Source organism: Bacillus sp. FSL K6-0042 (genome assembly GCF_038006685.1).
GTDB lineage: Bacteria > Bacillota > Bacilli > Bacillales > Bacillaceae_G > Bacillus_A > Bacillus_A pseudomycoides.
In genome coordinates, this window is the sequence record NZ_JBBOVS010000001.1 from 1,730,144 (window position 1) to 1,845,486 (window position 115,343).

Genomic DNA, 115,343 nt, shown 5'->3' on the forward strand with positions numbered 1-115,343 from the left:
CGTGAAAATGTACGTTCTTGTGTTAAAAATACATTTTTCGCAAGCTGTTGTGTAATTGTACTGCCACCAGCAACTACTTCTCCCGCCGTAATATTTTTTAATATGGCACTCATAATCCCACTATAGTCAATACCATGATGGCTAAAAAACTCTTTGTCCTCTACTGCTACAACCGCTTGAATCATAATATCGGGAATATCTTTTCTTTTAATACCTTCCGCCTTGGAAGAAGATAGCTTTGCTGCCACTTCTTTATTGGCATCGTAAATAAGTGTTGGCTGCGGAACAGCCTGTTTTAATGCAGATATGTCTTGAATGGAGATCATTATATTTACCGCAATAAATAGGGTAACGAAAAAACCGCCAAAAATTAATAATATATTGCGCAATTTCTTCCTCTTGTTGAACCACTCAAGCATTTTTTTGAAATGAGTGTTGTTCAATTTCATTTATTCACTTCCTTCATTTATTTACACTTTCATCAGGAAAAGGAAGAAACTCCCTCCTTTTAAATTTATTATAATAACGTAATAGTTCTTCAAGTGTAAAGTATTTCTTTCTCATTCATACTTTTTGCAAGAAAAGGACATTCTACAAGTAAGATATTCATTAGTCGTTATTAATATTATTAATGCATCAATATGTATTATGTTAAGTTTTTGTAAACTTTTCGATAAAATGTTTTAAAAACCGACAGTTTTTTGTTAGAATTGACTAGCCAATATATTTTACATATATTACTTTTCGTGGGGGTAACAATAATGGTATTTAAATCTAAAAAAGATAAATTTTCTGAAATGTTAATGAATGTTTCTGAAAATTTAAAAGAAGGCGCGCAATTTTTCGTGGAGTATAAAATTAAAAATGCTAGCGATTTAAAAGAATTTTCTATGCGCATGAAAGAATATGAGTCAAAAGGTGACTCATTTATTCACGAAATCATTATGGAGCTAAACAAAGCGTTTATTACTCCTATTGAACGTGAAGACATCCTGCAACTTGCAATGAGCATGGATGATGTACTAGACGGATTAGACCACAGTGCAGGTTTATTCGAAATGTATTCTATTACAGAGGCAGATGAATACATGATTAAATTTGTGGAGGCAATTAATCAATGTGCGATTGAAATTGCAAACTCCGTTGAACTTATGTCGAATAAGAAATTAGTGGACATTCGCACAAATGCAATTAAAATTAAGGATTACGAATCACAGTGTGATGATATTCGTCGTCACGCCATTAAACATTTATTCTCTCGTGAAAAAGATCCGATCAAGATCATTCAATTCAAAGAAATTTATGAAGAGCTAGAAGAAGTTGCTGATAGCTGTCAAAGCGTTGCAAACGTATTAGAAACAATTATTATGAAGAACGCATAAGGAGTTTGATCATGGATACAGTCTTGATTTTAACTGTTTTAATAGTCATTTGTGCTTTAGCTTTCGACTTTATTAATGGATTCCATGACACAGCGAACGCCATTGCGACAGCTGTTTCTACCAAAGCTTTAAAGCCACGACAAGCCATTATCATGGCAGCTATTATGAACTTTTTAGGTGCAATGACATTTACAGGTGTAGCAAAAACAATTACAAAAGACATTGTTGATCCTTTTGCTTTAGAACATGGATCATATGTTATTTTAGCCGCTCTGCTTGCTGCAATTGTTTGGAACTTAATTACTTGGTACTATGGAATCCCAAGTAGTTCTTCGCATGCAATTATTGGTGCAATCGCAGGTGCTGCAATTGCTGCTGCTGGTCTAAGTGCAATTAATTTCAAAGGATTTATTAAAATTATTGAAGCTTTAATTATTTCACCAATCGTTGCATTTGTTATTGGTTTTATCGTGTATAGTATTTTTAAAGTTGTCTTTAAAAACTTTAATTTAACGAAAACGAATCAAAACTTCCGTTTATTCCAAGTGTTTACCGCAGCACTACAAGCTTATACACATGGTACAAACGATGCTCAAAAAGCAATGGGTATTATTACAATGGCATTAATGACAAATGGCCTTCATAATTCTGGAGATATTCCTTTATGGGTTCAATTCTCATGTGCTCTTGCAATGGGTCTTGGTACTTCTGTCGGTGGATGGAAAATTATTAAAACTGTTGGGGGACAAATTATGAAAATTCGTCCTGTAAACGGTGTAGCTGCTGATTTATCATCATCTCTTGTCATTTTCGGAGCAACATTTATTCATTTACCAGTTAGTACAACGCACGTTATCTCTTCTTCTATTTTAGGGGTAGGTGCTTCACATCGTGTAAAAGGTGTAAAATGGGGAACTGCAAAGCGCATGTTAATTACATGGGTGATTACACTTCCAATTTCAGCTTCATTAGCTGCTCTATTCTATTGCCTATTACATTTAATTTTCTAATCAAAAGTCGTCTTCCTTATTTTTCTAGGAAGACGACTTTTTTGTGAACAATCTTATTTCTTTTCAAAAAGTGTGTATAATGAATGTTGGATTAGTTATACAGAGGAGTTGGCAATTTTGGAATATATCATGTTACTTTTCATTGGATTAATCGCAGGAACAGTCGGAAGCCTAGTAGGGCTTGGCGGAGGAATTATCATCGTCCCTTTACTAATTGGACTGCATAGTTTATCACCACAACTCGCAGTTGGAACATCAATTGTGACCGTAGTTTTCACTGGTCTCTCCTCTACTCTTACTTATATGAAACATAAGCGAGTAGATTATAAAAGTGGACTTATTTTATTTATAGGGAGCGGTCCTGGAGGGATTATTGGATCGTGGGCAAACAAATTTTTGAATCAGGATTCTTTCTCTTTATACTTTGGAATTTTCCTTATTTTTGTATCTATCCTTCTCTTGTTACGTGATAAATTGAAACCTCTTTCCCTCTCAGATGCAACTGTTATTAAACGTTCTTTCACGGATTCTGAAGGTAAAACCGTTTATTATCAATTCCCACCGTTTCTTTCGATTATTATCGCATTTGTAGTTGGTTTCATATCTGGATTATTTGGAATTGGTGGCGGTGTATTGCTCGTTCCAGCAATGATGCTTCTTTTTGCATTTCCTGCACAAATTGCTGTTGCAACTTCAATGTTTATTGTCTTTTTATCAGCAATTGTAAGTTCTTTGACTCATATTTCTCTTGGCAATGTAAGCTGGATTTATGCATTGATTCTTATTCCAGGTGCTTGGATTGGCGGAAAAATCGGAGCTTACATTAATACAAAATTAAGCGGTAATGCGATTATCAATTTATTGCGTATCACATTACTTATTCTTGGAACTAAACTGATTATCAGTTCTTTCCTCTAACGCGTTCTTTTTAGAATGCGTTTTTTCATACGCAGGAATACAAAAACATCCCTAAAATAAAACATAATACTGTACACACACACAACAACATCAAATTTGAAATATATAATTTGTCCATGGTGATCACACTCCTATAGCTGGGCTGTTACCTCTATGATAGCGAAAAAAAGGACACTTTGCCTTTACAATATGCTAACAATGCAAAATCAATTATTACAAATTTTATCTATTTATTACATAAATTCGTATAATCAATCGATTCAACAAAAAAAGATGTCATATTGACATCTTTTAGTGAAGGAGTGACCACCCCATAAAATCTTCATGTACTTGACGTGCTCGTTTATCATTTCTATCATACAATTCAGCGTAGCTATCCGTTTCTTCGTCATAAGCCATTGTATAAATAATTTGACCATCTATTTCAACTGATAGAACGACTCCACCTTTCATCTCTTCCACATGTATGACAGCATTAGCTGGAATTTTCATATCAGTCATTTTCGCATCTAACAATATACTAAACCCCCTACAGCGTATTCATTGCTAGTACTATTACACACTAAATAGTATACTACTGTAATAGCATACGTTTCGTCAATAAAATTGCTGTTTATAACAATATAAGTGCAAATTGAAACACTGACATAAAACCTTTCTTTGTAAGTGAGAGAGATCATCCGGCTATGCATAGAAGCAATCAGCCCCTCTTCCTGTCCCTATACCAAGTGAAAGCAAAGAGAAAAACGAGTGCGGTCACATTTTGTTCTTCATAGCAACGATTTATATGCTGGAAAATCAAAATGGATATATACATCACCTTTTGTATTTGAATTTATATGTATATCACTTACAATAAACTAATAGAACTAAATAATGGGGTGCTAACATTGATTCTACATAAAGGGGATATACTATTTCGTCAAGGTGAAGAAGGACCTTTATATTTTATTAAAACTGGTCTATTAAAGGTCGTTCGGTTACAAGAAGACGGAACACCATTTTTATTTAATATTATCGTTCCTGGTGAGACAATTCCTCACCATTCTTTAATTTCACCGAAAGAATATCATGGTACAGCCATCGCTTTAATTAAGACAGAGGTCCAACCCATTGTATGTAATACATGGTACGAAAAACTACAGGAGAATCCAGAATTATATGCTGACATCGCCATGCAACTACAAACGAAATTGCGAATGATGCAGCAACGAATCGATCAATTAACAACTGTTTCTCCAAAAGAACGTCTCCACCGTTTACAAGAGTGGTTCGCACTCTATTTAGGAGGAATTCCCATTTATGAAATACTAACACAAACAGAAATCGGACAACTTATCGGTGTACGTCGTGAGACAGTAAATCGCTTGTTACGAGAACAAACAAAAAACGAGGTAAACTAACACCTCGTTTTTTTGTTTTCCTTATGATAAGCTTGCTGCCGGTCCGAAAAATTCATAATGAATGTGTTCAGGTGAAACTCCCCATTCTACTAAAGCCGCATTAATATGCTTCATAAATGGTACCGGGCCACAGAAGTAAAATTCTGCTTCAGACGTAGGAATGATAGATTGCAGCCAATCTAAATCAATGAAACCTTCTTTATCAAAGTTTTTCATTTGTAGGTCTTGTTCTGTTGGCGAAGAGTAACAAGTGTATGCTTCTACTTGTTCATAGTCGCTCTCTACTTGCTGTACATACTCTTTCATCGCATGCACATTGCTATTTAATGCTGCGTGAATAAAGTATACCTTACGATTTGAAGCTTGCTCAATTAATGTATTTAGCATACTCATCATCGGCGTAATACCAACACCGCCACTGATTAACACAATCGGTAAGTTTGAATCCATATTTAATACGAAATCTCCTGCTGGTGCACTTAATGGAAGAATATCTCCTTCTTGGATGTGATCATGTAAATAATTAGATATCTTTCCATCCGGTGTCTCTGTAGCTGTTTCTCGTTTTACACTAATTCGATAATAGTCTTTACCAGAAGCATCTGATAAGCTGTATTGTCGATTATGTGTATATGTTTCACCCTCTATATTTAATTGGATCGTTACATATTGACCAGGTAAGAATGAAGATAGCTTCCCTCCATCTTCTGGTTTTAAATAAAATGATGTGATTACGTCGCTCTCTTTCTCTTTTTTTACAATGATAAAGTTACGGAAATCTTTCCATCCTCCTTCTTTTTCCGCTGCCTCTTCATACATTCCTGCTTCGACACTAATAAATGCATCAGCAATTACACCATACGCTTCTCCCCAAGCATCTAACACTTCTTGTGGTGCCTCCGCAACCTCTTTAATTGCTTGTAGTAAACATTTCCCTACAATTGGATAGTGTTCAGCTTTAATTCCTAAACTTCTATGCTTATGAGCAATTTGTTTTACAACAGGAATAATAACTTCTAAATTATCAATATACGTTGCTGCTGCATACACTGCACCTGCTAACGCTTGTTGCTGTCTTCCTTTTTTCTGATTTGTATGGTTAAAAATATTTAATAATTCCGGATGTTCCGAGAACATAATTTGATAAAAGCGTGTCGTAATTTCAACACCTTTTTCTTGTAATAATGGTACTGTTGATTTTACTATTTCAATTGTTTTTGCACTTAACATTGTATCCCACTCCTCTATTTCCTTGTATATTGTTATTGTAAACGAAGCCAAAATGGAAGGTTGTGATTTTAATCACTATAAACACGGTGTTTTTGTGAAAAATATATGAACGATTTAGATTTATCCCGCTATTTGTTACTAAACTAACGAATTAAATATACACCTTCATATTTTTCCCAAAAAGAAATAAGCTAACCAAAATTTTGGATAGCTTATTTCTTTTTTTGTAGAGCGTGTTCAATTATTAAAAATGACGTTTATTTCATCCAATTTTAGCCAAAACTAATAACGAAAGGAGGTAGACAAAAATGAGATTACAATCTTTCATGATTAGTGCCCTTTCTTTTTTAGCTTCGGCATTAATCTTTTATACAGTTGGCTATGTCTTACTATTAGATTTGTTACCAAAGCATCTCTTTATTATTCTTATAATTCTTTCTGCTCTTATGATTTCCTATCTTATTACACGAAAATCGTTAAATGAGCCGTCTACCAAAACAAAATAATAGAGTGAACCTTTTAGGTTCACTCTATTATCATTTCCTAGGAAAGTTTTTGACTATCTTTGCAAATTCATTTTTTCACCATACTCTTTTACAATTTGAATAATATTTTGAAACGTACCTACTTTTTCTTTTTTATGATTCAATACTTGTAAATCATAATGATCATAATAAGTTTCTAATGCTTTTAACTGGGAAGTTGATGCACCCTCTATAGGTACAGTAAGATTCACTTCATATTGTTTATATCCTTCTCTAACTTTTTCTCCTGCAATAGTTTCACTCATTTTCTTTCCGACTACCTGTTGCATTTTTTCAGGAAAAATCAATTGAAAATAATACTCCCCTTCTTTTTCTAAAGTTTTATATAAAGAATCCGAGATTGTATAAAATACTGTGTATTTTATTTTTTTCTCATCTGTTTTAATATGAAAAGCAGTAATTTGCATGTCCTTTTTTGTCACTTCTATTAAAGCGTTCACTTTTGTATCATCATTTTGTTGCTCAGTAGCACCTGGAAGTATAGATAAAAGTTGCTCTGTCTCAGATTTTGTAAGCATATACGTCTCTTTTTCATCCTGTAGCCACCCTTGACGAGATTCCCCTCTTAGCCATGCACGATATATTTTCTTCTTTCCGTTTTTCTCAATTTGGATTTCGTACTCTGGTTCTCCAAAACCCCCTGTTATTTGTTGTTTCTCAGCTTTATTAATAATATCCACCACTTTCTTTGCTTCCTCTTGCTTTAAAACCTTTTCAAGCTTTCCTTTTTGTATAATTGTTACTTGTATACTTTCCTGCATAGGATTCACCGTCTCTTCTACTTGTTTTTTCTCCTTTTTTTGTTCAACTTGACTACACGATGCTAATAAAAAAAATAGTAAGAAAAACACCCATTTTCTTTTCAATTTTTTCTCTCCTATCTAGAACAATAAGAAAAGCTTATTGTCCTTGAAAATGAAACAAAAACGTTATGTATGATGAAATAAGATATACTAAATACGAAGGGAGGTTTTCACATGTCCATTAATTTTCATGATGCTAATAATAAGTACACCTACGCCACGCGAAAAGCAGATTCCTCTTGGTGTGAGATGATTCAAAATATAATTGATGTAAGTGGTAAAAACATAATTGATATCGGCTGCGGTGGTGGTATTTATACGAAAAAACTGGCTCTTATGAGAGCTAGCAAAGTCATCGGCTTCGATTTCTCAAAAAAAATGTTGCAAGCGGCAACAGAGAATTGCGCTTCCGTCCCAAACATCTCATTTATTCATGGTGATGCCCACCATATGCCGTTTGCTAATGAAACTTTTGATATTGTGATTTCTCGTGCTGTTATCCATCATTTACAAGACATCCCGAAATTTTTACAAGAGGCCTCACGTATCTTAAAGAAAAATGGAAGGCTCATTCTTCAAGATCGTACCATTGAAGATTGTACAATTCCAGGAAGCCCAGAACATATTCGTGGGTATTTCTTCTCCATCTATCCTAAGCTCATTCAAATAGAGGAAAAGCGAAGACCGAAAGCAACGCACATACAACAACTCATCGCACAAAACGGCATGTATCCACTTCCCCTTCAAACAATGTGGGAAGTGCGAAAAATCCATGATTCGATTGAAACATTATTACAAGATTTATCACCACGAACAGGCCGATCCATTTTATACGAATTAACAGACAATGAACTTTCTCAATTACTCCATCACATTCACTCTAAACTAAACAATATAGCTCCGATTATTGAACAAGATCGCTGGACTATTTGGAGTGCTACAAAATTTTAAGAAAGCCTCACATAATTTTGTGAGGCTTTCTCCTTTCATAACCTAATTTTGCAACATTCTTGATACCCTCCACTTCTGGCCTGTGCACTTCCACACTTTGGACATACTAAATATCTGGACTGACTTGTCAACAAACTTCCTTTTTGAAAAAGTAACACTTCTGCTTGTTTAAATGAACGCGAATAATATAACCATATGAAACCACAAATCACTATAATTCCGAACAATACACCCATCGCAAGCATTTCCGTCACCTCTTTTTAGTTTGTTCTTTCCAGCAAGTGGATTGTAGTATTATTCTCTATTAATAAAAAAGATTCCTGCCTTTCTGTTCTAATTGTCATATTTCTCAAAAAATTTTTACATAACCTCTATACTTTTACGTACTTTTTACAAAAGATTCCCTTCCACTTCTCATACAATAAAGTGAAACGTCCATCAGTAAGGGTTTTCTTCACCCCTCACTGATTATCAACTCTCACCAATCGGGTCTTTACGGGCAGTAAGTAAAAATCCACACCCTAAAATAATTTAAATTGAGGAGTGTCAATATGAACTATTTCTTATTACTCCCTTTTCTTATCAAACTAATTTTTTCTTTTCTATCCCCTTCTTCTTCACCTACCGACGTATCCGTGCAAATTCTCGGCCTCAATGATTTCCACGGCCAATTAAATACGACTTCAGCGTTGCACGATAAAGCTGTAGGGCGTGCTGATTATATATCTGCTTACATTCAATCCTACCGCGATAAAAACCCTAACACCTTACTTGTTCATACAGGGGATATGATTGGTGGGAGTCCTCCGATTTCAGCACTTTTTCATGATGAACCAACGATGGAGTTTTTAAATAATCTTCAATTTGATGTTGGTACAATAGGAAACCATGAGTTCGATAGGGGGCCCATTGCTCTGCAACAACTAATTAATGGCGAATCCGTTACACAAACAAGTTCGTTTTCAGGTAGCTCCTTTCCTTATATATCCGCAAATATTGTATACAGTGAAACGAATCAACCACTCTTCCCCCCCTATATAATTAAATGGATTGATGGAATTCCAATCGCATTCATCGGCGTTTCTACAAACGATACTCCTTTTCTAACAATGTACAACGATATGTCTTCTATTCGTTTTTTAGATGAAGCTTCTTCGATTAACCTTTATGTGTATCAACTACAAAAGAAAGGTATTCATGCATTTGTTATTCTTGCCCACCTAGGTGGTAATACGACAGAAAGTAATACAAATGGATCTTTAGCTGATTTAGCTATTCAAATAGATCCTGATGTTGATATTATTTTTGGTGGTCACACCCACTCCTATATAAATGGAAATGTGAACGGCAAATTGCTTGTTCAAGCCTACTCATACGGAAAAGCATTTTCAAACGTCACCTTTACATTAAATCGTAAAACGAAAGATATTACGAAAAAAGCTGCAACAATTATCCCTGTCTATCAAAATGCAATTTCTCCTGATTTACACACAAGAAACTGGATAGATTCTTACGCCTCAAAAATCCAATCTAAAGTAGAGGAACAACTCGGAATAACGGACCATGAGTTAACTCGTAATCAAAATGAACACGGCGAATCAAATTTAGGAACAGTTCTCGCAATAGCCCAGCGCCAAACTATGCAGGCGGATATTGCTTTTGTAAATCCTGGAAGCATCCGGCATAATTTAAAAAAAGGAACAATTACATGGGAAGATACCTTCCTCATACAACCATTCGGCAACAAATTAATTAAAATGTATTTGTCTGGAAAAGAAATTCGAAATGTCTTGCAAGAGCAATGGAAAGAAGAAACTCGCATGCTACAAATTTCAGGGATTCGTTATAGTTGGAAAAATAGCATCGTCCAAACAATTTCATTAGATGACGGAACACCATTACGCGATGATCAAATATACTCTGTAGTAGTCAATTCTTTCTTAGCAAATGGAGGAGATAAATTTTTGACATTTAAAGAGGGCAGAAATCGCTCCGAAGGCCCGACAGATCAGGAAGCTTTTGCAAATTTTATTCGTTCTATTTCTCATATAGATACACTCCCTCAAAATTTTATTCAAAAAATCTATTGACTTTATGAAAAAAACATGTGAAAATACTGTCAGAATACTTGAACAAAATTCATTGACGAGAAAGAGTACGTTATATACAGCTGTTCCCCAGAGAGTTGGCATCTTGCTGAAAGCCAACGTTCAGCTCATAACCGAAAATCATCTCCGAGAAGTAGAACCGAAGGATGTAGTAAGTTCTTACCGGTCGTCCCCCGTTACAAGGAACACGTATCATGTTGTACGTTGCAAAGCCGCATACATATAGATGTATTTCTACGTGTATGAACTAGGGTGGTATCGCGGGTAAATATAACTCGTCCCTTTTTAAGGGGCGAGTTTTTTGTGTTCTTACGAATGAATTTTTATAAAAGGAGGAAACACAATGAACACTGTATCAAAAAAACATATTTTTTTCACAGGTCTTATGCTATTTTCTTTATTTTTTGGAGCAGGTAATTTAATTTTCCCTCCAATGCTTGGACAAAACGCTGGTGAAAACTTCTGGCCAGCAATGCTCGGGTTTTTACTAACAGGAGTTGGCTTACCGTTATTAACTGTTATTGCAATCTCTCTTTCAGGAAATGGAATGCAACAACTTGCAAGTCATGTTCACCCTTTATTTGGAATTTTATTTACAGTAGTTGTATATATTGCAATTGGCCCTTCCATGGGAATTCCACGTGTCGCTAACGTCGCTTACGAAATGGGTGTTAGTTCTTTCTTACCAGAAACAATTCGTACTAGTAGCTTATCCTTATTTATATATACGGTCATTTTTTTCACTATCGTATTTTGGCTTAGCTTAAATCCTTCTAAACTCGTTGATCGTATCGGAAATGTGCTAACACCTATTTTACTATTCTCTATTTTCTTATTGTTTGTAAAAAGTGTTTTCACACCACTCGGAAATTCAGGTCCATCGATGCAAGAGTATCAAACTTCTCCTATTTTCAAAGGATTTATGGAAGGATATTTAACAATGGATACGATCTCGGCACTTGCATTTGGGATTATCGTCGTGAATGCAATTCGCTCAAAAGGTGTAGAAGATCGTAAAGCTGTTGCAATTGCAACGACAAAAGCAGGACTTATTGCAGCTGCAGGGCTCGTACTCGTATATGGAGCACTTGGCTGGCTAGGTGTAACTAGTGTTTCACTTGGATATGCAAAAAATGGCGGTCAATTACTTACTGTTATTGTACAACAGTTATTCGGCCCATATGGCCTTGCCTTATTAGCGGTTATCGTTACACTGGCTTGTTTAACAACATGCGTTGGACTTGTATCAGCATGTAGCCAATATTTCTCAACATTATTTGCGAAATTTTCTTACAAAGAGCTAGCAGGTATCATTTGTGTATTAGGACTTCTAGTAGCAAACCTAGGCTTAACAAAAATCATTGCAATCTCTGTTCCAATTTTACTAGTTGTATATCCAATTGCTATCGTACTCGTACTATTATCATTACTCCATAAGTACTTTGGTGGTTACCGTTCTGTTTATGTTGGTGCTTTAATCGGGGCTGCAGTAATAAGTATGTTTGATGGACTAAAGCAAGGAAATGTATCTGTTACATTCATTACCTCTTACTTTGAATTTATTCCATTTTATAATGAAGGAATTGGTTGGTTATTACCAGCGCTTGCTGGAGCAACAATCGGTCTTGTAGTCGCAAAATTAAAGGGTACAAAACCAATACCACTAACGGAAACTCCTTCTGAACCTAAAGCGTCTTAGTAAAAAACTCCCGATTAAGGGGGTTTTTTACACTTGGTAGGAAGTATGACTGAAACTACTTATTTTATACGCTTTCGTATAATACTCAAGGTTTGTATCAACTGTTTCTACTTTCACAACATCATAGCAATCTGTTTGTTTTACTAGAAATAAATAATATTCTTCTGTCGCTTCAATTATCGCAATACAATCTGTTTCAATATCGTATTGCTCCTTAAGTGCTTGCAATGCATTCACGTAGTTTTCTAACTTTTTATTTTTACCCATTTCAAATACTGTTTGAACTAACATACACAATCTCTCCCTTTGTATGTACTATTTCCAATCAAATGATAACGCTTACAAATAAATGCGTCAATAGCGTAAAACTTTAATCAACGGGGTTTTCTTCATCCCCCACTGATTATTAACCCTCACCAATCAAGCTTTTACGGGCAGTTGCTCCACCCCCCTAACCTGTTTGCTTTCACTGAATTTTGAGGTGGAGATCTTACTGCCCGTAAATAGCGGGATAAAGACAACGTCCACCAATGAAACAAGTCATATACAGTGGAAGCCACATTTTATTTCGTTAATTGATGTCGAAATGCATAAATAACAGCCTGTGTACGATCACTTACATTCAACTTGTTTAATATATTACTTACATGTGTCTTTACGGTTTTTAATGCAATAAATAAATCATCCGCAATTTCTTGATTACTCTTTCCCTCTGCAATTAATAATAAGATTTCAAACTCTCGTTCTGTTAAATCTTCATGAAGTGGCTGTTCTTTCTTTTGACGCATACGGGACATCATTTTCCCAGTAACTTTCGGCTCAAGTACTGTTTCCCCATCATAAGTCGCTCGTACTGCATCTGCGATATCGCTCGCTCTTGATGTTTTTAATAAATAGCTCGTTGCACCTGCTTCAATAACAGGATATAGTTTTTCATCGTCTAAAAAACTTGTCACGACAACTATTTTTGCTTCCGGCCATTCTTGAATAATGGCACGCGTTGCCTCAACACCATCCATTTCATCCATAACAAGATCCATTAAAATAATATCTGGCTTTAATGCTAATGCTAATTCTGAACCTTTTCTTCCATTTTCAGCTTCGCCAACCACTTCGATATCCGGCTGAGTTGATAAATACGCTGATACACCCATCCGCACCATTTCATGATCATCTACAAGCAGTACTTTAATCATGCTACTCCCCCTCTCTCTCTATTATAATTGGTACTTTCACTTCAATTTGTGTACCTTTATTCGGAAAACTTAGTACCTTTAGTGTTCCACCAATTTCATGAACACGCTCTTGAATAGACCTCAGACCATATGATCCAGCTTTATTGACACCTACTTCAAACCCAACACCATCATCAATGATTTTTAAAATTGCATATTGATCGATTTGACGAAGACGAACTTCCGTTTTCTTTGCCTTCGCATGCCGTAACGTATTGGATAAAGCTTCTTGCACAATACGGAATAAATGATCTTCCACACCTTTTTTCAATTGAATTGGCTCAATCAACCATTCAATTTTCATATGCTGTTTTCTTGAAAGCTCTGTTAGTAACTCTTCTATACCTTCTGTTAATTTTTTACCTTCAAGTTGTACAGGACGTAAATGAAGCAGCAATGCTCTCATTTCCGATTGTGCATTTACGACCATATTTTCCACAAGCTGCAATTGCTTTTTTGTTGTTTCTGGAATTTGAGCTACCTGTTCATTAATAGCTGACATCATCATAGACATTGCAAAAAGCTGCTGACTCACTGAATCATGCAGTTCTCTAGCTAATCGATGCCTTTCTTGAGAAATAGCTTCTTGTCTCATCTCTTCATTCCAATGAGCTCGTTCATTCGTTACTTTTTGAAATAATCCGGCTTGTTCCTCTAATCGCTTAGCAAGCGCAATTACTTTTCTCTCTACTTCATGAAATTCATCCTCTGCAGTAAACGAAACGTCTTTTGGAAAATTACCTCGCTCTACTTCAAATAAAAAAGTATTTAAACCTTGAATACGCTGCTGCATATAGTAACCAATTGCATATCCAACAATTCCCCCAATAAGAAGACTTGTGCTCATAATGAACAAGCTAATTGGAACAGAAGCAATGGATTCTTTCCACAATAAATCGTATACATCTTCTCTACTTCTCCATACATATACAATCGTACAAATAATTGCAATACTAACAGAAGATAACATAGAGTACCGAATATACATCCATGAAATATTCTTTTGCTTTTTCATTATACTTTCCTCACTTCCGTATCGCCTACGACAAGCGAAGAAATTATTTTAATACGCCGAGGAGCTTCCCTATACTGTTCTGTTTTGAATGTAACATTCCGATTAAATCCTGTCTCTTCATGTCCTGGAAGTAGTACTCTACCAACAATAACAGAATGATTTAAAGATAATTCAATATCGTACGGAACATACAAACGAATGTTACCAATAACGCCACGAATAACGATAACCGTTTCTCCTTCAGGAATCATCGCCGTCGTCAAGTCAATTTCAACATCACCGACTCCGTACTGGACATTAATATCCTCTAATTCATAAATATGATCCATCATTCTTACGTTACCTACCATCATATTTTTAAGATATGGTTCTGTACGATAGATTTGTTTTTCTTCATCTATATATCCTTTTTCCTTAATTTCTACCTGTACAGTTTTTGGCTTCTGCTGTCCTTGTATAAGCTGATAACCGATGAAAGCTAAGCAAGTAACTACAACAAGCACGAAGGCTGCTGATGAAAACAGGAAGAATAAAAAAATAAGTCCTCCGACAAATAAAAACACATTACCTCTCACATAGCGATTCTTTTTCCGATAATGTCTTCCGAACATAATCATAATAAATGCAAAAATAAGAGCACCCGGTTCAAAATGTCCGAGAATCATATCAAGAAAAAGACCAAATCCAAATATGATGAGGAGCATCCCCACTAGTTGTGATTTTGAAAATTGTTTCTTCATTTCAGCTCCCCTCCTTCTTGTCACATATAAATAGAAGAAAAAGGTATTGCTTTCCAACACCTTTTCTTCTATCACTATATCATAAGCTCGTTTTATAATGTACTACAATTATTTTGTTACTTCTTTTGTTAAGGATACTTCATCCTTTTCTTTCATTTCACGCTCAAGCTTTGCAATTTTCATATCAAATGTATCACGCTCATGATCTTCATTCATGCGAAGTTCTAAATCACGAATGTGATCTTCAATTTCTTCAAATCGTAAGAATGGGTTGTTCTCATCCATTTTATGAAGAGCTGTATTCATGCGACGGTTCGCATGAGCCATGTTTTCACGTGCCATTAATTCCATACGCTTTGCATTCATTTCTTTTAGTTTATTTTTCATTTCAGAAAGACGGCGTTCTAACTCATCAATTTGCTCCACTACACCTGCATACATTTCTTCTAGTCGAGCTACTTGCCCTTCATAATATGCTACTTCTTCTAATGCACGTTCATGCAATTGCATTTCCCCTGCTTCTTGTGCAATGATCGCCTGTTTTGATCGCTTATTTACGAAATAACGAGCCTGCTCAAGTTCACGAGCAAAATTAGATTTTAGTGTTTTATGACGCTGAATTAACTTTTCAATTTTTGTTACTTCACGCTCGCTATCGCGTAAATATTGATTTAACATAGCGATTGGATTTTTTCTTTCTTTCTCATCTAAAACATTATGAAAATCTGCTAAAATTGCATCGCGTACACGTCCGAATAAAGATTGTTTCATTATAATCTTCCTCTCTTCTATTTTATGATTTAAATTGTTTTATATTAGTTTTTCATTAACTTGTTCCACTCATCTTCAAAGTTGCTATATCGTTTAGAGCCTTCTGAAGCAGAATCAACTACTACATCTTTTTCTTTTTTCCACTCACGGTATCCATAGTATAAAACTACTAATGCTACGATACCGATTAATGCTGGGGAATGGGAAAGGGCAATTGACAAGCCGATTAAACCGACAATACCCCAAGCTAACTTTCCAAAAAATGATTGTGCTCGCACAAATGATTTATAGCTCCAGTACACAATCCCTGCTCCAATTACGAATCCTACAATACCAGCAAGACTACCAAGAGCAATCAAAGCCAAAATACCGGCCGCGATAAACGCTAAAAATTGTTTCATCTTGTGCTTGCCTCCCTTCGATTTGATACTCTTATCTTAACTATTTTTTTGACTTTCCATAACGAGCTTAAGAACCGTTTTCGAATCAGACTTAAGACCTATTCCGGGTCAGCCCTACATTAAAATGCATATAAAGTTAAACAAAGCAGGTTGGAAGTAAGTATATACGCTTCATAAAGAAAAGAGGATGCCTTATATAAGACATCCTCTTTTCTTTATGCTGTTTTATGATATTGCTTTTTTTCCGCTACCTTTGAAAATCTTGGAAAACCTATTAAGATAGAAATGATACCGCAAACTCCAACTAAGATTGGATAAAACGCATATGGCAACAATTCAACCGGTGACAATGCCGCAAATCCTGCCGCCGTTAACATTTGAGCACCATATGGAATTAATCCTTGTATACAACATGAGAAAAGATCCAATACACTCGCTGATTTTCGTGGATCAATTTCATATTGATCGGCAATATTTTTTGCAAGCGGTCCTGTGAAAATAATAGAAATTGTGTTATTCGCTGTACACATATTCGTCATACTCACTAAACCGGCGATTCCAAACTCCGCGCCTTTTTTCGAACGAATATTACGTGTTAATATATCCATTAAATATTGAATACCACCATTATATTGAATGAGTTCAACCATTCCACCGATTAAAATTGCTAGTAATACCAACTCCATCATACCGCCAATGCCAGTCGTTACACTTTTAAAGAAACTCGCTAATGTATAACTTCCATCTATTAGGCCGATAATGCCAGATAATACAGTTCCACCTGTTAATACGATGAGCACATTCCATCCAAGCAACGCTGTAACAAGTACACCTGCGTATGGTAAAATTTTCACCCAATCAAACGTATGAGCCTTAATTTCTGTATGATTCCCTAATGTAATAACTACTAATAGTACAATCGTTATAATTGCAGCTGGCAGTACAATTAAAAAGTTCGTTTTAAACTTATCTTTCATTTCTGTTCCTTGCGAACGAACAGCTGCAATTGTCGTGTCAGAAATAAATGATAGATTGTCACCAAACATTGCCCCACCGACAACTGTTGCCATCGTTAACGCAATTGAAATATCAGTTTGCTGACTAATCCCTACAGCAATTGGTGCTAACGCTGCAATAGTCCCCATCGAAGTTCCCATCGCTAGTGAAATAAAGGCCCCTATAACAAAAATCCCAGCAACGATAAACCCTTGCGGTAAAATAGATAGTGCTAAATTAACTGTAGAGTCAACTCCACCCATTCCTTTTGCTGTTTCAGAAAACGCACCAGCAAGTACAAAAATCAACACCATAATCATAATATCCGGATTACCAGCCCCTTTGGCAAACCGTTCAACTTTCACTGTAAAGCTTTCCTTACGATTCATCGCTAACGCTGTTCCTACAGCTATTAAAATCGCAACAAGTATCGGCAATTTATAGAAATCACCTGTAATAATGCCAGAACCAATAAATAGCCCCAAAAATATTCCAAGCGGTAATAACGCCAAACCATTCCCTCTCGTTTGTTTCAAAATAACATCTCTCCCTATTTCTAAACCTTTTCTATTCAATAACAAAAGACCTCTTCCGAAAAGAAGAGGTCTTATACATCTATAAGAAACACTCTCCTCATCTTTCAAGCACATGCTTGCTGGATTTGGCACAGCACTCCATCGTGAGTCCGCTGCCGAGGCATCGTAGGGCCAGTCCCTCCGCCTCTCTTTATAAGAAGGTTTCATATTTTATTTTTAATAATAATTTCTCCCCTAACTTTACTCGCTTACAAATCAAAAGTCAATTATTATTTGTATAAAAACAGTTGGTATTTTTTGATATTTATACAAAAACACGAATAAATCAGCATAAAGAAAGGAAAATAGTCACTTTAATTTTTGAATTTCTTTTTCTAAAATTGCAATCCAAGGAAGCCTTTCTTTTTCAATTTCCTCCATAAGCCATTTGGCCGTATCCCACGCTACATTATGTTCTTCTTCAGAAATATCTCCAGCTATATACGCTTCTTCTAATTCATCTTCATCCAGTAAATATACCTCACCATTAGGTAATAACACTACATCCAAATATAAATCGTCGAAATAGGGCATACCTCGCCCATCTATTCTAAATTTTTTTGCCACATCAATATAATACTGCACTAAGTTCTTCTTTTCATCGAGCATAGCCGTAATTGCAAAGTGCTTATTATTTATAAAATACTGCACCCATGTGTATCCATCATTTACAATGCAAAGTTCTTGATTATTATATTGCTTGTAACTAGGCTCTGTCACTTTTGGCGTATGCAGTATCCCTAACATTCCTTGCTCTATGATCTTCACTTCATATGTTTTCTCTATTAGCCGTTCCCAGGACGAACCATCTCCGTATTTCCGTTTCATTATTCTCTCTCCTTTACTATGCAGAAAAGCCCCCACATCTTATGTGAGGGCTTTTCCGACAATTATTACGCTGCTTGTTTCTCTGAAATCTCTTTTAAATAGGCTTGTCCTTTTGCATCGTCATATTGACCTTCCCACTTAGACATAACAACAGCTGCTAAAGAGTTACCTACAACGTTAACTGCTGTACGAGCCATATCTAAAATACGGTCAATACCTGCGATAAATGCTAAACCTTCTGCTGGAATACCTACTGTACCAAGTGTCGCTAATAGTACAACGAATGATACCCCTGGTACACCGGCAATCCCTTTAGATGTAACCATTAATACAAGTAATAATGTAATTTGTTGTGTAATGGATAAATCAATACCGTACATTTGCGCTAAGAAAATTGCCGCAATCGCTTGGTATAGCGTCGATCCATCTAAGTTAAACGAGTAACCAGTTGGAATAACGAAAGATGTAATTGCTTTCGGACAACCGAATTTCTCCATTTTCTCCATCAGTTTCGGTAAAACCGTTTCTGAGCTCGCAGTAGAATACGCTAAAATCAGCTCATCTTTTAAAATTTTGAAGAATTGGAAAATATTAATCCTGAATAATTTTGCCGTAAGTCCTAATACAACTACGACGAAGAAAATCATGGATCCATAAACGACGATTACTAATTTCCCTAACGGAATTAGTGAAGCTAAACCAAATGTAGAAACTGTAACACCAATTAATGCGAATACACCAAATGGTGCGAACTTCATAACTTGGTTTGTTACGTAAAACATTGCATCTGCTACACCTTGGAAAAATTGAAGAACCGGTCTTCCTCTTTCACCAACCGCCGCAACTCCTAAACCAAATAGTACAGAGAAGAAAATAATGGCAAGCATATCGCCATCAACCAATGATTTCATAATATTCGTCGGAACGATATTTACAAATGTATCTGCAAACGAATGACTTTGCACTTGAGCTGTCGTTTCTGCATATTTAGAAATATCAGTCTTTGTTAACTGATCCATATTCACGCCTTTTCCTGGTTGAAAAATATTCGCTACCAGTAGGCCAACAACAATCGCAATCGTTGTAATAATTTCGAAGTAAATAATTGTCTTTCCGCCTAATCGACCTAGCTTTTTAACATCACCAACTCCTGCAACCCCAACAACGATGCTCGCTACGACGATTGGTACAACAATCATTTTAATTAATCTGATGAAAATATCACCAATTGGTTTTAAGTATCCTACAACTGTGCTATCGCCATAAAAAATTGCCCCAACTGCAATACCAAGCGCAAGACCTATTAAAATTTGCCATGCAAGTCCAAGTTTTTTCATACTTGCTGCAACCCCCTTCTTAGATGCGTTAACTCTCCCCTTCTCTCGTTCTATGAAACTAAGAAATTAAGAGTATTACATATTATTCGACAATTCACTACATTTTGTCCCTGTTAAAAATGATAAATCAAAAAAGGAAATCTGACAACTAAATAAGTTTACATGAATACAAATAATTTTCTTGACAAAAATAAAACTCATGTCAGAAAACCTCACATGAGAACGATTCCTCACTATTCACTTATAGATTTTAAAACAAAGCTTTATTGTGTAAAATGAAATCATTTTTATTCATTTTACGTGCTGCTAAAATTAAAAAATTCGATTCTTAATACCAATTTTAACTTTACAATTAGGCGACAAACTCTCCTAAAATATTCTTAATTCCGACAATACTTAGCAATTTTATAAAATTTTCTTTACAGTATGATTACAACAATAGACACCCTTCTTCTTCTTATGATATATACATTCATAGGGAAAGGAGCTAGACAACAATGAAGAAATTTGCAGCTTTCAGCGTTTTAGCAGCAGGAACTATTTTTGTTTCTCCGTTACTTTCACCAGTACACGCGGAAACAAATCAAGATAAATTATCTACAATTGAATCAGAATTAGAGGGAAAACAAAACGACTTACAAAATAAATCAGCAGAAAAAGAACAAACAGAAAAAGAAATACAAGAATTACAAAAAAAGATTGATGAACTAACTATTTCTATTAATAAAAATGAAGCTGATTTAAATGATACAAAGAAAGAAATTAGCAAGACTCAACAAGTCATTGCCGAGAAAAAGAAACATATTGAGCAATTACAAACAAACATAGATACACGTCAAGAGGTCATTAAACAACGACTGCAATCTATGCAAGAAAAACCTCGCACAAATATCATTACGGAAGTGTTAACAAATTCAAATAACATCGCAGATCTTGTTGACAATATATATTCCGTAAGTTTGATTTTAAATAATGATACCGATATTGTAAAAAAACAAACGAGTGATCAAGAGGCTGTAACAGCAGAAAAAGAGACTGTTGAGAAAAAGGAACAGCAATTAGAGGAATCCAAACAAAAATTAGAACATAAGCAACAAGAATTGCAAGCGAATCAACAGCAGCAACAAGCGCTCATTAACGATCTACATACGAAAGTATCCAAAGTAGATTCTGAGATTGAGGGATTAGAAGAATCGAAGAGCATTTTAGAAAATCAACGACAAGCGGTTCAAAAAGCAATTGAAGAAGAAAAACGAGCGGAAGAAGCTCGTAAAGCTGAAGAGGCACGCAAGGCAGAGGACGCAAAAAAACAATCTGCACCAACACCGCAAGATACGAACAAAGGTGGATTTATTAAGCCAGCCGCTGGTTCAAAAACTTCTGGATTCGGCGCTCGTTCCCTAGATAATCATAAAGGCATTGATATCGCAGCCGCTGGAACAGTTCCAATTATCGCCGCTGCAGACGGTGTTGTTATTCGTTCCGAATTATCATCCAGTTATGGAAACGTCGTTTACTTATCACATCGTATAAACGGAAAAACTTATACAACAGTATACGCTCATATGAGCAGCCGTTCTGTATCTAACGGACAAACTGTAAAACAAGGCGAGCAATTAGGATTTATGGGGAACACCGGTCAATCTTTCGGACAACATTTACATTTTGAACTTCATATTGGTGAATGGAATGTAGGTAAAACAAATGCAGTTGATCCTTCAAGTTATATCGGATTATAAAAGGAAACTTTAATCATTGTGTTTCTTACCATATTACTTCTTTGCTTTCACTGAATTTTGAGGCAGGAGTTTTACTAGCAGATAAATAAAGAAACTCGGTACATACCGAGTTTCTTTATTTATCCCGAAAGCAGGTTCTTTTTTATTCACCTCCATTATTTTTAACACTTTGTAGGCATTTTACATAGACTAAAACAAAATGCCTATTCATCTAGGGGGGATACACATGAATACAGAACAACAAGCAGAACTACAAGAAGCCAAAGAAACATATGTTGGCCGATTATTTACGCTTGGTAGTTCGATCCTATTTTTAATTGGTTCCGTTATATCAATTGCTACAGCTTATAAAACATATACTCGTTTATTAAAAACATCTACATCACAATAAAGTGAAACTTTAACCAGCGAGAGTATTACTGTCCGCGAATAGCGGGATAAAATAAAAAGGCAGGGAATTTCCCCTCGCCTTTTTATTTTGCAAACATCTTAAATATACCAATTGCATTTAAAAATACGATTACTACTGTAATTGGAATTACATAACGTAGTAAGAAAAACCAAATGTTAAATAATGTTTTTCCTTTCGTTTCTGTAACTTCTAATTCCTTCATTAGTAAATCTTTACTCATTTTATTCGGTACAAACAATGAAATCGCTAGTACTCCTAACGGCAGCAATACATTGCTTACCGCAAAATCCACTAAGTCAAAAAATGTTTTTCCAAAGACTTTTACATCACTCATAACCCCAAATGATAGAGCGCATGGAATTCCAACGGCAAAAATGAGTAATCCAATAATAAATGATGCTGAAGGACGTTTCTTCTCATTATCTTTCGCTACAGATGCAACAACAATTTCAAGCATCGAGATTGCAGAAGTTAAGGTTGCAAAGAAGAATAAAATTAAAAACATAATAAAGAAAAATTGTCCGAATGGTATTTTTGCAAATACTGCCGGGAGAACAATGAACAATAAACCTGGTCCTTCTGTTGGTTTAACCCCTAACGCGAAGATCGCCGGGAAAATCGCTAGTCCGGCAAGCACTGTAATAAAAACTGTTAAGCTCACAATTGATGTTGCTGATTTCGCTAAATGCTCTTCTTTCTTTAAATATGAGCTGTATGTTACCATTACCGAAGCTCCTACTGTTAGTGAAAAGAAAGATTGTCCCATCGCATACAAAATCGTATCTGCTGTTAACTTTGAAAAATCCGGTTTTAAGAAAAACTCTACACCAGCCCATGCACCATCAAGTGTAAGAGCACGAATAATAATAGCAATAAACAAAATAAATAATAGCGGCATCATATACTTACTTGCCTTTTCGATTCCTTTTTCTACACCTTTACTTACAACAAAAATAGTACAAAGCATAAAGATCAGCTGAGCGCCTACCGCACTAGCAGGATTCGAAATTGTTTGTTCGAACAATTTGCCATATTCAACTGCCCCGCTCCAAAAATTCCCTGTCACACTATAATATAGATATAATAAAATCCATCCACCTACGACACTATAAAAGGATAATACACTAAAGCAAGTAACAACGCCCATACGACCAATCCATGGATATAATTTACTATTTGGTACTAACAATTTATATGCAGTAACCGCTTCTTTTTGTGTACTACGACCTATAACAAACTCAGCTATAAGAAGAGGCATACCAATAAACAAAGTTAATAATAAGAAGACTAGGAAAAATGCTCCTCCTCCACCATTACCTGCAACGTACGGAAACTTCCAAATCGCTCCAAGTCCTACTGCGGCTCCGGCTGCTGCGAGTACAAAACCTATTTTCGATGTCCATTGCTGTGTTTCTTTCATTGTAAATTCTCCTTTTCTGAATATTTACACTTTTCTTAATTATACACTTTCATTTCATACTCGCACACCTCCTTTAGAAAATAAAAAAGCCCCCTACACGCTACTATGCATGTAGAGGACGATATATGTAATAGAATACCGTGGTACCACCTCGATTGGATTAAATAATCCCACTTGTTCAGGTACAGGAAAAATTCCGATACCCTATCCTTGTAACGGCGGAACCCGGGTTGCCTACTAAATAGTTCAGCATACCTCTCGCAAACCCATTCTGTATATTTTATCGTACCGGGCTCACACCTTATCCCAGCTCTCTGAACGCATCAAATATACGTACTCTTCTTGCTCATCGATTTCATCTATTGAAGTTACTTGTGATTATAGAGTAGATTGCTATATTTGTAAAGAGGAATTTAATTTATCCGGCTATATAAAAGGATCCGACCGCTTCTACGCATGGCCGGATGCTCTCTTCCACCTAAAAAGAAAGGTTTATCTCAGTTTTTTAATTTATATTTTCAGCAATACGTGTATTCTATTCTACACATACTCTTTCAGCTAACTCTTGTAAAAACCTTTCTCTTTTTTGCTGGTTTTGAATATACTCAAGCTTCAACACTTCTTGCAATAAAATATTCTGTTGTCTTTTTTCTAGTCGTAATTGTTTCACCTTCATTCTTACTTCATATAAGAAATCAAGATAGTCTTCATATGTCTCATCATATTTCATCGCAATATCATCCCGAATTTTTTTCGCAAGTTTTGGACTTGCACCTCCAGTAGAAACGGCAACATTGAGCTTTCCTCTATGCATAGTTGCTGGAAAATGAACATTTCCACTTTCAGGATTAGTAATCACATTCACAAGCTGGTTTAATGATGCATCTTGTGCAATATGCTCATTTAATATTGCATCACTTGTAGCTGCTACTACTAAGAATGCATCTTCTAGATCACTTTTTTCATAGTCTTTTTGAAACCAGCGAATTTTCTTTGATTCTACAAGCTTCATTAAACTCTTATCTAAATCACGACTCACTACTACTATATTCGCTCCTTCTTTTAGTAAAGGCGCGATTTTATATGATGCCACTCGGCCACCACCAATGACAACAACTCGTTTATTTCTAATTCGAACTGTAAGTGGGTACACGCTCATCTCCCCTTAAAGTTTCTTCCGTTTTCTGAATCAACATTTCTTGAAATACATGATTTTCCCCCAAATAAGGACATACATGTATACTCGAATAACTATAATTGCGAACCTCTCGTTCAATATGTTTCATTAACAATCCTGTAAATAGTAGATAAGGCAGAACAACGATGTTCTCATTAGCTCGGTTTACAACTACTTTTAACTTTTCCTCAAATCGCGGCTCCGCTGCAGCTAAATAACATACTTCTACCTTTCCAACTTTCTCTTCTTGTTCAAACAAAGAAGCAATACGCTTAATATCTTGTAACGTCTCAGGATCACTACTCCCCCTTGCAACAAGTAATAGGGTCACTTCATTTTCATACTCTTTAATGCCACTTCCCTTATACGCAGCCGATACGAGTGATTCCGAAACACCAAACGGATTCCCATAAGTCATTACAATGTGAGGATATTTATTTTTCATTTTTTTCAACTCATTTGGGATATCTTCTTTCACATGCCCTGCTGCTAATAAAAAGACCGGAACAACAACAATTTCTGTTGCGCCTCTTCTTACGCAAGCAGCAAAGCCTTCTGAAATAAAAGGCTTTGCTAACTCTAAAAAACACAGCTCTTGAATAGGAGCTGATACACGATTCATACAAGAAGAAACAAAGTCTATCGCTTCCTCTTTCGCCTCTCGCAACCTACTTCCATGGCATATATATAACACAGCTTTCATTTTATAACACTTCGCTTACTGGATACGTAATGTCAGCCTGGCGTTCAAACCAATGAATTTTTTCACGAAAACGAACAACTTCTCCAATCACAATCATACTCGGATTTTGAATCCGCTCTTTTCCAGCAATCGTTACAATTGTTCCTAACGTTCCTGTAATGGTTCGCTGAGATGATGTAGTTCCCCACTCCACAATAGCAACTGGCGTATCTTCTCCTTTTCCATGTTTCAAAAGCTGTTCACATATATAAGGAAGGTTGCTTACTCCCATATAAACAGCAAGCGTATCAACACCTTTCGCTAAGTTTTCCCACTTCACATCTTCTTCAGCACCCTCTTTCCGATGCCCTGTCACAACAGCGAAACTTGCGCTCGCGTCCCGATGTGTAACAGGAATACCAGCATATGCTGAAGCAGCAATCCCAGCTGTAATACCAGGTACAATTTCAAACGGAATACCATGCTTTACTAACGCTTCCGCTTCTTCACCACCTCTTCCGAATACAAATGGATCTCCACCTTTTAAACGCGTTACAATTTTTCCTTTTTTCGCATATTTAACAAGAAAAGCATGAATCGTTTCTTGTTTCATGGTGTGATAGTTTGGTAGCTTCCCACAATATATTAAGTCTGCATCTGGCTTTGCATAAGAAAGTAATTCCTTATTTACAAGACGATCATATAAAATGACATCCGCTCGTTCGATACACTTTACCCCTTTTACAGAAATTAACTCTGGATCTCCCGGCCCTGCACCAACGATATATACTTTTCCCATCATCTCTCCTCATTTCTACTATAAGGTGAAACTTCCATCCCTATTACGAATAGAAGTTACTATATAAATCCATTTTGATTTTCCAACATATAAGTCACTGCTATAAAGAACAAAAGGTGACCTGCACTCGTTTTCTCTCTTTGTTTTCACTCGACATGAGGCAAGAGGAGGAGCTGACCGCTGCTATGCATGGCCGAATGCTCTCTCCCACCTGAAAAGAAAGGTTTGATATCGGTTTTTCAACTTGTATTACACTGTCTCCTGCTCATGAATGACAAATGCTGCACCTGTTCGAATCTTCTTTTTTTCATAGAGAGAGATTTCTTTCACTTCTGGAAGCGGTAAAAAATACTTCTCTAATTCTACTTCCACAAGTTTAAACGCCTGTTCTTCACTTTGCGCAACAACCACTACAGGAACAACACCATTTGCCAATACTGCTTCAAAACGATACAAATCCATATTGCTCCCTCCTAAGATGCAATCACTTCTTCTAAAATATGATTTAAGGCCTCTTGTAAATCTTCTATACCAACGCGTCCTACAAACTCATAAAATGTTTCAGCTGGCAGTTTATGTTCTTTAAAATATGTTAAAAACGATACAAGAACATTGGGAAGGTCTTCTCCATCAATCTTTCCTTTTAATTTTTGGTTATAGACACCACCATCTAATAACGTACCACCTACATAAATTTCAAATGCTTCAACAATTCCTTTTTCTTTCGTTTTCAATTTCACCCCTTGCAAGCCAATGTCCGCAATTTGTCTTTGTCCACATGAATTTGGACATCCTACCATATGAATACGAACCGGAACATCTAAAGCAAGCTGTGTATCTAAATAATCTGCAATATTACGTAGTCTTTCTTTCGTTTCTACTAATGCAAGGTTACAATACTCAATACCTGTGCATGATACCGCATATCCGATGAAAGATTTTGGACTTGCAGAAATAGATTCAAATAAAGGTTCTTTTAACAGTCCTTCTATATTTCCTTTCGGAACATTCGGAATAATGAGGTTTTGTGAGTTGCATGTACGAATTTCACCATTTCCGTACTGTTTCGCAATTCTAGCAATTTCAAAGAACTCCTCAGAGTGTAAGCGACCAACCGGTACGTTAAAACCAACGTATGATAAATTCCCTTGTTTTTGCTTATGAACACCGTAGAAATATCCAGCATTCCATCCTTTTAAAGCATCCTTCCCTTTATCATGTAAATGTCCTGTATATTCTAATAATTTTTCTTTAAATTTTTCCGGTCCCCAATCCGCAACTAAGAATTTCAAACGTGCCAAATGTCGTTTTTCACGATATCCAAAATCACGGAAAACGGTAGCAATTGCAATCGCAACCGATTTCACTTGCCCAGGAAGTATGAATAAATCTAGTTCTTGTGCTAAATACGGACGGGCAGATAACCCCCCGCCTACTCGTAAATGAAATCCCTCCACCGTTTTTCCATCAATCTCTTTTGTAGCCGGAATGAAGGCAGCACAGTTAATCTCAGCATTTGCTGCATTATATACGTTTGTGCTGATCGACATTTTAAACTTTCGAGGTAAATTTGAAAATTCTTCATTATGTTGAAAGAAATCATATACCTCTTTTACAATTGGCGCTGTATCAAATAGTTCATCACCATCAATACCAGCAAGGGGGTTCCCAATAATATTTCTTGTAATATCACCACAAGCTCCCGCTGATGATAATCCTACCTTTTCTAAGCGGTTAAAAATATCTGGTATTTGACCAATTTCAAGCCAATGGAATTGAATCGCCTGTCTTGTAGTAATATCAAGAACATCACGACCATAATCTTCCGCAATTGAAGCCAATACCTCCACTTGTTCATTCGTTAAAATACCAGAAGGAATATTAACGCGCATCATAAAATACCCTGCCTCTTTTGGACGTTGTAAATATAACCCCGCCCACTTAAATGAATCCCACTCTTCTTTCGGAATAGAATCAAATCCATTTTCAGCATAATACGGAATAGCTTTAAAGATTTCTAAGCCATCTTTTTCTAATTTCTTTTTCTCTGTAGCATTTAACTTTTCATTGTTTGCCCACACTTTTTCATAACTCATTTTTATTCCCCCTATATAAAGCTACGCTCTTGTAAGTAACCGATAATTTGTTCTGCACATTGTTCAATCGAATAAAGATACGTTTCTACAACCACTTCTGCTCCAAACGGCTCTTCATACGGCGAATTAATGCCGGTAAATTGCTTAATATCGCCTTGTCTCGCTTTTTTATAGAGCCCTTTCGGATCACGTTTCTCACATTCTTCTATTGGACACTTTACAAACACTTCGAGAAATTCGTCCTTTTCAAGAATATCCCTTACTTGCTGGCGATCCACTCGAAATGGAGAAATAAATGCTGTTAATACAATTGTCCCTTGATCTACAAATAACTTTGCCACTTCACCAATACGACGAATATTTTCTGTCCGATAACTTTCGGAAAATTCTAAATCTTTATTTAAACCATGACGAATATTATCGCCATCGAGTACATAATTACCAATATTTTTTTCAAATAATTTTCGGGCAACCGCATTTGCTACTGTTGATTTTCCAGAAGCTGATAAGCCTGTGAACCAAAGGACAAAACTGTGGTGACCACTTTTCTTTCGTCTTTCCTCTTTTAAAACAGATGCTGTATGCCAAGTGATATTTGTTTCCATCCTACTCTCTCCTTATTTTGTAACGACTTCTTTTTGTAAACCACGAATTAATATTTCTATAACTTCTTTACGGCTAAATTCACTTGGTGGAATTTCTCCATTTCGCAACATTTCTCTTACTTTCGTCCCTGATAAAATAACATGTTCTTCTTTACTGTGCGGACATGTTTTCGTAGAGGCCATCGCCTCACATTTTGCACAGTAAAAACTATGTTCAAAGAAGAGTGGTGCAATCCCTAACTCTTCTACTGTAAAATTCGTAAAAATCTCTTGCGCTTCGTACGTACCGTAATAATTCCCTACCCCAGCATGATCACGCCCCACAATGAAGTGCGTACAACCAAAGTTTTTTCTAACCAGTGCGTGAAATATCGCTTCACGTGGTCCTGCATAGCGCATTGCTGCTGGAAAAACACTTAAAAAGACACGGTCACTCGGATAATAATTTTTCAAAAGCACTTCATAACTTTCCATACGTACATCAGCTGGAATATCATCTGATTTCGTTTCACCAACGAGCGGATTTAAAAATAAGCCATCTACAATTTCCAGTGCAGACTTTTGAATATATTCATGTGCACGATGAACAGGATTTCTCGTTTGAAAACCTACCACTGTTTTCCAGCCACGTTTTGCAAACTCTGCACGTGTTTCACTTGGATCTAAATGATAAGAAGCAAACTTATCATTTTCAAAACGCTTCACAAGCGTAATTGTTCCTCCAACATAAACATTTGGCCTGTCATATAACTTTTTCACACCTGGATGGGCAGTATCAGTCGTTTTATAAACAAGCAATGCTTCCTTGTCTTTATCCGGTGTAAAAATATCTTCTATTTGAATCACACCATATGTGGTCCTTTCTTTGACAAGACGAACCTCTTCACCAATTTTTAATTGCTTCGCCTTCTCTTCTGTTATTGGTAGTGTAATAGGTATACTCCATACATCACCACTTACTAAACGCATGTTTTCTATAACAGATTGATAATCTTTCTTTCCTAAAAATCCAGTAAGCGGGCTATAACCACCTATTGCAACAAGCTCTAAATCACTTAAAGCAATTTTGTCCAATTCAATTTCTTTTGTAATCCCCTTTATTTCATATGTTTCATCAATACGATTTACTAATATTTTGGTTTTACTCATTCCCCTGTCCGCCTCTTTCACATATATTTAAAATCAACCATGACCTTATTGATCATGAAGGCCACATTCCGTTTTCATCTTTCCAGCCCATCGTCCATCCCTTGAATCTCCCCTCTCTCCCACAGGCAACGTACATTTTTCACACCCTATACTTGGGTAACCCATGTCGTGCAATGGATTATAAGGCAAATCATGCTTATATACGTAACGCCACACTTCCTTCCACGTCCAATGAATAAGCGGACAAATTTTAATAGATTGGAAGCGATGATCCTGATTTATAAACCTTGTATGTTTACGCGTTTCAGATTGTTCCCTTCTTAGCCCTGATATCCACGCTTTTCCATTCGATAAGGATTCCTCAAGTGATAAAATTTTCCTTAATTTACAACAAAGATTCGGATTATGTTCCCACAAACGATCCCCATGCTTTTTCGCTTGCTCCTCAAGCGTTAGCGAGGGTTGCTTTTCAATAATTTCAAGATCCGGAAACCTTTCGCGCACCCGCTTAATTAAATCGTATGTTTCTTGAAAATGAACGTTTGTATCTAAAAATACAACTTTTGCAGATGGATTTACTTGGTTTATAAGATGTAACAACACCATCCCCTCTACACCAAAGCTACATGCGTATACAATTTCATTTTCATAATGTTTATAGGCCCACTCTAATACTTGTAACGCTCCTTTTGTTTCATCTTTCTCAAAAAAAGAAACGAAATCCTCTTTCCACGTTTCATACGTCAGCATGTTCTTTCCCCCCTGTAACGCAAAAAGACGGTTTTAACCTAATAAAATAGATTAAAACCGCCTCTAGTTTTTCTAGTCAGCGCTTTTTACTTTAAGCGTACCTTTTCACTTTTTTCAAGCTGAATCACTTTTCCATCTTGCACAACAATTGTAATAGAACCATATTTCATATCCGCAAGCATCGTTTGAATTTTCTCAGCTACTTCGTCAAAATGTCCACGCACTCCCACGAACAGCCCCCCTTTTTATTCATAAAAAAAATCTTTTCCATTTCGAAAAGACTGTTCGGTAATATATTTACCTTATCTTTCAAAATGGATGCCATTTTGCTGGACTTAGCACCTTGCTTCTTATAAGCAGGTTGCTGAGCTTCGTAGGGCCAGTTCCCTCCGCTTCTCTTGATAAGCTTTGTATTTGTATTTTATCATAATTCTGATTTTTTCAATCCTAGTTTTCCGATATATTTTATATTTTTTAAAAGGGGTTGCTCTATTTGAACAACTCCTTTTATCACTACACAAGCTCTTTTATACGTATGCGATCGTTCCCAATTATATTTTCATATGTTTCACGTTCAACAACAACTTGTGATGCCCCGCCTTTTGCAAATACTACAGCCGGTCTGCGAATCCGATTATAATTATTAGCCATAGAATATCCATATGCTCCTGTACAAGAGATCGCTAACAAATCTGCTGTAGCAACTTGCGGCAGTTCTATATCCCAAATAAGCATATCTCCACTCTCACAACACTTTCCAGCAATTGAAACAACTTCTTCAGCCTCTTCTTTCCCTCGATTTGCTAGCATCGCCTCATAACGAGCTCCATATAAAGCTGGTCTTAAATTATCTGTCATTCCCCCATCGACTGACACATATTTACGAATGCCAGGGATATCTTTTACAGCTCCTACTGTATAAATTGTTGTTCCTGCATCCCCAACAATACTACGACCTGGTTCAATCCATATTTCAGGAAGTGGATAATTATTTCTTGTAAATTGTTCTCTCACTGCATCTGTTACAGCATGCACATATGTTTCAAGGGTAAGTGGTGTATCAGCTTCTGTATAACGAATACCAAAACCTCCACCAACATTTAACACTGTTACAACATAACCAGTCTGTTCTCTTATCTCTTCTAAAAAGTTATGCAATACTTCAATCGCTCGAACAAATCCTGCTGTTTCAAAAATTTGTGATCCAATATGTGAATGAATACCTAACACATTATAATTTGATTTCTCTAGTGCTATTTGAGTCGCCTGCATTGCCTGACCAGTCGAAACTCCAAAACCAAATTTCGAATCATCTTGCCCTGTTGTAATATATTCATGTGTATGCGCCTCTACTCCAGGTGTAACTCGAATTAATATATTTACAATTTTTCCATACTGCTGTGCTAAGTCATGTAATATTTCCATTTCAAAGAAATTATCTACCACAAAGCAGCCAACATCTGCTTGCAGCGCCATGACAATCTCTTCTTCGGTCTTATTATTACCATGAAAATGAATGCGTGATGCAGGAAAACCAACTTGCAAAGCAGTATACAATTCGCCCCCAGAAACAACATCTAAAGACATATTTTCTTCACGAGCTACTCGGCACATCTCCATGCACAAGAACGCTTTACTTGCATACGCTACTTGGTAAGAGAATCCACTTTCCTGGAAAGCACGATGAAACGCGCGGCATTTTTCCCGAATAGAAGCCTCATCGTATACATAAAGTGGTGTCCCATACTGTTTGGCTAGCTGCGTTGTATCGCATCCTCCAATTTCTAAGTGTCCTTGCTCATTGATTCGGCTTGTGCCGTGTAAATACATTTGAATTCCTCCCTTATTTCCTCTAAAACTCATAACCCCAATCTTCTTCTATTCATTGCAGCGCGTTTTTAGATAAAGTGAAACTTTAATCAGTGGGAGTTTCATCCCCACTGATTATGAGCCTTCACCAATCGGGCTTTTACGGGCAGTTGATCCTCCACCTAACTTCTTTGTTTTCTCAGAATTTTAAGATATGAGATCCTACTGCCCGTTAAAGCAGGGTAAACAAAAAACGCGCGGAACAATGTTCACACGCGTTTCTTATTAGGAATAATGTATCATGAAAAAATAAACGAGTTGTTATCTTCTCAAATAAGAAACCGCATCAACATCTCCAAATAGCTCTCCATAAAATAAAATCTTATGACAGTACTACATTTATTCAATGTAGTCCCAATATATGAATGACGTGGTCACTCTTACATTTCGGCAATAGTCCCTTTCAATCTATGATCACAGATTCCACTAAATCTCCCATAGCTTACTCTTTCCTATCGCGGCCTCTACCTTTGAGAGTAGATGAGGTAAATCTATTTAATTTTCAAACATCTAATGTTGGTATTAACAATACCAAACGAATAAATTATTTGTCAAACAATTTTTCACATTGTTTTTTTACAATTTAATTTCGTATTATCTGGTAAGCGCTTTATATCTATTTTTTTCACGGTCCATTCTCCCTCATCATTATTAAACGTAATTCTTATTTTTTCAAATGGCGGAAGTACTTTCCCACCTATGGCTTCATATTTCGTCACTTCAATTACAGCTTGAAATAAATATGTACCACTATACATTTTTTTCAAACTAACAATCTTCGGGCATTCATACAGTTTTTGTTTCCCATAATGCTTCTCAATCGCTACATTTATTTGCGGAAACAAAACGGAATAAAGAGCATCTTCTAATAATGGCGCATCATATTGTGCAGCAAAAACTGTAGGGGTAGAAAAGAATAAAAAACCACTACATATGAAACAAAATAACTTTTTCATCATAACCTCCGTATCAAAATGCGATATGGTTATTGTCTCCGTTTTCTCTTTTTCTAACCAATTCTTATAAAAATTATCCACAATTCTGCTTTGTTTTCGTATAATAGTACATAAAGATATACGACTGTTCGTATATATAAAGTGAAACTTCTATCATTAGAACTACAATCACTAGAACCGTCACTTACAGTAGGAGAGGAGTATGTTATGCTACAACATTTGTTTCCAAAATTACGATTTGCACTTGTTGCAGTCGTTTTATTATGGATAAAAACATATATAGTGTACAAGCTAGCCTTCGATATTAAAATTGATAGCTTCTTTGAAGAAATGATGCTTTTGTTTAATCCAATTGCTTCATTGCTTTTATTTTTTGGTCTAGCTTTATTAGCATCAAAGTATCGAAATCGAATTATTATTGGAATCAGCTTTTTGCTGTCATTTATTTTATTTGGAAACGCGATGTTTTACGGTTTTTATAATGACTTTGTCACATTCCCTGTTTTATTCCAAACAAATAACATGGCTGATTTAGGAACAAGTATTAAAGAACTATTTACGTACAAGACATTACTTCTATTTGCGGATGCAATTATTCTAATGTTTATTTCACGTAAGTTCCCGGAATTTTGCAATAATACGCCACTATCTCGCTCTGAAAAACAAAGCTTTTTTAGTGGTATAACAGCTCTATTAGCATTGCAAGTTATTGTTTCTGTCGTTCATAAACCGCAGTTATTTTCACACTCTTTTGATCGTCAAACCGTTGTAAAAAATCTAGGTTTATACACATATCATCTATTTGACATTACACTTCAGTCTAAATCTTCTGCAGAGCGTGTATTTGCAAGTGGAGACGGTTTTTCTGAGATTAAAAACTACGTGAATTCAAAAGATAAACAAGTTGATAAAAGTTTATTTGGAGTTGCAAAAGGAAAAAATGTCATTTTAATTTCAATGGAATCCACACAAAATTTTGTTATCAACAAAAAAATAAATGGAAAAGAAATTACTCCATTTTTAAATCAATTTATAAAAGATAGTTATTATTTCGATAACTTTTATCATCAAACTGGACAAGGAAAAACATCCGATGCCGAATTTATTGTAGAAAATTCATTATATCCATTAGACCGTGGCTCTGTATTCTTTACACATGCAAACAATGAGTACACAGCAACTCCTGAGCAGTTAAAAAAATATGGATATTATTCCGCAGTCTTCCATTCGAATGATAAAACTTTCTGGAATCGTGATGTAATGTATCCAGCACTCGGATACGATCGTTATTTTAACCTAAATGATTATACAGGAACAGAACAAATGTCTGTTGGGTGGGGACTAAAAGATAAAGAGTTCTTTGAACAATCGATCTCCAAGCTTAAATCTTTACCACAACCGTTTTATACAAAATTTATTACATTAACAAATCATTTCCCATTTCTTTTAAATCCAGAAGATCAATATATTAATGAGTATAATTCTGAGAGTGGTGTACTAAATCGTTATTTCCCAACCGTTCGCTATACAGATGAATCTCTGAAACTATTTATCAATCGATTAAAAGAAGAAGGGTTATACGATAATTCAGTTATTATTATTTACGGGGATCATTACGGTATTTCTGAAAATCATAATGCTGCTATGGCACAATTTCTCGGTAAAGAATCCATAACTCCATTTGATTCGATGCAATTGCAACGTGTACCACTTATTATTCATGTACCTGGTCAAGAAGGAAAAGTTATTTCTAAAGTATCTGGACAAATCGATATAAAACCAACATTGCTCCATTTACTTGGTGTCAAAACAAACCAATCCATTGAGTTTGGTACCGATTTATTTGCAAAAAATGAGCATCCACTTATGATTATGCGTGATGGTAGTTTCGTAACAAACGATTATGTTTATACAAAAAATATGTGCTATAAAAAAAGCACAGGTGAATCTATTGATTCAGCAATTTGCCAGCCATATATTGAAAAAGCAAAAACAGAATTAAGTTATTCTGATAAACTTATCTATGGAGATTTATTACGATTTGATCCTAACAATAAATACAAAACGGGAACAATGATAACTAAATTTGAATGACCCTAAAAGCAACCTTAAATGATAACAATTTGAGGTTGCTTATTTCTTAATTAAATTTTTACCCTTTCTTAAACATGATGATCTTATCTAACAAAATCTCTCCCCCAACTCAAAGCTCAGTAGAAATAAAAAAGTTAGACAAGGGATAAACTACTCATGAAAGCCTGCCTTAATGAACCACATCGCTGAATACGATTTCACTTAACGAAATCTTTCACAAAATGGGAATTTTTTCGTACGTGGAAAGAAATTTATGTTATGATAAAACAAGTAAACTTTCATACACTAATTAAGAATTTATTACAGAAAGCAAGGGATCAGATTTTGTATAGAGCAGCAATTCCAAACTTATTTACGCTCGGAAATTTATACAGTGGATTTTTATCAATCGGCTATGCATCTTTAGGGTATTATAAACCAGCTGCTATTTTAGTACTAATCGGGATGATGTTAGATAGTCTTGATGGTCGGGTTGCTCGTTTATTGCGTGTTGATTCACAAATGGGAAAAGAACTTGATTCACTAGCAGATGTTGTAACATTCGGTGCTGCACCTGCGGTTTTAATGTACTACACTTCCTTTTCCAATTACGGAATTATCGGACTATACATAGCAGGCCTATTCCCTCTGTTCGGAGCATATCGCTTAGCAAGATTCAATGTAACGCCTTCCTCTACTTCTATGAAATATTTCACTGGCGTTCCTATTACTGCAGCAGGAGGACTTGTTGCCTTCTTAACATTGTTTTCGCATACCATTCCAAAAATTGTCCTCATTACAGTATTTGTAACGTTTGCATTTTTAATGGTAAGCCGTATTCGCATCCCAAGTTTAAAAGATGTGCCAATTCCACGATACAGTATCATTGTTACACTATTTTTAATCGGCAGTATTTATACAATGTATAAAACAAGTTTTGGCAACATTTCAGTATTTCTATTCATTGCTATTCCACTTTATATTTTGTTTATGTTATCTCAATTTATTAGACAAAGACCTTCTCATAAAAAACGAGCAAATAAAGAAAAGTAGAAAGAACCCTTCCAGTTGGAAGGGTTCTTTCTATTTTGTAACAAATTCCTTTTGGTTTACAGGTGTTAATGGTTCTTCTCCTTCTAATACAGCTAAAATGTTACGCACTGCCATTTCAGCCATAGCATCACGAGTTTCAAATGTTGCGTTTCCAACATGCGGAGTAAGGACAACATTTTTCAGTCCCTTTAATCTCTCTGTAATTTTCGGTTCAAACTCAAATACATCAAGAGCTGCCCCTTCAATTTCATTTGTCTCTAACGCATGAGCAAGCGCTAGTTCATTCATGATTGGACCACGTGCTGCATTTATAATATATGCTGTTTTCTTCATCATTTTAAATTGTTCTTCATTAATCATATGATGAAGACTTGGATTATACGCACAATTAATCGTAATAAAGTCTGCTGTTTGTAATAGTTCTTCTAATGTTACATATGTTGCTTCTAATTCACTTTCTGTCTCATACTTACGGTTTGGACCTGTATAAATCACATTCATTCCAAATGCTTTTGCACGTTTCGCAACTGCTTTTCCAATTTCACCAAGACCGATGATTCCAATTGTTTTCCCATATACTTCTCGACCGAGGAAAAAGAGTGGTGCCCAGCCATTAAATCCCACTGTACGACATAGTGTATCTCCTTCTGGAATTCGTCTTGCAGCCGCTAAAAGAATAGCAAATGTTAACTCTGCTGTTGCTTCTGTTGAAACTTTCGGTGTATTTGTAACTACAACTCCTTTTTCTGCTGCATACTTGTAAGCAATATTATCGTAACCTGCACCATAGTTGGCAATAATTTTCAAATCAGGTGCTGCATCAATCACTTCTTTTGTTACCTTTGTAGAAAGTAAACTTAACAGTGCATCTTTATCCTTAACTCGCTTTGCTAATTCTTCGGTACTGATTAACTCTTCTTTGTCATACATTTCTATTTCATGATTTTGTAATAACTGTAATCCGATTTCTGGAATATTTCCTGCTACTAATATTTTCGCCATTACTAAGCACCTCTTCTATTTAAAAATGAGAACTTCCTTACATTTTATTGTAAGAAATCTATGTCAAAAAAGCCAAGAAATTTGATTACAGTTTTGAAAATTGACACTTTTTCTCATAAGAAAAGGGGAGATGGATATCTCCCCTTTTACTCATTGTTCTTCACTAGATTGTTTTCCCAGCTTTGCATCAATCGTTCCCTCTGCTACCGTATCACTAATTTGTTCTTGTACTACAGAATCAACTTCTTCGTTCGTTTGGGAAGTATAACTTTGATTCGTCACTTTCATACTCTGTTTATTATTTTGTTTTACCATTTAAAACCCTCCTTTATCATTCTTTCTTATTTTGAGCAAAAAGAAAGGTTTTCATCACGAAATCATGTTTTACTTTGAAACAATTACCGATTCTTCTTCAAGCAGTTGCATCTTCCTCACCCGTTCTTCAAATGTAGCAACATGAGAAATACCATGATTACGTAATGTTTTCACGTTTTCTTGGACATAATTTCCTAAATCATTTGGGTAATGAGCATCTGATGAAAGAGTAATTGGTACTTTATATTTTGCCAACACTTGTAAATACAGTGGACTTGGACACATCTCTCGAACAGGATAACGATAATATAATCCGGCATTTACTTCCGTTGCTGTATTTGTTTCTATTAATGCCTTAGCAATTCTTTCGTAATATGGAATCTGTACATTTTCATCTAATCGATAATTAAATACTTTTATATTATCAAGATGCGCTACAATATCAAACATTCTCGAACGAACGGCCTTTTCAACTGTTGTGAAAAATACATCATACAATGTATTTAGCTGATGGTTTTCGAAATATTCTTTCGTATCTGGGTTATCAAATCCCCATCCATCAATAAAATGCACAGAACCAATTACGTAATCCCAATCTCCTAATGCCAATAATTTTTGTAATTCATCTTCCCCACCCATAAAATAATCAGCTTCAATCCCTAGACGCAGTACTACCCCTCTTTTTCTCCAGTGCTCCTTTGCCTCTTGGATTGCTTTTGTAAAATCAGAAATCGATGCTACTCGCACTTGATCTAGCCATTCTTTCTGCAGACGACCGAGCTTTGACTCACTAATGTCTACATATTTCTCATAATATTCCTTCGCCTCATAAAAACGATATAAGTGATCAACAATACCAACTTCTTTTATTCCTTTTCGCAGTGCTTCTTCTAAATAGAAATCAATCCAATCTATTGTAAATGGACCCTCTTGTACTCTTTTTTGCAAGCGTTCTTGTGTTTTCATAAGCCATTCAATCGAATGCCGCTCTTCTTCTAACGGTTGATAATATTCTATTGATTCATTTATTCTCGCCAACCACCCTAGCGAATACGGCCCCTCTTCTAAATGAAGGTGATAATCCACTTTCATAGTTTCTCCCCCTTATAACGTATCAATTTCTTTACGCTCTCCTGTTTTTGAGAGCTTTCCTTGTCTCTCTTTCACTTCTTCTAACACATCTTCTAATGGAATATTTTTTGCGGCTAGTAAAACAAAGCAGTGATAAATCACATCGACCATTTCTTTTATAAGTTCTTCTTTATCATCATTTTTTGCAGCGATTACCACTTCTGTACACTCTTCCCCTATTTTTTTTAAAATCTTATCTTCACCTTTTGTAAATAAATAATTTGTATATGATTCCGAAATTGGACTTTCTTTACGCCGCTCGATGGTTGCATATAAAGACTTCAGTACGTCTTCCATCCTCAGGTCCCCCTATATGATTTTATAATGAAAGCATGTTTTCTCTCCTGTATGACAAGCTGGTCCTACTTGCTTAACAATAATTACAATCGAATCTTGATCACAATCTAAATAAAGAGACTGAACATACTGCATGTGCCCAGACGTTTCTCCTTTGTTCCATAACGCTTGCCGCGAACGTGAATAAAACCATGTTTTCTTCGTTTCTAACGTTTTTTTATACGCTTCTTCATTCATATATGCTAGCATCAAAACTTCTTTTGTTTCTTCTTCTACCACAACAGCTGGCAACAATCCTTTGGAGAAATCAGGTGTCATATTCTCACCTCAATTTTCGCTTCTTGTAATTTCCGCTTCACCTCTTGCACTGTTGCCTCACCATAGTGAAAAATGGAGGCTGCTAATGCTGCATTTACCGATGTTTTTTGAAACACCTTTACAATATGCTCTGCGCTTCCACATCCTCCTGACGCAATAACTGGAATCGAAACAGCTTCTGAAATTGTTTCTGTTAAACGAATATCATAGCCATCCTTCGTCCCATCTGCATCCATACTCGTAAGTAAAATTTCGCCAGCTCCTAACTGTTCTATCTGTTTTGCCCATTGTACAGCATCGATTCCCGTATCAATCCGTCCACCGTTTACATATACATTCCATTTATTTTCTTTTACTTCCCTTGCATCAATTGCGACCACAATACATTGAGAACCGAAATGTCCGGCACCTTCCTCAATTAAATTTGGATTTCGTACTGCCGCTGAGTTAAGTGAAATTTTGTCCGCGCCTGCTCTTAGCAAGGCATACATATCTTGAACAGTTGCAATCCCGCCACCTACTGTAAGCGGAATAAACACTTTCGAAGCTGCTCTCTCTACAACATCTATAATTGTTTTTCTCCCCTCATGCGTCGCCGTAATATCTAAAAAAACAATTTCATCTGCACCTGCTTTATTATACAAAGCAGCTATTTCAACAGGATCACCAACATCTTGTAATCCTACAAAATTCACACCCTTTACAACGCGGCCGTCTTTCACATCTAAACATGGAATAATTCGCTTCGTTAACATATCTTTGTCACTTGCAATGCCTCTTCTAAATCAATTGTTTTTTCATATAGCGCTTTTCCAATAATAACGCCATATACATTCATATCGTTTAACTTCTGTACATCTTGCAATGAGCATACGCCGCCCGATGCAACTATACGGATTGCCACCGCCTTCTGTAGTAATTGTAATTGCTCAAAGTTCGGACCCTCTAACGTACCGTCTTTTGCAATATCTGTAAAAATGATTGTTTGTACGCCGACACTTTCCATTTTCTTCGCAAGGTCGATATAAGAAATTTCAGACACATCTAACCAGCCTCTCGTTGCAACGTAACCGTTTTTCGCATCAATACCAACAATAATGTTTTCTCCATATGAACGAACTGCTTCTTCTAAAAAAGGACGATCATACAATGCTACCGTTCCTAAAATGACTTTTTCCACTCCTACTGACAGTAACATTTCAACCGTTTCGAGAGAACGTATTCCTCCGCCTACTTGAACGGGAATTCGAACTGCTTTACATATATCCTCAATTACGGAAAGATTCATTGATTGACCTGCAACCGCTCCATCTAGATCAACAATGTGCAATGTTCTTGCTCCTAATTTTTCAAACAATAATGCTTGAGCAACTGGATCTTCATTCATAACTGTTTCTTTATTAAATTCTCCTTGATAAAGCCTAACACATCGCCCTTGTTTTAAATCGATAGCTGGGAAGATTTCCATGATTCTACCACCCCTTTAAAATTTCTTAATATTTGTATTCCGATATCACCGCTTTTTTCAGGGTGAAACTGTGCCCCAAATATATTTCCTTTCGCAACAATCCCTGGAATATCAATCTTATAGTCACTACTGCCACATACAATCTCACTTGGACAATCTGCATAGTAGGAATGAACGTAATACACAAATGAACCATCTTCTACTTTATTCCACAACTTAATTTCTCGTTTCTTCTTTAATTGATTCCAGCCCATATGCGGGATTTTATAAGGAACTTTCAGCTTTCGAATTAGTCCTGGCAACAAACCTAACCCTTTTGTTCTCTCTATTTCTTCACTTTCTTCAAATAAAAGCTGCATCCCTAAACAAATACCAAGGAGTGGTTTTCCTTGCGCTCCAATTTCTTGAATCATTGAAACAAGATCTTTTTCCTGCAAAGCAATCATCGCTTTTGGAAAAGCTCCAACTCCTGGTAAGATCACACCGTCACTTTGTAATATCCTCTCTTTATCATCTGTTACAATATGCTCAGCCCCAATACGCGTTAACGCTTGTTCAACACTGCGAATATTCCCCATTCCATAATCTACAATTGCAATCAATTACAACAGTCCTTTCGTAGAGTTTACACCAACAATTTTGTCATTTTTGTCTACCGCTTCGCGCAGTGCACGCCCAAATGCTTTAAATAACGCTTCAATTTTGTGGTGGGTATTACTGCCATATAAAATGCGAGCATGTAGTGTTATATTCGCCGCATGAGCAACCGCTCTGAAAAACTCTTCTGTCAGTTCTGTATCAAAATCTCCTAACTTAGGGTTTTTCAATTCACCTTGAAAGACAAGATAAGATCGTCCACTTATATCAATCGCTACAAAACCTAATGCTTCATCCATTGGTACATATGCTGCTCCATAGCGGTTAATACCTTCTTTATTTTGCAATGCCTCTTTCAAACAGTTTCCAAGCACAATCCCAACATCTTCAACAGTATGATGAGCGTCAACAAACACATCACCTTCTGCTTCAATTTGCAAACCAAATCTACCATGCTTCGCAAACAAAGTTAGCATATGATCAAAGAATCCAACCCCTGTTTGAATTGAAACGTTTGTACTTTCATCTAGTTGTAAACTCAGTTTAATTTTTGTTTCTGTCGTTCCCCGTACTTGACTTGCCTCACGCATTATTTCTCCTCCTCAAATCGAATTTGAATCGCTCTCGCGTGCGCGTGTAATCCCTCTTTATCGGCGAGCGTTGTAATATGGTGTTGAACGTTTTGTAACGCTTCTTTTGTATATGATACAAAGCTCGATTTTTTCACAAAATCATCAACTGATAACGGCGAAAAGAAACGCGCTGTTCCGCTTGTTGGCAGTACATGATTCGGTCCTGCAAAATAGTCTCCAAGAGGCTCTGGGGCATAGGGTCCAATAAAAATCGAACCCGCATGCTGAATATATGCCAAGGCATTCATCGGCTCATTTATATGCAACTCTAAATGCTCCGGTGCTATTTCATTCGACAATTGAAACGCATGATTTAGCGAAGGAACAACGAGAATTGCTCCGTTTCTTTCTATCGATTCACGAGCTATTTCACTTCTTGGTAATACTCGAAGTTGTTGCTTTATTTCTCTTTCTATCTCTTTAGCAAGTTCTACACAAGTTGTAATACAAATCGCTGTTGCCCTCACATCATGCTCAGCTTGAGATAATAAGTCTGCTGCGATAAAAGACGCATTTCCAGTTTTGTCAGCAATTACAACGATTTCAGATGGCCCAGCAATCATATCGATATGAACAGCTCCAAATACCTCACGTTTTGCAAAAGCCACATATATATTCCCTGGACCGACAATTTTATCAACTTTCGGAATCGATTCCGTCCCATATGCTAATGCCGCTATAGCTTGTGCACCACCTACGGTATAAATTTCATCTACACCGGCAATTTCAGCAGCTGCTAAAATATGTGGATCTATTCCCTCTTTCCCTGGTGGTGTTACCATTACAACTTTCTGAACACCGGCAATTTTAGCAGGTAATACATTCATGAGTACAGATGACGGATAAGATGCAGTTCCTCCTGGTACATATACACCAACTGTTTGCAATGGTCTAATCAGTTGCCCACGAATCACACCTTCGTTTTCACAATCTAAAAAGGATTGCCTTTTTTGTTTTTCATGGTATGAGATGATATTTTTCTTTGCGCATTGCAATGCTTCTAGAAATGAAGATTCTACATATTCACTCGCTTTTTCAATTTCTTCTTTTGCAACACGTAACTTTTGTACTTCAATTCCATCAAAAGTTTTTGTATAAGAAAATAGTGCCTCATCTTTCCTTTCTCTCACCCGCTCAACAATTTCTCTTACGCGTATCTGTACAGTTTCTTCTATTATATTAGCCTGTTCTCTTAACTGTTTTATTCTCTTCAACGCTTCCGTGTAGTTTTCAGATATTACCTCCACCCAGAGTCCCTCCTTTATTTATCTGCAGTGATTACACACTCCATCTTATTGATAATATCGAATATTTCGTCTTTTTTTGTTTTTAAAGCAGCTTTATTTACAATCATGCGAGCTGATATTGAATACATTTCTTCAAATACAATCAATCCATTTTCTTGTAATGTTTTTCCCGTCTCTACAATATCAACAATCGCATCTGCTAATCCAAGAAGTGGAGCGATTTCTACCGAACCTTCTATTTTAATAATTTCTACATCTTCTCCCTTACCACGAAAATAAGTGGAAGTAATATGCGGATATTTTGTAGCAATTCTCTTTTTCCGATAGCCTTTCGGATTATATGTTGGGATAGAAGCGACACAAAACTTACAACATCCTACTTCTAAATCCACCATTTCATATATATCTTTCTCATATTCCATTAAAATATCTTTTCCAACAATACCAATGTCTGCAACACCATGTTCCACATAAGTTGCAACATCTACTGCTTTCACTAGAATGAATGAAACATTGCTACTAGCGCTTTGGAATACAAGCTTTCTTCCTTTATCCATCAGTTCCGAACAATCAATCCCAATCTTTTCAAACAGTGGAATGACATGTTTCTCAAGTCTCCCCTTTGTTAACGCAATTTGAATGTTACGCATGAAGTTTCCCCTTCTTTCTGTATCACCCATTTTTCTTTCCACACATATTCCACTAATGCTTTTCCAGTCGCTTCGATCACTTTTATAATCCCTTTCTTCTTCGCAAACTGAAATGTATCTTGCAAATTCTCAAACATAGATAATTCCACTTTCCACCCATCTTTCTGAAGTAAACCACATAGTCTTTCTGCTTCTGCTATCCTATCCAAAGAATAATGAATGATCATATCTAATTTTTTTCGTTTGAATTGTTTTTGCTGTTCTTGTAATGTCCGGACAATTTGATTTACTTGTACAGCCAAGCCGACTGCTGACATCGGTTCTCCAAAATTACCAAGCAATTCATCATATCTTCCGCCACGAACAATTTCTCCCCCAACATCATATATATAACCTCTAAAAATAACTCCCGTATAATAATGCAAATGTTGAATCATCCCAAGATCAATTGATATATACGAACCATATCCTAATTTTTCAATCGTTTTATAGATTTCTTTTACCCGCGCAATCGCTTGCTTCATCTCATAGTTTGAAGCAAGCTTTTCTGCTTCTTCAATTACTTCGAGTTTTCCGAATAATCTTGGTAATCTTTCAAGTAACTGTACAGTTTCATCACGTCGATCTAAATTCTTTTCTTGTAAAAAACGGGATAACTCTGCATAATTTTTACTTTCAATATACGTACGTAAGAGCGACTCCTCTTCTTCTCCAAATGACAGCTTTTTAACAATACATTTGTATAACTGAACTTGCCCTAATTCTATTGTAAAAGCCTGAATCCCTACAGCTTGAAGAGCATGAATTGCACTTACGATACATTCAATTTCAGCACGTATATTATCAATCCCGATTATTTCAATACCTGTTTGAATGATTTCATTGTATTTTCCAGATAGTGATTCATTCGCTCGAAACACATTCCCACTGTATGTTAATTTTACAGGCGCTTCCTCACCGTGGGTTCCTATTACTCTTGCAAGTGGAATTGTCATATCAGGCCTTAACACGATAATGCGTCCTTGTTGGTCAAAAAACTTATACATTTTCTCTTCATCTATCGGCCGATTCCGAAAAGAAAAGACATCATAAAATTCAATCGTAGGCGTTCGTATTTCCTCATAACCTCTTCCTAAAAAAGTACGTCGTAATTTTTGTTCAACTTCTTCTATTAATGTACACTCTTCAAATACATAATCTCTTGTTCCATCTGGATTTGCTCGTTTCCATTTTGTCATACCGCTTTACACTCCTTTCAATTCTGTTCACCAAACTTTCCCCTTCTAGTGTATGCACACTATAACAATCACGAACAAAATAAAAAGAGCCTTGTAGAAAAAATACCTACAAGGCCCTTTCATAGGGTGTAGGTACAACGGGAATAACCCTTGTACCTACACGTTGTTCACGCTAGGTTCAAGGGTTTATGTATGATGATGTAGTTGTGTAAGCATATTGATAGATTGTAATGTAAACATTATCCTTACTCCCTTTCTCCTCTTATTTTCACATAGTATATAACACGAAATTCAGAATGTAAACAAAATTCAAACGTTTTTGTATTTTTCATTACAGCTCGCTAAACAAATTAGCGAGCTGTTTCTCGTTCATATTCTTCAATTTTTTGTTCATATTGAAGCGTGATTCCGATTTCGTCTAAACCACTTAATAGCTTTTCTTTCCACATCTTTTCAATTGTAAAATGAAAACGATGTAGCGGAGTTGTAATTACTTCATTCTCTAAATCAACTTCTATCACATCTCGTGGATCCACAGCTGCTAGCTTTTCACGCATTTCCTTTTCCATCATGATAGGAAGCATACCATTTTTCGTACAATTCATATAAAAAATGTCTGCAAATCCCCCCGCGATAATAACACGGAATCCATAGTCAGCAAGTGCCCATGGCGCATGCTCTCTTGATGAACCACAGCCGAAATTTTCACCTGTAATTAGTATGCTTGCTCCTTTTCGTTCAGGTGCATTTAGTGGGAAATCTGGATTCTCTTTCCTGTCATCCTCATAACGCCATTCATCAAATAAAAATTCCCCAAAACCAGTTCGTTCAATCCTCTTTAAATATTGTTTTGGAATAATTTGATCTGTATCAATGTTATCGTTCAATAGTACAGCAACAGTACCTTTATGAATATGAAATGGCTCCATCATAACTCTCCTTTCTCACATCAACGAAATGACCATAAAGCGCTGCTGCGGCCGCCATCGCAGGGCTAACTAAATGTGTTCTCGCACCCTTCCCTTGTCGTCCTTCAAAATTCCGATTGGAAGTAGATGCACAATGCTCTCCCTCAGGCACTTGATCTGGATTCATTCCCAGGCACATAGAACACCCAGGCTCTCTCCATTCAAATCCAGCTTCTTCAAATATACGATGCAGTCCTTTTTCCATCGCTGCTTTTCGTACTCGTTTGGATCCTGGTACAACAAGTGCTCGCACTCCTTCTTTTACCTTCTTTCCTTTTACAACAGCTGCTGCAATTTCTAAATCTGATAAACGGGAATTTGTACAGGAACCAATAAATACATGCTGAACCGGAATTTCAAGTGCACTTTGTCCTGACTGAAGCCCCATATATGCAAAAGCTCGTTCATCATTTTTATCACGTGTTTCTGGTAACTGTTCATCAATACGCATACCCATACTCGGGTTTGTTCCCCATGTTACATATGGCGCTAGTTTAGCAACATCTACCAAAATATAAGTATCATATATTGCATCTGGCTCAGTATAGAATTCCCTCCAATTCGCCACTGCCAAGTCAAACTCTTCCGGCGCATACTCACGCCCTTTTACATAAGCAAATGTTTTCTCATCCGGCGCAATAATCCCTGCTTTTGCTCCACCTTCAATCGCCATATTACAAAGTGTCATGCGCTCTTCCATTTCCATATTTGTAATTGCTTCTCCGTAAAACTCCATCACATATCCAGTTCCAACTGCTACCCCATATGTAGCTAGAAGGTGTAAAATTATATCTTTTGCATATACTCCTTTAGGTAATTTCCCTTTTAATTCAATCCCCATCGCTTTCGGCTTGCTCTGCCACAATGTTTGAGTTGCTAATACATGCTCGACTTCACTTGTACCAATCCCAAACGCCAACGCTCCAAAGGCTCCATGTGTTGCCGTATGACTATCGCCACATACGATGGTCTTTCCTGGTTGTGTAAGTCCTAGCTCTGGACCAATAACATGAACAATCCCTTGATTTTCATCATCAATATCCGCCAACGGAATATTAAATTGCTTACAATTTTCACGAAGCGTATCTAATTGTTGCTTAGCAATACGATCTGTAATGTTCCAAACATCTTTTGTTGGAATATTATGATCCATCGTTGCAAATGTTAAATCCGGTCTCCGAACATTCCGATTTGCAAGCCGCAAGCCTTCAAAGGCTTGCGGTGATGTTACTTCATGCACGAGATGAAGGTCAATATATAATAGATCTAACCCATTTTCATTTGTTGTAACAACGTGTCTCTCCCACAGTTTATCTAGTAACCTTTTTGCCATTATCTCCCTCTCCCTACTAGCGCTTGTTCTTCCATTTCTTGTAGTACATATTTTGTAAAAGACGATGTTGTCTCATTTCCACCTATATCAGCTGTACATTTCCCCAATCGGAGAACCGCAGAAATTGCTTCTTCAATCGCTTCTCCTTCTCTTCTTAAATCAAAAGATTGCCCTAGCATCATTGCAACTGAACGCATCATTGCAATTGGATTCACTTTATTTTCCCCTGCAATATCTGGTGCTGATCCGTGAATTGGTTCATATAGCGAAGGTCCATTCTCTGCATGACTCGCCGATGGAAGCATCCCTAAAGACCCTGCTAATACAGAGGCTTCATCACTTAAAATATCACCAAATAAATTCTCTGTTACTATGACATCAAACCGGCCCGGATTACGAATCAACTCCATAGCAGCTGCGTCTACTAAAATATGTTCAAGTTCAATATTCGGATAGCGAAGTGCTACTTCTTCTGTTACTTCCCTCCAAAGTTTACTCGACTCTAAAACATTTGCTTTATCAATAGAAGTAACTTTTTTACGACGTTTACTTGCCAATTGAAAAGCGTAAGAAACAATGCGCTCAATTTCATGACGATGATAAGTAAGTGTATCTGTTGCTACCTCTTCTGTTTTTTCTTTTGGAAAGGAGAAATAAATCCCTCCCGTTAACTCACGAACGACAACAAAATCCACCTCATCAGCCGCCTTCAATGGGGATAAATGAGCAGTTGCTGCATCTACAGTGACAGGACGAACATTAGCAAATACACCAAGCCCTTTTCGAAGCGCCAGCAATCCTTTTTCCGGTCTTTCTTTCGCTTCGTCCCAGCGAGGTCCACCAACCGCGCCTAGTAATACAGCGTCACTCGCTAAACATGCTGCTAATGTTCTTGACGGCAATGGTTGCCCAAACGAATCAATCGCAGCGCCTCCAAATTGTTCATCTTGTAAATAAAAACGGTGACCATATAACCTTTCTACCATGTGTAAAACTTCCTTGGCACTCTCCATAATTTCTGGTCCAACACCATCACCCGCTAAACAAACAATACGTTTTTCCAATGATCAGCACCCCTTTTTTATAATTTAACTGATTATTCAGAATTCAATTGTGTGAAGTGGGGGCATCCCCCCACTTATCAAAACATTACTTTGCAAGGAATAACAAAGCCTTTAGTTTTCCCGCTGCATGTACATAAGCTCTAGCTGATGCTTCTAATACATCTTGCGCAACACCAAAACCTGCAACTTGATGTGTTCCTTCTTTCAATTCAACATGAACATGAGCAAGTGCATCCTGTCCCTGTGTAATGGATTGAATACGATAATCGGCTAACTCACACTCAAGTCCTAGAATTCTTTGAATTGCATTATAAATCGCTTCAATACTACCTGCTCCGGTTGCTGCATCTTCGTACACATTACCTGCCTCATCCTCCAGTGCAACTGTTGCACATTGTGTACTGTTGGATACAAAATGGACTTGTAATTGTTTAATGTTATACTGCTGTGTTGAAAATGCTGTTTCTCCTAGTACTAATGCACGTAAATCTTCTTCTGTAATCTCTTTTTTACGATCTGCTAATCTCTTAAATGCACTAAATGCTATATCTCGCTCTTCTTCCGTAAACTCATAACCGAGTTCTTTCATTTTTTCAGTAAAAGCGTGGCGACCAGAATGTTTTCCAAGTACAAATAAATTTTGTGATTCTCCAATTAGTTCTGGCTCAATAATTTCATATGTCGTTACTTCTTTTAATACACCATCTTGATGAATACCTGATTCATGCGCAAATGCATTCGCTCCAACAATCGCCTTATTTTTTGGAACTACCATACCCGTTAACCGACTTACTAATGTACTTGTTGCTTTAATCTCTTTTAGTGTTATAGAAGAATCGGCTTCATAATAGTCTTTTCTAATGTGCAAAGCAACTGCTACTTCTTCTAAAGCCGCATTACCTGCACGCTCTCCAATCCCATTTATAGTCCCTTCTATTTGCAGTGCACCACCTTCCATGGCCGCCAATGAATTTGCTACTGCCATACCAAGATCATCATGACAATGACAAGAGAAAATAGTTTTTTCATAAGAAGGAACATATTCTTGTAAATATTTAAAAAGAGAATAATATTCTTCTGGATTTGTATAACCTACTGTATCCGGAATATTAACAACATCCGCTCCAGCTCGAATCGCAACTTCCACAGCTTCTGCTAAAAAAGGGCGCGCCGTTCTCGTTGCATCTTCTGCCGAAAATTGCACTGTAGGAAATAAGGATTTCCCTAAAGTTACAGAGCGATGAATACTATCTAATACATCCTCCTTTGACATACAAAGCTTATATTTCATATGAATATCACTCGTTGCCAAAAAGACGTGTAACCGCGGAGATGCTGCACCTTTCAATGCTTCATACGCTCTCTGAATATCACTTTCCTTCGCCCTTGCTAGACTCATAACGGAAGCATTTCGAATCGTTTCCGCAATTCGTTTTACTGAGCGAAAATCACCTTCAGAAGCTGCTGCAAATCCTGCTTCCATCACATTAATCCCGAGTTTTTCTAACTGCCTGGCAATCTGTAACTTTTCTTGTTCATTTAAATTGACTCCGGGTGATTGTTCGCCATCACGAAGCGTCGTATCCATGAACAAAATCTGTTTCATATTATTTAACCCCCGCCTTTACTTTCGGTTGTACAAACGGCATCATTTCACGTAATTTACGCCCAACAACTTCAATTTGATGTTCATTTTCCTTAGCGTTCGTTGCATGGAAATGCGGTTTTCCTGCTTTATGCTCTGCAATCCACCCTCTTGCAAATGTGCCATCTTGAATTTCTTTTAACACTTCATCCATCGCTTTCTTCGTATGTTCTGTTACAACGCGTGGTCCTGATACAAAATCTCCCCACTGTGCTGTATCAGAAACGGAATATCTCATATTTTCAAGTCCGCCTTCATACATAAGATCAACAATGAGCTTTAGTTCATGTAAGCATTCAAAATAGGCAAGTTCCGGCTGATAACCAGCATCTACTAATGTTTCAAATCCCGCCTTTACAAGTGCAGTAACACCTCCGCAAAGTACAGCTTGTTCTCCAAATAGATCCGTTTCTGTTTCTTCTTTAAATGTAGTTTCTAATACTCCAGCCCTTGTTGCTCCAATTCCATCTGCATAGGATAATGCTTTTTCAATGGCTGTTCCTGTTGCGTCTTGATATACAGCAAATAACGCTGGAACCGCTCCGCCTTCAGCAAAAGTCCGACGTACTAAATGTCCAGGTCCTTTTGGCGCTACTAGAAATACGTCTACATCTTCTGGTGGTGTAACTTGATTAAAATGAACGTTAAATCCATGAGCAAACACAAGTGCATTTCCAGCTTGTAAATTCGGTTCAATTTCTGTTTCATACACTTCTGGCTGTAGTTCATCAGGCAAAAGAATCATTACTACATCCGCAGATTTTGCAGCTTCTGCCACTGAATATACAGAAAAACCATCCTCTTTCGCCTTTTCCCATGACTTTCCTTTCCGAAGTCCAACTACTACTTCAAAACCATTATCACGTAAGTTTTGTGCATGAGCGTGACCTTGTGATCCATATCCAACAATCGCTATTTTCTTCCCTTTTAATACATTTACCGCTACATCTTTCTCATAATAAACTTTTGTCATATTCTTTCTCCCCCTATATTAAAATGATTAATGAATTAACATAATTTGTTTATCTTGTTTTTTCATACTCCGCGTAAATGCAGTAACACCTGTTCTTGCAATTTCTTTTAAACCATATGGACGCATTAGCTCTATAAGAGCTTCTACTTTTTCTTGTGTACCCGTTACTTGTACGACGATGGAATCCTTTCCAACGTCTATTACAGCGGCTCGGAACGGTTCAATTAAACTATATAATTCTGCTCTCGATACACTTGTTGTCGCTACTTTAATAAGAGCCAACTCTCTTGCAATCATTGCTTCTTCTGTTATATCAGATACTTTTAACACATCAATTTGTTTATGAAGTTGCTTGATCAGTTGCTCCACTTGTTGCTCGTTTTCAACATGAACAACAAATGTCATCCGTGAAATATCAGACGACTCTGTATGTCCAACCGAAATACTTTCAATATTAAAATGCCTCCTGGTCATAACACCCGTAATCCGATTCAGGACCCCACTTTGATTTCGAACTGTCGCCGTAACAATCCTTTTCACTGTCCCTTCACCCCCTCCATTTGATGAACTCCTTTTCCAGGAGCAACCATCGGCATAACTTTTTCAGACTGTAGTACCCTGCAATCAATTACAACAGGCTCTTGCAAATCAATCGCTTCTTGCAACTGTCTCTTCGCAAGTAACGGATTTTCAATTCGCACCCCTTTTATGCCATATGCATGGGCAAGCGCTACGAAATCCGGTTGACAAGAGAGCAACGAGTGAGAATATCTTTGATTATAAAATTCGTCTTGCCACTGTCTTACCATCCCTAAAGCTTCATTATTTAAAATCAAAACTTTAACCGGTAAGGAATGTTCTTTCAATACACTAAGTTCTTGCAATGTCATTTGAAAACCCGCATCACCAACAATCGCTACAACTAATTCTTTTGGTCTAGCAATTTGTGCACCAATGGCAGCTGGAAATCCAAATCCCATTGTACCAAGCCCTCCTGATGTTACCCACTTATCTGGGTCTTCAAGTGGATAATATTGAGCAGCCCACATTTGATGCTGACCAACATCCGTCGTAACAATTGCTTTTCCTTTTGTAATTTCATATAACATATCAATTGCTGATTGTGGTTTAATCACTTCAGAATCTTGATCATAGAAAAATGGATATTGTTCTTTTCTGCTTTTTAAAAGCGATAGCCATGCACTATGATTTTCTTTTCCTCTTTTACAAGAGAGCAGTGCCTCCAAAGCATGTTTCGCGCTCGCCACAATCGGAATTTCTGTAGGAACGTTTTTTCCAATCTCTGCTGGATCAATATCGATATGTGCAACTGTAGCCTCTTTAGCAAAGTACTCTAAATTTCCTGTAAGACGATCGTCGAATCTTGCTCCGATATTTATGAGTAAATCGCACTCATACAAAGCCATATTCGCTGTATAAGAACCATGCATTCCTCCCATTCCAAGAAATAATTTATCATTTGGCGGAAATCCACCTAGTCCAAGAAGTGTATGAACAACAGGTATACGATACATTCGTGCAAAATCTGTTAATTCTTTTGCAGCTTTCGCATGAAGTACACCTGCTCCGGCTAAAATCAACGGTTTTTCAGCAGTATCAATCGCTTGTAATAATTTGTTGATTTGCAATGAATTCGCCTCATAATTTGGTTGATATCCTGGTAAATCCATTTGCACGTTACTACATCGCTCGCCTTTTTCTACTACCATATTTTTTGGAAGATCGATAACGACCGGTCCTGGTCGACCCGTTTTCGCAATATGAAATGCCTCTTTAATAATTCTTGGTAAATCTGATGCCTTGCGCACTTGATAATTATGTTTTGTTACCGGCATCGTAAGTCCCATAATGTCCGCTTCTTGAAAAGCGTCACTTCCAATCAACGTTGTAGCTACTTGACCTGTAAAAACAACAAGCGGTAAAGAATCAATCATTGCATCTGCAAGACCAGTAATCACATTTGTCGCACCTGGACCACTTGTTGCAATGACAACGCCAGGCTTTCCTGTAATTCGCGCGTACCCTTCTGCTGCATGAATCGCTCCTTGCTCATGTCTTGTTAAAATATGAGGAATTTCGCAATCATAAATTGCATCATAGAGCGGCAATACAGCACCACCTGGATAACCAAAAATAACTTCTACATCTTCCTTTTCTAACGCTTCTAACAACAGCTGTGCACCAGTTGCCATCTTTTCTTCCGTTTTTGAAGACATTGCTCTTACGAACCTCCTTTAAAATTGTTTTTTTACAATAAAAAAATCCTACGTCCACACTCCAGCTATGTGCTGAAGGGACGAAAGATTTCGCGGTACCACCCTTCTTCGCAAGAATACTTCTTGCCTCAGTGACTCGGGGATGAGTCTAGCTAATAACGGAGCTACCGTCTAAACCTAGGCAAACGCTTCAGTTTAGCACTCAAGGGCGATGTTCGTCGATGTGAACCATCGGTTTCCAGCAACCACCGACTCTCTGTGAGGCTTCACAATCAACTACTCCTCCCTATCAACGCTTTACAACTTTATAATGAGTTATCATCCAACTTTATTTTCTTCGTAAATTTTCTCTCCATCTTCTACAACTAATTTACGAAACTCTTCTAATAAACGATTTGTATGTGGACCCGTTTTCCCAAGCCCAATCGTTCTTCCATCAACTGTCGTAACTGCAATAACTTCAGCTGCAGTTCCTGTTAAAAACACCTCATCAGCTACATATACATCGTGTCTTGTAAATAATTCTTCTCTTACGTCATATCCAAGCTTTCCTCCAATTTCCAAAATAGCGTTTCTTGTAATGCCTTCTAATGCCCCTGCAGAACTTGGTGGTGTAATTAATTTATTTCCTTTTACAATGAACACATTATCGCCAGACCCTTCTGCAACATAACCTTGTTCATTTAACATAAGTGCTTCTTGCACACCAGCAAGCTTCGCTTCAATTCGAACTAAAATATTATTTAAATAGTTTAAAGACTTTACTTGTGGTGTTAGTACGTCTGGGCGATTACGACGTGTGGCAACTGTCACAACCGGTATGCCTTTTTCGTAATATTCCGACGGAAATAAAGATAACTGTTCCGCAATTACAACTACATTCGGTTTCGAACAAGAATCAGGATCTAGCCCAAGATTCCCAGCACCTCGTGATACCACTAAACGAATGTATCCGTTAGATAGCTTATTTTGACGAATCGTCTCAACAACAATATCTGTCACTTCTTCTAACGTATATGGAATTTCCAACATAATGGATTTTGCTGACTCGTATAAACGAATAAGATGTTCTTTGAGCCTGAAGACATTGCCACTGTAGATACGAATCCCTTCAAACACTCCATCGCCATATAAATAACCATGATCATATACCGAAACTTTTGCTTCGTCTTTTGGAACAAATTCTCCATTTAAGAAAATCCATTGCTCATTCACTTAAAAGCGCCCCCTATGTTCTGTGAATTTTTTATTGTTTCCTAGTTTACTCTCCTTTTTAAATAAATCAAGATAATTTTTAGAAAATTTATAATTTTTAATTTATATACATCCTTGTTTATATTGATTTATCAACATTGTTAGCGTTTACAAAATGTCAAAAAATTTTTTTCGCCATTTTTCATCCTAAAAAACATTTGCTTAAAAGAAGGATTTTTGTCAAATGATGCGAATCTATTGTATTCAATAAACGAACGTCCGATTTCATATATTCGGGAATAAAAACGACTTTTGATTGAAAAGGAGGAAAATAAGCAAAATAACATTGTATAAAAATAACAATCATATTTTTCATGCAGCTTTCATAATCCTATTTTAAAAAACAAATTGTCAAATGAAGGAGGAAAATAATATGGCATGTGTACAAATTAAAGGAACGAGACAAGAGGTAGTAGAAATGTTACAACTATTTGATTTAATGGATACGAAAGGTTTGTGCAAATTTAACAATTACGTAGAGGTATCTCCAAATGAAGAACAGAATAACAACTTCACTGCCTCAATTGACATTCAATCAAATGATGAATCTGCTCAAGATCAATTAAATGATCAGTTTGTAAGTCAAATGCTCACAGGTGTATATAACGACTAATACATTACGTATTTTTTCTCCCCCTCTCTAATCGGGCTTTTCTGAGCAGCTATCCCCCACCTCTTTGTTTTAGGAGGGGGATTTCCCTGTTCGTAAATAGTAAATACATCAACATTTCTACCATATTTTCCTTAAAAACATAAATATTTCCTAAGAAATGGAGCATATTACTAGATGGTAGGAGGTGAAGAGTATGGCGAAAATTGGTGTTGAAAATTCTTTAACAGATGTTCAACAAGCTTTAGAACAACAAGGACATGAAGTAATTTCACTACGTTCTGAAAATGACGTGCAAGGGTGCGATTGTTGCGTCGTAACCGGACAAGATTCTAATGTAATGGGAATTAGTAATGCAGTAATAAAAGGGCCCGTTATTGAGGCAAGTGGCTTAACAACCGATGAAATTTGTCAACGAATTGAAAGTAGTTTATAAAAAAAAGAAGCCTCCTTATAACAAGGAGACTTCTTTTTTTATATTCACCTAAACGGGAAAGTAACATATACTGGATGAAAGCCCTACCTCTCTCTCATCAACACGGTTCCTCTGACCGCTCCTGATACACTAGCATGTGTATAAGCTTACAAATACAACTTTTTGGGTCTATTCACAAAAGTTGTTGGTAAAATTACCCGATCTTTCGCAAATTTTTCATATTGCATTTACAAGAAATATCCAATATATACTAGCTGTAACCGAGACACGAAATATCATCATAACACTTAAAAATAAATCCGTCAATATTTATTTTAACAAATTAAAAACAGACATCACAATCTGTCTGTTTTAGAATGGAGCCTTTTCTTTTACTACATACACAACAAATCCGCTTACTAACATACATAAGCCGACAGCAAAATTCTTGATGTTAATCATAACTACCTCTCCCTTATTTCATAAATCATATATATTTACATTCCAATTATATTTGTCGTTTCTGAACACACTTTTTCTAATATATCATAATTCCTAAAAAATGCAAGTTTACTTTTTAAAGACCGTTTACAAACTTATCTATAGTACTTGGAACTGTACTCAAAGCCTTTTCAATCAAGTGTGTGCCACTATGTAAATGTAACACTTGTACACCGCCAGATCCTACTACTAGAAACGCAACAGGATCAATTGAAACTCCTGCACCACTTCCACCTCCAAACGGATGCCCTTGTTTCGCCTCTTTTTGTTGTCCTTGTCCTGCCAAACTTTTCCCTACAGACGTTTCCCCTTTAAAATCACTTCCTCCTGCGCCAAAACCAAAGGCAACTTTTGAAACAGTTAAAACAACCTTTCCGTCCGCTGTTGAAACAGGGCTTCCGACAATTGTATTTACATCGACCATCTCTTTTAAATTTGTCATTGCCGTTTTCATTAAGTTTTCAATTGGATGTTCCATCATTTAAACCACCTTTTTCCTCTTAATTCTTTTTTATACTTTCCAAAATAGAGGAACTCATACCAAGTTTTACAATTCATGAAAAAACACTGTTCCATTATCAGCTTTCTTCAGCTTAGAATCTAAAAACAATATACATATCCTTCACTTCAGTCTAATAAAGTGAAAATTTAATCAGCCCTCACTAATCGGACTTTTACAGGCAGTTTATCTCTCACCTAACTCCTGTGCTTTCACTGAATTTTGAGGTGGGAGTATTACCGCCTGCAAATAACGAAATAAAGTAATGATATGACTGTCTATTTCCTGCCGGATAAAAAAGAAAAAGATATACATACTACTAATGAACCTTGTTATGAAAGGAGACATTACGTTGACTAATAAAATTAATGAACAACCTAGAACTGAAGAAGAGTACTATAAAGAAGAGTACGCAGCAGAGGTTGCTCCTCAGCGTATCAACTATAACGATAAAGACGATGTAAAATCAAAAACAGCGGGATCCACAGCAGGGTTTATCGCTCTTGCTCTTGCTGTATTATCACTCTTTACATTTCCTACACTCTTCGGACTTGTTTCTGTTTTACTAGGTATTTATGCCTATAATCGTGGAGCTACTGTAACCGGTGGCATCGCTGCTATTGTGGGCGGCATTGCTGCAATTGTTGCTCTGTTATTCCGCGCTGCAATCATCGGTTTATTGTTCTCACTTTTTTAAAGAAAAAAGGTATCTCGCGCTTTGCGAGATACCTTATCCTGTGAAAACATCTTCTGATGGGTATCGAATTTTTTGTTTAGCTGGTCGCGCTAGAGAGAATACAAGCGTTAACGGACCAATTAACCCACAAAACATAACAAACATAATGATACATTTTCCAATTACAGATAACTTAGCCGTAATTCCCATTGATAACCCCACTGTACCAAACGCTGAAATTGTTTCGAATAAAAGTTGAATAAAACTAAAGTTTTCTGTAAGCATTAATAAAAATACTGCTGTAAAAATAAGAATTTGACTGGCAACTACAATCGCTAACGCTCTTGTTACTGTTGACATTTTGATTGTACGATGAAATAAAACAAAGTCTTCCTTCTTTCTAAAAAAGGAAATAACCGATGTAATTAAAATAACAAATGTTGTTAACTTAATTCCGCCACCTGTCGACACACTTCCTGCACCGATAAACATTAAAATCATCGTAAACAATATTGATGATTCTTCCATTCCTCCATAATCAACCGTATTAAATCCTGCTGTACGCGGTGTAATCCCCTGGAAAAATGAAGCCCATATCTTTTCACCTAAAGATAGTGATCCTAATGTTTTCACATTATTATACTCCAATATAAAAATCACAATCATCGCAATAACATTAAGCGCTACTGTTCCAACAATCATAATTTTCGAATGAAGTGATAGTTTCTGAAAACTACGGCTATACCATATATCAATTAACACCGTAAAACCTAAACCACCTATAACAATTAAAGAACAAATTCCAATATTAATAATAGGATCTCCTACAAATCTGGTTAAATTATCTGGCCATAGTGCAAATCCCGCATTATTATAAGAGGCGATAACATGAAAAATACTATAATATAAACCTTTGCCGAAACCAAATTCCGGGATAAATCGAATGGATAAAAAAACAACTCCTACTAACTCAATACAAATAGAAAAAATAAAGACACGCTTCACTAATTTTACAAGACCACCAATATTCGTTTGGTTAAACGCTTCTCCAATTAATAATCGATGACGTAAACCAATTTTTTTTCCTAACACCCATACAATTAAAATTGCGATTGTCATTAATCCAAGACCACCTGTCTGAATTAACAACATAATGATAATTTGACCAAACATTGTAAACGTACTAGCAGTATCTACAACTCCTAAACCGGTTACTGTCGCTGCCGAGGTTGCTGTAAAAAACGCATCTACCCAACTAATTGATTCTTTTGTCGCGAATGGTAGTTTCAATAACATTCCCCCGACAACAATTAAACAAAAAAAGCCCATTGCTAAAATTTGCGGCGGACTTAATCGTATAAAACGATTATAAAATCCTTGTTTTTTTGTTACTTCCATATCACTAACTCCCTTAATAAAGTAAAACCTCTTTCCATACACTAATCGTTCGTTTTGACCGGACCAAATCTTACGGAAAGTAATTTTCCACCTAACTTTTTTCAATTCCTCATACTTTTAGAGCAAACTCATTATTTTGGATAAATCTTTATAATCTCATAATATAGTTGAGCATAATCCTTTTTTCCATAGATTTCAACTGAAAAATCCCCATACCTTTCACTTCGAATTCACATTGAAGTCACACCTATCTTTTATATTATATCTATCGAAGCTGTTCCTCCCTAATAATGAGACATTCCCCAGTGTCTCGAACAGCTTTCCATCCCTAATTAAAATTGACATAAATTGTCCCCTTCCATGGCCATCTTGTATTAACGAGATGGTCTATTTTTTATCCACTATTCATTAGACTATGGGACCTCTAACTATGTTCTACCTTCCCTCTATTATTTAAAAAGAGGGAAATTTTTAAAATTCCCATACCTTTCACTTCAAGTTCACATTGAGGTCACATCTATCTTTTATATTATATCTATCGAAGCTGTTCCTCCCTAATAATGAGACATTCCCCAGTGTCTCGAACAGCTTTCCATCCCTAATTAAAATTGACATAAATTGTCCCCTTCCATGGCCATCTTGTATTAACAAGATGGTCTATTTTCTTATCTTAAAATACAATTCAAATTTCCTAACAAAAAAGGAGTGAATCTATTCACTCCTTTTTTGACTTACTTCCTTTGTTCGAACGATATTCTTTTCCCTTATTATCATTACCAGTTATAAACTCCGAACTAAACTCTTGTTGAAACTGCCCTGTTTTTGGTGAGCCTTGATTTCCACTTCCTTGACTCCCGTTGCGATTCGTCATCTTTCTTCCTCCTTTCATCTTCCATCATTGTTAGTATGTCTTTCCTATCCCAATCATACACATCGCATTCTTCTATGTAACAAATTTCAATTTTTCATTTTAGTATGAATAAAAAAACCTCCCTAAAACAAGGAAGGATTCTCGATTAGCCATAGTTCATCTGGCTTTTTTTCTATATAAGTTTTTTCGAAATAGATATCATTAGATGCATTTCTTCTTCAGATAGGGCCGAAAACCTTTCTTTTAAATACTGTTTTTTTGCCAATTCCATTTTTGCAACTAACTCTTTTCCTTGTTCCGTAATTTCCAAATATACAACACGACGATCAGATGTAGAACGTGAACGCGTTACAAAACCTTTATTAATTAGCTTTTCTGTAACAGCTGTAATATGACTGTTTGATACATGTAGTTCATTTGCTACGCGAGAAACCATCTCTTTTTCATTACGATTTAATATACGGAGCACGAGAAATTCATTCCATGGTATGTAATCTCCAAAAATTTTCCCCATATCATTCCGCAATGAACGAAACATAGCAAAAACATTTGCAGATAGATCCTCCATTAATTGTTCGCGATTATGAGACACCGTTTACATCTCCCTTTTATTTCATATAGTTAAATAAAAACATTATGAATTATATTACCTTATATTTTACATTTTGTCATCTTTTTTTCCCATACAATCACTCATAATGTATTCACTTATTTGATAGATACACTCCCAAAACAAAACCCAATAGTAAAAAATCTCCGTTATTCACTAGAGCACGTATCATTTATTATCTATTTGGAAATAAATGATACAGGTTGCTTTTCTAACATGCTGAAACTCACATCAGCCACAAAAAAGGTGCGATTCGTCGCACCTTTTTTGTTTTCACTTCCCATCAAGTATTCATGATATAATAAAATATGAATTTTTTCCTTTTATCCCGCATTAACGGGCAGTCAGACCCCCACCTCCAAATTCAGCGAGAGCAAAGAAGTTAGGTGGGGTGGACTGCCCATAAAAGCTCGATTGATGAGGGCTAATAATCAGCGGGGGATAAAGCCCCCTACTGATTAAAGTTTCACTTTATAAGATGAACTTTTTGGGGGGATATCATGAATCCAGACGAAGAAAAGTTTTCAGATCTAAGTGGAAAAGATAAAGCGATTGTTATTAGTAGTATTACCCTTCTTATAATTATTGCTTTTGCACTCATTTTCTTTATGTATGTCGGAGTTTTTCGTCTCATTGGTGTAGAATATACATCACGAACTGCACTACTTCTCTTTTTTTTATTAGCCCTTATACTAGATGGAATTAGTAGTTTCTTGATTTTATTTTTCAAAGTACTTTTAACCCCTCTGCTCACGCACATGTCAAAATGGCTATCCTTTTTACTGCTTTCCCTCATAGAAATCTCGCTTGATTGGCTCGTTATTCATACTGCAGATGATTGGATAGAAAGTGTAACGATCTCCAATAAAGCTGAACTACTTATTGTCCTTTTCTTTTTTATCTTGGATAAGGTATGGCCTACTGATAACAAAAAGAAAGAGTAAGATTACAAGCATTTCACGATAAAAATTGATACAATAAAAACAAAAATATACTAAAGAGGTGTTACATATGACATTACAACAATGGGCCAATAAGGGTATGTCCTTTGATACATACGTAAATAACATGACTGTGAACCAGTATGAATTACTACATATTTATAATAACTTTTTAATTCCGAACGAATTGCTTCCTGTTTTAGAAGAACGTCAAAACGACGGATGGCGTGTTATTGTACTATCCGCTGATTGGTGCGGAGACGCTCTTCTTTGCGTACCTGTTATGAAACGTATTTGCGAAGTTTCCAATATTGAAATGAGATTACTCATCCGTGATGAAAATTTGGAGTTAATGGATCAATATTTAACAAATGGAACAGCCCGTGCCATTCCAATCTTTATTTTTATTGATAAGGATGGAAAAGAACAAGCGGTTTGGGGACCACGTGCTCCAAAAGTGCAAGAATTAGTAACTTCTATGCGTGCTACATTACCTGAAAAAGATGATCCACAATTTGAAGAAAAACAGAAAGACATGTATGCTAATTTCCGTGCTACATTAGCTGACGACACTTCACTTTGGGAACATGTGATGGAAAATATGATTGAAAAAATAGTAAAATAAAAAAACTGCCAAATGGCAGTTTTTTTATTACATAATGAAGAAATAATAGAACACCGCAGCTAAAATAAAACGATAATAAGCAAATGGTGTTAACTTTACACGAGCTAATAATTTTAAGAATGAAACAATCGCAAGCATTGCTACAAGGAAAGCCGTAATAAAACCAGTTGCAAATAATGTGATATCTGCTGAACTTAATACGTCCCAGCTTTTAATTAAATCTAACCCTGATGCTGCAACCATCATTGGTACCGCTAAAATAAATGTATATTCAGCAGCTGCTGTATGAGATACACGAGCTAATAATCCACCACTGATTGTAGATCCAGAACGTGAAAATCCTGGCCACAATGCTAAACATTGGAACATTCCAATTGTGAATGCTTGTTTATACGTAATCTCGTCCAATGTTTTCGCTGTACTTGGTCTTGAAAATTTCTCAGCAACAATCATTAAAATACCACCAACGATTAAACTGATAACAACGGGTCCTGGTCCAAATAAAACTTCTTTAATTTTACTATGGAATAAAACACCAAGTACTCCTGCTGGAATCATACCAATAATGATATGTAATAAATTTAAAGATGGTCCTTGTGTTACCTTGCCAATCCCAACTAATGACCATAAACGTTTCCAAAATACAACGACAACCGCTAAAATCGATCCCAATTGGATGACAACTTCAAATACTTTCGCTCTATCATCATCAAATCCAATTAAATGTCCTGTTAAAATCATATGTCCCGTTGATGAAACCGGTAAAAATTCCGTTAATCCTTCAACAGCTCCCATGATTAAACCAATTAACCAATCAGCCACGAGTAGTGCCTCCTTACCTTAATACCTTATATATACTTTTTTCACACCTTATCATAATACCTTATCCAATTTCAAAGTGCATCTCTTTTTTCATTCTTTCAAAATATAACAATACATTCACATATGTGTATTTCTTTTCTATTTTCTTATTAAATTGTATGATAGAAAGAGTTTGGTCCTACATAGAAAGGAGCTTTTATGAAAGAAACCAATTCATTTTCACAAAAAATAAAACAATTTGTATTACTATTTTTCCCGATTTTTGTAACGCAAATGTCTTTATTTGCAATGAGTTTTTTTGATACAACAATGTCAGGGCATGCAAGTGCTACTGACTTAGCAGGGGTCGCAATTGGAACAAGTATATGGATTCCGATTAGTACGGGATTAACAGGAATCTTAATGGCTACCACGCCTATTATCGCTCAACTTGTTGGCTCAAAACAAAAAGAGGATGTTCCTCATATCGTGATACAAGCCGTGTATTTGGCAATCGGAGTTAGTTTACTTGTTATTCTCATTGGTTTCTTTGCCGTTTCACCAATTCTAAAAGGCATGCGTTTAGAAGAGCAGGTCGAACACATTGCTTCTCAATTTTTAAGCATTATTGCAATTGGTATCATTCCTTTATTTGTCTATACTGTATTACGTGGGTTTATTGATGCATTAGGAAAAACACGTACAACAATGATTATTACATTACTTTCCTTACCTATTAACATCATTTTAAACTATGTATTTATTTTCGGTAATTTCGGCTTTCCGAAACTAGGAGGCGTTGGTGCAGCAATTGCTTCTACCGCAACATATTGGTGCATTTTATTTATTACGATTATTATTATCCGTACGAAAGAACCGTTTACATCTTTTGGTATCTTCAGGCGCTTATACCGACTTTCTATTTCAAGCTGGAAAGAATTATTAAAACTTGGGGTACCTATCGGATTCGCCATCTTTTTTGAAACGAGTATTTTCGCTGCCGTAACACTCATGATGAGTAATTTTAGCACAACAACAATCGCTGCACATCAAGCAGCAATGAACTTTGCTTCCCTTTTATATATGACACCTTTAAGTTTAGCAATGGCCATGACAATTGCAGTGGGTTTTGAAGTTGGAGCAAATCGCTGTGAAAACGCAAAGCAATACAGTTTTATTGGAATTGGTTTGGCACTTGCTTTTGCCTTGCTATATTCTATCTTACTCTTTTTCTTTGACGATCCAATTGCATCTATTTATACAACAGATATTGCTGTTCATGATTTAGCAAAAGAGTTTCTCATTTTTGCGATTTTATTTCAAATTTCCGATGCAATTGCTACTCCAGTGCAAGGTGCACTCCGTGGTTATAAAGATGTGAATGTTACCTTGATTATGACACTTATTGCCTACTGGATCATTGGTCTACCTCTAGGTTATATATTAGCAACCTATACTTCTTGGGCAGCTAAAGGTTATTGGATTGGTCTTATTATAGGGCTAGCATTTGGAGCTACCTTTCTGCTCGTTCGTCTCTTGCAAGTACAACGTAAATATACATCACAAAAGAGTCGCTAATCATAGCGGCTTTTTTCATCATGCATAGTTCCTCCTTAAACGTGTAACATAATAAAAAAGAAAGGTGTAAATCTATGGATGAAAAGAAAAAACAGCAGCCCTACGATGAAGAGTTTGCTCCTGAAATCTCACCTGGATACAGGCAAGATATTCATAAACCGCCTCAATATAAAAATACTTCCTTTTTAGTTGGGATTGGTATTTTCGGGACAATATTACTTGTACTCATCATTTTCGTCTACTTTTAATGGGAAGGGAACTATATTATGACCAAACAATCCTCACTCTTTTCTAAAAGAGTTGTAAAAACACAAAAAGGTTATGCTGGTGATTCTATAAATGTGCATAAACAAGTCGAACAAGGCAATCTAGAAATTGCAAAAAAAGAAATTGGGCAACAAAACGAGAACCTGTGAATACAAAAGATGTCCCCACTTTTCGGGGACATTTTTATTCTACACGTTACCGTTGCTCAGCAATTTTAAACGTATTATCTTCTTTTATAATCTTCATTCTATAACTTAACTGCATTTCATTTAAACATTATGTCCCTCTCTTTTTTCGATATATTTATTCCATCTTATCACAGAGTTTAAAAATTCTGATAATATTAATGCATATATCCACAAAAAAGGAGAAAATCATATGACATCTTATATGCGAGATATCCAGCAATCACTACCCAATATTCCTATACACTCTTATGAACAAAACGATAATGGCTGGGATAATGTAGCCATTATTATTAACAATGAATGGCTCTTCCGTTTTCCACGTAAATCCCAGTATGCAAAACGAATACCTCGCGAAAAAGAACTATGCGAGATACTTTCTCATTCTTTACAAGGGATAGAAGTTCCCAAATATCACATCTTATATAAAAATGAATCCGATTTAATTCCATATTGTAGTTATTATAAACTCATTCATGGGGAGCCATTAACAGTACAAATAATAGAAAGATTAACTGTAAAAGAACGTGAAACAGTTATCTCGCAGCTTGCTATCTTTCTCGCTTCTTTACATACCGTCCCAATAGAACATGCTGTAAAATGGGGGTTTGATACTGAGAAACCTATCTCATATTGGCGACAGATTCAAACGAAATTACACGTTCATCTTGCTTGCACACTTACATTGTTAGAAAAAAAAGCTTTTGATTGTTTATTCGAGGATTTTTTTGAACATATGTATGCATCTAATTTCCAAAAAACAATGATCCACGCTGACTTTACACATCATCACATTTTATTTGATGGGGAGAAAAGAAGCATTGCTGGTATTATCGATTTTGGTGATGCTCAAATTGGAGATCCTGCCTTTGACTTCGCTGGATTATATAACAATTTTGGTAGTGAATTTACAAATGCCATATATAAACGGTACTGTACTCTCACTTCCCATCATGATTTATCTTTCTTTAAGCGTGTCATTCAATTTTATCAGTATAGTCCATTACTCCATAACCTTGTTTATAACTTTGAAACAAATAACGAACAGGAGATACAGAAGAATCGAAAACATTTACAAACTATACTTCAGGGAAGGAATTAACTTCTTTCCCTATTCTTCTTTTCCTCATATATCATTAATTTTTTATCCATTTCTACAATTAATTTATACATTTGAAACGCCTGCAAAATTTGCAATTGGACCCAAAAAGGAGCCTGTTGTTCTTTTAACCATTGAAATACTTTCACTCCATTTCCCATTAAGTATTCCTCCCATCATAAGTTTCCCTACGTATATACCGTAAATGATGAAAAGCTTTTCATGTCAATACCAAAAAGAGATGCAAATTTGCACCCCTTAATGTAGTATAGTATTCTTCGCTATCAATGCATCTTGCATCTCGTCTACTTTGCATTCATTACGAAAAGCACATCCAATACATTCAGAACAAAATGTACGTTCTGTGTAATGTTCTAATTGCTGTAACATTTCTTTCATTCTATATAAATCGTTCATTCCAGCCATAATATCTTGCTCTTTTGGAACAGATTCATACCTAGTTCCTTCCATTAAATTAACAACTTCAATTCTTTCGGGAAGAATCCCAAAAACTTTGTAGCTAAACACTGCCGTAAGCTTTTGAAAAAGAGCAAGCATTTCTTCATTTGCATCAACAACATACTTTTTAATTACAAACGATTGTGTAGACCATTCACCCACTTCAAACGTTAATGAAATGTGCACACCTAACTCGTCCATATATGTTTGTAACTTCTTATATAAAAATAAAGGTGGTGTTTTACTCGCATCATTTTTCACAAACTGTATTAGATGGTCCGTTAACTTTGCAAGAACAATATAATATTCTGCTTTAGAAGCGAACATTCCAATACGCACTTTATCCCAATGCTTCTCTAATCGTTTTAACAACAGCATTGTTGTTTGTTTTTCTACAGGTGATGTGTAATAGTCAATAATAATTTGATTTACAATCGATTGAACCATTTGTTGCCATTCAAACGAAGAAGGTTCTCTTCTTTTTATATAGCGAAAATAAAACTTATGTGGACAACGCATAAAATCATATAAATGATAATCTGTCATCGTTTTAATTGATATTTTCCCCTGCACCCATCTTCATCTCCCTCTCACCATTAAGAAAGGTGCTTTACAAATTCAGCACCAAACTGAAGACATTTCTCTACATCTTCATCTTCTGGCGTTAGTTCTACTTTTAGCCCTTCCATTACAACTTCAGCACCGCGCTCTTGTAACTTTTCTATTAAGATATCAACAGCTGCCCCGTATTTCGGATAAGCAGAATCACAAGATCCAAATACTGCTGCTTTTTTACCTGCTAAATGAATTTCTTCCATTTCGTCATAAAAATCTAAGAAATCATCAGGAAGCTCACCATCTCCCCACGTATACGCTCCTAAAATAATCCCATCATATTCTTCTAATATAGAAGCTTCTGGCGTCGTCATAATGTCAATCACTTCAATATCATTGCCTGTTTCACGAATCGCTCCAGCTATATGATCAGCCATCTCCTCTGTATTTCCACTCATACTTGCAAAAATCATTACAAATTTATTCAACTGAATCTCTCCCTTGATTATGTATCGCTTCTTCTTCCTTGTTTCCTTTCTTCTCATCTACATATTCAGCACGAATTACACGCCGTTGCTATTCTATATCTTTATTTTTAATTTCCCTTTGCCCAAGGCGAAATATCTTTTTCATCTCTCCCTCATCCATTCTGCACTTGTGAACACATTGATAATAATTATCAATTCCGACTATACTTTTAGATTAAATGAAAATGATTATCAAAGTCAAACACTATTTTCAAAAAAATAATGAAAAGGTACAAGCTTGTCCGCCAGCTATTCATATACTATAAATGAGCATAGTTCTTTCTCAGCCCTCTCTAACGGAAAGAAATAGAAGCAACTGCGATAAGCGCAGTTGCCTTTTTTTGTACTCTCTTAAGCTTTTAGTAAATTCATTGTCGCCTGTAAAAATAACTCTGCCCCATTAATTAAAGCTGATTCATCCACATCAAACTTTGGATGATGATGAGGATAACAAGTTTTGATTTTCTCATTTCCAGTTCCTAATTTAATAAAACAGCCTGGCGCTTTTTTTAAATATGCCGAGAAATCTTCCCCTCCCATCGAAGGAGCTAGCTTTACAATTCTCTCCTCTCCAAACAACTCTACCGCGCTTTCTTCTACTATTTTTGTAATAAACGTATCATTGATAACCGGGTCATATCCATAGCGATATGTATACGTATACGCTGCACCATGTGCCTCTGCAATCCCCTTAGCAATTTGTTCAATCATCTCTTCCGATTCTTTCCTTAGTTTTTGATCAAAGGACCGGACTGTTCCCATTAAATATGCTGTATCAGGAATAATATTATCTGCTGTTCCCCCGTGAAATTGTGTTATGGAAACAACTCTTTGCATAAAAGCGCCTGTATTTCTAGATACAATATGTTGTAAGTTCGTAATGATTTGCGCACCAACTGCTATCGGATCTACTGTTTCTTCCGGCCTAGCAGCATGGCCACCTCTTCCTTTTACTTCAATCGTAAATACATCGGGAGCAGCCATCATAGGCCCATATACAACTCCAATCTTCCCAGTTCCTAATCCAGACATTACATGTAGGCCGATAATATAATCCACACCATCCATCACACCAGCTCTCACCATTTCCTGTCCACCACCAGGATACACTTCTTCAGCATGTTGAAATAAAAGGCGAATTTCTCCTTCCCAATCCTCATTCTTATTTGCTATCGCTTCTGCTGTACCTAATAAAATAGCGGTATGTGCATCATGCCCACATGCATGCATAACCCCTGAAATAACTGATGCATATGGTTTAGACGTTTCTTCCTGAATTGGCAGGGCATCCATATCTGCACGAATTGCTATTACTTTGCCTGCCTTCTTTCCTTTTTTCTTTGCCATCACACTATACCGCGTCGGTCTTGTCACCTCGAAAGCTGAAAATGAACATAATGTATCATATATAAATTGTGAAGTTTTTTCCTCGTGGAATGATAGTTCAGGAAATTGGTGAAAATGTCTCCGCCACTTTATAATATTTTCCTCTGACACATATGTCTGCCATACCTTTTTCAAACGCTCCATTCCTGACAACCTCCTTTTCATTCTTCACATTTCTTATTTCACTGTGATTATTTAATTTCCTTGTAAGATTTTCATTTTCAAAAAATCGATTTATACACTCACAACTCATTAAAAAAAGACAAACCCATTACAAATTCATATAGAATGTAATATAATTGCTAAGTTAGGGATTTTCTTTTTTAGTATTTAGTGCTACTATCAAAAAAGAGCCTTTTTGTCTTAATTTTACCTAAAATGTGGAATTTCGTTTTTTTCACAATGATGTAGGACATGATACCTACATATAGTTACTATTTCATAAGAGAGGGAAAGACATGGAAAGATTAAAAGAGATATGGTCTCGACCACTCACACAATGGTTTGCAAAAACTTTTTATTACCTTGCAATTTTATTTGCTTTGCTTTGGTTGTATGGTTTCCATGATACAAACACAAGCACATTTATTTACAATGAATTTTAGGGTGGGAACGTTATGAAGTTATTAGAACAAATCGAAAAGTGGGCGACAGAAACTCCTGATCAAACCGCTTTCGTTTGGCGAGATGCGAAAATTACGTACAAACAATTAAAGGAAGATTCTGATGCATTGGCGCACTGGATTTCTTCTGAGTATTCCGATGATCGTTCACCAATTATGGTTTATGGCCATATGCAACCTGAAATGATCATCAACTTTTTAGGGTGTGTGAAAGCTGGACATGCTTACATTCCTGTAGATTTATCTATTCCAGCTGATCGTGTACTACGTATTGCTGAAAGTTCTGGTGCGAAGTTACTTCTATCTCCAGTAGAAGTTGCTGTAACTGACTTACCAGTTCGCATCGTATGTGAAGACAACTTAAAAGACATTTTCTTTACTCATAAAGGGCAAACGCCAAACCCTGAGCATGCGGTAAAAGATGATGAGAACTTCTACATTATTTACACATCAGGGAGCACAGGTAACCCGAAAGGTGTGCAGATTACTTATAATTGCCTTGTTAGCTTTACAAAATGGGCGGTTGAAGATTTCAACTTACAAACAGGACAGGTATTCTTAAACCAAGCACCGTTCTCATTCGATTTATCTGTAATGGACATTTACCCATCGTTAGTAACAGGTGGTACACTTTGGGCAATCGATAAAGATATGATTGCACGTCCAAAAGACTTGTTTGCTTCTTTAGAGCAATCGGATATTCAAGTATGGACTTCCACACCATCTTTCGCAGAAATGTGTTTAATGGAAGCTTCTTTCTCTGAAAGTATGCTACCAAACATGAAAACATTCTTATTCTGCGGTGAAGTATTACCAAATGAAGTAGCTAGAAAATTAATTGAGCGCTTCTCGAAAGCAGCAATTATGAATACGTACGGTCCTACAGAAGCTACTGTTGCTGTAACAGGCATTCACGTTACACAAGAAGTTGTTGATAAATATAAATCTCTTCCTGTTGGCTACTGTAAATCAGACTGTCGCCTTCTTATTATGAAAGAAGATGGCACGATTGCACCAGATGGTGAAAAAGGTGAAATCGTAATTGTTGGTCCAAGCGTAAGCGTTGGTTATTTAGGAAGCCCTGAATTAACAGAAAAAGTATTCACAATGATTGATGGTGAGCGCGCCTACAAAACAGGTGATGCTGGCTATGTAGAAAATGGTCTTCTATTCTATAATGGTCGTCTTGATTTCCAAATTAAGCTTCATGGTTATCGAATGGAATTAGAAGAAATCGAACATCACCTTCGCGCGTGTGCTTACGTAGAAGGAGCAGTTGTTGTTCCAATTAAAAAAGGTGAAAAATACGATTATTTATTAGCGGTTGTTGTTCCTGGAGAGCATTCATTTGAAAAAGAATTCAAATTGACATCTGCAATCAAAAAAGAACTCAATGAGCGATTACCAAACTACATGATTCCACGTAAATTCATGTATCAATCTTCTATTCCAATGACACCAAATGGAAAGGTAGATCGTAAAAAATTATTGAGTGAGGTTACAGCATGACCGCATATGGATCATTTTATTTTTTCGCTATAGTGGGCATTTTATTAATACCTACTATCATAGCTGGATTAAAAGGTAAAATGTTGCGTAAATATAATGCCGTTCTAACGTTAGTAATGCTTGCACTTATTTTCTCTGACAAACCGAAGCAAGCAATGATGTTAGCAGTATTTATCATTTGGCAATACATCCTTATTAAAGGCTATTTATTATTAAGAAAACAAAATAATAATACGTCCATGTTTTACATGGCTGTTATTTTATCGATTTTGCCACTAATTCTGGCAAAAATCGCACCATTTGTACATGAATTAAAATTCATTGTATTTGCTGGTATGTCTTATGTAACATTCAGAGCAGTACAAATGGTATTTGAGATTCGTGACGGTTTAATTAAAGAATTCTCATTCTTTAATTTCTGGGAATTTGTTCTGTTCTTCCCAGCTATCTCGACTGGACCTATTGATCGTTATCGTAGGTTCCAAAAAGATATTCAAAAGCCACCAAGTGCTGAAGAATATCAAAAGTTACTCTATACAGGTATTAATCGTATTTTCCAAGGTTTCCTGTATAAGTTTATTATCGCTTATTTATTGCAGAAGCATTTTGTTGATGCAGTATTTGCGAATCAAGATACCATTTTCTCTAATGCGATTTATATGTATAGTTACAGTTTATACCTATTCTTCGACTTCGCAGGTTATAGTGCATTCGTAATTGGTGTCAGTTATATGATGGGTATTAAAACACCAGAAAACTTTAATAAACCATTTATTAGTCGTAACATTAAAGATTTCTGGAACCGTTGGCACATGACCTTATCATTCTGGTTCCGTGATTTTATTTATATGCGCTTTGTCTTTTTCGCAACAAAGAAAAAGCTACTTAAAAATCGCTACACGATTTCATATATCGGTGCATTTTTAAACTTTTTCATTATGGGCGTTTGGCATATTCTAGGTGAACATGTTTACCAGTACATTATTTACGGCCTTTACCATACTGTTTTGTTTATTTCGTTTGATATTTTCGAACGAAAAAACAAGAAACATAAATTTTGGCCAAACAATAAATTCATGCATGTTCTTGCAGTAGTAATTACGTTCCATTTCGTATGTTTCGGTTTCCTAATCTTCTCTGGTCACCTTAACAGATACTTTTAATGAATAGCTTCTTTTCTTACAGCTAAGAAGTTACACATAATATATTTCGGATATAAAGGAGATTTTAAAAATGGCAGAATTTAAAGATCAAGTATTAGATATTTTAGAAGAAGTTTGTGAAAATGATATTGTAAAAGAAAATCCAGATGTACAATTATTTGAAGAAGGTATCCTTGATTCTTTCGGTACAGTATCTTTATTAGTAGAATTCCAAGAACGTCTAGATATCGAAGTATCTATTTCTGATTTTGACCGCGATGAGTGGGCAACACCAAACATGATTATTAAGAAGTTGGAAGATATCCGATGAAAAAAGCAACTTTTGGTCCGATGCTCTTAGCATTGGCCCTTTTTGCTGTATTCTTACTTATCCCAACACGCTTCCTACTTCCACTTGTAAGTGACAAGAAAGTAGAACAAGCTGCAACTTCTCTAAAAGAAGAAAAAATACAAAGTATGATTTTACAGCAAAAAATGTTAGAAGATCCGAAATACCTTCCGATGTATGGTTCATCGGAATTTGCGAGAATGGATGCTTTTCATCCATCCAATTACTTTAAAGTAAAACCTGAAGGATTCACACCATTTCTTCTTGGTCGTGGTGGAACGCAAGACCTTATCCATGTGCTAAACTTTGCATCTACAATGGATCAATTAAAAGATAAAAAAATGGTCTTTGTTCTTTCACCACAATGGTTTGTACCACAAGGCATTGATGAAACACACTTTGCACCTAACTTTTCAAAACAACAAGGCTACCATTTCATTTTTAACAATGATTTAAAGCCTGAAATGAAAAAACAAATTGCAAAACGTTTATTGAACTTTGAGATTGTAAAAAAAGAGACGTTATTAAAAACATCTTTAGAAGGCATTGTCTATGATGATACTAAACATAAGATAAAAGCAATTGCAGCGAAACCATTTGCTTATCTTTACCGTAATATTTTAGATCGCAAAGACATATTTACAGTAATGTTCAATATTAAACCGCATAAAGAACAACTTGATCCAGCATTGAAACAAATGAACTGGAATGAAGCACGTAAACACGCGGATCAAACTGGTGAATTAGAATCAAAATCAAATCAGTATGGTATCGAAGATGATTACTTCAATAGCAAAATTAAAAAGAAATTGAAGCAACGCAAAGATTACTTAAAAAATGACGCTTATGATCACTCTCCAGAATATGAAGATTTACAAATTGCGCTCGATTTATTAAAACAATCTGGTGCAAAACCACTCTTCATTTCTGTTCCTGTAAAAGGTCCTTGGTATGATTATGCTGGATTCCCGAAAGAACGACGCGAATTATACTATAAGAAAGTTCATGAGCAAATTAAACAAGCTGGCTATCCAATTGCTGACTTTTCAAACCATGAGTATGACAAATACTTCTTAAAAGATCATATGCACTTAGGATGGAAAGGCTGGGTATACATCGACGAAGCCATCCAGCAATTTTATAAAGCAAACTAATAAAAAGACCACTTGAATTATTCAAGTGGTCTTTTTGTATATGCTTTGTAAATTTTCTACGGTTACCTTTACTTCTCCCAACACTCGTTCAACAATTTGCTGAGCTGATTCTTTTCTTGCTAATGAAGAAGCTTGTCCAGCCCAGAGTGACATATATTCCCCTTTGTTTTGTTTTGCAGCTTCTTGACGTATTTTAGCGGTTAATACATTTTGAACTGGATACATTGGGAGCATTTCTTCTTTTTCTTCATGTTGTTCTATAAATGTATTTCGAATCCCCCTTGCATATTTTCCAGAAAATGATCTCGTTACAGTTGTACTCGTATCTGTACTGTGCAGTACCGCTTTTTTATGTACATTATGTGTAATACTTTCTTCACTTGTTAAAAATGCTGTTCCCATTTGAATGCCTTCTGCACCTAGTGCCATTGCTGCAACAAGACCTTGTCCATTCATAATGCCTCCTGCCGCTACAATTGGGATATTTGATACTGCGGCTACCATTTGTGGAATTAATGCAAATGTACCGATCATAGAATCTTGTTCTTTCCCAATAAAAGTCCCGCGGTGTCCTCCAGCCTCGCTACCTTGTCCAACAATTACATCTACCTCTAATTCAGCAAGCACCTTCGCTTCTGCCACATTTGTAGCTGTTCCAATTATCTTTATGCCCTCTTTCTTCAACGATACAATTTCCTCTTGTTCTAACGTGTGAAATGCAAAGCTTATAACCGGAACTTTTTCTTCCTTTAACACGTGCAATTGTTCTTTATAACTTTTCGGAAGTTGTAATGATTGATTATACTCATCTATACTTAATTCTTTTCGTAGCGGCTCTAATAAATTTCTTGCTACTTGTACTTTTTCTTCCTCAATTTGTATTTCTTTCGTAAGTAACAAATTTACTGCAAACGGCTTATCTGTTAACTCTCTTATTTTATAAATAGATTGACGAATTTGTTCCGGACTCATATAACCAGCCCCGAGCGTCCCTAGGCCGCCGCTATTACACACAGCCGCAACAAGCTCTGGTGTCGTAATTGCACCTGCCATACCGGCCTGAATAATTGGATACTTTATTTGTAATACATCATTTACTCTGCTTGTAAACATCCTTCTTTCCCTCCCTATTCCCTCTTATATCTTCTCGACTCAACAAACTTTTCCCTTCTTTTAAAAGGATTGAACTGCTTATAAACGAATATATTGAAAACGAAGGAGGAGATTTAAATGATTCAGCCAAATGTCTTACAACAAGGCGATACGGTAATGATTATTGCTCCAGCAGGCCCTCCATTAATAGAACACGTCCTTGCAGGAAAAAAAGTATTAGAAACAATGGGCCTATCCGTAATAATTGGTCAAAGTGTTTACGAGAAATACGGCTATCTAGCTGGAAATGATGCAATCCGCCTTCAGGATTTACATGAATCTTTTTCCAATCCTGAAGTGCAAGCCGTTTTTTGCGCAAGAGGTGGATACGGAAGTGGTCGTCTCCTTCCTCATATTCAATATGAACTCATTCGAAACAACCCGAAGATTTTTTGGGGATATAGTGATATTACTGCTTTACATATTGCCTTTTCACAATATGCAGGACTCATTACATTCCATGGACCTATGATTGAAGAATTAGGAAAAGGAGTGAATTCTCTTTCTTTATCTTCTTTCAATCAACTATTCTATCCGTATTCAACTATTTTACCAGCAGCAGAATGCATTACCACTACATCTACTTGTACAGTTTCCGCACCATTAGTTGGAGGCAATTTAACCGTTTTAGTAAGTACACTGGGTACCCCCTATGAAATCTATACAGCGAATAAAATTGTATTACTTGAAGATATTGGAGAAGAACCGTATCGTATTGATCGCATGTTCAATCAATTACATTTAGCAGGAAAATTGAATGAATGTGCAGGAGTTGTCTTCACAAGCTGCCATGATTGTATAGCCTCAAAGCAGTCTCTATCATTACAAACCATATTGTATAACTATCTCGCTCCATACAATATTCCTGTATTACTCGGCCTTCCTATCGGGCATATACAGCCAAATGTCGGAATCCCACTCGGTGTTACTGTCACAATGGACACGGAAAGGAATACACTTTCTATTCCTTCCGGTGTGAATTTCATATCGAATTAAAAAGCAGTTTCCTATATACTTTTTCATTTACACAAAAAAGGAAAAGCATATATCGCTTTTCCTTTCTTTATGTTCCCTTATGCCGAGTTGACTATAAAGGGCTGACAACAATTTTTTACTGATAATAATTAAATATACGTCCAGAAGCTATATCTGCAATTTCTTCCGGAATAAATGTTTTGCTAAGCTCTGTGCCAACATTCAATACCGCTGTTGCTTCTTTATCTAGGTTTTCAAATAATTCTTTTCCACGTATCGTAATAAGGGGCGTTTCTTCCGGCAACACGTCTTTCACAAATTCTAATTGCGTAAAGAACGGTACGATCCATCTGCCTTCTCCTTGGAAATAACGTAACCGAAGTGTTCCTTCTGATGCAGAATCATCCGCCTCGATAGATCCAGCAACATAAAAATGAGTTGTTAATAGCAATTCATAAAATTCCTTTTGTTTTTGTTTATCCTCTTCTGCTAAAACGAGTACTGTTTCTATCTTCTTTACTGGAATTTGCTCCATATGCTGCCACCCCTGTTTTCAAAATGATTGTACTTTGATTATACAAAATATTCTTATTTTTTTCTACATAATTATTCAAATATTTTATTGAAATAGTATCAATCATTCATCGTTACAACTGAACAAATCTTACCTTCTCCAATATTCCCGATGTTGTAACGATGGTAGCGAATTCCTCATGAAGATTTACGAGGGTCATATTATGAATTTCTTCTGCACAGTATTGTACACCGTCTGGTCCCTTTCGATTAAATGTAGCCGTTGCATCACTTACTAAATACGTTGAAAACCCTAGATTTCCAGCCATCCGTGTCGTTGTTTCTACACAGTGGTTCGTCGTTAATCCAACGATAATAACTGAGTTACAGTTCTTCTCTTTTAGTAGCTTTTCTAAATCAGTTCCAATAAATGCACTGTTAACACACTTTTGAATGACTATTTCTCCCTGTAATGGTTGCACTTCTTCTTTGAATTTAACTGTTTCTGTATTTGGGTGAAACATTGACTCTACGTTTTCTTTATTCACATGTTGAATATGAATAATAGTTAATGCTCTTTTTCTCCACTCTTCTAATAAACTTTTCATATTCTCTTCTGCAAAAGGATTATTTCGCTCGCCCCAATAAGGTAGATTAAACGCTTTTTGTACATCAATAATAACAAGTGCTGCCTGTTTCAACATTATTCCTTCTCCTCTCCTGGCTGTAATTGAAATAAAAATCCAAGCTGTTGTGAAGCAGTAATAAAGCAAATATATACACAGAGCTCTACAATCTCTGCCTCACTCCAATACTGTTTCAACACATCAAACATCTTATCATCTATCGCTGAACGATTATGTACAAATACATGTGCAAAGGTTACAGCAGTACTAATCTCTTCTACCTTTTGCACATCATCTGGCTTTCCTTTTGCCATGCAATACAAACACTCATTTCCAAAAGCAAGTATTCTACGTACTTGTTCTTTTAATTCTGCAGAAAGTGCCCCTTTTTCATATAATGTGTTTTCTAATACACTCCAAGCATGTAGTATATCTGGACAATGCCCTAATAATTTTTGAAATTTTGTTTCTCCTACATCTGATAATGAAATTCTCTCCATCATTTCTCCTCCTATTCCTTTCTGTTTTATTGTAAAATAAAGTATAGCCTTTTCACATTTCATATGAATCTTTATTTATATATTTTCTTTACAAAAATGATTAGTTTACTGGAGGTATATTTACATATGCAATTAGATCGTGTAGATCGTAAAATTTTAAATGAATTATATAATGATAGTCGCCTCTCTATGCGAGAATTATCAAAACGCGTAAACTTATCCGCGCCTTCTACTGCAGAACGTGTTCGTAAGTTAGAAAATGAAGGAGTCATTCAAAAATATACAATTGATATTGATTATAAAAAAGCTGGGCTCGTCTTAGATTGTATTTTAGAAATCACCTTAAAAAATGGTGATACAGCGCGCATGCAACAATTTATTCAATCGTATCCATCGGCAAGCTTTTGCTATCGCGTAACTGGAAGTCTTTGTTATATCGTTAAAATTTCTGTTCCTTCATTAGTTGAACTTGAAGAGTTTATTAATGATGTTTCTTCATATGCAACAACTGTTTCTCATATCGTATTATCGGAAGTATCCCTTACTCCTGATATCGAACATATTTTTCCAGAAGAACAAAATTAATTTTTATTCAAAATATAATAAAAAACCCCTTACAAAAAGAATAAAAATGTTTTATTATGTATTAAAATACATAAAGTTCGAGAAAGGGGCATTACATTGAAAATTTGGTTTTACGAAAAAACGATACAAGAAGATGATTTACTTGGCATTTGGGATAATGTTCCCACCATCCCTCGAATTGGGGAAAAGGTGGAAATTTTAAAAATGGTTCGTACAGTTACAGATATTAAATATGTAAAAAACGGAAACAACTTCCACGTTGAAATTGTTATCCATTAAAATAGCAGCTCTCCTCATTTATATTGGAGAGCTGCTATTTTTCGTTTCCTATACTCTTATCAATGTTCTGCTTTTGTTATAATAATTTTTTCATTCTCTATTACAACCGTTACATAATCATTCTCTTCTAATCTCAACTGATTCACAGCCTCATCTGGCAACTCTACAGCCATAAGTTGATCCGTTAAAATGACTTGACTATACATTTTATTTTGTTGTAATGGTACAACTGCCTTATCTTCATTGATAAAACGAAGAGGTGGTACCCCCACTTCTTTTACAGTTCGCCAATTTTTACGAATAAAAGGTGCCAACCATAATAAACTGATCAGAATTACAACGAGTCCAATCCATAAATTACTTTGTCCTTGTAATTCAGCTATCGAAATGACATCATCTGTTCCTTCACCACTCGTTAATTGGATGGTAGTTGCTATACAATTATTCAACGCATGAACAGCAATATTCGTCCATATATTTTTCGTTTTTATGTAAAGAAGACACATGACAACACCAAATACAAAAGCACCGACTACATCAAAATGTCCTAAACCAAAAATAAGAGAGGACACAATTACAGCACGTTTTATCCCCCACTTAAACGTCATACGCTGTAAAAAGAAACCTCGAAAGATAACTTCCTCCATAATAGGTGCAAAAATACATGCTGAAATAAAGCTAAAGATTTTTGTATATGTGCTACTCATATCAATTACACTATCATCACTTAATACACCCATTAAGAAATCTGGAACAAGATGTGCTAATATGTACAATTGAATAAAAGATACACCGAATGCAAAAATCATTCCCATTGCGGTTGCAACTATGATTATCTTCCAGTTTAACCGTGATGGTTTATCAAAGAAGCTAGTAAATATAACATTATTTTTTCGTGTTTTTAAATATAACCATAGTAGTGGAAATACAAAAAACACCGAAATTTGCACTGCAACATCCATGACATTTTCTGAAGCGCCCGCAAAGGATAGCGGTAGCACCATTACTACTATACCCAAAATCATCCATGCAAAAAAATTTCGAAGTCGTATACGTGAAAATGCGTACTGAATAAAAAACACCCCCAAGATGATATATTTATATTTTAATATGAATATCATTAAAATTCTTCCTATTTTTCTCAGTTCGCTTTTAAATACTATACTTATTAAAATATATAATAAGAAATCTATTTTGTAATTTCCTCTTTGCAAGACTTTCTGTTACAATGTTAAACGTCGCTTTTTATACCTATTTTTTCAAAACACATTATCATGATAAGAATAAGGAGGATTACGTACATGGATTTTTTTGAAAATGTCATTACTCCGATTCATAAGTTTATTACAACAACAAACGAATATTTATGGGGTTATATTTTAATTACATTGTTAATCACTATAGGTTGTTATTTTACAATAAGAGCTGGATTTGTTCAGTTCCGTCACATTCGTGAAATGATCCGTTTGCTAGGCGATGGCGCAAGCCCTTCTACACGTAAAGCACAAAAAGAAAAGCATGGTGTTTCTTCATTCCAAGCGTTTTGCATGAGTACAGCATCACGTGTTGGAACAGGTAACTTAGCTGGTGTAGCAATTGCTATTTCTACGGGTGGACCAGGTGCTGTCTTTTGGATGTGGCTTATCGCTATGATTGGCGGCGCATCTGCTTTCGTTGAAAGTACACTTGCACAAATTTATAAAATTCAAGACGGTAAAACATTCCGTGGTGGACCAGCATACTACATGGAAAAAGGTTTAAACAAACGCTGGATGGGTATGATTTTCTCCGTTTTAATCACAGTTAGTTTCGGTTTAGTCTTTAACGCTGTACAAGCAAATACCGTAACATCTGCATTCGATGGTGCTTTTCATATCGATCCAAAAATAGTTGGAGTTTCATTAGCTGCCCTATTATCTGTTATTATTTTTGGTGGCGTAAAGCGAATCGCACGTGTTGTAGAAATGATTGTACCAGTTATGGCAATCATTTATGTTGCAGTTGCACTATTTGTTGTCGTGACAAATATTACATTGATTCCAGAAATGATAAAAGAAATTTTAGCACACGCATTTGGCATAAAAGAAATCGCGGGCGGTAGCTTTGGTGCAGCTGTTTTACTTGGTGTCAAACGTGGTTTATTCTCCAATGAAGCTGGTATGGGTAGTGCACCAAACGCAGCTGCGACTGCTAACGTAACACACCCTGTTAAACAAGGTTTTATTCAAACACTTGGTGTCTTTACAGATACATTATTAATATGCAGTTGTACTGCTTTTATTATCCTTTTATCGGACGTTCATACTGGAACAGATTTAAATGGTATTCAGTTAACACAAGAAGCGTTAAAAGCGCATATTGGTCCTTGGGCTCCAATCTTTGTCGCTGTAGCAATCTTCTTGTTTGCTTTCAGTTCTCTAATCGGAAATTACTATTATGGTGAGACAAATATCGAGTTCTTAAAAGGAAGTAAAGCAACACTTATGATTTACCGCATCGCTGTAATTGGTATTGTATTCCTAGGTTCTGTTGCAACCATTCAAGTTGTATGGGATTTAGCTGACCTATTCATGGGCGTTATGGCAATTTTCAACTTAGTTACAATTATTTTCTTAAGCAAATATGCATTTGCAGCATTGAAAGACTATATGAAGCAAAAAGAGGCTGGACAAGACCCAGTCTTCTACGCTGACAGCATTCCTGGTTTAGAAAATACAGAATGCTGGGATCGTGAAAAAACAGAAGAAAAAGTTGGTTAAGGAAAATCCCCGCTTGCCGGGGATCTTTTTTATTTCATATATACATGTAAAGTCATATTACTAAAAATACAAATCGATTTGATTTAATAACACCTTTCTTTTTATACTCATTTAGTTCTTCATATATATTATTGTTTATATAAATATTTTATAATACATCACGCTTTTGGAATAATGCACTCGATGCAACAAGTAACACTACAAAATACACAATTACAAGTAATAGCGATGTTGTGAAATTAAATTCTGTAAATGGTGGTTCAACACCGCCACTAATTAATTTGTTGCTGTCGTACATACTTAAGTTCAAATGGAAAAACACAACAAATTTAGCAATACCTTTTGCAAACATCATAAGAGCTATATTAATTGCCCCTTGCAAGAAGAATAGGAACAATGTAATGATTAATGGTAATACTGATTTTCTAAAAACATTTGCCAAGAAAAAGGCAAGTGTTGCAAAGAAGAACGGTGCAAGAAGTTGATATAAGATTGACTTAAGCAATATGCTTAACGTTAAATCTGTTTTCCCTCCGTCCATTGCAATTGCACCGATAATCATTGCAATTAACATACCAGCAAAGACAACAAATAACATTGTTAGTAATACAGAAATGTATTTAGAAAATAAAATCATAATTCTTTTTCTCGGACGAATTAATAATTGCTTAATCGTTCCTTTTTGAAACTCCTCTGTAATCGTACGAGAAGCAATCGTAATACCGAAAATTGTTGCAAATAAAATAACTAAACTAATATCTGACTTCGTAAAATCTAAATATGTTCCATTAAAATCTTTAGCTTCACCCCATTTTAATATTGCGAGGACACCTAAAACTTCCAATGCAGCAATTACACCTATCAATATATACATACCTTTTTTCGCATGTAACTTTAGCAATTCATTTTGAATTAATTTAAACATTACGCTTTCACTCCCCCAGTAATCGCTAAGAACTCATCCTCTAACGTTTTATTTTGCACTGTCACACCATATACAAGTACATCAGCATGCACAAGTTGTTTTACAATTTGCGGAATCTTTTCTTTCGCTACAGATGTCTCAACTACGCTTCCTTGTGCCTTACCTTTAATAATTTCATTCGCTTTCTGAATTTGATCTACCTCAAATGCCACTACAACCGTTTCACCATGCTTTGCTTGCTCATGTAAGTTATACTCTTGCACAAACTGACCTTGCTTAATAATAACTACACGATCACACATAAGTTCAATTTCGCTTAATAAATGACTTGATACGATAACCGCAATGTTTTCTTCTTTCGCTAATCGTTGTAAATAATCACGAATTTGGCGAATACCCGCTGGATCTAATCCGTTTGTCGGTTCATCTAATATTAAAATTTTCGGATTATGTAAAAGTGCTTGCGCAATACCAAGACGTTGTTTCATTCCAAGTGAATATGTTTTCACTTTTTTATGAATGGCATGCTCTAATTCAACAAGCTTTACAATTTCAACGATACGCTCTTTACTAATTGGTGTAATTGCCATATTTGCAAAATGCCTTAAATTTTGCATTCCTGTCATATAGTCATAGAGTTCAGGATTCTCGACAATCGCTCCAATTTGTTCTAACGCCTTCTCACGTTCTGTACGAATGCTATGACCACAAATTGTGATATCGCCTTTTGTCATTGAAATCAGACCAGTCATCATCCGAATTGTCGTCGTTTTCCCGCTTCCATTCGGTCCAAGAAATCCATATACCTCCCCTTCACGAACTTCAAATGAAAGACCACGAATAATTTCATTTTTTCCTATTTTTTTATGGACGTTTTCTAATTTCACTACTACGTTTCCCAATGATTGTTCCTCCTTTAGACTTCTAGTTTTTTATCGATGATGCGACCTGTTATTAATACCAATAGAAAGATTAACAATAAACTAAAACTTAAATAAGAAATATTTGAACCATCATTAAAATAAAAAGATGTTTCGAAAAAACCATTTTTATCTATAAATCCAACATTCTTTACAGAAAATACATATCTATCTATTTTTGCTAACATATTAGTTATAAAAAACTGGATTCCACCGAAAACGACAAAGAAAAATATAAATAGCACCTTATTTAATGAGGATTTCACATTAAATAGTTTTATAACTACGATTATGAAATACACAGAAATTAATGTACTTATTAAATCTACAAGCCATAAAAAGATAGAGAACAGATGGTGTAATAAACCATAATTGTACAAACTATTAATGCCCTGTTGAACCTCTCCACTTGCCTTGTTCTCATATATATTTAAAGAAAGAAGATGTAAAAAAACAATGCCTATTAAAGACAACAGAGTAAACATTATTATAAAAAACAATAAATTCGCATATATATATTTCTTTGATGGAATTGCAGCATACCGAATCATAGATCCTCTCACTATTTTTCTGAAAGAAGAGATCGCCAGTAAGAAGATAGAAAATGCAGTCATACAAAATAATAATATAAATATAATTAATATTATATCTTGTCTATTTGAAACCCTTACCCCCGAAGATCCCTTCATATTAAATAATAGAATTAATGAAGTGGTAATAAATCCGAAATAAATTACCCATACCTTCTTTTTATTACAATTATATAAATATCTAAGGAGTTGACTCATTTCCCAAACACCTCCTTAAACAATTCAGTCACCGCTTTCCCTCTTTGAAAACGCAGTTCTTCTACATTTTCATGCAGTACAATCTCTCCATCCTTCAAAAAGGTGACTTCATCAAATATATTTTCAATCTCTCCAATTAAATGAGTCGAAATTAAAATCGTACTGTCTTCACGATAAAACTGTAAAATGAGTTCTAGCACATGTTCACGTGAAACGGGATCAATTCCGCCAAGCGGTTCATCTAATATGTAGAGTTTTGCTTTTCTTGAAAATGTTAAAATCAACTGTAATTTTTCAATCATTCCCTTTGACAATACTTTAATTTTTTCTTCTAATGGTATTTTAAATTCAGTGATTGCATCTACTGCCTTTTGGATCTCAAAGTCTTGATAAAAATCACGATAGAAAAATATAGCATCTTTTACAGTCATCCACTCATCAAATACAGGTCGATCCGGCATAAATGAAACAATCTTTTTTGTTTCTAAACCCACCTTCTTACCTGCAATTGTGACATTTCCTTCCGAAGGGTGCTGCAAACCTGCAATCATTTTTAATAATGTCGTTTTGCCACTACCGTTATCTCCAACAAGGCCAATAATCTTTCCTTCTGTAATCTCTAGGTTTAGCTCACGAATCACTGCCTTTAAACCATATCGCTTCCATAAGTTCTCTATTTTTAATAGCCCTGTCATCAGCTCTCCTCCCTTTTCTCTTCCAATGAGGAACGGAGGATTGAGAGAATTTCCTCTTCTGTAAAACCTAAATTGTCCATTCCGTTTATAAAAGAATGAAGCAACTCTTTTGCCATATCTTTGCGCAGCTCCATAATTTTCTCTCCCTCGCTTGTTACATATCTTCCCATCCCTCTACGTGTTACAACAATACCATCTCGCTCTAGCTCTTGAAATGTACGCTGGATCGTATTTGGATTTACTTGTAACTCGCTTGCTAATTCACGTACAGAGGGAATTTTGTCGCCAGGTGATAGATGACCTGTTACAATTTCTTTTTTTATGTATTCCATCACCTGAATATAAATCGGTGTGTTAGGAGAAAATTCTATTTTCATTTCTTCCCTCCTTTTGTCTTAGTGTACTAGTTAAATAGTACACTAAGACAAAAGGGATGTAAATACTTGTAAATTAAAAATATAACAAAAAAGGTAGTGCAACCTTCGTTGCACTACCTTCCTATTTTATTTCGTTACCATTTCTGCCTCACTTTCTTCAAAAGGCCACTTCGGTAACATATTACGGAGTTCCTTATCAGAACGATAGCCAAGTGCATATTCTGCCTGCATAATGGTATGAATCTCACGTGTTCCTTCGTAAATAACTGGAGCTTTTGCATTTCGCAAATATCGTTCTACTGGAAATTCATTTGAATATCCATATGCCCCGTGCACCTGCACTGCATCATTTGCCGCTTCAAATGCAGCGTCACAAGCGATCCATTTCGCTAAAGACGTTTCACGTGTATTACGTTTCCCTTCATTTTTTAGCCATCCTGCTTTATAAACCAATAAACGTGATATTTCAAGATTCGCAGACATTTTCGCAATCATTTGCTGTACAAGCTGATGTTTTCCAATTTCTTTACCAAATGTCTTTCTCTCTTCACAATACTTTACACTCGCTTCTAAGCTTGCTTGAATGAGTCCGCATGCGCCTGCTGCTACTGTGAAACGTCCATTATCTAATGAAGCCATTGCAATTTTAAACCCTTCACCTTCTTCTCCAAGAAGGTTTTCCACTGGTACTTTTACATCATCTAAAAATACTTCACCTGTATTTCCAGCTCGAATACCAAGCTTTCCTTTTATCGCTTTTGTCGATACTCCTGGAAATGTTCGTTCTACGATAAAACAAGAAATACCTCGGTGCTTTAATTCTGGATTTGTTTTCGCAAATATTAAGAAGTGATCTGCAACATCACATAACGAAATCCATGTTTTAGATCCATTTAATACATAGTGATGACCTTGTTTCACTGCTGTTGTTTGCATAGCAACAACATCTGACCCTGCATTTGGTTCTGTTAAACCGAAAGCCCCAATTTTTTCACCTTTCGCTTGTGAAACAAGGTACTTTTGTTTTTGTTCTTCTGTTCCCCATTGCAGAAGTGTCATACTATTTAACCCTGTATGTACAGATACAGCTGTACGGAAAGCTGTGTCACCGCGTTCCAATTCCTCGCAAATGATAGCCAGCGTATTATAATCCATACCCACGCCGCCATATTGCTCTGGAATACAAACGCCCATAAATTGCAATTCTGCTAAACGCTTCAAGATTTTTTCTTCAAAATGCCCTTTTTCATCCCATTCTTTAATGTATGGGATAATTTCATTATCTACGAATGATCTCACTACTTTTCTAACACTTTGTTGTTCTTCTGATAAAGAAAAATTCATTTGTACTGCCTCCTTATATCCATTGGTTTTTTTTCATTTCCCTAATACTTTCCTGAGAATACCCCAAATTTTTCAAAATCTGTTCTGTATGTTCTCCATGGAGTGGCGGATGTTTCTGCATTCGCACCGGTGTCTTTGCAAGTTTTAATGGTGAACCTACAAGTTTAAGATTCTCAATTGTTGGATGCTCCATATGAACTGTCATCTCTCGCGCCCCTGCTTGCTCTGTTTCTAGCGCTTCTTTCACATTGAGAATTGGTCCATTTGGAATACCTGCTTCATCCAACAATTGTTTCCATTCCTCTTTCTTTTTCTTCTTCATTTCTTTTGCAATTATGTCTATGAGCTCTTCCTTATACAAAAGGCGATTTGCATTTGTTGTATAACGATCTAAACGAGATAAATCTTGTCTACCAAGCAATACACAAAACCTATGGAACTGTTCATCGTTTCCGACCGCAACAACAAGGTCTCCATCCTTCGCCTTAAACACTTGATACGGAACAATATTCGGATGCTGATTCCCAAGTCTCTCTGGCAATTCTCCTGTACACAAATAATTACTCGCTACATTTACTAATGCTGCTAATTGGGAATCAAATAAAGAAATATCAATTTCTTGCCCTTCTCCCGTTCTATTCCGGTGCTGCAGAGCCGCTAAAATCCCGATACACGTAAAAAGACCTGTGAGAACATCTGAAATGGCAACCCCTACTTTTGCAGGCTCTTCATCCTTTCCTCCTGTTATACTCATAAGCCCACTCATTGCTTGAATCATATAATCATAGCCAGGAAGATGTGAAGCAGGACCCTTTTGACCAAACCCACTAATAGAAGCTAGAATAATGTCTCCCTTCACTTCCTGTAACACATCATAACCAAGTCCCATTCTTTCAAGTGTCCCAGGCTTGAAGTTTTGCACAACGATATCAGCATGAGAAACAAGCTTTTTCAAAATATCCTTTCCCATTTCTGATTTTAAATTTAATGTAAACGACTCTTTATTGCGATTCGCACAAAGAAAATAAGCACTTTCTCCTTCTACAAAAGGCGGTCCCCATCCTCTTGTATCATCACCATTTCCTATATTCTCAACTTTAATTACCTCAGCCCCTAAATCACCGAGAATCATCGTACAAAAAGGACCGGCAAGAACCCGAGATAAATCAATAATTTTGATTCCGTGTAATGCTCCCTCCAACCCCTTCTCCTCCTATAGTAAAAACCAGTAAAACCAATGAGAAAAAAAGGAGACATGTTGGTTTTACTGGTTTGTATTTACACGCTATTGTATAAAATATTATTATGCTTTTACTTGTGATAATACGGATTTGAATGCATTGATCACTGTATCTACTTCTTCATAACTAATTGTAAGCGATGGTTCGATACGAATTGTTTTCGAATTGATTAATGTTCCTGCAACAAGAATTCCTTGATCAAACATCGCCTTCGATACTTCATAACCAATTTCATCCTTATGGAACTCAATACCAATCATTAAACCTTGGCCACGGATTTCAAACACTTTGTCTTCATGTCCTTCCGCTGCCTTTTTCAACCCTTTTAAGAAATACTCCCCAACTTCCGCAGCTCGTTCTGGTAATTTATCTTCCAATAATACATGGATTGTTGCAATTGCAGCAGCACATGCAAGGGGATTTCCACCAAACGTTGTTGTATGCATGAATGGATTTTCAAACCAGCTTTTGAATACTTTTTCTTTAGCAACAATTGCACCCGCTGGCATTACGCCCCCGCCAAATGCCTTTGCAAGACAAATAATATCCGGTACAACATCATATAATTCTGCAGCAAACATTTTCCCAGTGCGTCCCATTCCTGTTTGTACTTCATCAAAAATAAGTAATGATCCGAATTCATCACAAAGCTCTCTCACTTGTTTCAAATAATTTTCTGGAGGTAAAATAATACCGCCCTCTCCTTGGATTGGTTCTAAAATAACAGCTGCAACATCTTCTCCAACTAACGCGCATGTTTCAAATGTTTTTCTCATCATATCAATATCACCAAATGGGACGTGACGGAAGCCTGGAATTAATGGTAAGAATGGTTTACGGAACATTCCTTTTGCTGTTCCAGATAAAGAACCAAGACTCTTACCGTGGAAAGCACGTGTTGTGGAAATGAAAGTTGTTCGCTCACTATACATTTTTGCTAATTTTAATGCTGCCTCTACACTTTCTGTCCCACTATTTGTAAAGAAAGCATATTTCAAATCACCAGGTGTAATATCCGCTAAAATTTTTGCAAGAATCGCACGAAGTGGATCTAGTAAGTCCTGACTATGCAATGCTTGACGCTTTAACTGATCCGTTACAGCTTTTACCACTTTTGGATTACGGTGTCCAACATTATAAATTCCGAATCCACCTAAACAATCAATATATTTTTTACCATTGATATCCATGAAGCAAGATCCTTCATCAGACCATTCTACTGCTGCAAATTGCCCATCTTTTGTTACTGTTTTTCTATATGCGAGGAAGCCAGGATTTACATGTTCGCGGAACCCATCTACCGTTTCTTTCGTAATCCAGTTTACTTCTTCTTCGGATACTTTCTCTTTTTCAATTAATTGCAGTACTTTCGTAATATAATCATTTACACTCGTATTCTTCGCATCTTGTTCGTTAGATTTATTTTTCACATTCGTTCCCATCTATTTCACCTCTACAGTCTTTTTATTTGCAAACCAACCAATTGGTTCTACTTCTAGATTTATATTAATCTGCTTAATTTCTTGGAATTCCTCTAAACCAAACGTTCCTAAGCTACGACCGATACCACTTTGTTTATATCCGCCCCAAGGCGCCTCGTTGTATGTTGGGTGGTAACTATTAATCCACGTAATTCCTGCGCGGAGCTTACGGATTACACGCATCGCTTTAGCACCCTCAACTGTAAATACACCTCCAGCTAAGCCGTAATCTGTACCGTTTGCTAGTTCAATTGCTTCCTGTTCATCTTTGAATTTTTGGATAACTACAACAGGACCAAAAATTTCTTCCTGCACAATACGCATATCAGGTTTTACATTGACAAAGACCGTTGGTTCAATAAAGAAACCATCACCTTTCCCATCCGCCAGTATACGCTTTCCTCCGCAAACAATTTCTGCTCCTTCATCTTTTCCAATCTCTATATAGCGTAATACTTTTTCCATATGCTCTTGACTTACAAGTGGCCCCATCTCTGATTCTGGGTTATCACCAGGTCCAACATTAATTTGCTTTGCTCGTTCTACGAAACGATTAACAAATCTATCGTAAACGCTTTCTTCTACAAGAATTCTTGATCCTGCTGAACATACTTGTCCAGCACCTGCATAAATACCAAACAGAGCATAATCAACAGCTGTTTCAAAATCTGCATCTGCAAAAATAATATTTGGAGATTTCCCGCCAAGTTCTAGCGAAATCTTTTTCATATTATCTGCCGCTGTTCTCATAATGTGCTTTCCTGTTTTTGTTCCGCCCGTAAAGGAGATCATATCAACTTTATTACTTGCTGCGATCTCATTTCCTACTGTTGGCCCGGCACCCATTACCATATTGGCAACACCTTTTGGCAGCTCTACATTTTCCATTATTTCGAATAATTTTGTTGCAGTGATTGGTGTCACTTCAGAAGGTTTAAACACAATCGTGTTTCCAGCTGCTAAAGCAGGTGCAATTTTCCAGACACTCATTAATAACGGGTAATTCCAAGGAACGATTAAACCACAAACACCCACTGGCTCTCTCACTACCATAGCTTGCATCGGATCAGCTACATGATACGTTTGCCCATCCGGCTTTGTAATCAGCCCAGCATAATAGCGGAAACAAGCTGCTGCATCTCCAATATCTCCTTCAGCCTCTCGATATGTTTTTCCATTATCCATTGTTTCCAGACGCGCAAGTTCTTCCAAATTTTTATCAATTTCATCTGCTATTTTAAATAAATAAGATGCTCTTTCAGCAGCGGATGTTTCTGACCAAATCCCGCTATCAAAAGTAGCTCTTGCCACTTCAATCGCGTATTTCGCATCCTCGATCGTTCCTTCAGGTGCATATGCGATAACCTTGCCATTCGCAGGGTTAATAATCGGTCTTTTCTCTTGATTACTAGAATCTCTCCATTCACCGTTTAGATACATTTTTAAATCTAGCACTGTATATAATCCCCCTTTGTCAATCATTCATATATTATATAAGCAATAATTGTGCCAACATTTGAAATACGAAGCAATCATACAAAAACTGACGATTTCCATAAATAACCTATACAAAGTTATGCATTTTCGCATAGATTATTACATTTCGCATAATTACAACAAAGAGAAGGGGCAGTCTATGTAGACTCCCCCTTTCTCCTTTAAAAATACGAAATTGTATCAACCGTTATTTCCTGTTCATTCATGATTTTTTGATATTTACGACTAACAGAAGACTGGCTTATCCCAAGAGCCTTCGCTGCCTTTGTTGTTGTTTTATACTGCTTCATCGCAAGTAAAATTAATTGTTCTTCTACAGAATGTAACGCTTCTTGTAATGGTAAAACTCTTGTAATCACCGGCTTTGATTTTTTAAAATCATATCCAGGAGTTAGAAATTTACTAACAAATTCAGCATCAATGACTGAATCATCTGCTGATACTACTAAACGTTCAATCATATTCTGTAATTCTCTTACATTTCCTGGCCAGGAATAAAACTCTAGTAAATTTAGTGCATCAGGAGTTAAATGATAGTTTTTATTATATTTTTCATTTAACTCTTGTAAAAAATGAAACGCGAGTAGTGGAACATCTTCCATTCGTTCTCTAAGTGGGGGAACTTGCAGCGGAATTACATTTAAGCGATAAAATAAATCTTCTCGGAACGTGCCCGCTTCGACCATTTTTTCAAGGCGTTTATTCGTGGCAGCAATAATTTGAACATTGATTTTCGTAGGTATTGTGCTTCCAATTGGAATTACCTCTTGTTCTTGCAATACTCTGAGTAATTTTACTTGCAGATGTAAAGGCATTTCTCCAATCTCATCCAAAAATAAAATCCCTTGATCCGCTCGCTTAAAATATCCTTCTTTTCCATTTTTATCAGCACCAGTAAAAGCACCTTTCGTATAACCGAACAGTTCGCTTTCTAACAACGTCTCTGGAATCGCACCGCAGTTTAATTTTAAAAACGGCTTTGAAGATCTGTTTCCAAGTTGATGAATCGCTTGTGCAATCACTTCTTTCCCAACACCTGATTCTCCAGAAATAAGAACATTTGAAGAAAAATCAGCTATTTTTTTTGCTTGAGTAATAATTTGCTCCATTTTCGGACTACAATAAATCAATTTCTTCAGAAAGCGATCTTTATTTTTAAAGCTGTCCAACTCTTTCTTATATTGTTCGGATATCTTTTTTATCTCATGCAATTCCGTCTTTAACCTTGTTGCTTCTGTAATATCTCTTGAGGCAATAATAATACGATGAAGCTCTCCATTTTCGTTAAACACAGGATTTCCAACGGCTAATATCTTTCTACCACTTTTTGTCTCTTGTACAATTGATACCTTTTTCTTTTGTTCTAGCACCAATCGCGTGACAGATGGACTAAATAATCCCTTCTTCTCTAAATCTAAAAGATTTTTTCCTAAAAGATCTTTCAAATCCCCTCCCCAAAAATCATTGATAATGGTTTCACTATAACGGATTAATTCCCCTTTATGATTAACTACTAATATTTCATCATAAATGCTAGATAAAATTGCATGTAAATCTTTATTTAAATCCTTTATATATTCAATTTCCATAGCCATATCCTCAACCATCGGTAAATCTTGCACAATAATGACCATTCCTTCAATTCTTTGATCGAAGTTTGGGATAGGACTGTAGTCAACTAATACCCCCATCTCATTTGTTATTTGTAATTGATTTAAAATCGTTTTTCCGGTTGCAAATACATTGCGAATATGTTCCCCATTAAAAATCTGTTCTGCTGGCACATTCATTACTTTTTCAGGAGTAGATTTAATCATCTTCAAACCAGATTCATTACAATTCACAATTTTCTTTTCACGGTCTACTACAAAAATCCCCATTGGAATAGACGTTAAGATGATTTTTAGTATATCTACACTTTTATTTTCTTGCTTAAATAATTCTGCAAAAACATCCTCTCTTCTTATGTATCCTGTTAACTCTCCTCTTTCATTTTTCACTATGGCAATAGGTGCCCCAATAATTTGAAAGAGAGCTGTTAAGGAAATGTTTTTGCTAAGATGACATATTGTATCTAGTGAAACAGCATTTGAAAGTAACATTTTAGTCGTTAAGCGCTTACTTCTTGATAGCAGCTCCTTAACATGGACGTATGCAAATAATTGATCTTCTCTTTTTAAAAACAGAAAAGATTCTTTCATATTTTCAGCATCTATATTCCATTCCTGTTCAGATTGATCGATCGATATGGAAACAATAGGTCTAATTTTGTTATGAGCAATGGAAAACATTCTGTTACTCCTCCTTTAAACTGCTTAACTTGTATTGTATCATTAAAATCGGATTTTTTTAATTAATCTGACAATATACTTTTTTTACTTACTTTAATAAAAAAAGGAAGATGAATAGTTCCATCTTCCTCCCTAAAATCAATCACTCCCACTAATTAAAAGATCTTCTTGAATATACGCTAATACCATACCTGGAATTACTTTATCTCCTGCTTCTACCTCTAAAGATTGTACTTCCCCACTACATCCCATTTTAATTACTTCTAGCTTACCATTCATATCTTTAATAGCAAACAATGGTTCCCATTCATAAATTCGAGAGTCCTTATCAATAGCAACTTTTTCAACTGTTCCATAGCATGGGCTCGTAACTATTTCATAATACAAAATGAATCATTCCCTTCCTTTATTCTATTAATATTGCTCTGCCAACATTTGTGACTGGAGAATCATATGAAAAAAGCTTTGAAAATCTTCTACATCTTCTATTTCAATTCCTAGCTTAGGTGCCCAGTATTGCTCTTCTTCGATATCTTCCTGACTTAATAAAATCATTCTTCCATTTTGAATAGATGTAACCATTGCTTTTCCAAAAAATTGCTGTGAATACGTGACTGCTATATCATAGCGATGATGATTCGACACAATACAGTAATAACCAATTGGTTGCTTTTCAATTTGTTCTAATAAAATGTCCAGTTTCATTTGATTCCTCCCTTTAGCTTAAAAATGCAACCATCCTCTTAGACGCGACGCTTCTACAATTTTACGAACCCCTTCTATATAAGCAGCAATTTTCATATTTACCCCAAACCGTTTTGAAGTATTAAATACATCAGAAAAGCTAGAGGTAATTTTTTCTTTTAAACATTGGTCTACATATTGCTCTGTCCAATAATATCCTTGGTTATTTTGGCACCACTCAAAATAAGAAACAATAACACCTCCAGAGTTCGCTAAAATATCCGGAACAACTAAAACATCTTTCTCTTCTAATATTGTTATCGCCTCTTTCGTTGTCGGACCATTTGCAGCCTCAATGATAATCTTACACCCAAGTCTTTCTGCATTATGTTTCGTAATTACTCCTCCAATTGCTGCTGGAATGAGTACATCACATTCTTTTTCTAGCAACTCTTGGTTAGAGATTGTTTTACTAAAGAGGTTCGATACAACACCAAAAGAATCTCGATTCTCTAATAAATAAGGAACATCTAGACCGTCTGAGTTATAAATGCCACCTAAAGCATCAGATACTCCTACTACTTTCACACCAATATCATATAAATATTTTGCCAAATGACTTCCAACGTTTCCAAACCCTTGAATGATTACCCGCATATTTTGAATTGGAATATGTTTTAATTCACTTACTAATTGGAGCGTGTATAATACCCCTTTAGAAGTAGCTGTTTCTCGCCCTTGTGATCCTCCTAGCATTAACGGCTTTCCAGTAATAAAACCAGGAGAATCAAATTCCCTAATATGATCATACTCATCCAGCATCCAAGCCATAATCTGAGCATTTGTATACATATCAGGAGCTGGAATATCTTTAGTAGGTCCAACAATTTGGCTCACTGCTCTTACATAGCCACGGCTAAGTAACTCTAATTCTCTAAAGCTCATCTTCTGCGGATCACAAATAATTCCGCCCTTTGCTCCTCCATATGGAAGTCCTGTAACTCCGCATTTTAAGCTCATCCATCCTGCCAACGCTTTTACTTCCTCTGCTGTAACATCTGGATGAAACCTGATACCACCTTTTGTTGGCCCTGCTGCATCATTATGCTGAGCGCGATATCCTTGAAATACCTTTGTTGTTCCATCATCCATTCGAACAGGAATACTTACTTCTAAAAAACGCATCGGCTTCTTAAGAAACTCGAATACTTCCTCTGGATAATGCAAAACATGGAGTGCTTCTTTTAATATGGCTTGAAATTCCTCTAAAGCATTTTCCGACTCAACTTTTTCTTGAATAGATTGTGTTACATCCTCTTTTTCTGATTGAATTGCCACGATAACACCTCATTTATTTATTTTTACTAGTGTTATAAAGCAATAATCGTGCCAACTGGAAATATAATGTTTATATTATCGTTTCAACCTCAACTCTTTCCCTTATTTACAAAATGTCTCACGTTCTTTATGAATAGTTGAATGATTTATTCATTATTGCATAATTGTAGACTCTACAAAATTAAAAACACCGGATAAATCCCGATGTTTTTTATTATTTTACATTTCCTGCACTTCTTCAAAATGCATTTGCGGAGGTGCTGAACGAAACATGTTCGTAATATATAAAAGATAACCGATTCCAATGGCAGCCCAGCTAAGTCCAAGAATAAGCGAATGAATATTGAGGTTAAACCATAACACAGCCACTGTACCTGCACCTAAAATAGGCATAACTAAGAAATTCAAAAAATCTTTTGTTGTTTTATATCTTTTTTGCTTTATAACATAGTAGGAAATTACAGATAAATTAACAAATGTAAATGCAATAAGCGCTCCGAAGTTAATAAGAGATGCTGCTGTTTCTAAATCAATAAACATAGCAGAGAGCGCAATAATTCCCACAAAAATAATGTTATATACTGGAGTTCGCAAGCGAGGATGAATGTATCCAAATATCTTCTGCGGAATTACATTATCTCGCCCCATTACGTATAATAATCGCGATACACTTGTATGAGAAGCTAAGCCTGATGCTATTGTTCCCATAAATGTTCCTACTAAAAAGAAAGTTTGAAATAATTTTCCTCCGACGTATAATGCAATTTCTGGAGCTGCTGATTCTTGATCTTTAAATACGGATGCATCTGGAAAAAAGGATTGTGTAAAGTACGTAGTGACAATGAATAAAATTCCGCCAATTAAAGCAGTAAGAAAAATAGCTCGAGGAATCGTCTTCTTTGCGTTTGGTGTTTCTTCTGAAAATGTAGTTACTGCATCAAAACCTAAAAATGAAAAACACAGAATAGTTGCCCCTGCAACTAACGGTGATATTTGTATATCTGATTGGAAAAACGGCTGAATGGAAAAGACTTCTCCGGTTCCCTCTCCTGCTATCAAACCTTTTATAACTAGAAAAACAAACACAGCCATTACTAGCACTTGAAATGTTACTAGGAACGTATTGAAATTAGCAGTAACATTTACACTAATAATATTGATAAGTGTAATAAGTAGGACAAATCCAATGACCCATGCCCAATCTGGAACACTTGGAAAAAGTGCTGACATATAAATTCTCGTTAATAGTGCGTTCACCATTGGTAAAAACAAATAATCCAATAATGCTGACCATCCAACAAGAAAACCAAGTCTTGCACTAATTGTCTTTTGTGTATAAGTATAAGCAGATCCTGCAGTAGGAAAAACCTTTACCATTTTGCCGTAGCTTGCAGCTGTAAATAACATCCCCGCTAATGCAATTAAATAAGCTCCTGGAACATGCCCGCCCGTTTTTTCAGAAACGATTCCAAATGTATCAAATCCTACCATTGGTGTCATATACCCGACACCTAGCATAACAATTGACCAAAGTCCTAATGAACGTTTTAACCCAACTCCTTTTCCCACCTATCATTCCTCCTACTTTCTCTATCTAATTTTCATGTAAAGATTGATAACTAAACAGAAAACGCTTTCAACGAACAGCGTATGTTATATATGTCATTTCAAAAACCTCCTTTATTTTTTAAATATTCATGCAATTTTCGAGCCAAAATTGCCTTTGTTAAAAAATTTACTAAACAGCCCTATTTTTTTATGGTCCAATGAAATTACGGGTGGGATTATGTTTCTAATTGCTTCGTTATTTTTCTATTCATTTTGACATAACTTATTCAATCTCTCATACCAATAAATACAAATGAAGTGAAACTTTAATCAGTCGGCGAATAAAAACTTACCATGAGATAATAACATTATGTAAACTATTCATAACAAAAAAGCTGCCTTTATATGAAAGACAGCTTTTTCAATCTTATCTATTAAAAATCGAATACGAAATCATCGTCTGATAACTTTTCAACATTTGTTGCTTTTACATAACCATTCCCTTTTACAGAGAAGAAATCATGGTTTTTCGTATCTGTACGTAAACCGTTTAATACGATTGGGTTAATTTCTTCTTCCTCAAAGCGTGGTTCTAATCCTAAGTTCATAAGCCCTTTATTCGCATTGTAACGAACAAAGCGATTTACATCTTCAACAAGACCAATGGATGTATAAATTTCTTCTGTATATGCCATTTCAATTTCATACAGTTCTATCAATAACTCTTGTGTTTCTTTTTGCACTTCTTGTTTTTCTTCCGCAGAAAGTTCCGCGAAGATTTGTTGTGCTAAAATACCAACGAATACGCCGTGAATTGACTCGTCACGAATTATTAAGTTAATAATTTCACCACTCGCTGTTAACTTTCCTTGTCCTGCTAAGTAAAGCGGATAGAAAAATCCGCTATAGAACAAGTAACTTTCTAAGAATACACTTGCTACCATAGCCATGTATAATTCTTTTTTCGTTACTTGTGGCTTCAATAAACGACGATAATAACCTGTAATAATACCCGCTTTTTTCTCAAGTAATGGATGGCTATCTACCCATTCAAAGATCTCATCAATTTCTTCTTCTGTTGCGAGTGTCGTAAAGATATGACTGTAACTCTTCGCATGTACTTCTTCCATAGCACCCATGAAAGCTAATACACTTTTCGCTTGTAAATTCTCAAGATGAACAAGTACAAGTGGCATCCCTTCGCCGCCTTGCTTCGTATCTAAAAGTGTTAAACCACCTAATACACGCTTATACGCAATTTGCTCTTCTTTTGATAATTGCACCCAAGTATTTTTGTCAGAAGATACAGCGATCTCTTCTTCTGTCCAAAACTGAGCGATGTTTTGCTTCCAAAACATTAAACTAAAATCGTCTTCTTTTTTGTTCCAGTTTACCGCGCGCATTGAATCGCCCCTTCTCTCTATAATTAAGCTCTTCTAACTTGCGGTAAAGCTTTCACTTTACGATGAAAACTTAACCGCAAGTTAGACATCTTAAATTTTATAACTAAGCATGAGCAGGGTCAGAAAAACCCTGCTCATGATGTCTTACTCTTTATTTTGTATATCAATCAATTATAGTTTGCATCAAACTGTACAAGCAACGCACTCTTCCACGCTTAACTTACGTGTTCTTGTATAATACAAACTCTTTAGACCTTTTTTATGTGCATAGATGTAATAACGTGCTAATTCACGCGTAGAAATATCGCTATTTACATAAAGAATTGTACTAATTCCTTGGTCAATATGCTCTTGAATTTCTGCGATTAAATCAATTAGTTTAAACTGATTGATATCGTAAGAAGATTTATAATACCAGAACGTATCTTTTGATAAATACGGCATTGGGTAATATGTTGTCGCATTCGCATACGTTCTTGATTCAATTTGACTTACGATCGGCATTACGCTTGAAGTTGCATTTTGCACGTAACTGATCGATTGTGTCGGAGCGATAGCCAATCTATATGAGTTGTATAAACCGTGCTTCTGTACTCCCTCTTTTAGACTTGTCCAATCTTCTTTTGTTGGAATATAGATTCCTTCAAATAACTGCTGTACTTTCTCAGTTACAGGACTATAGTCTGTTGTTTCATACTTTTCAAAGTATGAGCCATTTGCATAATCCGACTTATCGAAGTCTTTAAATGTTTCGCCCTTTTCTTTCGCAATACCCATACTCTTTTCAATGGAGTAGTAATTTAACATCATAAAGAATGTACGAACAAATTCTTTCGCTTCTGCACTTTCATAAGCAATTTTATTTTTCGCTAAATATCCATGTAAGTTCATAGCACCAAGTCCAACTGAATGAAGCTCATCATTTGCTTTTTTCACAGTCGGCGCGTTTGGAATAACAGTCATATCAGAAACAGCTGTTAATGCTTCCATTCCTGCATGAACTGCTTCACGAATTTCTTTATTCTCCATTACGTTTACAATGTTTAATGATCCTAAGTTACAGTTAATATCACGGCGGATAATGTCATCTGTACCATAGTCATTAATTTCAGATGTTTCTTGTAACTGGAAGATTTCGGTCTCTAATGTTCAACTGAGGTCGCTACTCTCAATCCGTTGCTCAAGCAACTGCTGTATGTCACCATACAGGACAGACTATATCATCACCTACAGCATAACCTGATTAGGTGCTCCGCTTTTCGAACGCCAATCGCTTGCGCTCTACTCCCATATGGGATAGTCGTTAGGCTTTTACTTATCTTAATCTTTCAGAAAGTCTCTTATTATTTTATGTTGTTCTGTAATCTATGCACCATACAAAATAATAAGATACCTTCTGAATCGCATACGATTCATTCTAAGATAAGACTTAGCACGGTAGGTTACCTCTCATTGAGGCTTTCCCCGTTTAACGGAGTTTTCGACTAGCATTTCTACTAGAAGGTGCTACATATTTAACACAAGTTCGACATCTTCACAGTTCCAATATCTTTTAAAGGATGTTGCTTATTTGCATTTGATTTAAACATTAAGTATGGATAACCAGACTCAAGTTGAATCATTGCGATCTTAATGAGCATATCACGCGCACTAATATCAAGTGGCTTCTTCTTCACATTCGGATTGCTCATTAGTTCATCATACATCTCGTCGATGTCTATATCATCTAAATGTTTTCCGTACTCTTTATATACCGTATAAGGTGCGAAAACATGGAATGGTTCGTTTTTCTCTGCAAGCTCAAAGAACTTACTTGGAACGATAATACCGATTGATAGAGACTGAATACGGCTCTTCTCATCGGCATTTATTTTTTTTGTATCAAGGAATTCAATAATATCCCAATGGAAAATGTTTAAATATACCGCACCGGCACCTTTTCGTTGACCCAACTGATTCGCATATGAAAACGAATCTTCAAGCAATTTCATAACTGGTACAACACCGCTTGCTGCGTTATCAATGCCTTTAATTTGCTCACCGCGTGCGCGTAGCTTAGAAAGATTTAAAGCAACTCCGCCACCAATTTTCGATAGCTGCATCGCTGTATTGATATTAAATCCAATCGAATTTAAGCTATCATCCATCTCTAACAAGAAACAAGACACCATTTCTCCTCTTCTGCTTCTTCCTGCATTCAAAAAGGTTGGTGTCGCTGGTTGGTAGTTTTGTTTTACAATCATGCTTGCAAATTGTTTTGCTTTATTAACATCGCCGCGTCCTAAGTATAATGACACAATTGATACACGATCTTCGTAGCTTTCTAAGTATTGTTTTTGATTATTTGTTTTTAATGCATAATCCTTATAAAACTTAGATGCCGCCATATAAGATTGGAACTCGAAGTTTTCACCGTATGCAACGTTGTATACTTCCTCTACTTCCTCCAACTTATACTCGTCCAGAACGTTGTAATAGTAATCGTGCTTATTCATATACTCGATTCGCTCTGCCACGCTATCAAAATGAACGGTATTCGCTCTCGCTTCTTCCATAAAGACTTCTAATGCTTCTTTATCTTTATGAAGCTGGTAGAAACCGTCTTGCATTTGCGTGATTTCATTATTCAGTTCAATGTGTCGCAATCTCCCGCACCCTTTCTTTAAAATATTCTACATCTTTATTTGTTCCAGATAACTCAAATTTTGATACAATAGGTACTTCGTATCTGGATGAGATTTTATCTGCACTTGCTCCGAACATATCTCCCCAGTTGCGATTGCCACTTGCAGATACGCCTTTTAAATTTGTATTATTGCGTTCTAAAAATTCTAAAACACGTTCCGGCACATTTCCAAAACCTGTTGTATACGTAATAAGAACAAAATCTTCGTCTAATACTAGATCGTCATTAATTTGAACGGCCGGCATATTTAATTTGTGGATGAAACGCTTCACGTTTCCTGTCATAGAATCATATGCAACTAACATTTCCGACCCTCCCCTTCTTTCTTTAATATCTAGATGTCGTTTCATGATTTCTCTATATATTGTATTATGTTTCAAAACAAGACACAAGATATATGTATAAATTCTTTCTTTTTTTAACTTTTACTTTTCGACATGACAAGTCCTTTTTTTCAATACAAAGACTATGAAACAACATTCTAAAACTCATGTCAATAAAGTGCTTTTCGAAAAAGTTGTCAACGAATTTAATCATATTTACAAAAATGTTATCAATATGTTTTGTCAAAAAACAGTAAATGCTGGAGAAATATATTTCTCCAGCATCACATAAAAAAGAACAGAATTTACGAGATAATCTGTTCGAAACCGGTTACACATTATTCAGATCACACAAGTAAGGACTTCTCTCTCTTGTGAATTAAACATTTATTAAATCGAGTACATATACTTTCTTTTTTGTTACACAATAAAACATATCATTATAATGAAAAGGACAATTATTATGGCACACCAATTTATTCGTTAGTGTGATGAGAATTTTAAAAAGACTGTACACAAAGCATCGCTCATTCGCAATGTTCAATACGTAAAATATCCTTTATAAATAAATGATGTAAATTTTCGTCTTTATCTTGCATTGTAAATACTGGCGCTTCTTCATCAAAATATACAACTATTCCCTCTACATATTGATTCATATGCTGAAATTTCACAGTTGCTCGAATGTGAATTTCTTGCTCATATGCTACTTTCAATTTTTCTATAACTTCTTCTGTACGTTTCTCAGGAAACATAACCATTCCTACGAATCGTTTTCCTGTACCATCTTTCCACATGTAGTCCCAGTGCGGTAAAATACTTTGTTTAAATTCTCCCATAATTCTCCTCTCCTTTTCCTTCTATTAAGAACGCGGTGTTTCTATATATGTATAAATAATTTTCCCGCCGTGCTGTGCATTCCCACTGAAATGTTTAAAATCTTCTCGATTTACTACAACCTCACGAAACGCATAAAATACATCCTTAGTTACAATATACTCTTCTATCTCTCCATTTTTCAGTTGATCTAAAATTGTATTTGCTAATTGTTTATCCATGTATTTCACCTCTCTGCAATATTTTATCCTATCTTCCACAAGTCGACAATGCTAAATTTCTTACATTCACAGCAAGTATCATATACTACCATAACGGTTCATCTATACTGAATCAATTCGATATTCAAGCTTATCCTATAAAATTCAAGAAATTGATGAATAACTGGTTGAAACTTTATTTTATGTTACAATAAGAATGACAACTAGGAGGGATACTATGATTCGGAAAGCAAAAAAGACAGATGCGAAGGCAATATCTCCTTTATTGTATAACGCTCTGCATGAAATTGCTGAAAAAATCACAGGTGGGAGAACAGGAACAGAAGTCTTGACAGGGCTTGAAACTTGGTTTTCAAAAAAAGAAAATCGACTTAGCTACGAGAACTGTTTCGTTGAAGAACAAGATGGACAAGCAATTGGAATCATCGTAGCCTATCATGGCAGCCATGCAAAACAACTAGATACTCCCATTGTAAAACACTTACGAAAAATCCATCAAGATTCATCTATTACGCTAGAAAAAGAAGCTGAGCTCGATGAATATTATATTGACACATTATCCGTTTCAAACACATATGGCGGACGAGGAATCGGCTCAAAATTGATTAAAGCAGCAGAAAATGATGCCTATGAAAAAGGCTATGAGAAAATTGCATTACTTGTAAATTTAGAAAACAATCGAGCTTTCTCTTTATATAAAAAACTTGGCTACCAAGAGGATAAAACGGTTATGCTTGTTGGAGAGCCATATGCTCATTTAGTGAAACCACTATATAAAAAAGCTTTCGTTTCTTAAAAAAAAGCACACGATTCTTTATTGTAATCGTGTGCCTTTATGTTAAATTGGTATTCAATATATTTCCATTCATCGCTTCATGAAATGTATATTCTGTACAACTCCATGGCTTCCCATAAAAAATAGGCGGACCAGACCATCCTCTAGCACGTAGCTCAGCCCCAATCATCGTATTAAAATAACTGTGCCCTATGAGCGCAATATGCCCATGTACTAACGCATATCCGACTAATGTATCAGCTGCTTGCTTCGCTCTTCCTTGTACTTCACGATAAGACTCAACACCTTTAGAATATCCAACCATCCATAATGTACGCCCAATAAATGTCCATACTTCCGGTTTGCACTTCACCCATTTCGGAACAAAGAAACTAGATGGTACTTCTGCCTCTCGAAAAAGGGAGCTTTGTATAAAAGAAAGAGAATTCGTTAATTCTGCCGCTGACTGTACCGCACGTTTTTGATTACTCGTTACAATAAGCTTCGCAGATTCGATTACTTCAACCGTCTCAATTGGTATGTCCATACTTTTTTTCATACCGTCTAAATCGTACTGCTCCATCCATTTGTGGAACGATGATACTGTCATTGATTCTGTAACATTGTTCAAGCGACCGTGACGAATAAAAGAAATTCGCATCTTCTCCACTCTCCATTCACCGCTCATCACCTATATTATTATGCACTTTTTCTTATTATCATCATACCATGGAGAAAGAGAAAGTCATACTTCCTTACATATCCGCACCGCTCTCATGAGTAACAGAAGCATGCATACCATCTAATCCATCAAAATATGTATCTGTTTCATGGATACGAATTATTTTTAATTGCTTATATGAAAATAAGAATAAAAGGATCATTATAAAACTTCCTACAATTTCAAACAACATTTTTACCGCCCCCAGTTTATTATACCCCTATATACTGATATAAGCACTTTTTTATCAATTCCCTCTCCTAAAATAGAAAAATACTTTATACATTTCTTATGAAAAATGACTATTTTTTGAAATTTTCTTATGGAAACATTTACAAACAGGGGAATATAGTTCAAAATAAAGGGAAATAAAAAAGAACAACATTGTTCTTTTTTTGGTAAAACTGTAACAAGGAGAGTTGCTTATGAAAACCGCAGAAACTGGAGATATTATCGAATTTAAAGGTGGAATGCAAGGCCGTGTTCAAAAAGTAAATAAAAACTCCGTTATTGTCGATATAACAATCATGGAGAATTTTAGAGAACTAGATATGGAACCTCTTACAGTTGTAAATCACAAAAACTATACAGTTATCAATCAACATGCATAATATAATAGAAAAAAAGGATCTGTATGTATCATACAGATCCTTTTTTCATTAACGATTATCGATTGTTTCAGGATATAAATCGTGATTCATCATGCGATATTCTGACATTTTTTCATATTTTGTACCAGGACGACCATAGTTACAATATGGATCAATCGAGATACCACCACGTGGTGTGAATTTCCCCCACACTTCAATATAACGTGGATCCATTAATTTGATTAAATCATTCATAATGACATTCATACAATCTTCATGAAAATCTCCATGGTTACGGAAACTAAATAAATATAATTTTAATGATTTACTCTCCACCATTTTTTGCTCTGGAATATAACTAATATAGATCGTTGCAAAATCTGGTTGTCCTGTTTTTGGACATAAGCTTGTAAATTCAGGACAGTTGAACTTTACAAAATAATCACGGTTTGGATGATTATTATCAAATATCTCTAAAATTTCTGGGCTATATTCAAATAAATATTTTGTATTTTGGTTTCCAAGTAACGTTACATCTTTTAAATCTTCATCTAATCTTCCTGCCATTTTTCATACATCCCTTCAATTCGATTCCTTATACGCCTCGTTTATTTCCCCACACTAACGCGTGAAGCTGAGGTAATACTTTTGCGTCATTCATTTCTTTGCAATGAACAGCTTTTTCAATGAGCCATTCATATTTTTGTAGTAAATTCCTGATAAGCATTGCATCATCCACTGTTTTTGTATCATCATTTCCAACTTGTAAGAAAAACGGTACGTGCGGATAACGCTCATGCACTTTTATCGCATATTCAAAATCGTGATCATCAAATACAACGACTTTTAAGCTAAAATCTTTTCCTGCTAATCTTTCAATAACAGAATCCAGCATAATAAAATCAGTTTTCATCTGTGAGCTTGGTGGCTTTGGCGAAATTGTTATTTCGTCAATATGAAGCAACCATTCCTGCCATTTACTTCCTTGCGTCTCAATGGCGGTGCGAATTTGTTTTTCTTGTAATAAAGACAGAAAATCGTCTATATTTTTCAACAACACTGGATTCCCACCTGAAATCGTTACATGTGAAAAATTTTCCCCACCAATTTCTACAAGCTCACTCCATATCTCCTCGGGAGTCATTTGCCGAATTTGTTCTTTCGCTGATCCATCCCATGTAAAGGACGAATCGCACCACGCGCAACTATAGTCACAACCTGCTGTACGAATGAACATCGTCTTTTGTCCAACAACCATTCCTTCACCTTGAATGGTCGGCCCGAAAATTTCCAGAACAGGAATTTTACTCACCGATCATCCACTCCCGTCTTACTTCCGCATAACTTGTTGGTGTTTCAAATAGACGAACAAATTCAACCCGTGCTCCTTTATATTCATTTGCACGGTCTTCTTTTGTAAGTGCCTCTACCATCTTCTCATATATCCAAACGACCATATTTTCAGCTGTCGTATTCATCGCTGGTAATGTTTCATTTAAATAACGATGATCCAAATAAATTTCTATTTCATTTTTCCAAATTTCTTTTATATCTCCAAAGTCAATAGCAAGTCCAATCTCATTTACATATCCACTAATTCCAAAAACAACTTTGTATGTGTGACCATGTAAATTTTTACATTTCCCTTCATAACAGTGCAAATGATGCGCTGCATCAAATGTAAATTCCTTACTTACCATCACTCGTTTATTATGATATTTCAGTTGTTCACGTTGAATGTCCTTGTCCACTTTTTGTAAATTTTCTACAATGCGAAATCCAAAAAAATTTTGTTCCATTATGCGTTCGCTCCTTCGCGTTCTTGTAAATACGTATCTAAACCTGCTTTACGAAGTTTACAAGCTGGACATTCACCGCAGCCATCACCGATTATTCCGTTATAACATGTTAATGTTTTTTCTCTAACAAACTCAAATGCGCCAAGTTCGTCTGACAATTTCCATGTTTCTGCTTTATCAATCCACATAAGTGGTGTATGAATAACAAATGGATAATCCATAGATAAATTTAAAGTAACGTTTAACGATTTCACAAATACATCACGACAATCAGGGTAACCGCTAAAATCTGTTTCACATACGCCCGTTACAATATGACGTGCTCCAACTTGTTTTGCTAGCACAGCTGCAAATGATAAGAATAGTAAATTTCGTCCATCTACAAATGTTGATGGCAATTCACCTTCTTCATGTGTAATCTCCATATCCGTCCTCGTTAACGCATTTGGAGCAAGTTGATTTAATAGGCTCATGTCAAGTACTGTATGTTTAATTCCTAACTCTTTCGCAATATCAGCTGCACAGTCAATTTCTAACTTATGACGTTGATTATAATTAAATGTCACAGTTTCGACCTCTGCGAACTGCTGCATTGCCCAAAACAAACATGTTGTACTATCCTGGCCACCACTAAAAACGACAACTGCTTTTTCTTTTTTCATCTCACTCATTCTCCTTCTCTACTACGAATAAGAAGAAAGAACGTTCTTGAACTGTCACAATAAAAAAACAAAACAATACCTAAGGATATTGTTGTTTCCATAGTTTTTTATAGAGGGAGTTCGCGAACCTCTCCCATGTTATACATGGAATTTCTTCTTTCATTAACAACACATATTGTAACATACTGCACATATCCAGAAAAACATCTGATTTTTCTGTCTTTTTTCAGGATTAAGATTCATTTTCTTGTATTTTAATAGTATGATTATACTTATATAAATCCATTTTGATTTTCCAACATATAAGTCGCTGCTATAAAGAACAAAAGGTGACCGCTACTTATTTTCTCTCTTTGTTTTCACTTTGCATGGGGCAGAAAGAAGGGCTGACTGCTTCTATGCATGGCCGGATGCTCTCTCACCTAAAAGGAAAGGTTTTATGTCGGTTTTTCAATTTGTACTTATATAACACCATACATATGAAAATAGGGAGGAGATAAACCTGAAACTCTTTATTATTTATCTCTTTTTAAACATATTATCCATCCTCGTTATGATGCTAATATACCACTCATTTTGGAATCAAAAAGGGAAACATTCACCTAAATTAAATTCAACCGTATTTATATTATTTTGCAGTGCTGCAACAATTCTTTGTATTTCTTTTGCAGCAAGGATGGATAATGGATTTCAATTTGATATGCGTCATATTGTATTAATTGTTAGTACATTAACAGGAGGTCCTATTGCGGGTGGATCGATTTTAGCTGTATTAAACATATACCGTTTTTTATTAGGAGGCATAGGAGTTTTTCCATCTATTATAGCTTCCATTTTCTTATATATTATTCTCCTTGCCACATACAGACTCTTTCAAAGAGGGAGCAATCATATAAAAGTAGTACTTGCTATTTTATATAGTTTTGTATACGTATTTAGCTGGATTCCTTTTTTCCTTGCTGAAGTTCCTAACAATGAATATTACCTCACTTATATTATTGTGTATGAATTATGTACCATCATTGGTACCATTCTTATTCTTTATTTACTAAACGTACTACAATTACAAATACGCCTACAAGAAGAACTGATTAACGCTGAAAAATTTCACCTAATCGGAGAAATGGCTGCCTCTATCTCTCATGAAGTTCGTAATCCTTTAACTTCAACGAAAGGTTTTTTACAACTCCTACAATCCGAAGAATGCTCTGAAGAAGATCGGAAATTATATACAGAAATTGCTATACGTGGTATTGAACAAGCAAATCACGTACTCACAGATTATCTAACATTTGCAAAACCAAGTATAGAAAAAGAACAAGTATTACAAATCGAAGATGAATTACTTCATGCTGTATCTCTCATTACTCCACTAGCTAATTTGACAAATGTTCGTATAACTTACACAAAGCAAAGCAATATCTTTTGTATTTCTGGAGAAAAACAAAAATTTAACCAATGCTTATTAAACATTTTAAAAAATTGTATTGAAGCCATGCCAAAAGGGGGAGATCTTATTCTCACATTAATACCGAGTCATACACAGATACAGTTGTCCATAAAAGATACTGGTATTGGCATGGATCTAGAACAACTAAAACGTCTTGGTTCTCCCTTCTATTCAACGAAAGAAAAAGGCACTGGACTTGGGATGATGGTCGTATTCAGCATCGTAAAAGCAATGGGTGGAAAAATCGATATTACAAGTGAAAAAGACATTGGTACAACCTTTCTATTAACTTTCCCACTCATACAAAAAACGTGATGAAATCATCACGTTTTTTCCGTTTCATCAACAAGTTCCGCAAAAGTCTTTACTTTCCCATGCGGTTTTTGATTTTCTTTTCGTGCCTTCCAACTACGCTCTTGCTCTTTCTTTTTGTGTGACATGCTTTCAACTCCTTCTATGTTCTCTTTATGTATTATTCCAAAATAAAAGATAAAAATATGCATCAATCCAGTTTCTTCATCCTCCACTAATAATTAGTCCTCATTAATTAGGATTTTATAAGTGGTTTATCCCCTACCCATCTTCTTTTTCTGCATCTTGAGGAGTGGATATTACTACCCTCGAAGAGCCGGGATAAATAAGAAGAAGCGGGATAATTACTACCTCGCTTCTTCTTATTTATTCAATATAGTTCCCATGTAAATGGGAATTTTTCTTTACCTTTGCAAAATCGCATATTTTGCTTCTTTTAACTGTGTAAGATGGCGTTGTTCATGTAAATCAAGGAATTGAATCCATTGATATAGATTAAGCTCCTGAAACACAGGATGTTTTAACGAATTTTCGAACAATTCTTTTTCGTCTATAATACTATGCAGCGTATGCAATAATTCTGCGCGTGAATGTTCGAGTAATTGAATTCCTTGTTGTTTTTTCATTAATGTTTCTGTTGGTTGCATTTGTTGAGGAGCTTCTCGTTTATATGTTCGATCAAGAGTAAGTTGGAGATCCTTGAGTGGAACTACTTTTCTGTCTTTTTTCTGTAAAGCATACACAAGGGATGAAGTGACAGATTGTTCAATTAGGTGTAGATGATGCATAATTTGAATGATACTCCATTTATCACGGCGCGGTTTTACATTCACTTCCGTATCATTTAACATCTCAATTTCTGATAATAGTGTGTTTCTTGTAGATTGTAACGATTGCAGCAAAGTTTCCAAACTAACATTCATATTAGATTGAAGCATAATTCTCCCCCCTCTTTTTTGGTAAAAAAGGGTGTTTCCAACTTAGAAACACCCTTTGAATAAATCTGAATTTTCTTATATTATCTCATTGTTTTATGAATGTGTCGATTACAAAATGTGAAAAAAACAAGGTTGATTTTTACAATTTTGTGTCATCCACTGCATGTAACCACGCTTGAATCTCAGTGATTACGCCTTGCACACACCCATCTGTAAATGGAGATGTCAAATTCGCAATTTCTACTAATTGTAAGAAGGATTGACTTCCACCCTTTTGACAAAGGTTCACATAGTCTTCCCACGCTTCTTGTCTATTGTCTCTTGCTCGCTTCCAAAATTGCAGTGCACAAATTTGAGCCAATGTATAATCAATATAGTAGAAAGGTGAGCTATAAATATGCCCTTGACGCTGCCAGAAACCACCGCGTTCTAAATAATCATTGTCTTCATAGTCTCGATGTGGTAAGTACTTTCTTTCAATATTACGCCATGCCGCTTTGCGATCCTCTGGAGATGCTTCCGGATTTTCATATACATAATGTTGATATTCATCAACAGATACACCGTATGGTAAAAATAGAAGTGCTGAACTTAAATGAGAGAAATAATATTTATCCGTATCTTCCTCAAAGAATAATTTCATCCATGGCCACGTGAAAAATTCCATACTCATAGAATGAATTTCACACGCTTCGTACGTTGGCCAATTGTACTCTGGAATTTCAAACTTCCGGCTCTCATATACTTGAAACGCATGACCTGCCTCGTGTGTTAACACATCAATATCACCTGATGTCCCATTAAAGTTCGAGAAAATAAACGGAGCTTTATAATTTTCAATGTATGTACAATAACCGCCACCAGCTTTTCCTTTTTTCGCAACTAAGTCTAATAATTCATTATCTAACATAAAGTTGAAAAACTCATCTGTTTCTTTTGATAATTCTTTATACATTGTCTTCCCATGATTAATAATCCACTCTGCATCTCCCTTTGGAGTCGGATTACCTGTTGCATATTCAAAATTCTCATCATAGTAAGCAAGCTTTTCTACACCAATGCGTGCTTGCTGCCTTTTTCGTAATTCTGTCGCAACTGGAACGATGTAATCTAGTACTTGTTTACGATAATTTGCAACCATTTCCGCATTATAATCTGTGCGATACATTCTTGCATATCCAAGTTCAACAAAGTTTTTAAAACCAAGTGTTTTCGCAATCTTCGTTCTTACTTTTACAAGTTCATCATAAATACGGTCTAACTCTTCTTCATGCTCTTCTAAAAAACCATAATAAGCTTCACTTGCTCTTTTACGCATATCTCTATCCGTATGTTGCATAAAAGGTCCAAGTTGTGATAATGTTCTCTCTTCTCCTTCAAAATCAATTTTTGCAGCCGCTAAAAGTTGTGTATATTGCGAAGATAATTTATTTTCTAATTGTAAATCTTTCACAACCTCATCTGAATATGTTTTTGAATCACATTCTGCTAAAGCAAATAATTGTTTCCCATAATAAGCCTCCAATTCATCACGAAACGGAGAATTCATCAATGCTTTATAATATTTCGTTACATAGCCTTGTACAATCGGAGAATACTCATCAAAAAAATCTTGTTCTTCCTTATAAAACGGATCCGTTGTATCAACAGAATGGCGGATATGACAAATATTTCCCATTGTACCAAAATCATTGCGAATCTCATTAATTACACCAATTACTTGCTTTTGCTCTTCTACCGTCTTTACATTCTCAAACTGTTCTAAAGCTACAGTGAATTTTTCTTGCAACTCTTCCGTATTTGGGCGTTTATATTCATAGTTCTTAAATGACATGAATATGCCTCCTCTCAATTATATGTATCCTTACTATAATTCCATTTCCTTTTCTGAATCTCCTTTTATTCTTCAACAGAATCCATTAGAAACTGTAACATTCCATCCATACTTCTTGTAGAACAGTGAATGAAATTACTATTCATTTTCTCCTTTTGTTTTCACTTGGCATGAGGCTGAAAAAGGATCTGACCGCTTCTACGCATGGCCGGTCGCTCTCTCCCATCAAAAAAGAAAGGTTTTCTATCACTTTTCATATTTCCCAACTTGTTTAAGCAAAGATAACAGCTCATTTTTCTCATCTTTTGTTAACATTCCAAAGGAATCCTGTATAACTTTTTCATGCTTTGGAAAAATAGAAGCGATGAAGGTCTCCCCTTCTCCTGTTAACTGTGCATATATAACACGGCGATCATTCGGGCATGGAATTCGTTTCACAAGCCCCTTTTTTTCTAACTTATCAACAACATACGTAATACTTCCACTTGCAATTAAAATACGCTCTCCAATTTGTTGAAGCGGCTGACTTCCTTTATGATATATCAATTCTAATACAGCAAACTCAGTTGGATTTAGTCCGTTACTTTGTATTGATTTATTTGTAGCATCCATAACAAAGCGGTGCACACGCGATAATGCAATAAACAATTTTAAAGATTGAGAAATCTCTTCCCTCTCATCATTCAACTTCATACGATTTCAACCCTTCACTTAAATTCACAAAAATCCGAGACAATCTACCAAATAAAAAGGTTTTCCATAAAGCAAAATAGCTATCAATGGTTCATCTTTGTCTCCGAATGATCGCTCAATCATTTCTCAGTTTTACTCTTTCACACATGAAATAAAAACATGACAATTTTAACACAGTTTATATATAATGATAATAAAAAAGGAGTAGCAATCTTGAATGGAAAATTACGAAGCATAACTTTTTATATACTGCTTGTTATATTACCGACACTGGGAATCGGTGCAACTTTCTATTCTTATCACACCTACCAAATGCAACAGGAAAACAAACAAGCTGCTCATACTGTTTTATTTTTATATAGGGACTACTTAGATCACCATATTGGCGAAGCAATTTCCGCCTTAGAGATGCTTGCTATGGTCGTAAATACAGAAACAGAAAATACAAACGGAATTCAGCAAATATTACACGATACCGATGAAAAAGACGAGCGTTTTTCCGGATTATATTATACAAATAAAAACGGCCTAATCACTGTAGCATCAAAAGGTTTAACAACACCAATTCATGTTGCAGATCGGTATTATATAGCAGAAGCTTTTAAATCAAAAAAAACAACTGTATCATCTGTCATTACAGATCGGGTTCTTGGACACCAAGCTATTATGATTGCCACACCCATTTTTACAAAACACAAACAAATTTCTGGTTTATTGTTGGCCAGTTTACGCTTTGATTATATATCGTCTGCTTTAAATGCTATTAAACCACAATATCATTTTGAAGTAACCGATGAGCATGATGTAGTCTTTTTAACAGATGATAATAGCGAACCAACTGGGCAACATACAAACAAAATTTCTACTCCACTACAAAAATTAAAATGGAAAGTTGCTGTTTCTCCATTACCTATTCATAAAACAACTTTATACAAAACCGTTGCGGTAGAATGTATGGTTACTTTATTTTTAATGACAATTTTATTTTTACTCGTTCAATATATTTTGCTGAAACGACAAACAAGATTAGAGAGACAACAAAATGAAATACAAAAAATTGAATTAGTTGGTACTTTTGCAGCTAGTACAGCTCATGAAATCCGTAATCCACTTACTGGAATTAAAGGTCTTGTAACACTCTTAAAGGAAAAACATATACAAGAACAAGACCAATTTTATTTTTCTGTTATCGAACAAGAAATAAAACGTATCAATGAAATTGTTAGCGAATTTCTTATTCTTGGTAAACCAACAGCGATTATCGAAAAAAAGTATGATGTAAGGGATATTATCAAAGAGGTCTCATTAATTATTCGATCGGAAGCAAATTTACATAATATTATATTCACCTTGCAGTTACCAGACCATCCTGTTCATATCCGTTGTTCAAAAGATCATATGAAACAAGTGGTTTTAAATATTACAAAAAATGCAATTGAAGCTATGTCATCTGGTGATGTATTAACAATTCAGGTAACCAGTAATAAAGAGCACGCAAAATTACACATTGTTGACACAGGAAAAGGTATTCCAAAACATATTCAAAAACACCTCTTTCATCCGTTCTTTACCAGTAAAGACACCGGAACAGGTCTTGGTCTTGTCATATGCAAACGAATTATAGAAATGTATGATGGACAAATTGTGATTGATAGCACAGAAAATAAAGGAACCACAGTTCATATAAAGCTTCCATTAGATTCAGCATAATTATCCTTCTCTGCGGAGGGTAATTATGTTTATTTCATAAAAGCAGTCACAAACATTTTCCAAAAAGCACTTGTTTTTCCTTCATATTCCATTTGGGAAAAGGGTACCTTCATAAATGCGAACCATCTTGGTGTTTTTTGTTCTTTATATCGTTGATACTGTACAATAAGCTTGTCCAATTCTTGACTCACTTGAATTGTTTCAGTACTGTTTAATCCGTTTGTTAAACCTAAATGAATCATTTCTTCACGTTTCATATGAATATCACGCGAAAGTTTTTCCATTGTATACTCCCGTTTTGCTGTAAACATCCATATCCCCCTCATTATTCTTCCATACTCTCTACTTCATTTTCACTCCATACATTGAGGCTACAAATGTATATTGCAATCGAATTAGAATACTCAGAAATTTTAACATTTTCTCCCTGTAATTTACAAATCTTTATCCTCACTTTGAGAATTATTACAAATTATTCTATCTTTGTAAATACATTCGCAATAATAGACATTTTTTTCATATTATTTTTTCCAAACGACAAATAAACCCTTCTTTTACATTTTTTAATTTCCAGCACTTCGACATTTTTCTCGTTTAATTTATGTAAAAAACGCAAATCATAATTATAGATTTGCGTGTCCATCTTCACAAATACAGTACCTTATTTTATTAAAAAAGATAAATTTTCTATAAAGTGAAACCTTAATCAGTGCGAGCTTTCTTCATCCCCACTGATTATTAGCACTTACCAATCAGGATTTTAGTGCAGTTCATGCAAATTACATATCTAATTTGTTTTACTAACTAGAAATTTGATAAAACTTTATTTATAACAAATCACCCACTCAGAAAGGAACTTTTTATATGCGTAAACATATCATTATTTTTTTCATTTTATTATCTACTGTCATTTTTCCTTTTCAAACGTATGCCCATACAAATAAAGTTGCCATTGTAATCGACGACTTTGGAAATAATATGAAGGGAACTGAAAGGATGTTATCACTTCCCATTCCACTTACTGTAGCTGTTATGCCCTTTCTTCCATCTACAAAACAAGATGCAGTAGCTGCACATCAAAAAGGGCATGAAGTTATTATTCATATGCCAATGGAGCCTATTAAAGGAAAAAAAGAATGGCTTGGTCCTAAAGCTATTACAACTGATTTAAGTGATCATGAAATTGAAAGTCGGGTCGAACAAGCGATTCAAGAAGTACCACATGCAATTGGGATGAATAATCATATGGGTTCTAAAGTAACAGCTGATGAAAGAATTATGCGAATCATACTATCAGTATGTAAAAAACATGGCCTATTTTATTTAGATAGTAAAACAAATCCCAATAGCGTAGTACCAAAAATCGGAAAGGAATTAGAAGTTCCTATTGTAGAAAATCAATTATTCTTTGATGATGTTTATACATCATCTCATATTACAAAGCAAGCACAGTTACTTCTACAAAAAATTAAAGAAAAACCTGTCGTAGTAGCAATTGGTCATGTCGGCCCTCCTGGGGAAATTACTTCTCGTGTTATTGAGTCCACCATTCCTAAAGTACGTGAACATGCAGACTTTATTTTCTTATCCGACCTTGTCCTCTCACCACCACCTGTCTCCAAACAAAAATAGAGAGCAGCTATATGCTGCTCTCTATTTTTCATACTACTACCTTATATATAATCTACATGACTCACGCGAAATCCTTTTTTCTCTATTTTTGCAATTAATGATTCTAATGCTTTTTCACTTAAGTCATCTGTAATGTTCACAATAACACGACGAATATATTGATCACCATTGTCCAATGTAAATAATCCACCAATATGATAAGACCTGAGCAACGTTCCTAACTCCTTAATTGTCCCCTTACAATCTTGCGTTGCGATTGTTATTATATAACCACCCGTTTGCATCCCAAATGAATCTTCAATGACATCAAATATATTAGAATGTGTTAAAATGCCAACAAATTCATTGTACTCATTCAATACA

At 35.7% G+C, this 115,343-nt stretch carries 127 protein-coding genes, 1 pseudogene, 4 riboswitches and 3 other annotated features (2 of these 135 running past the window's edge); of the genes and pseudogenes, 35 read left to right on the forward strand and 93 right to left on the reverse strand.

Annotated features, from left to right (window positions below):
• Positions 1 to 449: the 5' end (the start) of a transglycosylase domain-containing protein gene (locus MHH45_RS08985; protein ID WP_016114044.1), read on the reverse strand. The gene continues 1,591 nt to the left of window position 1, outside the view; the window shows 449 of its 2,040 coding nt (coding positions 1–449); its start codon is at positions 447 to 449; its stop codon lies beyond the left edge, outside the window.
• A gap of 312 nt (positions 450 to 761) precedes the next feature.
• Between MHH45_RS08985 and MHH45_RS08990 the strand changes: the two genes are divergently transcribed.
• The 3 genes from MHH45_RS08990 to MHH45_RS09000 all read left to right on the forward strand — a co-directional run bounded on the left by MHH45_RS08990 (position 762) and on the right by MHH45_RS09000 (position 3,310).
• Positions 762 to 1,382, forward strand: a complete 621-nt coding sequence (locus MHH45_RS08990) for a DUF47 domain-containing protein (protein WP_000231447.1) — start codon at positions 762 to 764, stop codon at positions 1,380 to 1,382.
• An 11-nt stretch (positions 1,383 to 1,393) separates the two neighbouring features.
• Positions 1,394 to 2,392 (forward strand): inorganic phosphate transporter, encoded by a 999-nt coding sequence (locus MHH45_RS08995; protein ID WP_003196261.1) that lies wholly within the window; start codon positions 1,394 to 1,396, stop codon positions 2,390 to 2,392.
• 117 nt (positions 2,393 to 2,509) lie between these two features.
• Positions 2,510 to 3,310 carry a sulfite exporter TauE/SafE family protein gene (locus MHH45_RS09000; RefSeq protein ID WP_016114043.1) on the forward strand — a complete coding sequence of 267 codons (801 nt, stop codon included), beginning with the start codon at positions 2,510 to 2,512 and terminating at the stop codon, positions 3,308 to 3,310.
• Between the two features lie 291 nt (positions 3,311 to 3,601).
• Here MHH45_RS09000 and MHH45_RS09005 read toward each other — a convergent pair whose 3' ends face one another.
• Positions 3,602 to 3,826 (reverse strand): hypothetical protein, encoded by a 225-nt coding sequence (locus MHH45_RS09005; protein ID WP_003196257.1) that lies wholly within the window; start codon positions 3,824 to 3,826, stop codon positions 3,602 to 3,604.
• Between the two features lie 374 nt (positions 3,827 to 4,200).
• On the opposite strand from MHH45_RS09005, the gene MHH45_RS09010 reads away from it, so the two are divergent.
• On the forward strand, positions 4,201 to 4,713 hold the full coding sequence (locus MHH45_RS09010; protein ID WP_018764236.1) for a Crp/Fnr family transcriptional regulator: 513 nt from the start codon (positions 4,201 to 4,203) through the stop codon (positions 4,711 to 4,713).
• A gap of 21 nt (positions 4,714 to 4,734) precedes the next feature.
• Here the strand turns inward: MHH45_RS09010 and hmpA are convergent, their stop codons facing one another.
• On the reverse strand, positions 4,735 to 5,943 hold the full coding sequence (hmpA, locus tag MHH45_RS09015; protein WP_016131283.1) for an NO-inducible flavohemoprotein: 1,209 nt from the start codon (positions 5,941 to 5,943) through the stop codon (positions 4,735 to 4,737).
• A gap of 308 nt (positions 5,944 to 6,251) precedes the next feature.
• Between hmpA and MHH45_RS09020 the strand changes: the two genes are divergently transcribed.
• Positions 6,252 to 6,449 carry a hypothetical protein gene (locus MHH45_RS09020; protein ID WP_016131282.1) on the forward strand — a complete coding sequence of 66 codons (198 nt, stop codon included), beginning with the start codon at positions 6,252 to 6,254 and terminating at the stop codon, positions 6,447 to 6,449.
• 53 nt (positions 6,450 to 6,502) lie between these two features.
• Here the strand turns inward: MHH45_RS09020 and MHH45_RS09025 are convergent, their stop codons facing one another.
• Complete coding sequence (locus MHH45_RS09025) at positions 6,503 to 7,354, reverse strand: hypothetical protein (protein ID WP_016131281.1); 852 nt, start codon at positions 7,352 to 7,354, stop codon at positions 6,503 to 6,505.
• A gap of 111 nt (positions 7,355 to 7,465) precedes the next feature.
• Here MHH45_RS09025 and MHH45_RS09030 point away from each other — a divergent pair, with 111 nt between their 5' ends.
• Entirely contained in the window at positions 7,466 to 8,242 is a 777-nt protein-coding gene (locus tag MHH45_RS09030) for a class I SAM-dependent methyltransferase (protein ID WP_016114038.1), read from the forward strand.
• Positions 8,243 to 8,277: 35 nt separating this feature from the next.
• Here MHH45_RS09030 and MHH45_RS09035 read toward each other — a convergent pair whose 3' ends face one another.
• Complete coding sequence (locus MHH45_RS09035; protein WP_016114037.1) at positions 8,278 to 8,487, reverse strand: hypothetical protein; 210 nt, start codon at positions 8,485 to 8,487, stop codon at positions 8,278 to 8,280.
• 306 nt (positions 8,488 to 8,793) lie between these two features.
• Between MHH45_RS09035 and MHH45_RS09040 the strand changes: the two genes are divergently transcribed.
• Complete coding sequence (locus tag MHH45_RS09040; RefSeq protein ID WP_088094148.1) at positions 8,794 to 10,332, forward strand: bifunctional metallophosphatase/5'-nucleotidase; 1,539 nt, start codon at positions 8,794 to 8,796, stop codon at positions 10,330 to 10,332.
• Between the two features lie 43 nt (positions 10,333 to 10,375).
• Positions 10,376 to 10,636 (forward strand) — a binding site (T-box leader).
• A gap of 57 nt (positions 10,637 to 10,693) precedes the next feature.
• Entirely contained in the window at positions 10,694 to 12,049 is a 1,356-nt protein-coding gene (gene brnQ3 / locus MHH45_RS09045) for a branched-chain amino acid transport system II carrier protein BrnQ3 (RefSeq protein ID WP_016114035.1), read from the forward strand.
• Positions 12,050 to 12,076: 27 nt separating this feature from the next.
• On the opposite strand, the gene MHH45_RS09050 is transcribed toward brnQ3, so the two are convergent.
• The 9 genes from MHH45_RS09050 to gltP form a co-directional block, all read right to left on the reverse strand.
• On the reverse strand, positions 12,077 to 12,340 hold the full coding sequence (locus tag MHH45_RS09050) for a DUF3992 domain-containing protein (RefSeq protein ID WP_088094147.1): 264 nt from the start codon (positions 12,338 to 12,340) through the stop codon (positions 12,077 to 12,079).
• Positions 12,341 to 12,612: 272 nt separating this feature from the next.
• Positions 12,613 to 13,245: a response regulator gene (locus tag MHH45_RS09055; protein ID WP_016114033.1), complete on the reverse strand. Its 633-nt coding sequence runs from the start codon at positions 13,243 to 13,245 to the stop codon at positions 12,613 to 12,615.
• Position 13,246: 1 nt separating this feature from the next.
• Positions 13,247 to 14,299: a sensor histidine kinase gene (locus MHH45_RS09060; protein ID WP_016114032.1), complete on the reverse strand. Its 1,053-nt coding sequence runs from the start codon at positions 14,297 to 14,299 to the stop codon at positions 13,247 to 13,249.
• A complete protein-coding gene (gene liaF / locus MHH45_RS09065; protein WP_016114031.1) occupies positions 14,299 to 15,039 on the reverse strand; it encodes a cell wall-active antibiotics response protein LiaF in 741 nt (246 codons plus the stop codon). Before liaF ends, MHH45_RS09060 begins: the two co-directional genes overlap by 1 nt.
• Before the next feature lie 108 nt (positions 15,040 to 15,147).
• Entirely contained in the window at positions 15,148 to 15,810 is a 663-nt protein-coding gene (locus MHH45_RS09070; RefSeq protein WP_003196232.1) for a PspA/IM30 family protein, read from the reverse strand.
• A gap of 44 nt (positions 15,811 to 15,854) precedes the next feature.
• Positions 15,855 to 16,211 carry a lmo0954 family membrane protein gene (locus MHH45_RS09075; protein WP_016114029.1) on the reverse strand — a complete coding sequence of 119 codons (357 nt, stop codon included), beginning with the start codon at positions 16,209 to 16,211 and terminating at the stop codon, positions 15,855 to 15,857.
• Between the two features lie 215 nt (positions 16,212 to 16,426).
• Positions 16,427 to 17,743, reverse strand: a complete 1,317-nt coding sequence (locus MHH45_RS09080) for a Na+/H+ antiporter NhaC family protein (RefSeq protein ID WP_033671057.1) — start codon at positions 17,741 to 17,743, stop codon at positions 16,427 to 16,429.
• Positions 17,744 to 17,837: 94 nt separating this feature from the next.
• Positions 17,838 to 17,942, reverse strand: a riboswitch (SAM riboswitch).
• A 149-nt stretch (positions 17,943 to 18,091) separates the two neighbouring features.
• The gene (locus MHH45_RS09085; protein ID WP_088094146.1) at positions 18,092 to 18,610 is read right to left on the reverse strand and encodes a DUF402 domain-containing protein; all 519 of its coding nucleotides are present in this window, start codon (positions 18,608 to 18,610) and stop codon (positions 18,092 to 18,094) included.
• Positions 18,611 to 18,675: 65 nt separating this feature from the next.
• A complete protein-coding gene (gene gltP, locus MHH45_RS09090; RefSeq protein ID WP_016114026.1) occupies positions 18,676 to 19,947 on the reverse strand; it encodes a glutamate/aspartate:proton symporter GltP in 1,272 nt (423 codons plus the stop codon).
• 497 nt (positions 19,948 to 20,444) lie between these two features.
• Here gltP and MHH45_RS09095 point away from each other — a divergent pair, with 497 nt between their 5' ends.
• Both MHH45_RS09095 and MHH45_RS09100 read left to right on the forward strand, forming a co-directional pair.
• Positions 20,445 to 21,686, forward strand: coding sequence for a murein hydrolase activator EnvC family protein (locus tag MHH45_RS09095; RefSeq protein WP_016114024.1), 1,242 nt, complete (start codon positions 20,445 to 20,447; stop codon positions 21,684 to 21,686).
• A gap of 226 nt (positions 21,687 to 21,912) precedes the next feature.
• Complete coding sequence (locus MHH45_RS09100) at positions 21,913 to 22,077, forward strand: hypothetical protein (protein WP_016114023.1); 165 nt, start codon at positions 21,913 to 21,915, stop codon at positions 22,075 to 22,077.
• 82 nt (positions 22,078 to 22,159) lie between these two features.
• Here the strand turns inward: MHH45_RS09100 and MHH45_RS09105 are convergent, their stop codons facing one another.
• From MHH45_RS09105 to MHH45_RS09160, 12 genes are all read right to left on the reverse strand, one after another.
• Positions 22,160 to 23,518 (reverse strand): sodium-dependent transporter, encoded by a 1,359-nt coding sequence (locus tag MHH45_RS09105; RefSeq protein ID WP_016132635.1) that lies wholly within the window; start codon positions 23,516 to 23,518, stop codon positions 22,160 to 22,162.
• 111 nt (positions 23,519 to 23,629) lie between these two features.
• Positions 23,630 to 23,877, reverse strand: a binding site (T-box leader).
• 176 nt (positions 23,878 to 24,053) lie between these two features.
• Positions 24,054 to 24,671, reverse strand: coding sequence for an NAD(P)-binding protein (locus MHH45_RS09110; protein WP_088094145.1), 618 nt, complete (start codon positions 24,669 to 24,671; stop codon positions 24,054 to 24,056).
• Complete coding sequence (locus MHH45_RS09115; protein WP_033671030.1) at positions 24,646 to 25,398, reverse strand: sirohydrochlorin chelatase; 753 nt, start codon at positions 25,396 to 25,398, stop codon at positions 24,646 to 24,648. Before MHH45_RS09115 ends, MHH45_RS09110 begins: the two co-directional genes overlap by 26 nt.
• Position 25,399: 1 nt before the next feature.
• Complete coding sequence (cobA, locus tag MHH45_RS09120; protein ID WP_016114019.1) at positions 25,400 to 26,176, reverse strand: uroporphyrinogen-III C-methyltransferase; 777 nt, start codon at positions 26,174 to 26,176, stop codon at positions 25,400 to 25,402.
• Between the two features lie 249 nt (positions 26,177 to 26,425).
• Positions 26,426 to 26,638: a DUF3906 family protein gene (locus MHH45_RS09125; RefSeq protein WP_016114018.1), complete on the reverse strand. Its 213-nt coding sequence runs from the start codon at positions 26,636 to 26,638 to the stop codon at positions 26,426 to 26,428.
• Between the two features lie 11 nt (positions 26,639 to 26,649).
• Positions 26,650 to 28,272: a nitrite/sulfite reductase gene (locus tag MHH45_RS09130; RefSeq protein WP_016114017.1), complete on the reverse strand. Its 1,623-nt coding sequence runs from the start codon at positions 28,270 to 28,272 to the stop codon at positions 26,650 to 26,652.
• An 11-nt stretch (positions 28,273 to 28,283) separates the two neighbouring features.
• A complete protein-coding gene (gene cysC, locus MHH45_RS09135) occupies positions 28,284 to 28,877 on the reverse strand; it encodes an adenylyl-sulfate kinase (RefSeq protein WP_088094144.1) in 594 nt (197 codons plus the stop codon).
• 12 nt (positions 28,878 to 28,889) lie between these two features.
• Positions 28,890 to 30,026, reverse strand: coding sequence for a sulfate adenylyltransferase (sat, locus tag MHH45_RS09140; RefSeq protein WP_016114015.1), 1,137 nt, complete (start codon positions 30,024 to 30,026; stop codon positions 28,890 to 28,892).
• 45 nt (positions 30,027 to 30,071) lie between these two features.
• Positions 30,072 to 30,776, reverse strand: a complete 705-nt coding sequence (locus MHH45_RS09145; RefSeq protein WP_016114014.1) for a phosphoadenylyl-sulfate reductase — start codon at positions 30,774 to 30,776, stop codon at positions 30,072 to 30,074.
• Between the two features lie 86 nt (positions 30,777 to 30,862).
• Positions 30,863 to 31,006, reverse strand: coding sequence for a YezD family protein (locus tag MHH45_RS09150; RefSeq protein WP_003196202.1), 144 nt, complete (start codon positions 31,004 to 31,006; stop codon positions 30,863 to 30,865).
• A 69-nt stretch (positions 31,007 to 31,075) separates the two neighbouring features.
• Positions 31,076 to 31,184: riboswitch (SAM riboswitch) on the reverse strand.
• Positions 31,185 to 31,289: 105 nt separating this feature from the next.
• Positions 31,290 to 32,606, reverse strand: a complete 1,317-nt coding sequence (lysA, locus tag MHH45_RS09155) for a diaminopimelate decarboxylase (protein ID WP_016114013.1) — start codon at positions 32,604 to 32,606, stop codon at positions 31,290 to 31,292.
• Between the two features lie 331 nt (positions 32,607 to 32,937).
• A riboswitch (Lysine riboswitch) is annotated at positions 32,938 to 33,120 on the reverse strand.
• A gap of 88 nt (positions 33,121 to 33,208) precedes the next feature.
• Positions 33,209 to 33,601 (reverse strand): DUF3888 domain-containing protein, encoded by a 393-nt coding sequence (locus MHH45_RS09160; RefSeq protein WP_088094143.1) that lies wholly within the window; start codon positions 33,599 to 33,601, stop codon positions 33,209 to 33,211.
• 207 nt (positions 33,602 to 33,808) lie between these two features.
• Between MHH45_RS09160 and MHH45_RS09165 the strand changes: the two genes are divergently transcribed.
• Together MHH45_RS09165 and pssA are read left to right on the forward strand one after the other, a co-directional pair.
• Positions 33,809 to 35,695, forward strand: coding sequence for an LTA synthase family protein (locus tag MHH45_RS09165; protein ID WP_016114011.1), 1,887 nt, complete (start codon positions 33,809 to 33,811; stop codon positions 35,693 to 35,695).
• Between the two features lie 324 nt (positions 35,696 to 36,019).
• Positions 36,020 to 36,727, forward strand: coding sequence for a CDP-diacylglycerol--serine O-phosphatidyltransferase (gene pssA, locus MHH45_RS09170; RefSeq protein WP_026008425.1), 708 nt, complete (start codon positions 36,020 to 36,022; stop codon positions 36,725 to 36,727).
• Between the two features lie 30 nt (positions 36,728 to 36,757).
• On the opposite strand, the gene MHH45_RS09175 is transcribed toward pssA, so the two are convergent.
• From MHH45_RS09175 to ilvE, 20 genes are all read right to left on the reverse strand, one after another.
• Positions 36,758 to 37,729 (reverse strand): 2-hydroxyacid dehydrogenase family protein, encoded by a 972-nt coding sequence (locus MHH45_RS09175; RefSeq protein ID WP_016114009.1) that lies wholly within the window; start codon positions 37,727 to 37,729, stop codon positions 36,758 to 36,760.
• 150 nt (positions 37,730 to 37,879) lie between these two features.
• Positions 37,880 to 38,044, reverse strand: a complete 165-nt coding sequence (locus tag MHH45_RS09180) for a DUF4025 domain-containing protein (RefSeq protein ID WP_003196190.1) — start codon at positions 38,042 to 38,044, stop codon at positions 37,880 to 37,882.
• Positions 38,045 to 38,113: 69 nt separating this feature from the next.
• Positions 38,114 to 39,136 carry a histidinol phosphate phosphatase domain-containing protein gene (locus tag MHH45_RS09185; RefSeq protein ID WP_016114008.1) on the reverse strand — a complete coding sequence of 341 codons (1,023 nt, stop codon included), beginning with the start codon at positions 39,134 to 39,136 and terminating at the stop codon, positions 38,114 to 38,116.
• 12 nt (positions 39,137 to 39,148) lie between these two features.
• The gene (hisE, locus tag MHH45_RS09190; protein WP_016114007.1) at positions 39,149 to 39,472 is read right to left on the reverse strand and encodes a phosphoribosyl-ATP diphosphatase; all 324 of its coding nucleotides are present in this window, start codon (positions 39,470 to 39,472) and stop codon (positions 39,149 to 39,151) included.
• A gap of 12 nt (positions 39,473 to 39,484) precedes the next feature.
• Positions 39,485 to 39,790 carry a phosphoribosyl-AMP cyclohydrolase gene (hisI, locus tag MHH45_RS09195; RefSeq protein ID WP_016114006.1) on the reverse strand — a complete coding sequence of 102 codons (306 nt, stop codon included), beginning with the start codon at positions 39,788 to 39,790 and terminating at the stop codon, positions 39,485 to 39,487.
• Positions 39,787 to 40,545, reverse strand: coding sequence for an imidazole glycerol phosphate synthase subunit HisF (hisF, locus tag MHH45_RS09200; protein WP_016114005.1), 759 nt, complete (start codon positions 40,543 to 40,545; stop codon positions 39,787 to 39,789). Before hisF ends, hisI begins: the two co-directional genes overlap by 4 nt.
• Positions 40,539 to 41,258, reverse strand: coding sequence for a 1-(5-phosphoribosyl)-5-[(5-phosphoribosylamino)methylideneamino]imidazole-4-carboxamide isomerase (hisA, locus tag MHH45_RS09205; protein ID WP_016114004.1), 720 nt, complete (start codon positions 41,256 to 41,258; stop codon positions 40,539 to 40,541). The genes hisF and hisA overlap by 7 nt, the downstream gene beginning before the upstream one ends.
• A complete protein-coding gene (gene hisH, locus MHH45_RS09210) occupies positions 41,231 to 41,860 on the reverse strand; it encodes an imidazole glycerol phosphate synthase subunit HisH (protein WP_016114003.1) in 630 nt (209 codons plus the stop codon). Before hisH ends, hisA begins: the two co-directional genes overlap by 28 nt.
• Positions 41,861 to 42,445, reverse strand: a complete 585-nt coding sequence (gene hisB, locus MHH45_RS09215) for an imidazoleglycerol-phosphate dehydratase HisB (protein ID WP_016114002.1) — start codon at positions 42,443 to 42,445, stop codon at positions 41,861 to 41,863. It abuts the gene before it with no gap.
• Positions 42,445 to 43,734, reverse strand: a complete 1,290-nt coding sequence (gene hisD, locus MHH45_RS09220; protein WP_016114001.1) for a histidinol dehydrogenase — start codon at positions 43,732 to 43,734, stop codon at positions 42,445 to 42,447. The genes hisB and hisD overlap by 1 nt, the downstream gene beginning before the upstream one ends.
• Positions 43,735 to 43,748: 14 nt before the next feature.
• Positions 43,749 to 44,384 (reverse strand): ATP phosphoribosyltransferase, encoded by a 636-nt coding sequence (hisG, locus tag MHH45_RS09225; protein WP_016114000.1) that lies wholly within the window; start codon positions 44,382 to 44,384, stop codon positions 43,749 to 43,751.
• Positions 44,360 to 45,622 (reverse strand): ATP phosphoribosyltransferase regulatory subunit, encoded by a 1,263-nt coding sequence (gene hisZ, locus MHH45_RS09230; protein WP_016113999.1) that lies wholly within the window; start codon positions 45,620 to 45,622, stop codon positions 44,360 to 44,362. Before hisZ ends, hisG begins: the two co-directional genes overlap by 25 nt.
• 350 nt (positions 45,623 to 45,972) lie before the next feature.
• Entirely contained in the window at positions 45,973 to 46,551 is a 579-nt protein-coding gene (gene leuD, locus MHH45_RS09235) for a 3-isopropylmalate dehydratase small subunit (RefSeq protein WP_016113998.1), read from the reverse strand.
• Positions 46,529 to 47,923 carry a 3-isopropylmalate dehydratase large subunit gene (gene leuC / locus MHH45_RS09240; RefSeq protein ID WP_016113997.1) on the reverse strand — a complete coding sequence of 465 codons (1,395 nt, stop codon included), beginning with the start codon at positions 47,921 to 47,923 and terminating at the stop codon, positions 46,529 to 46,531. The genes leuD and leuC overlap by 23 nt, the downstream gene beginning before the upstream one ends.
• Complete coding sequence (gene leuB, locus MHH45_RS09245; protein WP_016113996.1) at positions 47,923 to 48,987, reverse strand: 3-isopropylmalate dehydrogenase; 1,065 nt, start codon at positions 48,985 to 48,987, stop codon at positions 47,923 to 47,925. Before leuB ends, leuC begins: the two co-directional genes overlap by 1 nt.
• Positions 48,988 to 49,072: 85 nt before the next feature.
• Positions 49,073 to 50,593 carry a 2-isopropylmalate synthase gene (locus tag MHH45_RS09250; protein ID WP_016113995.1) on the reverse strand — a complete coding sequence of 507 codons (1,521 nt, stop codon included), beginning with the start codon at positions 50,591 to 50,593 and terminating at the stop codon, positions 49,073 to 49,075.
• 1 nt (position 50,594) lies between these two features.
• The gene (ilvC, locus tag MHH45_RS09255) at positions 50,595 to 51,605 is read right to left on the reverse strand and encodes a ketol-acid reductoisomerase (protein ID WP_006094145.1); all 1,011 of its coding nucleotides are present in this window, start codon (positions 51,603 to 51,605) and stop codon (positions 50,595 to 50,597) included.
• A gap of 27 nt (positions 51,606 to 51,632) precedes the next feature.
• Positions 51,633 to 52,145 carry an acetolactate synthase small subunit gene (gene ilvN, locus MHH45_RS09260; RefSeq protein WP_016113993.1) on the reverse strand — a complete coding sequence of 171 codons (513 nt, stop codon included), beginning with the start codon at positions 52,143 to 52,145 and terminating at the stop codon, positions 51,633 to 51,635.
• Positions 52,142 to 53,842: an acetolactate synthase large subunit gene (gene ilvB, locus MHH45_RS09265; RefSeq protein WP_016132634.1), complete on the reverse strand. Its 1,701-nt coding sequence runs from the start codon at positions 53,840 to 53,842 to the stop codon at positions 52,142 to 52,144. Before ilvB ends, ilvN begins: the two co-directional genes overlap by 4 nt.
• Before the next feature lie 73 nt (positions 53,843 to 53,915).
• Positions 53,916 to 54,144 (reverse strand) — a binding site (T-box leader).
• 16 nt (positions 54,145 to 54,160) lie between these two features.
• Positions 54,161 to 55,057, reverse strand: a complete 897-nt coding sequence (gene ilvE, locus MHH45_RS09270) for a branched-chain-amino-acid transaminase (RefSeq protein WP_016113991.1) — start codon at positions 55,055 to 55,057, stop codon at positions 54,161 to 54,163.
• Between the two features lie 412 nt (positions 55,058 to 55,469).
• Between ilvE and MHH45_RS09280 the strand changes: the two genes are divergently transcribed.
• The gene (locus MHH45_RS09280; protein WP_016113990.1) at positions 55,470 to 55,709 is read left to right on the forward strand and encodes a DUF3911 family protein; all 240 of its coding nucleotides are present in this window, start codon (positions 55,470 to 55,472) and stop codon (positions 55,707 to 55,709) included.
• Between the two features lie 193 nt (positions 55,710 to 55,902).
• Positions 55,903 to 56,142: a YkuS family protein gene (locus MHH45_RS09285; protein WP_003196153.1), complete on the forward strand. Its 240-nt coding sequence runs from the start codon at positions 55,903 to 55,905 to the stop codon at positions 56,140 to 56,142.
• A 351-nt stretch (positions 56,143 to 56,493) separates the two neighbouring features.
• Here MHH45_RS09285 and MHH45_RS09290 read toward each other — a convergent pair whose 3' ends face one another.
• Together MHH45_RS09290 and ytfJ are read right to left on the reverse strand one after the other, a co-directional pair.
• Positions 56,494 to 56,583: a hypothetical protein gene (locus MHH45_RS09290; RefSeq protein WP_016113989.1), complete on the reverse strand. Its 90-nt coding sequence runs from the start codon at positions 56,581 to 56,583 to the stop codon at positions 56,494 to 56,496.
• Positions 56,584 to 56,698: 115 nt separating this feature from the next.
• A complete protein-coding gene (gene ytfJ / locus MHH45_RS09295; RefSeq protein WP_033671827.1) occupies positions 56,699 to 57,100 on the reverse strand; it encodes a GerW family sporulation protein in 402 nt (133 codons plus the stop codon).
• A 355-nt stretch (positions 57,101 to 57,455) separates the two neighbouring features.
• On the opposite strand from ytfJ, the gene MHH45_RS09300 reads away from it, so the two are divergent.
• Positions 57,456 to 57,818: an imidazole glycerol phosphate synthase gene (locus MHH45_RS09300; RefSeq protein ID WP_098116843.1), complete on the forward strand. Its 363-nt coding sequence runs from the start codon at positions 57,456 to 57,458 to the stop codon at positions 57,816 to 57,818.
• A gap of 33 nt (positions 57,819 to 57,851) precedes the next feature.
• Here MHH45_RS09300 and MHH45_RS09305 read toward each other — a convergent pair whose 3' ends face one another.
• The 3 genes from MHH45_RS09305 to MHH45_RS09315 all read right to left on the reverse strand — a co-directional run bounded on the left by MHH45_RS09305 (position 57,852) and on the right by MHH45_RS09315 (position 60,658).
• Entirely contained in the window at positions 57,852 to 59,195 is a 1,344-nt protein-coding gene (locus tag MHH45_RS09305) for a TrkH family potassium uptake protein (RefSeq protein WP_088094142.1), read from the reverse strand.
• 715 nt (positions 59,196 to 59,910) lie between these two features.
• Positions 59,911 to 60,066, reverse strand: a complete 156-nt coding sequence (locus tag MHH45_RS09310) for a hypothetical protein (RefSeq protein WP_016113985.1) — start codon at positions 60,064 to 60,066, stop codon at positions 59,911 to 59,913.
• Positions 60,067 to 60,238: 172 nt separating this feature from the next.
• Positions 60,239 to 60,658, reverse strand: a complete 420-nt coding sequence (locus MHH45_RS09315; RefSeq protein WP_003206336.1) for a MarR family winged helix-turn-helix transcriptional regulator — start codon at positions 60,656 to 60,658, stop codon at positions 60,239 to 60,241.
• Between the two features lie 518 nt (positions 60,659 to 61,176).
• Here MHH45_RS09315 and MHH45_RS09320 point away from each other — a divergent pair.
• On the forward strand, positions 61,177 to 61,620 hold the full coding sequence (locus MHH45_RS09320) for a YrvL family regulatory protein (RefSeq protein ID WP_016113984.1): 444 nt from the start codon (positions 61,177 to 61,179) through the stop codon (positions 61,618 to 61,620).
• A gap of 67 nt (positions 61,621 to 61,687) precedes the next feature.
• Positions 61,688 to 62,242 carry a thioredoxin family protein gene (locus tag MHH45_RS09325; protein WP_088093999.1) on the forward strand — a complete coding sequence of 185 codons (555 nt, stop codon included), beginning with the start codon at positions 61,688 to 61,690 and terminating at the stop codon, positions 62,240 to 62,242.
• A gap of 27 nt (positions 62,243 to 62,269) precedes the next feature.
• Here the strand turns inward: MHH45_RS09325 and bacA are convergent, their stop codons facing one another.
• The gene (bacA, locus tag MHH45_RS09330) at positions 62,270 to 63,064 is read right to left on the reverse strand and encodes an undecaprenyl-diphosphate phosphatase (protein WP_003196138.1); all 795 of its coding nucleotides are present in this window, start codon (positions 63,062 to 63,064) and stop codon (positions 62,270 to 62,272) included.
• Between the two features lie 198 nt (positions 63,065 to 63,262).
• On the opposite strand from bacA, the gene MHH45_RS09335 reads away from it, so the two are divergent.
• The 4 genes from MHH45_RS09335 to MHH45_RS09350 all read left to right on the forward strand — a co-directional run bounded on the left by MHH45_RS09335 (position 63,263) and on the right by MHH45_RS09350 (position 66,175).
• The gene (locus tag MHH45_RS09335) at positions 63,263 to 64,621 is read left to right on the forward strand and encodes an MATE family efflux transporter (protein WP_088093998.1); all 1,359 of its coding nucleotides are present in this window, start codon (positions 63,263 to 63,265) and stop codon (positions 64,619 to 64,621) included.
• Positions 64,622 to 64,695: 74 nt separating this feature from the next.
• Positions 64,696 to 64,869, forward strand: a complete 174-nt coding sequence (locus MHH45_RS09340) for a hypothetical protein (RefSeq protein ID WP_016113981.1) — start codon at positions 64,696 to 64,698, stop codon at positions 64,867 to 64,869.
• Positions 64,870 to 64,887: 18 nt separating this feature from the next.
• Positions 64,888 to 65,037 carry a hypothetical protein gene (locus MHH45_RS09345; protein WP_003196135.1) on the forward strand — a complete coding sequence of 50 codons (150 nt, stop codon included), beginning with the start codon at positions 64,888 to 64,890 and terminating at the stop codon, positions 65,035 to 65,037.
• A 229-nt stretch (positions 65,038 to 65,266) separates the two neighbouring features.
• A complete protein-coding gene (locus MHH45_RS09350) occupies positions 65,267 to 66,175 on the forward strand; it encodes an aminoglycoside phosphotransferase family protein (RefSeq protein WP_088093997.1) in 909 nt (302 codons plus the stop codon).
• Here the strand turns inward: MHH45_RS09350 and MHH45_RS09355 are convergent.
• The 4 genes from MHH45_RS09355 to MHH45_RS09370 all read right to left on the reverse strand — a co-directional run bounded on the left by MHH45_RS09355 (position 66,172) and on the right by MHH45_RS09370 (position 69,243).
• The gene (locus MHH45_RS09355; protein WP_016113979.1) at positions 66,172 to 66,333 is read right to left on the reverse strand and encodes a hypothetical protein; all 162 of its coding nucleotides are present in this window, start codon (positions 66,331 to 66,333) and stop codon (positions 66,172 to 66,174) included. The two genes, MHH45_RS09350 and MHH45_RS09355, sit on opposite strands and share 4 nt — an antisense overlap.
• A gap of 97 nt (positions 66,334 to 66,430) precedes the next feature.
• Positions 66,431 to 67,204 (reverse strand): hypothetical protein, encoded by a 774-nt coding sequence (locus MHH45_RS09360; RefSeq protein WP_088093996.1) that lies wholly within the window; start codon positions 67,202 to 67,204, stop codon positions 66,431 to 66,433.
• Between the two features lie 23 nt (positions 67,205 to 67,227).
• The gene (locus MHH45_RS09365; RefSeq protein WP_016113977.1) at positions 67,228 to 67,674 is read right to left on the reverse strand and encodes a flavodoxin; all 447 of its coding nucleotides are present in this window, start codon (positions 67,672 to 67,674) and stop codon (positions 67,228 to 67,230) included.
• A 390-nt stretch (positions 67,675 to 68,064) separates the two neighbouring features.
• On the reverse strand, positions 68,065 to 69,243 hold the full coding sequence (locus MHH45_RS09370; protein WP_016113976.1) for a M20 metallopeptidase family protein: 1,179 nt from the start codon (positions 69,241 to 69,243) through the stop codon (positions 68,065 to 68,067).
• Positions 69,244 to 69,557: 314 nt separating this feature from the next.
• Between MHH45_RS09370 and MHH45_RS09375 the strand changes: the two genes are divergently transcribed.
• From MHH45_RS09375 to dltD, 5 genes are all read left to right on the forward strand, one after another.
• The gene (locus MHH45_RS09375; RefSeq protein WP_003206349.1) at positions 69,558 to 69,704 is read left to right on the forward strand and encodes a teichoic acid D-Ala incorporation-associated protein DltX; all 147 of its coding nucleotides are present in this window, start codon (positions 69,558 to 69,560) and stop codon (positions 69,702 to 69,704) included.
• Between the two features lie 12 nt (positions 69,705 to 69,716).
• Positions 69,717 to 71,231: a D-alanine--poly(phosphoribitol) ligase subunit DltA gene (gene dltA / locus MHH45_RS09380; protein ID WP_088093995.1), complete on the forward strand. Its 1,515-nt coding sequence runs from the start codon at positions 69,717 to 69,719 to the stop codon at positions 71,229 to 71,231.
• A complete protein-coding gene (gene dltB, locus MHH45_RS09385) occupies positions 71,228 to 72,394 on the forward strand; it encodes a D-alanyl-lipoteichoic acid biosynthesis protein DltB (protein WP_016113974.1) in 1,167 nt (388 codons plus the stop codon). The genes dltA and dltB overlap by 4 nt, the downstream gene beginning before the upstream one ends.
• 70 nt (positions 72,395 to 72,464) lie before the next feature.
• Entirely contained in the window at positions 72,465 to 72,704 is a 240-nt protein-coding gene (gene dltC / locus MHH45_RS09390; RefSeq protein WP_016113973.1) for a D-alanine--poly(phosphoribitol) ligase subunit DltC, read from the forward strand.
• On the forward strand, positions 72,701 to 73,876 hold the full coding sequence (gene dltD, locus MHH45_RS09395) for a D-alanyl-lipoteichoic acid biosynthesis protein DltD (RefSeq protein ID WP_016113972.1): 1,176 nt from the start codon (positions 72,701 to 72,703) through the stop codon (positions 73,874 to 73,876). Before dltC ends, dltD begins: the two co-directional genes overlap by 4 nt.
• Positions 73,877 to 73,897: 21 nt before the next feature.
• Here dltD and MHH45_RS09400 read toward each other — a convergent pair whose 3' ends face one another.
• Positions 73,898 to 74,989 carry an NAD(P)H-dependent flavin oxidoreductase gene (locus MHH45_RS09400; RefSeq protein ID WP_016113971.1) on the reverse strand — a complete coding sequence of 364 codons (1,092 nt, stop codon included), beginning with the start codon at positions 74,987 to 74,989 and terminating at the stop codon, positions 73,898 to 73,900.
• Between the two features lie 117 nt (positions 74,990 to 75,106).
• Here MHH45_RS09400 and MHH45_RS09405 point away from each other — a divergent pair, with 117 nt between their 5' ends.
• Positions 75,107 to 76,024, forward strand: a complete 918-nt coding sequence (locus tag MHH45_RS09405) for a S66 peptidase family protein (RefSeq protein ID WP_016113970.1) — start codon at positions 75,107 to 75,109, stop codon at positions 76,022 to 76,024.
• Positions 76,025 to 76,139: 115 nt separating this feature from the next.
• On the opposite strand, the gene MHH45_RS09410 is transcribed toward MHH45_RS09405, so the two are convergent.
• From MHH45_RS09410 to MHH45_RS09420, 3 genes are all read right to left on the reverse strand, one after another.
• Complete coding sequence (locus MHH45_RS09410) at positions 76,140 to 76,538, reverse strand: SseB family protein (protein WP_016113969.1); 399 nt, start codon at positions 76,536 to 76,538, stop codon at positions 76,140 to 76,142.
• Positions 76,539 to 76,650: 112 nt separating this feature from the next.
• Positions 76,651 to 77,220 (reverse strand): cysteine hydrolase family protein, encoded by a 570-nt coding sequence (locus tag MHH45_RS09415; protein WP_016113968.1) that lies wholly within the window; start codon positions 77,218 to 77,220, stop codon positions 76,651 to 76,653.
• Complete coding sequence (locus MHH45_RS09420) at positions 77,220 to 77,642, reverse strand: carboxymuconolactone decarboxylase family protein (protein ID WP_016113967.1); 423 nt, start codon at positions 77,640 to 77,642, stop codon at positions 77,220 to 77,222. Before MHH45_RS09420 ends, MHH45_RS09415 begins: the two co-directional genes overlap by 1 nt.
• Before the next feature lie 126 nt (positions 77,643 to 77,768).
• On the opposite strand from MHH45_RS09420, the gene MHH45_RS09425 reads away from it, so the two are divergent.
• Complete coding sequence (locus tag MHH45_RS09425; RefSeq protein ID WP_016113966.1) at positions 77,769 to 78,227, forward strand: Lrp/AsnC family transcriptional regulator; 459 nt, start codon at positions 77,769 to 77,771, stop codon at positions 78,225 to 78,227.
• Between the two features lie 96 nt (positions 78,228 to 78,323).
• On the forward strand, positions 78,324 to 78,506 hold the full coding sequence (locus tag MHH45_RS09430; protein ID WP_003196117.1) for a DUF3913 family protein: 183 nt from the start codon (positions 78,324 to 78,326) through the stop codon (positions 78,504 to 78,506).
• Between the two features lie 59 nt (positions 78,507 to 78,565).
• Here MHH45_RS09430 and MHH45_RS09435 read toward each other — a convergent pair whose 3' ends face one another.
• Positions 78,566 to 79,579 carry a CPBP family intramembrane glutamic endopeptidase gene (locus MHH45_RS09435; RefSeq protein WP_170927939.1) on the reverse strand — a complete coding sequence of 338 codons (1,014 nt, stop codon included), beginning with the start codon at positions 79,577 to 79,579 and terminating at the stop codon, positions 78,566 to 78,568.
• Positions 79,580 to 79,807: 228 nt separating this feature from the next.
• Here MHH45_RS09435 and MHH45_RS09440 point away from each other — a divergent pair, with 228 nt between their 5' ends.
• Complete coding sequence (locus MHH45_RS09440; RefSeq protein WP_016131271.1) at positions 79,808 to 81,265, forward strand: alanine/glycine:cation symporter family protein; 1,458 nt, start codon at positions 79,808 to 79,810, stop codon at positions 81,263 to 81,265.
• A gap of 148 nt (positions 81,266 to 81,413) precedes the next feature.
• On the opposite strand, the gene MHH45_RS09445 is transcribed toward MHH45_RS09440, so the two are convergent.
• The 20 genes and pseudogenes from MHH45_RS09445 to MHH45_RS09540 all read right to left on the reverse strand — a co-directional run bounded on the left by MHH45_RS09445 (position 81,414) and on the right by MHH45_RS09540 (position 101,864).
• Positions 81,414 to 82,190, reverse strand: coding sequence for an ABC transporter permease (locus MHH45_RS09445; RefSeq protein ID WP_016113963.1), 777 nt, complete (start codon positions 82,188 to 82,190; stop codon positions 81,414 to 81,416).
• Positions 82,190 to 83,092 (reverse strand): ABC transporter ATP-binding protein, encoded by a 903-nt coding sequence (locus tag MHH45_RS09450; protein WP_016131270.1) that lies wholly within the window; start codon positions 83,090 to 83,092, stop codon positions 82,190 to 82,192. The genes MHH45_RS09445 and MHH45_RS09450 overlap by 1 nt, the downstream gene beginning before the upstream one ends.
• A 14-nt stretch (positions 83,093 to 83,106) precedes the next feature.
• Positions 83,107 to 83,898: a hypothetical protein gene (locus MHH45_RS09455; protein WP_016113961.1), complete on the reverse strand. Its 792-nt coding sequence runs from the start codon at positions 83,896 to 83,898 to the stop codon at positions 83,107 to 83,109.
• Entirely contained in the window at positions 83,895 to 84,593 is a 699-nt protein-coding gene (locus tag MHH45_RS09460; protein WP_016113960.1) for an ABC transporter ATP-binding protein, read from the reverse strand. The genes MHH45_RS09455 and MHH45_RS09460 overlap by 4 nt, the downstream gene beginning before the upstream one ends.
• The gene (locus MHH45_RS09465) at positions 84,593 to 84,970 is read right to left on the reverse strand and encodes a GntR family transcriptional regulator (RefSeq protein WP_016113959.1); all 378 of its coding nucleotides are present in this window, start codon (positions 84,968 to 84,970) and stop codon (positions 84,593 to 84,595) included. The genes MHH45_RS09460 and MHH45_RS09465 overlap by 1 nt, the downstream gene beginning before the upstream one ends.
• Positions 84,971 to 85,096: 126 nt before the next feature.
• Positions 85,097 to 86,314: an acyl-CoA dehydrogenase family protein gene (locus MHH45_RS09470; protein WP_016113958.1), complete on the reverse strand. Its 1,218-nt coding sequence runs from the start codon at positions 86,312 to 86,314 to the stop codon at positions 85,097 to 85,099.
• Between the two features lie 13 nt (positions 86,315 to 86,327).
• Positions 86,328 to 87,515 (reverse strand): CaiB/BaiF CoA transferase family protein, encoded by a 1,188-nt coding sequence (locus tag MHH45_RS09475; RefSeq protein ID WP_088093993.1) that lies wholly within the window; start codon positions 87,513 to 87,515, stop codon positions 86,328 to 86,330.
• A gap of 102 nt (positions 87,516 to 87,617) precedes the next feature.
• Positions 87,618 to 88,997: a putrescine aminotransferase gene (locus MHH45_RS09480; RefSeq protein WP_016113956.1), complete on the reverse strand. Its 1,380-nt coding sequence runs from the start codon at positions 88,995 to 88,997 to the stop codon at positions 87,618 to 87,620.
• Entirely contained in the window at positions 88,998 to 90,491 is a 1,494-nt protein-coding gene (locus MHH45_RS09485; protein ID WP_016113955.1) for an aldehyde dehydrogenase family protein, read from the reverse strand.
• Positions 90,492 to 90,694: 203 nt separating this feature from the next.
• Positions 90,695 to 92,824, reverse strand: coding sequence for a sigma 54-interacting transcriptional regulator (locus MHH45_RS09490; RefSeq protein ID WP_016113954.1), 2,130 nt, complete (start codon positions 92,822 to 92,824; stop codon positions 90,695 to 90,697).
• 138 nt (positions 92,825 to 92,962) lie between these two features.
• Entirely contained in the window at positions 92,963 to 93,211 is a 249-nt protein-coding gene (locus MHH45_RS09495) for a hypothetical protein (protein WP_016113953.1), read from the reverse strand.
• A 27-nt stretch (positions 93,212 to 93,238) separates the two neighbouring features.
• The gene (locus tag MHH45_RS09500; RefSeq protein ID WP_016113952.1) at positions 93,239 to 93,529 is read right to left on the reverse strand and encodes an SAV0927 family protein; all 291 of its coding nucleotides are present in this window, start codon (positions 93,527 to 93,529) and stop codon (positions 93,239 to 93,241) included.
• A gap of 18 nt (positions 93,530 to 93,547) precedes the next feature.
• Entirely contained in the window at positions 93,548 to 94,846 is a 1,299-nt protein-coding gene (locus MHH45_RS09505) for a Glu/Leu/Phe/Val family dehydrogenase (protein WP_016113951.1), read from the reverse strand.
• A 219-nt stretch (positions 94,847 to 95,065) separates the two neighbouring features.
• Positions 95,066 to 96,415 carry an APC family permease gene (locus tag MHH45_RS09510; RefSeq protein WP_016113950.1) on the reverse strand — a complete coding sequence of 450 codons (1,350 nt, stop codon included), beginning with the start codon at positions 96,413 to 96,415 and terminating at the stop codon, positions 95,066 to 95,068.
• Positions 96,416 to 96,828: 413 nt separating this feature from the next.
• A complete protein-coding gene (gene nrdF / locus MHH45_RS09515; RefSeq protein ID WP_016113949.1) occupies positions 96,829 to 97,797 on the reverse strand; it encodes a class 1b ribonucleoside-diphosphate reductase subunit beta in 969 nt (322 codons plus the stop codon).
• Between the two features lie 183 nt (positions 97,798 to 97,980).
• Positions 97,981 to 98,931, reverse strand: coding sequence for a ribonucleotide reductase (locus MHH45_RS09520; RefSeq protein ID WP_306471790.1), 951 nt, complete (start codon positions 98,929 to 98,931; stop codon positions 97,981 to 97,983).
• Positions 98,932 to 99,314: 383 nt separating this feature from the next.
• Positions 99,315 to 100,442 (reverse strand): annotated as a pseudogene (locus MHH45_RS09525) (ribonucleotide reductase N-terminal alpha domain-containing protein); the annotation flags it as partial.
• On the reverse strand, positions 100,429 to 100,788 hold the full coding sequence (gene nrdI / locus MHH45_RS09530) for a class Ib ribonucleoside-diphosphate reductase assembly flavoprotein NrdI (RefSeq protein WP_016113946.1): 360 nt from the start codon (positions 100,786 to 100,788) through the stop codon (positions 100,429 to 100,431). The pseudogene MHH45_RS09525 and the gene nrdI, both read right to left, overlap by 14 nt.
• Positions 100,789 to 101,333: 545 nt before the next feature.
• Positions 101,334 to 101,645, reverse strand: coding sequence for a hypothetical protein (locus MHH45_RS09535; protein ID WP_016113945.1), 312 nt, complete (start codon positions 101,643 to 101,645; stop codon positions 101,334 to 101,336).
• A 24-nt stretch (positions 101,646 to 101,669) separates the two neighbouring features.
• Positions 101,670 to 101,864 (reverse strand): hypothetical protein, encoded by a 195-nt coding sequence (locus MHH45_RS09540; RefSeq protein ID WP_016113944.1) that lies wholly within the window; start codon positions 101,862 to 101,864, stop codon positions 101,670 to 101,672.
• Between the two features lie 217 nt (positions 101,865 to 102,081).
• Here MHH45_RS09540 and MHH45_RS09545 point away from each other — a divergent pair, with 217 nt between their 5' ends.
• Complete coding sequence (locus MHH45_RS09545) at positions 102,082 to 102,660, forward strand: GNAT family N-acetyltransferase (protein ID WP_016113943.1); 579 nt, start codon at positions 102,082 to 102,084, stop codon at positions 102,658 to 102,660.
• Positions 102,661 to 102,697: 37 nt separating this feature from the next.
• On the opposite strand, the gene MHH45_RS09550 is transcribed toward MHH45_RS09545, so the two are convergent.
• Both MHH45_RS09550 and MHH45_RS09555 read right to left on the reverse strand, forming a co-directional pair.
• Positions 102,698 to 103,300, reverse strand: coding sequence for a hypothetical protein (locus MHH45_RS09550; RefSeq protein ID WP_016113942.1), 603 nt, complete (start codon positions 103,298 to 103,300; stop codon positions 102,698 to 102,700).
• A gap of 94 nt (positions 103,301 to 103,394) precedes the next feature.
• A complete protein-coding gene (locus MHH45_RS09555) occupies positions 103,395 to 103,553 on the reverse strand; it encodes a hypothetical protein (protein ID WP_016113941.1) in 159 nt (52 codons plus the stop codon).
• A gap of 232 nt (positions 103,554 to 103,785) precedes the next feature.
• Between MHH45_RS09555 and MHH45_RS09560 the strand changes: the two genes are divergently transcribed.
• Complete coding sequence (locus MHH45_RS09560; RefSeq protein WP_003196089.1) at positions 103,786 to 103,971, forward strand: YkvS family protein; 186 nt, start codon at positions 103,786 to 103,788, stop codon at positions 103,969 to 103,971.
• A 48-nt stretch (positions 103,972 to 104,019) separates the two neighbouring features.
• On the opposite strand, the gene queF is transcribed toward MHH45_RS09560, so the two are convergent.
• From queF to queC, 4 genes are read right to left on the reverse strand one after another with little or no spacing between them, the layout of a single operon-like run.
• Positions 104,020 to 104,517, reverse strand: a complete 498-nt coding sequence (queF, locus tag MHH45_RS09565) for a preQ(1) synthase (RefSeq protein ID WP_088093992.1) — start codon at positions 104,515 to 104,517, stop codon at positions 104,020 to 104,022.
• A gap of 28 nt (positions 104,518 to 104,545) precedes the next feature.
• Entirely contained in the window at positions 104,546 to 105,262 is a 717-nt protein-coding gene (gene queE, locus MHH45_RS09570; protein WP_016113939.1) for a 7-carboxy-7-deazaguanine synthase QueE, read from the reverse strand.
• Positions 105,255 to 105,749 (reverse strand): 6-carboxytetrahydropterin synthase QueD, encoded by a 495-nt coding sequence (gene queD, locus MHH45_RS09575; RefSeq protein WP_016113938.1) that lies wholly within the window; start codon positions 105,747 to 105,749, stop codon positions 105,255 to 105,257. The genes queE and queD overlap by 8 nt, the downstream gene beginning before the upstream one ends.
• Complete coding sequence (gene queC / locus MHH45_RS09580) at positions 105,749 to 106,411, reverse strand: 7-cyano-7-deazaguanine synthase QueC (RefSeq protein ID WP_016113937.1); 663 nt, start codon at positions 106,409 to 106,411, stop codon at positions 105,749 to 105,751. Before queC ends, queD begins: the two co-directional genes overlap by 1 nt.
• 93 nt (positions 106,412 to 106,504) lie before the next feature.
• A riboswitch (PreQ1 riboswitch) is annotated at positions 106,505 to 106,548 on the reverse strand.
• Between the two features lie 419 nt (positions 106,549 to 106,967).
• Here queC and MHH45_RS09585 point away from each other — a divergent pair.
• Complete coding sequence (locus MHH45_RS09585; RefSeq protein WP_033671053.1) at positions 106,968 to 108,176, forward strand: ATP-binding protein; 1,209 nt, start codon at positions 106,968 to 106,970, stop codon at positions 108,174 to 108,176.
• 8 nt (positions 108,177 to 108,184) lie between these two features.
• On the opposite strand, the gene MHH45_RS09590 is transcribed toward MHH45_RS09585, so the two are convergent.
• The 4 genes from MHH45_RS09590 to MHH45_RS09605 all read right to left on the reverse strand — a co-directional run bounded on the left by MHH45_RS09590 (position 108,185) and on the right by MHH45_RS09605 (position 111,638).
• Complete coding sequence (locus tag MHH45_RS09590) at positions 108,185 to 108,301, reverse strand: DUF6254 family protein (protein WP_000018497.1); 117 nt, start codon at positions 108,299 to 108,301, stop codon at positions 108,185 to 108,187.
• Positions 108,302 to 108,577: 276 nt separating this feature from the next.
• Entirely contained in the window at positions 108,578 to 109,111 is a 534-nt protein-coding gene (locus tag MHH45_RS09595) for a DinB family protein (protein ID WP_016113935.1), read from the reverse strand.
• A gap of 139 nt (positions 109,112 to 109,250) precedes the next feature.
• Positions 109,251 to 110,945 carry a M3 family oligoendopeptidase gene (locus tag MHH45_RS09600; protein WP_016131266.1) on the reverse strand — a complete coding sequence of 565 codons (1,695 nt, stop codon included), beginning with the start codon at positions 110,943 to 110,945 and terminating at the stop codon, positions 109,251 to 109,253.
• Positions 110,946 to 111,191: 246 nt separating this feature from the next.
• Positions 111,192 to 111,638 (reverse strand): MarR family winged helix-turn-helix transcriptional regulator, encoded by a 447-nt coding sequence (locus tag MHH45_RS09605; RefSeq protein ID WP_016113933.1) that lies wholly within the window; start codon positions 111,636 to 111,638, stop codon positions 111,192 to 111,194.
• A gap of 213 nt (positions 111,639 to 111,851) precedes the next feature.
• On the opposite strand from MHH45_RS09605, the gene MHH45_RS09610 reads away from it, so the two are divergent.
• Positions 111,852 to 113,348: a DUF3149 domain-containing protein gene (locus tag MHH45_RS09610; RefSeq protein ID WP_016113932.1), complete on the forward strand. Its 1,497-nt coding sequence runs from the start codon at positions 111,852 to 111,854 to the stop codon at positions 113,346 to 113,348.
• Between the two features lie 29 nt (positions 113,349 to 113,377).
• On the opposite strand, the gene MHH45_RS09615 is transcribed toward MHH45_RS09610, so the two are convergent.
• A complete protein-coding gene (locus tag MHH45_RS09615) occupies positions 113,378 to 113,659 on the reverse strand; it encodes an aspartyl-phosphate phosphatase Spo0E family protein (RefSeq protein WP_016113931.1) in 282 nt (93 codons plus the stop codon).
• Positions 113,660 to 114,212: 553 nt separating this feature from the next.
• On the opposite strand from MHH45_RS09615, the gene MHH45_RS09620 reads away from it, so the two are divergent.
• Complete coding sequence (locus MHH45_RS09620; protein ID WP_016113930.1) at positions 114,213 to 114,980, forward strand: divergent polysaccharide deacetylase family protein; 768 nt, start codon at positions 114,213 to 114,215, stop codon at positions 114,978 to 114,980.
• A gap of 41 nt (positions 114,981 to 115,021) precedes the next feature.
• On the opposite strand, the gene cbpA is transcribed toward MHH45_RS09620, so the two are convergent.
• Positions 115,022 to 115,343: the 3' portion of a cyclic di-AMP binding protein CbpA gene (gene cbpA, locus MHH45_RS09625; RefSeq protein WP_016113929.1), read on the reverse strand. Its footprint extends 302 nt past the window's final position; 322 of the gene's 624 nt are visible here — the last part of the coding sequence; its start codon lies off the right edge, out of view; it ends in the stop codon at positions 115,022 to 115,024.

Excerpts from the sequence above, each read along its gene's own strand:
- hmpA (WP_016131283.1), bottom strand. The coding sequence starts at position 5,943 with ATGTTAAGTGCAAAAACAATTGAAATAGTAAAATCAACAGTACCATTA.
- MHH45_RS09480 (WP_016113956.1), bottom strand. The coding sequence starts at position 88,997 with ATGGGAACGAATGTGAAAAATAAATCTAACGAACAAGATGCGAAGAAT.
- hisI (WP_016114006.1), bottom strand. The coding sequence starts at position 39,790 with ATGACACCTGATTTCTCCAAAGGATTGTTGCCAGCTGTTGTGGTAGAA.
- hisG (WP_016114000.1), bottom strand. The coding sequence starts at position 44,384 with ATGCGTAACATTCAAATTGCGTTAACAAAGGGGAGACTTGAGAAACAT.
- MHH45_RS09590 (WP_000018497.1), bottom strand. The coding sequence starts at position 108,301 with ATGTCACACAAAAAGAAAGAGCAAGAGCGTAGTTGGAAGGCACGAAAA.
- hisZ (WP_016113999.1), bottom strand. The coding sequence starts at position 45,622 with ATGACAAAATGGAAACGAGCAAATCCAGATGGAACAAGAGATTATGTA.
- MHH45_RS09040 (WP_088094148.1), top strand. The coding sequence starts at position 8,794 with ATGAACTATTTCTTATTACTCCCTTTTCTTATCAAACTAATTTTTTCT.
- MHH45_RS09085 (WP_088094146.1), bottom strand. The coding sequence starts at position 18,610 with ATGAAACGGAAATACGGAGATGGTTCGTCCTGGGAACGGCTAATAGAG.
- MHH45_RS09345 (WP_003196135.1), top strand. The coding sequence starts at position 64,888 with ATGACCAAACAATCCTCACTCTTTTCTAAAAGAGTTGTAAAAACACAA.
- cobA (WP_016114019.1), bottom strand. The coding sequence starts at position 26,176 with ATGGGAAAAGTATATATCGTTGGTGCAGGGCCGGGAGATCCAGAGTTA.
- MHH45_RS09050 (WP_088094147.1), bottom strand. The coding sequence starts at position 12,340 with ATGTTAGTTCAAACAGTATTTGAAATGGGTAAAAATAAAAAGTTAGAA.
- brnQ3 (WP_016114035.1), top strand. The coding sequence starts at position 10,694 with ATGAACACTGTATCAAAAAAACATATTTTTTTCACAGGTCTTATGCTA.
- queF (WP_088093992.1), bottom strand. The coding sequence starts at position 104,517 with ATGGCAGGAAGATTAGATGAAGATTTAAAAGATGTAACGTTACTTGGA.
- hisE (WP_016114007.1), bottom strand. The coding sequence starts at position 39,472 with ATGGAAGACGTACTGAAGTCTTTATATGCAACCATCGAGCGGCGTAAA.
- leuC (WP_016113997.1), bottom strand. The coding sequence starts at position 47,923 with ATGGCAAAAAGGTTACTAGATAAACTGTGGGAGAGACACGTTGTTACA.
- MHH45_RS09320 (WP_016113984.1), top strand. The coding sequence starts at position 61,177 with ATGAATCCAGACGAAGAAAAGTTTTCAGATCTAAGTGGAAAAGATAAA.
- dltA (WP_088093995.1), top strand. The coding sequence starts at position 69,717 with ATGAAGTTATTAGAACAAATCGAAAAGTGGGCGACAGAAACTCCTGAT.
- MHH45_RS09440 (WP_016131271.1), top strand. The coding sequence starts at position 79,808 with ATGGATTTTTTTGAAAATGTCATTACTCCGATTCATAAGTTTATTACA.
- MHH45_RS09400 (WP_016113971.1), bottom strand. The coding sequence starts at position 74,989 with ATGTTTACAAGCAGAGTAAATGATGTATTACAAATAAAGTATCCAATT.
- dltB (WP_016113974.1), top strand. The coding sequence starts at position 71,228 with ATGACCGCATATGGATCATTTTATTTTTTCGCTATAGTGGGCATTTTA.
- dltC (WP_016113973.1), top strand. The coding sequence starts at position 72,465 with ATGGCAGAATTTAAAGATCAAGTATTAGATATTTTAGAAGAAGTTTGT.
- MHH45_RS09605 (WP_016113933.1), bottom strand. The coding sequence starts at position 111,638 with ATGAAGTTGAATGATGAGAGGGAAGAGATTTCTCAATCTTTAAAATTG.
- MHH45_RS09615 (WP_016113931.1), bottom strand. The coding sequence starts at position 113,659 with ATGTTTACAGCAAAACGGGAGTATACAATGGAAAAACTTTCGCGTGAT.
- queD (WP_016113938.1), bottom strand. The coding sequence starts at position 105,749 with ATGGAACAAAATTTTTTTGGATTTCGCATTGTAGAAAATTTACAAAAA.
- MHH45_RS09470 (WP_016113958.1), bottom strand. The coding sequence starts at position 86,314 with ATGAATTTTTCTTTATCAGAAGAACAACAAAGTGTTAGAAAAGTAGTG.
- MHH45_RS09425 (WP_016113966.1), top strand. The coding sequence starts at position 77,769 with ATGCAATTAGATCGTGTAGATCGTAAAATTTTAAATGAATTATATAAT.
- hisA (WP_016114004.1), bottom strand. The coding sequence starts at position 41,258 with ATGGAAATCTTCCCAGCTATCGATTTAAAACAAGGGCGATGTGTTAGG.
- MHH45_RS09175 (WP_016114009.1), bottom strand. The coding sequence starts at position 37,729 with ATGGCGAAAATATTAGTAGCAGGAAATATTCCAGAAATCGGATTACAG.
- MHH45_RS09540 (WP_016113944.1), bottom strand. The coding sequence starts at position 101,864 with ATGGATAAACAATTAGCAAATACAATTTTAGATCAACTGAAAAATGGA.
- nrdF (WP_016113949.1), bottom strand. The coding sequence starts at position 97,797 with ATGCGCGCGGTAAACTGGAACAAAAAAGAAGACGATTTTAGTTTAATG.
- MHH45_RS09060 (WP_016114032.1), bottom strand. The coding sequence starts at position 14,299 with ATGAAAAAGCAAAAGAATATTTCATGGATGTATATTCGGTACTCTATG.
- dltD (WP_016113972.1), top strand. The coding sequence starts at position 72,701 with ATGAAAAAAGCAACTTTTGGTCCGATGCTCTTAGCATTGGCCCTTTTT.
- MHH45_RS09335 (WP_088093998.1), top strand. The coding sequence starts at position 63,263 with ATGAAAGAAACCAATTCATTTTCACAAAAAATAAAACAATTTGTATTA.
- MHH45_RS09415 (WP_016113968.1), bottom strand. The coding sequence starts at position 77,220 with ATGTTGAAACAGGCAGCACTTGTTATTATTGATGTACAAAAAGCGTTT.
- MHH45_RS09560 (WP_003196089.1), top strand. The coding sequence starts at position 103,786 with ATGAAAACCGCAGAAACTGGAGATATTATCGAATTTAAAGGTGGAATG.
- MHH45_RS09305 (WP_088094142.1), bottom strand. The coding sequence starts at position 59,195 with ATGGAAGTAACAAAAAAACAAGGATTTTATAATCGTTTTATACGATTA.
- MHH45_RS09290 (WP_016113989.1), bottom strand. The coding sequence starts at position 56,583 with ATGATTAACATCAAGAATTTTGCTGTCGGCTTATGTATGTTAGTAAGC.
- MHH45_RS09145 (WP_016114014.1), bottom strand. The coding sequence starts at position 30,776 with ATGCTGACGTATGAAACGTGGAAAGAGGATTTCGTTTCTTTTTTTGAG.
- queC (WP_016113937.1), bottom strand. The coding sequence starts at position 106,411 with ATGAAAAAAGAAAAAGCAGTTGTCGTTTTTAGTGGTGGCCAGGATAGT.
- MHH45_RS09500 (WP_016113952.1), bottom strand. The coding sequence starts at position 93,529 with ATGAAACTGGACATTTTATTAGAACAAATTGAAAAGCAACCAATTGGT.
- MHH45_RS09020 (WP_016131282.1), top strand. The coding sequence starts at position 6,252 with ATGAGATTACAATCTTTCATGATTAGTGCCCTTTCTTTTTTAGCTTCG.
- MHH45_RS09030 (WP_016114038.1), top strand. The coding sequence starts at position 7,466 with ATGTCCATTAATTTTCATGATGCTAATAATAAGTACACCTACGCCACG.
- MHH45_RS09405 (WP_016113970.1), top strand. The coding sequence starts at position 75,107 with ATGATTCAGCCAAATGTCTTACAACAAGGCGATACGGTAATGATTATT.
- MHH45_RS09595 (WP_016113935.1), bottom strand. The coding sequence starts at position 109,111 with ATGCTTCAATCTAATATGAATGTTAGTTTGGAAACTTTGCTGCAATCG.
- MHH45_RS09105 (WP_016132635.1), bottom strand. The coding sequence starts at position 23,518 with ATGAAAGAAACACAGCAATGGACATCGAAAATAGGTTTTGTACTCGCA.
- hisF (WP_016114005.1), bottom strand. The coding sequence starts at position 40,545 with ATGTTAACGAAGCGAATTATTCCATGTTTAGATGTGAAAGACGGCCGC.
- MHH45_RS08990 (WP_000231447.1), top strand. The coding sequence starts at position 762 with ATGGTATTTAAATCTAAAAAAGATAAATTTTCTGAAATGTTAATGAAT.
- MHH45_RS09115 (WP_033671030.1), bottom strand. The coding sequence starts at position 25,398 with ATGAAAGCTGTGTTATATATATGCCATGGAAGTAGGTTGCGAGAGGCG.
- MHH45_RS09535 (WP_016113945.1), bottom strand. The coding sequence starts at position 101,645 with ATGGGAGAATTTAAACAAAGTATTTTACCGCACTGGGACTACATGTGG.
- MHH45_RS09130 (WP_016114017.1), bottom strand. The coding sequence starts at position 28,272 with ATGAGTTATGAAAAAGTGTGGGCAAACAATGAAAAGTTAAATGCTACA.
- MHH45_RS09460 (WP_016113960.1), bottom strand. The coding sequence starts at position 84,593 with ATGACAGGGCTATTAAAAATAGAGAACTTATGGAAGCGATATGGTTTA.
- ilvB (WP_016132634.1), bottom strand. The coding sequence starts at position 53,842 with ATGTCTTCAAAAACGGAAGAAAAGATGGCAACTGGTGCACAGCTGTTG.
- MHH45_RS09410 (WP_016113969.1), bottom strand. The coding sequence starts at position 76,538 with ATGGAGCAAATTCCAGTAAAGAAGATAGAAACAGTACTCGTTTTAGCA.
- MHH45_RS09455 (WP_016113961.1), bottom strand. The coding sequence starts at position 83,898 with ATGAGTCAACTCCTTAGATATTTATATAATTGTAATAAAAAGAAGGTA.
- sat (WP_016114015.1), bottom strand. The coding sequence starts at position 30,026 with ATGAGTAAAACCAAAATATTAGTAAATCGTATTGATGAAACATATGAA.
- MHH45_RS09545 (WP_016113943.1), top strand. The coding sequence starts at position 102,082 with ATGATTCGGAAAGCAAAAAAGACAGATGCGAAGGCAATATCTCCTTTA.
- nrdI (WP_016113946.1), bottom strand. The coding sequence starts at position 100,788 with ATGTTAGTTGCATATGATTCTATGACAGGAAACGTGAAGCGTTTCATC.
- MHH45_RS09370 (WP_016113976.1), bottom strand. The coding sequence starts at position 69,243 with ATGGAGCGTTTGAAAAAGGTATGGCAGACATATGTGTCAGAGGAAAAT.
- MHH45_RS09490 (WP_016113954.1), bottom strand. The coding sequence starts at position 92,824 with ATGTTTTCCATTGCTCATAACAAAATTAGACCTATTGTTTCCATATCG.
- MHH45_RS09300 (WP_098116843.1), top strand. The coding sequence starts at position 57,456 with ATGAAAGGAGACATTACGTTGACTAATAAAATTAATGAACAACCTAGA.
- MHH45_RS08995 (WP_003196261.1), top strand. The coding sequence starts at position 1,394 with ATGGATACAGTCTTGATTTTAACTGTTTTAATAGTCATTTGTGCTTTA.
- lysA (WP_016114013.1), bottom strand. The coding sequence starts at position 32,606 with ATGTATTTACACGGCACAAGCCGAATCAATGAGCAAGGACACTTAGAA.
- MHH45_RS09445 (WP_016113963.1), bottom strand. The coding sequence starts at position 82,190 with ATGTTTAAATTAATTCAAAATGAATTGCTAAAGTTACATGCGAAAAAA.
- liaF (WP_016114031.1), bottom strand. The coding sequence starts at position 15,039 with ATGAAGAAACAATTTTCAAAATCACAACTAGTGGGGATGCTCCTCATC.
- MHH45_RS09550 (WP_016113942.1), bottom strand. The coding sequence starts at position 103,300 with ATGCGAATTTCTTTTATTCGTCACGGTCGCTTGAACAATGTTACAGAA.
- MHH45_RS09355 (WP_016113979.1), bottom strand. The coding sequence starts at position 66,333 with ATGGGAAATGGAGTGAAAGTATTTCAATGGTTAAAAGAACAACAGGCT.
- MHH45_RS09465 (WP_016113959.1), bottom strand. The coding sequence starts at position 84,970 with ATGAAAATAGAATTTTCTCCTAACACACCGATTTATATTCAGGTGATG.
- ilvC (WP_006094145.1), bottom strand. The coding sequence starts at position 51,605 with ATGACAAAAGTTTATTATGAGAAAGATGTAGCGGTAAATGTATTAAAA.
- hisB (WP_016114002.1), bottom strand. The coding sequence starts at position 42,445 with ATGCGTGAGGCAAGTCAAGTACGGGGAACGACAGAAACAAAAATTAAA.
- MHH45_RS09075 (WP_016114029.1), bottom strand. The coding sequence starts at position 16,211 with ATGAAACAATTTTTAGCGTTTATCGCGGCCGGTATTTTGGCTTTGATT.
- MHH45_RS09180 (WP_003196190.1), bottom strand. The coding sequence starts at position 38,044 with ATGGTAAAACAAAATAATAAACAGAGTATGAAAGTGACGAATCAAAGT.
- MHH45_RS09340 (WP_016113981.1), top strand. The coding sequence starts at position 64,696 with ATGGATGAAAAGAAAAAACAGCAGCCCTACGATGAAGAGTTTGCTCCT.
- MHH45_RS09055 (WP_016114033.1), bottom strand. The coding sequence starts at position 13,245 with ATGATTAAAGTACTGCTTGTAGATGATCATGAAATGGTGCGGATGGGT.
- MHH45_RS09250 (WP_016113995.1), bottom strand. The coding sequence starts at position 50,593 with ATGAAACAGATTTTGTTCATGGATACGACGCTTCGTGATGGCGAACAA.
- MHH45_RS09280 (WP_016113990.1), top strand. The coding sequence starts at position 55,470 with ATGGCATGTGTACAAATTAAAGGAACGAGACAAGAGGTAGTAGAAATG.
- MHH45_RS09420 (WP_016113967.1), bottom strand. The coding sequence starts at position 77,642 with ATGGAGAGAATTTCATTATCAGATGTAGGAGAAACAAAATTTCAAAAA.
- cysC (WP_088094144.1), bottom strand. The coding sequence starts at position 28,877 with ATGGAAACAAATATCACTTGGCATACAGCATCTGTTTTAAAAGAGGAA.
- MHH45_RS09160 (WP_088094143.1), bottom strand. The coding sequence starts at position 33,601 with ATGAAAAAGTTATTTTGTTTCATATGTAGTGGTTTTTTATTCTTTTCT.
- MHH45_RS09600 (WP_016131266.1), bottom strand. The coding sequence starts at position 110,945 with ATGTCATTTAAGAACTATGAATATAAACGCCCAAATACGGAAGAGTTG.
- MHH45_RS09555 (WP_016113941.1), bottom strand. The coding sequence starts at position 103,553 with ATGTTGTTTGAAATTGTAGGAAGTTTTATAATGATCCTTTTATTCTTA.
- MHH45_RS09035 (WP_016114037.1), bottom strand. The coding sequence starts at position 8,487 with ATGCTTGCGATGGGTGTATTGTTCGGAATTATAGTGATTTGTGGTTTC.
- MHH45_RS09125 (WP_016114018.1), bottom strand. The coding sequence starts at position 26,638 with ATGGATTTGTATCGTTTTGAAGCAGTATTGGCAAATGGTGTTGTTCCT.
- MHH45_RS09165 (WP_016114011.1), top strand. The coding sequence starts at position 33,809 with ATGCTACAACATTTGTTTCCAAAATTACGATTTGCACTTGTTGCAGTC.
- ytfJ (WP_033671827.1), bottom strand. The coding sequence starts at position 57,100 with ATGGAACATCCAATTGAAAACTTAATGAAAACGGCAATGACAAATTTA.
- gltP (WP_016114026.1), bottom strand. The coding sequence starts at position 19,947 with ATGAAAAAACTTGGACTTGCATGGCAAATTTTAATAGGTCTTGCGCTT.
- MHH45_RS09070 (WP_003196232.1), bottom strand. The coding sequence starts at position 15,810 with ATGAAACAATCTTTATTCGGACGTGTACGCGATGCAATTTTAGCAGAT.
- MHH45_RS09095 (WP_016114024.1), top strand. The coding sequence starts at position 20,445 with ATGAAGAAATTTGCAGCTTTCAGCGTTTTAGCAGCAGGAACTATTTTT.
- MHH45_RS09185 (WP_016114008.1), bottom strand. The coding sequence starts at position 39,136 with ATGAAAGTGGATTATCACCTTCATTTAGAAGAGGGGCCGTATTCGCTA.
- MHH45_RS09285 (WP_003196153.1), top strand. The coding sequence starts at position 55,903 with ATGGCGAAAATTGGTGTTGAAAATTCTTTAACAGATGTTCAACAAGCT.
- MHH45_RS09100 (WP_016114023.1), top strand. The coding sequence starts at position 21,913 with ATGAATACAGAACAACAAGCAGAACTACAAGAAGCCAAAGAAACATAT.
- MHH45_RS09325 (WP_088093999.1), top strand. The coding sequence starts at position 61,688 with ATGACATTACAACAATGGGCCAATAAGGGTATGTCCTTTGATACATAC.
- leuD (WP_016113998.1), bottom strand. The coding sequence starts at position 46,551 with ATGGAGCCATTTCATATTCATAAAGGTACTGTTGCTGTACTATTGAAC.
- MHH45_RS09620 (WP_016113930.1), top strand. The coding sequence starts at position 114,213 with ATGCGTAAACATATCATTATTTTTTTCATTTTATTATCTACTGTCATT.
- MHH45_RS09585 (WP_033671053.1), top strand. The coding sequence starts at position 106,968 with ATGCTAATATACCACTCATTTTGGAATCAAAAAGGGAAACATTCACCT.
- MHH45_RS09310 (WP_016113985.1), bottom strand. The coding sequence starts at position 60,066 with ATGACGAATCGCAACGGGAGTCAAGGAAGTGGAAATCAAGGCTCACCA.
- MHH45_RS09350 (WP_088093997.1), top strand. The coding sequence starts at position 65,267 with ATGACATCTTATATGCGAGATATCCAGCAATCACTACCCAATATTCCT.
- MHH45_RS09375 (WP_003206349.1), top strand. The coding sequence starts at position 69,558 with ATGGAAAGATTAAAAGAGATATGGTCTCGACCACTCACACAATGGTTT.